Raw genomic sequence first — 89,290 nt, 5'->3', positions numbered from 1 at the left:
GTTGTTTGTGATTCTCTTTTTGCCAACCGCGTTTTCAGCGGCGACTTAAATAATGTATCACATTCAGTATGTTTTCGTCAAGAACTTTTTTTTGATTCTTTTTTTCAAATCATTATGTTCTCAACTTGTCCCTCACAAGTCTTTTTTCTAAAAGCCCGTTTGGGGAACGAAATATAATGTATCACATTCCATAAGTACGAGTCAACCTGTTTTTATTAATTTATATTACAAACAAAAAAGGAAGGTTTCCCCTCCTTTTGCCAAACCAAATCATTGAACTATACGGCCTTGTTCAGGCTTCGATCCAATACCGAATCTCCCGCCCTTCGCCTCCTATCAGGGATGGCCAACCGGCCGATTCCTTTACAATAGAACGAATAACTAGTTTCCGCAGAATTAAAGGGAGATCTTCTCCTACAAATCTTAATTGAGGATGATGAACCAGTTCGTCCACGCTCCATGCTTCTTTTCGGCTTCTAATTACCCGCAGAAGCAATTCCGAGCAATCACCCATTTTGGACATGACCGAAAATTCACAGGCAAGAAGAACAAGCTCCACCCGCTGTTCCAACGTCTCCGAGCTTACCGTAAGCTCCTGATAGAGCTTCCAGAGTGCTCGATCCATACTTTGCACATGTGTCCAAACAGCATGGTCAGGGTATACTCCATGTTCTATCAATACAATCCTGGCCCAGTTCCCCAATGCCTCCAGAACACTGTAATAAGCATCAACTACATGTCCTTCCTGAATGTGCCGCTTGGCCTCCACATACATTCTCAGAAAGCTTGCGAATTCATGCAGCAGCTTTTGTTCCCTCAGCCCCAATCCAAAGGCGGACAACTCTTCTCTCAGGGCACTCAAGGCGCCTTCTGATTCCCATATGATCTCGCCCTCAATCAAGCATTGCATGAGATTGTTATTATCACCCGTGATTACGCTGCTCTGCAGTTGATTACGCCCCGCGTAGATCATTTGATAACGCAAGTCCCCATAACGGTAATGGCCAACGTCCGACATACTTTGATCCGTATCACAGACAATGAGAACAAGCAATTCGAAATCCTGAATCAGGGAGCCGTGGAATCGCTCACCCGGATGGGAATAAGCGATAGCCCCAACTGCCCCCGACTCTTCCGACTGTCCGGACAAAAAAGCTAGGTTCATTAATTCCACGATTCCCTCCATACAATTCATGGCAGTTATACGCCAAGTCAGTTATAATGTAATTCTACATGCAGACTAAAGTTTCCTTCTTTTCCAGGTCCGATACTACTCATACGATAGGAGCATTTTTCATGATTTTTAAATCAGCTAAAATTAATGCTTTTCGCACTTGGGGATTGTTACTCACCATGCTAGGCATGGGGCTAATGGTACTGGGAACTGCCGGAATCGTGTTTTGGGGACATGCAGGCAAAGTGTTTGCAGCCGTGGGACTCGTCATCGGACTCGTTGCCATGATGGCTAGTCTGGCCATCTACTTCTGGGCTGGAATGTTGTCTACAAGCGCTGTTCAAGTGGATTGCCCTGAATGCGGCAAAATGACCAAAATGCTCGGCAAGACGGATCGTTGTATGTTCTGCCATACCATCCTCACTCTGGATCCTAATCAAGCGAATACAAACCGTCCTCATCTGAAAGCGCCTTCTCCATCTATTTCTGATACGGATCACCGTATTAGTCCAAAAGGCTAGTAACACTCATTTACTTCACATCTAAGATCAATGAGCAAACAACAAAAAAGGCCCGGTATCTAGACCGAGCCTTTTTTGCGTTTCACAATGAATTGATTTGAATCATATTAAAAAGATAAGTTCAGTAACCGTTTATCTCTAACGACTTACCTGTTGTAACGTCTTCCAAGCTGATGCGTTAGCAAAACTGCGATTCCAGGCAGCTACACCACCCAGTTTGAGTGATTCAATAAGTTCTACACGGGCCTGTAAAGAAACTGCATCTTCTATCCAGATTTTCTTGGTCGCCCCATCCTCAGTAAATTCCACATAATTCTGTCCACTTTGAGAGTCCAACTTAGGTTTGAGTTTCTTTTCTTTGATCAAATCAGCAACAGTATCCATTCCGACTGCTTTGGAAGATACTTTAATCTCTCCCTGTTCATCTGCTTCCTCTGTCCAGATTCGTGTATACAGCGGAACAGACATAATCAATTTGTTAGAAGGCACTTCATCTTCTTCAAGAATTTTTCTCATAGAGGCCTCTGTCCAGGGCAGCGAAGCGACGGAACCAGCCTTCGGACTGGCTGCCCAGTGCTCATCGTACGCCATAACCATCATGTAATCGACAAAAGAACCAAGTGAGCGTCGATCCAGAAAAGCGGACCACATTTCACTATTGGATTTTGGAGTTACATCAATGGAGAGCATGAGTCCGTGGATGCGTGCCATCGCTTTAATCTCACGAACAAATTGAGTAATATTGGGGCCATCATCGGTATATACGTTCTCGAAATCAATATTGATGCCATCCAATTGGTAGGTCTGCGCGTATTCCAGCATCTGTTCGATGATATGCGTGCGGGTCTCGTATGAGGCTACTGCCTCTTTTGTAATATCCGGGTCGAAACTGTTATCCATCAGTCCCCATACTTCCATTCCGGAACGGTGAGCCCAGTTAACATACGCTTTATCGGCTTTGCTCTTCACATTGCCCTGGCCGTCTGTAATATGGAACCACGTTGGACTGACCACATTCACACCCGGCATCTTGCCTATGGAACTGACGTCAGGCTGACGGTTGTATACCGCCTCCCACACTAGATTTACCGTTTTATTCTGCCACTTCTTCTCGGCAGCCGTCAGAGTGAATTTGGGCTTGTCCAGCTCCTTTTTCTCTGTAAGGGAAACGTACTTATTATCCACATAACCGGCATAGCCGTTATCCAGCTGAACAAAACTCTGCTCATCCCCCGTCTGCCATACCCGTACCCGGGCGTTCTGTTCGATATCCGCAATAATCGGGGAAGACTCTCCCCCACGTTTGTACAAAGGAATGGTTTTATCCGCTTTGGATGACAAGTTATCAATCTCCGCATATTGAATGATGTCTCCTCCACGCATCAATATAACTGCACCCGTAGATGTATCTTCCTGTACGGCAATCCCGTAAACTTCCTTCAAGGGCTTAAGAGGGATGTATGCCTCTCCTCCGATGACCTCAGGTTCAACTGACATTGGATAGTCCTTATGATTGAGCTCGGCCTTGGTGCTGCCTTCCTTCATATGAAGCACACGCTGCGGAGTCGCAATAATGATATCGCCTGTGTCCGCTTCGTAACGTATGCCAGGATCAATTGCCTCCTGTAGTACGTTCACCGGCAGTTTAAGCTCCTCGCCAGTTCCCGAAGCTTCACCATCCATCAATTGACCATCCACAAAAACAGGCTGATTCATTCCGATCCAATCGGGGTCCTCGTGAACCTGGTTCAGCCAGACATTCGTTATAAACCAGTAAGCACCGCCTGCAATAAGACAAGCTCCCAAAAAACCAGGCCAGAACGAACGCCTCTTCTTCTGCCTTGTATATCTGCTTTTTCTACTCAAACGCCTACCTCCGTTAATCATGCTGAATCATGAAGATATCATTGCCGCGTGAAAAATCATGCATGTAATCTTTGATATTAAAAAACAAAAAACGTGTAGAATTCAAACTGAATTCTGCACGTTAATATTGTAATTCATCTCTCTTAATCCCTGCAACTTTTACAAACACCATAAACTTCCAAACGGTGTCCATGGACTTCAAATCCGGTACTTGATTCCGCCTGGAGCTCAACGCTTTTGAGCGAAGGATAACTGAAGTCTTCAATTTTACCGCATTTATCACAAATGACATGGTAATGATCCGTCACATTGGCATCGAAGCGGCTGGAGTTATCTCCGTATGTCAATTCCCGAACCATGCCGGCCTCCAGAAACATCTTCAGATTGTTATATACAGTCGCCACGCTCATACTGGGAAATTGGGGTTCAAGCGCACGGTAAATTTCATCGGCAGTCGGATGCCCCATGGATTCCATTAGATAATTCAATATGGCATGGCGCTGGGGTGTAATACGGACACCGGTCGTCTTCAGATGCTCCAACGCATGTTGGACACGTGTTGCCATAAAACCCACCGCCTTACCTTTCATTCTCTTGAAGAAACAAGATACATTTTCATCTTATCCATCAGAGTTGATTCTTGACAAAGAACAGGACGTTTAATCTTTCCCTTCCATGTAACCTTGCCTTTTATTATTTTATTGTACGGCGATTGTAAGTTTATTGTCAACGCGGCAGTTACGGAACTTCAGAGGTATCATCCTGGGAATTCTCCCCGTTATCTTCGCTCTGTTCCAAATCGCCATCCGTGTCCTCCAGATTAGAAGTGTTTATATTAGTCGAAGTCACATCCGGGTTGCGATTAATGGTAAGGTCGCTGTTTCCTTCAATTTTAACCGTGTATTCCCCTTCACCAAGCTGGCCTTCAATGGTTTTATTTTGCACTGTAAATGGCAGGTCAGTCTTCAGATCACCGTAACTGCTGGAGCCGCTCAGACTGTAATCACCCTGATGAGGCAACAAAATGCTGATTGCACCAACGGCACTGTATACATCCCAATCTCCGCCTATTTTGGAGGAAACGATGCTGATGCTGCCATTCAGTGACTGAGCCCTGATTGCGAGATTTGCGCCATCCAGCGTAATATTTCCGTTCCGTGTTTCAGCAGTAAATTCACCAATTGAATCCGTAATGCTAATGCTCCCCACCTGTGTGGTCAGATCTACATCTCCTGAAACTCCGCGGGCCTTCATATCTCCCCGGTTGCTATCCAGATCAACATTCCCCATCGCATTGGCCACAATCACATCGCCATTTAACGTTTTGCCCGTAATGTCACCTACCGCATTCGTAATCCGGATACGTCCATTCCCCGTTTCAGCCACAATGGTACTAATTGCCTCCGGCCGATTTAACAATATGGCTCCATTGGAAGTGCGAATGTCCAGATTGAAACGCCGGTCATCCGGGATCGTAATCGTCATATTCATGCGAGGCTGTGTTTTATCGTTATCTCCATAAGTCTTGCCCGTTGCGGTAATATGAATAACCTTGGTGCCGTCCGTTTCAACAAACGATGCATCTGCCACAGCTTTTGCCTCTACTTCGGATGTCTTATCTACCCATACTACCGTACGCACCTCTATCTCTTCCGTATCTCCGCGCTGTACCGAGATATCTCCATTAACCCCCTGCACGACAAGATCGGAAGTATCCATACCGACAGGCACGCGGATCGTACCCTTGTCCTGCATGTACCCTGCTGCCTGGCTATAGTCCATGGAGGCTGCTCCCAGATTAAGGCTCACCCTGTTCCACAAGTGCATATAGTGGTCCTGTTCTGTCACAATAAATACCGCAGCCGTCAGCACAAGGGAAGCCAAGATGCCTTTGGCATCCGGCCTGAAACGCATCTTCACTTTCTCATCCTGCAGCTCATCAGCAGATGTCTTTTTCTTGCTGCGCGTCCATAGGAACAACAGTATGTATTCCACACCCAATGCGATAAGCAGCAATGGCCACCAGTCGACCATTTCATATACGTAGTCAGTTCCCCACCGTTTATCCAAAATCAACAGCACACCGACCGCTACGATTAAGGCGGCAGCCGTATAGCGACCGACCCGGACTTTACGGTTCATTATTTTTCCTCCTTAATTCTTCTAATCTAACCTTTTTTCTTGCGCAGCATGACCCAGATCTCACGGCCGAACAGGATCAGGCCTACAATAATGAGTACACCGGCAAAAGCATATCCACCATACAGAGCAAGCATTTCCTGAAACCAGCGAGGTTTGCGGAAGAATAGCACCATCAGCCCACCACCAACAATAAGCAGCAGCCCAAACGAAATGCCTCGCTCCCATGCCATAAAGGCTTCACCAACAGCCCGCTCGTTCATTAGAGGCTTGTCCGTATTTCCATGAGTTGCAGCTCTGCGCCTCCGCATCATGACCCAATCCGCAGATTGCAGTACATCGAATACATTGTAAAAGTAGATCACTGGAATGAACAAAGCGAGCAAGATTAAAAGGGGCACATTAATCTGTATGCCAATAGATGAAAAATACAAAAGCGCTGACAGATCGAGCAGTACAAGCAGCATAAACGTCAGGCCTCTCATATACAGCCGCAAATAGATATGACCCAGACCAGGAATGATCGCACTGAGCAATCCGGCAATAAATTTATGTGTCCGATTTCGGAGCGGCTTGGTTTTGGCCGTTTGTCCTCTTTTCCCGGACGGATGTTTACTTTTCATGACATGCTCCTTTCTTATGAAATAGCATTCCCGCTCTTCATGCATTTGGTTAGATAGTACCCTAAAGAGCCCGGAGAGTAACTGGAAGAAATATGGATATGGTTAAAAACCCTCCGGCACAACAGGCCTAAGGAGGGTTTAACGATTTATTCTATGGATACTTTGGTCACATGCTCCCACTGCCTTAGCTTAGTTACCAGCTGCACTGTATTAAGTTCATGTGGTACATGCACGTGGAGTACAATCTCAACCTTTCGTTCAACCGAAATGACCTCGGCAAAAGCCAGATCCTGCTCATTGACTGTAATTTTGCGTATTTTAATCTTTTCCTGCTCCATGAATGAAGACACCTGCTCCAGGAAGCCGGGTTCAGACAACGTATGCAGCGTGACGACATGCAGCTTGTTTCCTCGTATATACCTGAGCTCCAGCTTGTTGAACACCCACAGATTGAGCAGTACCAGAACCGTAGATACGATGGAGGCAAAAAAGAATCCCGCGCCTGCTGCCAGCCCAATGGCTGCTACAACCCAGATCGAAGCCGCGGTGGTAAGTCCTGTAATGGACTTTCCGGTAAACAGGATCGTACCCGCTCCCAGGAAGCCGACACCCGTAATAACCGCTGTAGCCAGACGAGCCGGATCAATCCGCACATTTAATTCATTGGCAAAATCCTTAAAACCATAAACAGACAACATCATGATCAGTGCAGACCCGAGACAGACCAGAATGTGGGTACGCAGACCAGCAGCATGATTGGAACGCTCACGCTCCAGACCTACAAGTCCTCCAAGCAGCATGGCTAGTAATAATCGCAATAAAATGTGCCACTCATCGATAAACCAAGGATTGCCCAAAACTGGTATTCCTCCTTCAAAAAATTCACATAATTAATGTTTATTCTTATGAAATGTCGTTAATTCCACACCTGGTGCAATCGGCGTAACCTCTACGGGGATGAAACCGAATTTGGTATATAAATTGACAGCCGGTTGGTTCAATGTACCTGTTGATACGATATACCGCGGAAGATCCGGGTACTGCTCGAACACATGTCTCATCAATGCAGCTGCAATTCCTTTGCGAAAATGCTCGGGGTGCACCATCATACGTGTGATCGTCAATGTGTCCTTCTCTTCCTCCGCCACTGCAACAGCACCCAGGAGTTCTTCTTCATCATCCAGGCAACCGTAAAAGGTCTCTCCGCAGCTTTGCAGAGATTCGATCGTATCCATCAAAGGCGGAATTTCCTGAAAACCAATCATCTCCGCTTCCAGCCGATAGGCTACATGCTGAAGCCGCCATAGCTGTCCTGTGGTCTCCAGATCATTCAGTGACAGTAATTGAATCTTCATTCTCGCCCTCATCTCCTTCGTATGCAACTGAATTCGATTACACCTGTACATGATTATTTACCACATCTGTTTGCCTTATAAAAATAAGAAAAGAGGCTGTCACAGGGACGAGCCTCTTTCTGTCCGGCCTCACCGGATGGATTAGCGGTTCAGTACATCTGCAAGCAGTTGATTAACCAGACCCGGATTAGCCTTGCCTTTACTTTCTTTCATAACCTGTCCTACCAGGAAGCCGATCGCTTTCTGTTTGCCTGCCTTGTAATCTTCCACGGATTGAGGGTTGTTCGCAACAACCTGCTCTACAATGGCAAGAATGGCACCTTCGTCACTGATTTGTACAAGACCTTTTTCCTCAACGATCTGCTGTGGAAGCTTGCCGCTCTCCAGCATTTCCTTAAAGACGGTTTTGGCGATTTTGCTGCTAATCGTGCCTTTCTCCAGCAATCCGATCATCTCACCGAGTCCCTGACCCGTCAGAGGCACCTGAGACAATTCCAGGTTGCTGTTGTTCAAATAACCAAGCAGGTCGCCCATAATCCAGTTGGATACGGCTTTGGCATCCTGCGTATATTTCAGGCTGTCTTCAAAAAGATCAGCAACCGCTTTGGATGAAGTGATCACCTCTGCATCATAATTGGGCAATCCGTAATCAGCCGTATAACGTGCTTTGCGCTCGTCAGGGAGCTCCGGAATCGAAGCTTTGATTCGCTCCTTCCAGGCAGCATCAATATGCAGCTTCACCAGATCCGGATCCGGGAAATAGCGATAGTCGTGCGCTTGCTCTTTGCCACGCATGGTCAGCGTTTTTCCTTGCGCTTCATCCCAGCGACGCGTCTCCTGAACTACTTCGCCGCCGTCATCCAGAATTTCAGCCTGACGGAACTGCTCATATTCCAAACCGCGCTGAACGCCACGGAAAGAGTTCATGTTTTTCAGTTCTGCTCTTGTTCCCAGCTTCTCCTGCCCATGCGGACGCAAACTGATGTTGGCGTCACAACGGAGGGAGCCCTCTTCCATTTTTACGTCCGACACATCGCAGTACTGCATGATCGCACGCAATTTTTCCAGATATGCACGGGCTTCCTCCGGCGAAGAAATTTCCGGTTCGGATACAATCTCCACGAGAGGTGTACCCACACGGTTGAAGTCAACCAATGAAGCATAGCCGCCATCCACGTGAGTAAGCTTACCTGCATCTTCTTCCAGATGAAGACGGGTAATACCAATTCGTTTCGTTTCTCCGTTTACTTCAATATCAATCCACCCGTTCTCACCGATCGGTTGATCGAATTGTGAGATCTGGTAGGCTTTTGGTGAATCCGGATAGAAATAGTTTTTGCGATCGAATTTGCTGACATCAGCAATGGTACAGTTGAGGGCCATCGCTGCTTTCATGGCATAATCCACAGCCTGACGGTTCAGTACAGGCAATACGCCCGGATGTCCGAGACAGACGGGACAAGTATGGGTGTTTGGTGGTGCTCCAAAGGCCGTGGAACAGCCGCAAAAGATTTTGGAGTTGGTATGCAACTCCACATGGACTTCAAGTCCAATGACCGTTTCATATTTAGATGCAGACATTTCAATATTCCTCCGTTCCGGGCAGTCTACAGCTGCGGACGCTGCTTGTGGAATTCTGTATTTTGTTCAAACGCATGCGCAACGCGCAGTACAGTCGTTTCATCAAAGGCTTTACCAATAATCTGCATGCCAACAGGCAATCCATCCGAGAAGCCGCACGGGATGCTCACTGCAGGTACGCCTGCCAGACTGACCGGAATGGTCAGGATGTCATTGAGATACATGGTGAGTGGATCATCCACCTGGGAACCCAGTTTAAATGCGGTTGTAGGTGCAGTTGGTCCAATAATGACATCATATTTGGCAAATACGTCATCGAAGTCCTGTTTGATCAATGTACGCACTTTTTGAGCTTTCAGGTAATAGGCATCATAATAACCCGAGCTGAGCGCATATGTCCCGAGCATGATACGACGCTTCACTTCCGGACCAAAGCCTTGGCTGCGGGATTGGTGATACAGATCAAGCAGGTTGTCCGGGTTATCTGCACGTACGCCATAGCGCACGCCGTCAAACCGAGCCAAGTTGGAAGAAGCCTCAGAAGAAGCGAGCAAATAATACGTAGCCACCGCATATTCGGTATGCGGAAGGGATACCTCTTCCCAAGTGGCACCGAGTCCCTCAAGCACTTTCAAGGCAGAGAGAATGGTCTCTTTAACTTGCGGATCAACACCTTCTCCAATGTACTCCTTCGGTACGGCAATGCGCAGACCTTTGACATCACCTGTCAGTCCGCTCAAGTAGTCCGGGATCTCTACTTTTGCAGATGTCGAATCTTTGGCATCATAGCCGGCGATTGCTTGCAGTACATAAGCAGAATCTTCAACATTTTTCGTCAGTGGTCCGATCTGATCCAATGAGGATGCAAATGCAACCAATCCAAAACGCGAAACGAGTCCATAAGTTGGCTTCATGCCGACAACGCCACAATATGAAGCAGGTTGTCTAATGGAACCGCCCGTGTCTGAGCCAAGCGTGAAGTACGCTTCGCCTGCAGCTACTGCGGCTGCAGAACCACCACTGGAGCCACCTGGAACACGATCCAGCGCCCATGGGTTGCGCACAGGATAGAAACTTGAATTTTCATTCGAACCGCCCATGGCGAATTCATCCATGTTCAGTTTACCGATCGTCACCGTATCTGCAGCTCTCAGCTTTTCGACAACCGTTGCATCATACACCGGGTCGAAGTTGCGCAAAAACTGGCTGCCGCATGTCGTGCGCAGTCCGTTCGTAACGATATTATCCTTAATACCTACCGGTAATCCAAAGAGCAAACCTTTCTCCTCGCCACTGACGAGCCGGTCATCCAGCTGACGCGCACGGGAACGAGCCTGTTCCTCATCCAACGCAAGATATGCCTTAACTTTGTCTTCACGTGCACTAATGTTCTGATATGCTTGGTCCACCAAGTCGCTGACCGACAATTCCTTGGCGTGCAGCTTGTTATGTAACTCAGGCAACGATTGTTCAAATAAACTCACGGTATTTCGTCCTCCTTCCGGTTATCCGTTATTCCATTACAGCAGGCACTTTAAACTGCCCGTCTTCTTCTTCCGGTGCATTGCGCATCACCTGTTCGATTGGCAGGCTTTCTTTCGTTTCATCCTCGCGCATCACATTGCTGACATGCAGAACGTGAGTCGTTGGCTCAATGTTCTCTGTATCCAGCTCATTCAGCTTCTCTGCATATTTTAAAATTGCGTTCAGCTGTCCTGTAAGCGTCTGTTCTTCTTCAGAAGTCAAATTGAGCCGGGCCAGCTTGGCCACATGCTGAACGTCATTATTCGAAATACTCATTTCCGGATGCCTCCTTCATTTCGTTCAACTTCCCGAAACTGCCTGAAACGAATCGCTCGTTTAACGGGCTAAAGTCCCAAGATAACTTTTTTCATTATAGGGGAGATGGTTCGACAATTCAATGCAAATGACCTGACTTGTCTAATAAGCAAAATAACCCCAATCCACAGAGCTCATGCAATAATCAAAAAAGAGCCGGCATCAGCCGACTCTCTAGATCTTAAATCCATGCACGCAGATTAACCTGCTTTATAAAATCCGCCTGTGACATAACATCGTTCGCGGTTTCCTCTTCCTCTTCCACAGCTTGAATATCTCCGTTCATCAGATGATGAAACAGTTTCTCGTTGTGTGTCGCAAGGGCGTAATCTATCAACGCTTCTCGCTCGACCCGCTCAGCTTCCTGCTTCAGCAGAACCTCTTCCAGATCGACGTCGCCGGATGGAACAAAAAAGTTCCGGTTCACCTGCGGCACTCGAAGCACGTAATCGAACGCATTGTCCGGATTCCGGTCATAAGCGATGATGTAACCATATTCCCCCACAGGAAGATTCTGCTCAAACGCATCCGCGACGATGACAACCTTTTCTCCTAATCGCAGCATCGTCTAACCTCCTGGTAGTCTATCTTTCATATTTATTTGTATAGTCTACTAGAAAAGAATAACGATGTCTACGATTACTAGAATTAAGCAACATATTTGTGCAAAATCTTTTTTTATCACCAGATTATCATTCGTCCATTATATAGGTTAGGACCGTCTGCGACCTGATCGAATAACTATGAACCAATATACAATGAGTGGTGTCGGGAATCCGGTGATCCCCCATAATCCCCATAACCAGGGGAAACGCCCACGTCTACGTGCATCCTGAAAAATCCATGTCCCTTGCACGAACAAAAGGATTGCAATCAATATCATCCAGATTGGAGAAATCTCATTCAACGAATAATGCATATTATTCATGAGAAGCCTCCTCCTTCCGATGTTTGCCCGCCCATATGATTGCTGCTGTCACTGCTGCCGCTACACCAACAGCCTGGATACCCACATAAAGAGCTGGAGCAGACAGGAACAGCAGCGCCCCAGAAGCAATGACCATCAGCCCGATCACCCAGAACAAAATCATCTCGATCAGGTTCTTGCGGCGTTTGATTCGTCTTCGTTCTCTGACCTGCACTTCCAGCGAGGCTAATGAAGGTACACTCACTGGCTCATATGCTTCATCCAGCACTTTCATCTGCTGCTGCAGTCGTTCGAGGAGCTCTTGCTCATCTTGTTCATCCGTCCTGCTCATGCTTATTCCAACTCCTTTCTCAATTGACGAAGGCCATAGGCCGTTCGTGATTTCGCCGTTCCGGCTGGAATACCGAGCATTTCCCCAATCTCATCATAACCATAGCCATAATAGTGCTTCAACAGTACAGCAACACGGTGTTCCGGCGTTAATCTGGTCATGGCATCCATGACGTCCGTCCATTCTTCATTCCGGCTCTCAAACTGCCATCGAAATCGTCTAACGGCCTCATTACGGATCATATCCAACCAGCCATTTTCTCTTTTCTTACGCCTTGTCTTGTCAATATAGATGCGTGTAGCAATGGTAATCATCCAGGATGAAAAGGCAGACGAACCGTCATAACGATGAATATTCTCCATACATCGAATCATCGTATCCTGAACGGTTTCTTCAGCAGCGTTAGGATCCATCGTAACCTTGACCAAGTATTTGTACACGAAAGCATAATGACGTTGAAGCAGCGCCGCCAGCGCAGCATCATCTCCTGCTGCTGCCCTGCGGACCTCTTCCAGTTCGGCTGCTTCCATCTGGTTTTTCACCTCTGCTTCCCGTTCATTCTTGAGTTAATACGACAGTGTCTGCATAAACGTTCAAATGAATTACAAAAAAATCTGAAGCCGACAATTTCCCGGGCAATCAGACTTCATTCCGGTATTCCTGCAGCTTGTCGAACCACGGCTGGTTGCGGGCTCCACTGCTCAAAACTCGACTTCTCCATATATTTTGCTGCTGTTCCAAAGGTTCATTTGTTGCCTTGCTTCTGTAGCTATGTAGTTGCGGACGATCCGTTGCTAATTCAAGCTTGCCCGTATCCATCACCCGGCGAGTCTCTTCCATTGCTGAATACTTGGCACGGTGTTCAAAAGGTATAACGCGCTTTTTCTCCACTTCTTCTCCCCGCTCTCTTGTTCCTCATGCTTCACAATTAAATACTACGTTCTAAGGATACATTCCACGTACTTGCTATTCAGATCCAAAGCTGTCTGCATTACAATGACTTTTCTTATGTAGGTTGTATCTGGATGACTCTTCCCTTGCCAATATTGCTGAAAATAAAAAAAGAACGCAAACCGGGTATAGACCACAGTCTGCGTGCTTCGCAAGTTAGGGTACTGCTATTTAAAGCTTTAGTTAGATGATGCCTTAACGCTTGTAACAACTAATTGCTATTCTAATGAAAAAATTGTCACTTGTCCAGACTTTCTTTACTTAAATGTCGATCATCTTGCGGAAACGTAAGGATTATTCTGCTTCTCATAACCGATGGTTGTTTTAGGGCCATGACCTGGGTATACCTTCACTTCATCAGCAAAGGTATACAGCTTGTTTTGAATCGAATCGATCAAGTCTCGCTCCCGTCCACCCGTCAGATCCGTTCTCCCTACGCCCATACGGAACAGAACGTCTCCTGCAAACAAATCATTACCACACAGCAGGCTTACGCTGCCTGGGGAATGTCCAGGTGTATGATATACCTTAAATGTATGCCCAACAAACTGGAGAGTCTGTCCTTCATCCATCGCATATTCTGCAGGATCTGTCGAAAGAGGCGGTGAAGCCTGCGGCCAGTTCAACGATCCATTCAGTTTGGGAGAGGTGAGCCAGTCACTCTCCAGATCATGCAAATAGACTGGACAGCCTTTCAATTTGCGAATTTCGTCCACACCGCCCATATGATCAAAATGAGCATGTGTCAGTAAAATCGCTTCAATTTCCAGGTCTTGAATGGCTTTGAGCAGCGACCCCGGGTTCATGCCCGGATCAATGATAACGGCTTTCCCCGGATCTTCCCCCTGCAGCAGATATGCATTCGTCTGGAGCGGGCCGAGTGTAAATGTACGAATGTTAAGCATCTTGGATTAGTAACCCGAAATCAGTTCACGCAGCTCACGAATAATGACTGCATGCGACTCCGTTCCTTCCCCATAGCGTTTACCGATTTCCTGACGTACTACAGCCATCTTCTCCTGATAATCAGCTGCATCACGATCCGGGTTCTCGCGTTTGAATTCAACCATCACTTCCTGTACATGCTGAGGGCGCGGTCCCCATTGGCCCAGCACATGTCCGCCCGTATCGGCAAAAATAACGATAGGTACGGAACGGCCGCCCATTGTAAGGAATTCATCCATCACTTCAGGATGATTTTCCATAATCAGAACTTCGGTTGGAATGCCCGAGATCTCCAGCGCCTGGAATACCACAGGTATGTTGCGAACAACATCCCCACACCAGTCAGCAGCCAAAATCAAAACGCGCAGATCATCGCGGTGGTTCAAGCTCTCGAAAAACTCGCGATCCTCTTCGCTTGGCCATGTGAAGCTGTCATAGTTCTTTTGAAATTCGCTTTGGTTCTTGGTCATGCTCTCAATGAATTCCTTCGGCGGCAGACCCTTACCGAATTTGTGAGACAAGTTTGGTTTACCCATAACTAGACACTTCCTCTCTTTTTTCGAACATTCATCCATTTAATAAGTACATAAATAATCATAAGTGCGAGTGCAACGAGCAGAATCGGCATAATGTAAGGTGCAGCTTTTTCGTTAATATGTTCCCATTGGTCTCCGAGTACCATCCCTAAATATATAAACAATGCAGTCCAAGGTATAACAGCAAGTGTTGTCAGCAGAATGAACCTGCCTGTATGCATTTTAGATATGCCTGCAGGAATCGAGATGGCATGACGCACAACCGGAACAAAACGCGCCGTGAAAATGACACCTGTACCGTACTTGCGAAACCACTCCTCGGAATGGTCGATGTGTTTTTTCTGGATCAGTATGTATTTTCCGTAACGTTCAAGTACAGGTCTGCCGCCATAACGGCCAATCCAGTAAATAAAGAGCTGGGCTACTACACCGCCCACGGTACCGAATATCATTGCACCTAAGAAATTGATATTGCCCTGTGAAACGAGAAATCCTCCATATGCCAGTACAATTTCACTGGGGATGACTTCGAGCATTAATCCCAGCATAATCCCAAAGTATCCAAGGCTCTGAATCCAGTCGAACAATTGACCGACAATGTTATGAATAACGTCCATCTCGACCCTCTTTCTTCATCCTGATTGGCGGTGCTCCGCAGCACCATGGATGTTCGTCCCCTATTTTAGCACAGGGCTGCAGTTTGTTGCTACTTCATCGACCCGGGTTAGTGTCCTGCAAGTCATCCTTCGCATATGGTATCGGGAGAGGAGCGTGAGAAGATGTCACCCAAATCAACACCCGGCACTCCCCCGGTCAAACATAGCAATCCAAGCCAGAAGCTACCTTCCGCGAGAGGGATTCGCAGAGCTTGCAGTAAGGAGCTGTACCGGACAGCGAAACGGCTGAAAGTCTACATTTCTCCCGATCAGATGAAACAGGCGGAAGAACTCTATTATGGAAAAGTGATTGCCAACCTGCTCTGGATCGGTGAAAACCGGGATAATCGAAAGAAGTTATGCGAGTGGTGGAACAATGACGTCAGTGCAGATATAGCTTCTCTATGGAATGTGGACATCGAACCGCTTCAGGCAGCATTCCAGCAGGCATTTGGCGGATATCGTCTGTAGAATACAGACGTTCAAAGATTCAACGCATTTCTTACAGGAAAAAGCACACACAGAAACAAGGAAATGTTCCTTGAGAAGCACTTGCCATTATTCATGTTTAAGAGAAGCAGAAACGGGCGGCGTTAAACCCAGGTGGTTTGTTTGTCTGGCATCCTTAAGGAACGGCAGTCGATGCAAGAATACGTAGATGAGTGATGTAAATGGCAGCATTGTCATCTAAGGTGAATTGGCGATCATTACGTACCTTCGCTGCAGCCACTCTTGCATTCAACTGTTCGTAATGCTCATACATTCGCACACCTGCAGCGGCGGTCTGCCTGGCTCGGTTCGTATAACCGGCAGCCCATTCCTGACGTGATGCATGAATCATCCAGTACAAGGCAGCGGACTGAATATGGGTATCATACCGATTCAATGCAATTGCTTGTTCAAAGTACTTGCCAGCCTGTGCTCCCTGCCCTGCTTGGGCTGCAAGCTTCCCCAGTTCCTGGTAGAGCTGCGGCTCTGCCGGGGAGTGGGACAAGCTGCTCAGCAGCAATTTCTCTGCATCATTGGCTGAAAGAGTACGTGAAAGAGAGATGGCAATCTCCGGTCGGTATGGATTCGCTTGAAATGCAGATGTCAACTCGGCCCTACGCTGAATCATTTCTTGTGGTGCAGATCTAACCAAATGATACTCTACTTCCGCCAGGGTATTACGCCCCGCCAGCCAGACTGTTCCCCCAAGCCAAATCAGGATGGCCAGGGCAGTCAACCATGGTATTGTCCGCATGGTTCGGATAGCCTGATATGAAAACCCGTTGGACAGAAGCGATGGTTGTACTGAGCGTTCGTTCGTAAGAACTGCTGGTACCTCTCTCGCCTGGATTATGGCATGCTCGTCCGCAGTGCCTATACGCTGTTCATTTTTATATGCGTATGACCATGCTCCCAGCCAGATAAACAGCATCCATACCAATGTGAAGCTCCAGTCAAAATCCATGGTTCCATGCAAAACGAAAACAAGCACGGAAGGCATTAAGCCTGCTGCATATTTCACGGTATGACGAATGGTAAAAGCAAACCAGGCGCAGATCATGATTAGGCCGATCAGGCCCGTATCAAGAACAATGTCGATCAGGCCGTTGTGGACCTCGCCTCCGACATACGGCGAGGATTGAATGGCGCGGAACATGCTGCGCCATGTATCTCCCCCGTGGCCAAGCCATGCGGCCCCGGACCAGAGCTCCAGGGCGTCCCGCCACATGCGAAGGCGGGACAGCCCGGTGCCGACACCTGCCGCGAGTCGTTCGGCGGTGGAGGCCACGGCCAGCATGGCGGCGGTAGTAACCGCCGCTGCCATGGCCGTTAAGGCAGCGGCGCGTGCCCTGGCGCCGCTGTGCCACAGGCGGCACAGCAGCAGCGTGCCGAGCAGCGCAGCTGCCCATGCCCCGGCCAGTGCCAGCAGGCCGGGCACGGGTGCAGGCGCCAGCTGGGCAGCAGCCAGCTGGCGGTACAGCCAGGCCGCGCTCGCCAGGGGCGCGGCCATGGCCAGCAGCAGCGGCAGGCGGTCTCCGCGCCGCTGCCAAGCGAAGGCGCTGGCGGCGGCGATGCCTGTCGCCAGCCAGGCGCCGCGCGACTCGCTCAGCAGGAGCGCGGCTTGCGCGGGCATAAGCGGCAGCGCTGCCGCGATAAGGTGCCCGGCCGTCACGGGACGGGCCATGGCACGCGCGACTGCAGTGAGCCGCTCCAATGCGTACATGCCGGCAACGGCGCCGTACGCATTGGGGTACTGCAGCAGTCCGCCGAGCCTCGCACCGGCGGAGCTGATCTCGGGGTCAGCGGTTCGCATGACCGCGAAAGGCAGCGGCAGTACGCCGCACACTGCAAGCAGGCCGCTGAACACAAGCAGGCTGCCTGCAGCCTGCCATCCCGCAGCGAACCATCGCACGCCGTGTGCACACGAAGCCAGCATCCCTGCGAGCAGGGCAAAGATAGCCAGCAAACTCCACCGCAGCATTTCATCCATGCTGCCCTGTGTGCTTACAGAACCCAAACAGGCATGCAGGCCATAACAAACCATCATGATGATGGGCCAGATGATCCAGCCATTAAGATGCATATGCCAATATCTTATTTTCATTTCTTCATTACTGTGAATATCGCAACTTAGGCAATTTTTCAGTGCGTTATTTTTCTTACTCCGCTGTACACGTAACAGAAGAAGCATGATCACTCCCATGAGAAGGCTCCCCGAAGAGAGCAAAATGACCCCGTACACATCGGAGGGAAAATATAGCCCCCGACCCAGACATGCAGCCAACAACATGATCATACCCATCACGCCCAATATCATCGTTAATATCGATGTATCCAACCCAAACGTCTTCTTCGTCTTCGCTTGTTTAAACCTGCAACGTAAGTTCAGGTCTCCTGCATCTGAAACAGATTTTGGCACAGTGCAACATACATTCATCTTTATTTCCGCTCGATTCTTACCCTGCTGATGCTCTACCATGTGATCGCTGTTTCTCTGCTGCTGCAACTGCCTACCTCCTTCCCATCTTCTTTTATTGAACAAACATTGCAAATCTCCCATGCTGCATTTCATTCGCACTCAGCACTCATGATATATAAAAAAAGACAGAAGATCCTCATAGGGTCTCCTGTCTTATGTCTAGCCGTCATCATTTTCATTCATATAAAGCACAATCGTTTATTCGTTTCCATAACGGGACCCTCATACCAGTATGTCCATTCCTGGAGATGGCAGACCATCCGCCAATTAGGGTTAGCGCTTTGCGACACTAGCAGTGGTCACAAGAGTCCGAGCTGGTTGTCGATTTCCCGTTCGAACGATCTGTATTTTGTTCCGTTACATCGCCCTCTGCTGTTTCAATCGGATTGGCACCACCTGGCAGCAGGTCTGCACAAGCCCGTTCCAAGTACGGATCCGCATGTATGAAATCACGGAACTCCGTGTATTCCTTCCACATATCAGCCGTTTGCCCCGCCTGTCCACGCACAGCACGAATCAGAATATTTTTGGGTGTATGCTCCATATCAATGAATTCCAGCAGTTGCGTTTTGTAACCCATCAGATCCAGAAGCTTCGCACGAATGGCATCTGTTGCCAGGGCGGAGAAGCGTTCCTTCAGAATACCATGGGACAATAACGGATTCATTACCGGAGATTCGATCTGGTCAAACAGCTCATGCTGACAGCACGGTACGGACAGTATGACTGAAGCGCCCCAGCGGACAGCTTTCTCCAGTGCTGCATCGGTTGCCGTATCACAGGCATGCAGTGTCACGACCATATCCACTTCATTCAGCTCATCGTAGTCAGCAATATCACCAACCAGGAACTTCAGATCACCATAGTGCAGCCTTTGTGCAAGAGCGTTGCAATGTTCAATGACATCCGCTTTCAGGTCAAGACCGATGATCTTCAGCGATCTGCGCTGTTGTACCGACAAGTAGTGATACAAGGCAAAGGTCAGATAAGACTTCCCGCAGCCAAAATCAACGATGGTAAGCGGACGTCCCTCAGGCAGATACGGAATGACATCCTGTACCATTTCGAGGAAACGATTGATCTGTCTGAACTTATCGTACTTGCGGGCCAATACCCGGCCCTCTTCATTCATAATGCCCAGCTCAACCAGGAACGAGACAGGGACTCCCTCTTCCAGCACGTATTGCTTCTTGCGGTTATGCGAGAGATCCACCGACGTCTTGGATGGAGATTTGGTCAGTATGGATACTTTATATTTTTTGCTGATCAAAATTTGATAATCTGCCTCTGTCGTACAGAGGAGCCCTTGACGAAACGTCTCTTCGCACAGCAAAGTCATGCGTTCTATCGCTTCAGCCGGAGTCAAATTCTCGTGCAGCACTTTGTTGTTATAATGAAATGCGAATTGATAATGCAGCTGATTCTTCAGCGTTACCGGCTTGACTTGCACTTTGGTATACGAGACATTGTCCCGTCTGCGCAGCTGGCTCCAGGTCGCTGTAATCAGCGAATTCTGCTCAAAGATGTCTTGTATAAGCTTTCGCAATGAATCCACGGGGTACATCTCACTTTCGATTTGGTTTGGTCAACCGTAACCATACCACAATTCCGGTGCCGCTCCAAGTGAAGACACCTAACAAGCCTTATTCATTTATGTCCTGTTTGGTTCGCTGCTTAGCGGATGAGTTCAGCGAGACCTTCCTCCACTTCCTGACGTGGCAGGCCGCCCTGTTCCAGTTGCCCATCTTCAAGCTTGCTCAATCGTTCGTAAAAGGCCTTCACATCTTCGCGATAATTCATGGGATGCCCCTCACCTACCCGCAGAACGCGGTACCAGCTGTTCTCGGCCAGATCATATCGCCCATGTTGTTCTTGATACAGCGCAAGCTGTTTCTCCGTACGGGCAGGAAGTTCGTATTCTTTCGTTTGTTCCAATATCGATTGCACGCGCTTCGGTGCATCCAGCAGCTTCGGGTTGGCACCATGATTCAGGGCATACAGATAAAAGTGTAATGACTTCATTAACCGGATGAGTCCTTCATCCTCTGAATCCTGCTTCTCCTGGTCATCGATGCCTTCCACTCTGGCCTTCTCTCCATAAATATAAGCTTCCTCTTCGATCAGCCGTGCGGCTTGCTGCAAATTGTCCACTTCAATGACTCCGCGAAAACGAAACATTTCAATGACATCCTCTGCAGGGAGAGAATTCAGCAAAGACAAATTCATGCCAAACTGCCTGCGAAGCAACTCGTCCAATTCCGAAAGTGCCTCCGTGTGTTTCCGCTGTTGTCTGAGTGTAAATGCTTTGCCAATCGCCTCGGTCATTTCCTCCATCATGCGGAGCAGATAGTCTTTTCTGAACATCAAATATGCCCCCTCATTCGCTCATTCGGATCATCATCCATTATTGCTAGTTTAATTCATGCCCTATCAAAAAGCCAAAAAAGGACCTCCTCTTGGATTCCACGATGCAAAAAGAAACCCCCGTCGTCTTGTAGAGACATCTCGGGGGTTTCCTAGGCTAACGATATATGCTGAATGATCGACTCTGCTGAAAATAAAGACTTCAGCGATTTACGCCTTCGGTAAACCATTCATAAATTGACTAATGACCTGAATCAACTGTTCGGGTGCTTCATACATGCTCATGTGGCCCGCCCCGGCAATGACCGCTTGTACAATATGCGGTTTATCGCTCGTAAACGTGCGTTCCGGCGGAATCACGGAGTCTTTTTCACCTGCGACCAGCAAAACCGGTAGCGGTGTAGCCGATAAAACATCACGGCGATCCGGACGTTCACGCATGGCCAGTGCGGCTCCAGCTGCACCCTGAGGTGCGGTCTGGTACCCGATTTCCTTGACACGTGATACTTTTGCCGATAACCGCTCCACATGTTCAGGAGCAAACAATCCTGGAACCAATCCATCCACAAAGCTTACAATACCATCCGTCTGAATGGCCGATACTGCACGAAGACGCTTTTCCTTGCCCTCTTCGCTATCCGGATATGCGGTAGAATGGATCAAACCAAAGGCTTTTAGTCGTTCCGGATGACGCTGAGCGATGGAAAGGGCGATATATCCTCCCATGGAGTGTCCAAGCAGGACAGCTTTGTCCACATTCAGCTCATCCATTAATTGCAGAACATCATTGCCCATTTGATCTATTGTGTATGTTCCCATAGGGGCGTCCGTCTTACCGTGTCCACGCAGATCGGGTACGATGCAGCGATAATGACGTGCAAGCTCCGGCACAACTTCATCCCAATAGGATGAGCTGCCGCAGTATCCGTGAAGCAGAATAAGTGCTTCTCCCTTGCCTTGTTCGGCATAACATATCGTCGTTCCATCACATATCACTTTTTCCATATGAATCCCTCTCTCTGCGCGAATTGAATTGATTATATTCATTGTATATAACCAACTTCTTGTCGTTCAAGTTGTATATTATTAAGCTTTCATCCCATGAATGAAACGTTTATTGCATTTTCCTCGCCGCAAATGCTGCATCAGCGATCGTTCGGGACATGTTCATGACGAGGTGAAGCGAAGTCATCTGCAGGATGGAATAGGGCCTGGGACCATTGACGTTTACTACAGCTGCCACACTATAATGTCCAACAGGCTGCAGCTTCCCCCCTACGGACTGTGCCGGATTCAACGCGTGATTCGATAGATAATATGTACCTGTGGCATGCTTTGGACCCAGACAGGCATCAATAGCAACAATGGCATGATGTGCCGGGATCTGAGACATCCGTTTCTCCAGTGTATCTGCATCGCAAGGTGCTGCTAGCGTTCCTACAACATGACCCACTCCGTGCTCCTCTAGCAGACTTCCTGTCAGAGGCCCAAGTGCATCTCCCGATGAACGATCCGTTCCAATGCAGACAAACGTTATTTCATCAGGTGAATGCTGCTCATAAATGTGTTTGAAAAATAAAACCAGGTCTTCTCCAGGCACACCTTTTGGAGTTTCTCGACTCTGGTGGCGCACCATCTCACGCTTGTATGCTGCCAATCTTTTTCCCTCCTTTACACGCACAAAAGCATTGTGAATGAGTATTGTTTTTTTTCATTTTATCCGATACAGAGGGATTCCCGCAAAACATTGGCCTGTGCCTGTCCAATCATGATACAATGACAACAGTTTCCGATACGGAAGGGATGGACATAACGATGGATTTGACACAACCGAACGCGGCCAACATGGAATATATGATTGAAGCGATCAAAACCAAGCTGCGGATGGCCAGCGGTGCGGCCATGCAGGCTTCGGCATTCCCCCTCGACAAATATGAGGATTTGCATGATCTGTATGAGATGGTGATGAGCAAGGAGCATCTCAGTATTTCCGAAGTGGAAGCTGTTGCTTCCGAACTGGGGAACCTGCGTAAAGCTTAAAAGCACCCATCTTCATTCACCAAATAAAAAGGGCCTGCCTCCACCAAAGGGAGAACAGGTCCTTTTTGTCTTTTTGTTACTTGATACCCTCATTTGCTTAGCATGACTTGTCATTTAAGCAAGTTAAGGCAAGTCGACCAGTACGAATTCCGCCATTTCGCTTCCTGTACTCGTAATCTGCAGATCACAGCTTTTCCGAATACGGGCAGCATCCCCTGGCTTCAGATTGAAATTACCATCCGCACAGGCGATATCCACATGACCACTGATCAGAAAAAGATGTGTGCGTCTGTCTTCATGCTGTGGATACATGATTTTTTTACCGGACTCCAATTGGGTCAGATAACAGGTCACATCCTGTGAAATTGGAAGCGCGCCTTCGGCTCCCTCCACTCCCTGTCCGGATACAACAGGGCACAGTCGATTCAACTGCTCCTGCGGGTCAAATTGCCGATTCGTATACGATGGTTTCAGCATGCGCTGGGATGGCAGGAACCACATCTGCAGAAAACGTACCGGTTCATCCTCGGACGGATTGGTCTCGGAATGTTCCACACCGGTGCCTGCGCTCATCACCTGGACCGTTCCCGGTTCAAGTACCTGTTCGGTTCCCATGCTGTCCGTATGCTTAAGCCTACCGGATATTACGTAGCTTACAATTTCCAGGTCATGATGTGGATGTCGTTTAAAGCCTTCCTGCGGCATCAGCGTGTTGTCATTATGAGCCAGCAGGCAACCAAAATGCGCATTGCTTGGATCGTCATAATCTGCAAAAGAAAAGCTGAACTCACTGTGTATCCAACCTCGATCCGACGTGTGCCTTTCTTCCGATGTCACTACTTTAATCATGTTCATCCACCTCCAAGGGTTTAGAGCTGCTGCCTACATCTGACAGCAGGTCTTGCGTGTATATGAATGCTTAGATAAATACCTGTTGGTATCTCATCTTTACCCGGGGTCCGGGGATTCTAATCACGCCCCTAGCTTATGGTTATACGCTTTATTCAGGTGAGTGAAGTACGAATTCACAATCCGCATGTCCCACAATATTTCCGGCATCATTGCGAATCTCGGGAGGAAACACTTGCGCTAGTCGTTCAATGGTTGTCCGATTGGAATATCCAATCTGCTCAAGGATTGATTTAGCAATCCATGCCCATTCATCTTCAGATCCGTCGAGCACTTTAAAGGTGATCCCGAGCCTTTCCTTTTTCAGTGCAAAACCGAATACTCCCTTGAAGCCGCCTTTAGCAACAATATTGCTGTCTTCCAGAAGCACCGAATCAACTCGTCCGGTTCCACCAACCATAAGAGGCTGATCATTCATGGCAGACGTAATGGTTTCCACTGCCGAGCGTGTCGGTTCATCTTCAATTAGATCCGGGCAAGCCAGCTTCAGATATGCATTCGACAACGCCGATAAAGGCAACGAAAATACCGGAAAGCCGCAGCCATCCGTCCCGAGTTCAATTTCCTTCTGCTCAATTCCAGCCATATCCGCCATCGTTGCCAGAATTTCACGCTGCACCGGATGCTCCCGCTCCGCGTAACTGTCCAGATCGAAGTTTTTCATCTGACTGTAACCCAGGATGCCAAGGTGTTTCCCCGAACAATTATGCAGTATTCTTCGCTTCTCTCCTTGATTACGCAGCCATTGATTTCGGCTATCCTCATTCAATGGATAACTTGCCGCGCAAATCAGGCATTCTTCTCCCAATCCAAGTTTGGCCGATAATTTCTCCAGCACTTTAATATGCTCTGGCTCCGAACGATGGGAAGATGCCATGATCGCAATTTCTTGGGAGGTTAACCCATAGTGGGCTGCAATGCCTGCTCGAATGCCTGGAATGGCCTGAAAAGGCTTGGCAGATGAGCGGGTAAACGCTCTGAAATGTGGATTTCCTGCCGAATAAACGACATCTCCGTTTTCATTCGTGATGCTTATGTGTCCAAAGTGGGCGCATTCCATCACGCCTGCACGATATTCTTTAACTAACAACGCACTCTCCATGCGAGTTCTCTCCTTTATGCCCCAGTCTCATCTCTGCTTTGCGTCAATACGCCGCATGGGATATCTTTAAATTATAGTACAAATGCGATGTTTTTTCAGTTTTTTCGACATGATTTTCGGGTAAGCCTATAGCAATCTGGAATGTTTAACCAATCCCATCTTGAAGGAGATATCATTTATGCTGCGTGAAAGCAATTCCTCTTTATTTAGAAATTCCCCACGTATAGCCTGGCGCTCCCTTTTTGTCTGGAGTGGAGTAGGTGTTTTGTTCAGTTCTGCTCTAGTCATTGTTTTGGCCATATTAGGTGCCTGGCTGGGGACTCATTTTATTATTCAATTAGACGAACGAATTCAACATTGGTTTTATCTCCATTCTGAATCTCGTCTTGCACTTCTGCCTGTCATTTCCTTCATTACTGCCATTGGTTCTTTCAAGATCTCGGCATTAGCCGCAGCCTGTGCAGCGGTCCTCTTCTTTATGCACCGTAATTCACGATACTCCATCTATGGCTATGTAGTTCTGGGCAGCTTTGCAGTCATGTGGCTGCTTAACACAGGGCTCAAGGAAATTTTCCGTCGAAGCCGGCCTGAACTCGAACATTTAATGGCGGTGCATGGATATAGCTTCCCCAGCGGTCACGCCATGATTTCCATGGGATTTTACGGCATGTTTTTTGTCATCTGGGCCATTGAACGACAGACGCGGTCTGCCTCCATGATGCTGCCTATTGTCTGCGGTATAGGTTTTATCGGTCTCATCGGAATTAGCCGGATTATGCTCGGCGTGCATTATCCTACAGACGTATTTGCCGGATTCGTTGCCGGACTGGCCTGGCTTGTGTGCATGATTGGTGCAATCAAACGAATGATCTGAAATCCCTTCAAATTCCAGGATGCCCATATCTGCTTCAGTTGTTTCAGCTTGATGCACGGCGTTTATATACGAAGTAAGCAAACGCGAACAGACAACATCCTGCATCAAGTGTAAAGGAGGCGGTTGTTATGTGGGGCATTATTCTCAGCATCATCTTGGCAGTTATCATCGGCCTCATCGGAGATGCACTTGCCGGTCACAATATGCCTGGAGGCATCATTGGAGCCATGGTTGCCGGATTTGTGGGAGCTTGGCTGGGTGCACTGCTGCTTGGTAATTGGGGACCCGTTATCGGTAATTTCGCCGTGATCCCTGCCATTATTGGTACAGCGCTCTTTGTCCTTTTGCTGGGACTTGTGTCCAGGCTGTTCAGACAGGCTGCCTGATCGGTCACCAAGGTGTTCGTTGTTTCGTAAACGTTTTTTAATATGAAGAAGGAGTGATTAGACATGAATAAAGCAGAAGATCAATATCCTGTACAAAGCGGTTCGACTTTCGCAAAAGGCATTTTCATCGGTGGCTTGCTGGGAGCAGCAGCAGCATTGCTCTTCGCTCCTAAACCAGGACGCGAACTTCGCGGCGATCTTTCCGAGAAGGTTGGTATGGTTACCGACCGCACCAAAGAAGTTGCTGCCGTTGTCAGTGACAAGGCTACCGAATTGGCTAAAACTGTTTCTACCAAAACTTCCGATATCGCAAAAACGGTGAACCAAGGCCGTAACGACGTCATGGAATCGGTAAGAAAAGCTTCCGCCGATGTGGCAGATGAAGCTTCCAAAGCGACCAGCGAAGTTGCTTCCGCTTCCGAGGAAGCAAAAGAAGATACACGAAAAGAGCTGAATTCGACCAGCCTGTAAGGGCTTGAGCGAATGGTCAATAGCCAGCTGAGTTTCAGCTGGCTATTTTTCATCCATTGTAATAGGAGGAGGACTCACATGAGCAAAGTCACATTAAACGGAAATACCCCCGTTACTGGAAGCAAACCATCGCAGCAGTATGATACGGCAGAGCATCCCTTTGAATTGCGCCATGAAGTCAAAAAACTGAACACACGTCTGGATCAGCTTGCGGACAGTTTGGAAAAGGCACAGATCAAGGATATTATCGAGAATTACACCAGTCCCAAAAAACGGATCATCACCAATTTTACTGCGGGTATGGCGAGAGGACTTGGACTTACCCTCGGAACCTTTGTTGTCCTTGGTCTCTTAGGTCTTATACTCAGTCAATTTGTAAACATGCCGATTGTGGGACAATACATTGCAGATCTGCTTGGATACATCGAAGATTACAAGAGCTAGGTTAAGAGCCATCATCCCTTCCGCACGGAATTGCCCCGTTTCCCGGGGTCATCAGCCGGTCGCTGTGTGGGCTTCAACTTCAACAGATCTCCGGTCCAGCCTTTCATCATCATCCATACATACATGCTAGCCATGCTGGCGAGGATGAGTGCGATGACCAATACAACCCCCCATGTCTTGTCTATCAAAGGCAGGTTCTCGAAGTTCATCCCCCAGATTGCACCGGCAGCCGTTGCGGGCGTACAGACCGAAGTGACAATGGTTAGTGTCTTCATAATCTCGTTACCACGAACACCGGAAGTCGCATTATCTATAGAAATGAGTGTATCGATTTCTTTTTCATAGTGCTGAAAGAGACGCTCCATACGCTCGATCCGGTGCTGCAGCTGCTTGAAGAAACGACTGTCCTCAATATCATCCAGATAGGCCTCCCGCGCTGCAGCCATTAATTCAGAATAAGGGATAAACAGATTGCTCCAATATAAAAGCTCAAACCGCGCTTCAAGAATTTGATCCATCAAGGTTCGAGCATTGCGCGATTCCATCTTCCGTTCCAGTTCACGCAAATGCATTTCGAACTGATCCATGCCCACATGATAGTAGTGCAATATGGCCCGGAACAGAACAAACATCCCATCACGAGCTGTGTTACACTGCTGCAGCATCGCCGAGCGTTCTCCCGTATTCATAATTCCTCTGGTGTTATCATCCAAATTAATTGTTACTAAACTTTTTTGGTCGACATAGAAAAACATCTGATTATCCTTGCGTACGCTATCTTTCTCATTTTTGACTGCATATAGAAGTGAACCAAATATAACCGGATCTGTCCCGTTCAAATATCGTACAGACAGGTAATTGGAATGTACCTCCGGGATCTTACGAAGGAAGTATTGCATCTCTGGAAACTCTTCAATAAGTCCCTCCATCACTTCGGCCATATCCTCATCTTCTGGTGCCACCCAGTCCCACCAATCCCACTGCTCCGAAAATGATAATTTGTCACGCCTGGCTGCCAGCTTGACCCGATCCACCGTCACAACATCACTCCTGGTTTCATAATAAACAACACATCCAAAACAAATTTCAAAAAAGGACACGTATGTATTCCAGTGGAATCACGTGTCCTTCTTATGCCGTACTTAACAACATCAGGGATTCACATCTCATAGCATTGAAGCATTAGACATGATCTGTTTCAGTTTTTCAGTAGCTCTCTTCTGAATTCGGGAAACACTCATCTGGGATACACCCAATTTCTGAGCTATCGCCCGTTGAGACTGACCATCCTGGAAGGCCAAAATTAGCACCTTCTGCTCCTGTTCCTTCAACTGTCCCAATGCCTGCTGCAAGTCCATCCGCTTCTCCACCGAATCAAAGTCGTTTACATCTGCACTGATCAATTCACCAAGCGTTGCTGCACTTTCATCCTGAGATAATGGAGAATCCAGTGAGACGTAGTGATAACATTCCCGACCAGCTAACACTTCGATGGTTTCCTCTGGGGTCAGGTCAAGGTATTCAGCAATCTCATCCACGCTTGGTGAACGTTCAAACTTCACCGTCAATTCATCAATGGCATGCTGAACAAGTGCGCCTTTTTCCTTGATTCGTCGAGGTACCTGAATATACCAGGATTTGTCCCGAAGGTAGTTCTTCATATGACCGATCATGCTTTTCATAGCATAAGGTTCAAACGGGATGCCCAGGTTAATATCGTACTGCTGCAGAAGCCGGATCAGAGCCATTTGGCCAGTCTGATACAAATCTTCGTACAGATCCGGACGATTCCGGGCAATCTTGCCTGCTGCCATCTTCACCATCGGTTCATATTTGCGGATAAGAACTGTTGCAATTTCATTATCCTTGGTCTGCTGGTATTCCCAGATCAAACCTACGGATTCAGACATGGACTCTGGGGGAGTCACTTTTTCGTTCATACTTTCTCCTCACTTCTTGCAAGACGTTTTACGAGTACGACTTTCGTACCTTTGCCCGTCTCACTTTCCACACTGACATCATCCATCAGGGCTTGCATCAGATAGAATCCGAGTCCACCAATTTGGGCATCTGTCAGCTCAGTGTCATGAAGGCCTGCGCGTGATACTGCCGGGTTGACGTTTTCAAAGCTTGCACCTTCGTCCTTGACTGTGATAGCCAGTGTTTCGCTGTCCACTTCAAAAACAACCTCCACCATGCCACCTTCGTGTGAGTAGGCATATAGTACAGAGTTGTTACAAGCCTCAGATACGGCCACTTTCATGTCCTCAATGTCCTCATAAGAAAATCCCATTTTGGACGCTACACCATAAAGATTCAGTCGTACAATATCCACGTAATCAGCTGTCGCCGGTAAGTTTAGGGTGACTCTTTGAACTTCTGCATTCATTCCTTTTTCGATCCTTTCCTATTGGGAATTCTTCTGTGAGACAAAGAATTTGGCAATACCCGTCATATCAAAAAGCTTCTGAATCTGTGCAGGAACTTCTTGTACTTCAAAACGAGCCTCCATTCCATGCCTTGCTTTCAGAACAGATAACAGGATTCCAATCCCTGTGCTATCAATATACTTCAGGTCCTTCATGTTAATAATCAAATCCTGCTCCTTGTTGTCCACAAGTGGCTCCATGACCAAACGAAATTCAGGAGCTACCGACAAATCCAGTTCGCCAGTAAGATATACCGTGCACACGCCGTCTTGTGTTTCGGTCTTTGCATTGAATTTTTCATTTTTATTTGTATTCATTAGACATCTCTCTCCTGATCAATGGTTTCCTTACCTAATAACCCAACTTGAGCCCAGATGAAACAAAAACAGAATTAGCAATTATTTCAATTTGCTCGATTCATGGCTGACGAGGCTGATTTGAAGCTCTTGCGTTCTTCCTGAAATCGTGACAATTTTTGCTTCACACTGCCCATCTTAACGGGTTTGCTGATGTAATCATCCATTCCGACAGCAAGGCAGCGCTGCTGAATGCCCTCCATTACATTGGCGGTCATGGCCAGTACAACAGGCTGCTTTTCCTTCGGCAGACTTTCCCGAATTTTACGTGTACATTCCAATCCGTCCATAACCGGCATTTGCAAATCCATAAATATATAATCATAGCCAGGGTTCTCTAGAACCATATCCAGCGCCTTCTGTCCATCTTCTGCGGTATCCGAAGTGAAGCCCAGCTTGCTCAGCATAATCGCCATCAACTTTTGGTTAATGGGGTGATCATCGACAATCAATACGGAAGGCTGCATTTCATAACGTTCCATATTCTCCGGTTGTTCTTCCCCATTCCCCATGATAAGTTCAGTCTCTACATAGCGCTGAACCTGTATGGTGAAAACAAAGGTAGCCCCGCGCTTCTCGCTCGTATCCAGATGAATGCTGCCACCCATCATTTCCACTAACGTCCGGCAAATGGCAAGTCCCAAGCCTGTTCCACCGTACTTGCGTGTCATCGATGTATCCAACTGAGAAAATGGCTGGAACAGGCGATCCACCTTGTCTGATGAAATGCCTATACCTGTATCCTTTACTGCAAATTCCAAGGTCATTCTACCGTCTTTTTCTTCGTTAACAGATACGATCAGGTAGACTCCACCCTGGTCCGTAAACTTGATGGCATTGGCAATCAGATTCATCAGGACCTGACGCAGTCTAGCCATATCGCCGTACACCAAGGCAGGGACGGAATCCTCGAGGAAATAGTCCAGCTCCAGATTCTTTTTACCGGCTTCCACAGCAAACAAACCCAATACTTCTTTAATACATGTAACGAGTTCAAATGGATGCTCTTCCAGCTCCATTTTCCCGGATTCCATCTTCGTGAAATCAAGAATATCGTTAATAACCGTGACAAGTGCATCCGCGCTCTTTCGCACGATATCGATATATTCCTTCTGTTCATCCTTCAGTTCCGTCTCCATCAGCAGATCGACCATCCCGATAACACCGTTCATCGGTGTACGGATCTCATGACTCATCATCGCCAAAAATTCGGTTTTGGCATTGGCTGCGATTTCCGCTTCCTCTTTTGCCTGAATCAGCTGCTGATTCATTTTCTCGAGTTCCTGTGTTTTCTGATGAAGCAGCATGGTTTGGGTTTTCAGCCGCTTGTTCGTGATGAACATCTCGACAAAACCCTCGATTTTGGATTTGAGAATCTGGGGGATAAACGGCTTCACCATGTAATCGATGGCACCTGCCGAATATCCGGCAAATAAATGTTCTGCTTCCCTGCTGTTGGCAGAGATAAAGATAATGGGTACATCCTTTGATTTATCACGCGCTTTAATTAACTTCGCTGTCTCAATTCCGTCCATTCCAGGCATCTGCACATCAAGCACAATGACCGCAAATTCGTCTTTAAGCAAGCATCGAAGTGCCTCTTCTCCAGAAGTTGCCTTGACGAGTTTATACTGTTCCGATTCCAAAACTGCTTCTAGAGCAAGCAGATTCTCGGGGCGGTCATCTACCAATAATATGTGGATTGGTTCATTGAGCCCCATGGCTAACCCTAACCCCCTATTTGATCTTCCGGTATATTTTTTCCGTCCGGTCTAACGGCTCGTAAGCATCGCTGAATTCTGTGAAATGGATCGATTCCTTGGATCCCAGAACAAGAATGCCAAAATGGCTCAAGCTCTCATGAAATAGTCCATGCACATGATTCCTTAATTCATCATTGAAATAAATCATGACGTTGCGGCAAAAGATAACGTTAAATTCGTTAAATGACCGGTCTGTTGCCAGATTATGCTCTGCAAAAATAATGTTTTTTCGCAGATAAGGATGAAACATAACAGAGTTATACTTCGCTGTATAATATTCAGAGAAGGCTCTGGTACCCCCTGCCTCCAAATAGTTTGTAGTGTATAATTTCATTTTTTCAATACCGTATACGCCTTCCTTGGCCTGCTGCAGTGAGCGGTCATTCATATCGGTGGCATAGATCCGTGCCTTGTCATACAAACCTTCCTCATGCAGCATAATTGCCATGGAATACACCTCTTCACCCGTGGAGCAGCCTGCGTGCCAAATTCGAATATAAGGATATGTCCTTAACACAGGTATGATCTTTTCACGGAATGTCCGGAAGAGCGCAGGATCACGAAACATTTCGGTCACCGGAATGGACAGATTCTGTACAAATCGTTCGAATGCTGAACGCTCATGCAGAACCTTTTCCTGAAGCCCGGATATCGTTTTAAGACCTTCCGAATGTGCGTAGTGCCAGATTCTTCGTTTCAAAGATGGCAATGCGTAATTTCTAAAGTCATATCCGTATAGACGGTGCATACCTTCCAATAACAACTCAATCTCAATCAATTCGCGTTCTTCATCTTGCGGCATGCGGACCGATTGTTCATCAGCCTCGGTAGGTTCCCACGGTGTCATAGATTCTCTCCACTTCTTCATTTGTTACTTGCGTAATCGTTGTATTGTTGTTCATTACCCAAACTATTGGGTTACGAATACAGCCACACGCGCATTAATGATAACAGTTGATCTGTTTGAATCGGTTTCTTCACATAATCGGATGCACCAGCTTCAATACACTTGCCCCGATCATCTTTCATGGCTTTGGCTGTCAGTGCAATAATTGGTAATTTCTCAAATCTCGGAATCTGCCGAATACGTGTCATTGCCTCGTATCCATCCATTTCCGGCATCATCATATCCATTAACACCAGATCAATATCCGGGTTCTTATCCAAAATCTCAAGAGCTTCGCGCCCGTTCTCAGCAAACGTAACATCCATTCGGTAGCCTTCAAGCACACTCGAAAGGGCAAATACATTTCGAATATCATCATCCACGAGCAGTATTTTCTTACCTTCAAACAAGGTTTCCTTGTTATGCAGCTTCTGCAGAATTCTGCGCTTGTCTTCCGGCAGATTGGCCTCTACCCGGTGAAGGAACAAGGTTGTCTCATCCAGCAGACGTTCAGGTGATTTCACGTCTTTGATAATGATGGACTCCGCATATTTGCGCAGCTTCATTTCTTCCTTGCTATCCAGCTCTTTGCCTGTGTAAATGATAATCGGCAGATCATTCAGATATTCATCATCCCTGATCTGGTCAAGCAATTCGAATCCGGTCATGTCCGTCAACATCAGATCCAGCACCATGCAATCGTACCGCTGACTATGGAGTTCGGTTAAAGCCTCGCTGCCTGTAGACACAGCCGTTATGGCAACATCATCATGCCCGATGAGTTCAATGATTGCTTTGCGCTGTACTTCGTCATCTTCCACAATTAGCAAACGTTTCAACTGGTTCTCTGTATAGGATTCGATATGCGAGAAGGCTTTATCCAGCGAATCCTTACTGGATGGTTTTTTCAGGTAGGCAATGGCCCCCATCATCAATCCTTGCTTCATATCATCAATCACGGAAATAACATGAACCGGTATATGGCGTGTTGCCGAGCTGCTCTTCAGTTCGCCCAGAATCGCCCAACCATCCATGACCGGAAGCTGAATGTCGAGAATAATTGCATCCGGCAAATATTGTCGGGCCATTTCGAGCCCTTTGTCTCCTTGAGTTGCCACAATTGCCTTAAATCCTCTTCCTCTCGCCATATCCATCAAAATGTGCGCAAAGTTCACGTCATCCTCAATAATGAGCAGAATTTTGTCACCATCCGCCAGATTGTCCTGATCATCATCCATCTGAACGGATACAGCCGTGTCGTTTGCTGGCATATTCATTAGGGAAATACTGTCAGGTTCTGGTGCAATGACCGTTTGCCTGCTTGAACGTATTGTCCCGGATCGGCTTACAGGCGAATCATACTCGGCAGATGCGGCCGCCAGGGAAGCACCTTCCTCTCCCGGAGCTGCTTCTTCATGATTGTCTGGAAGGTATAACGTAAACGAACTGCCCACACCTTCAGAGGACTCGACCTGAATCGCTCCGCCAAGCAGACGAGCAAGTTCACGGCTGATGGATAGGCCCAGTCCGGTTCCGCCGTATTTGCGACTGGTAGTTCCATCGACTTGCTGGAAGGCTTCAAAGATCAAATCTGTTTTGTCTGAAGGTATTCCAATTCCTGTATCCTTCACGGTAAATCCGACATATTCCTGATTAGTGTTCAGATACCCCGGAAGTTCTTCCGGTTTCATCTTCCGTCCAATAATGCTAACGGATCCCCGGTTGGTAAATTTGAAGGCATTCGATAGCAAGTTGCGTAAAATTTGCTTCACACGATGGCCGTCGGTGTACACCCATTCCGGTAAATTACTTTCAAATTCAATATTCAGATCCAATTCTTTTTTATTGGCCATGGGGCCAAAGTTTTGCTTCACAAAAGCGGTCAACTCATCCATTCGGACTGTCTCATAATTGATATCCATTTTTCCTGCGTCTACCTTGGACAGGTCCAAAATTTCATCAATCATTTTAAGCAGATCCGCACCGGACATATAGATCGTTTGAGCGTATTCCTGCTGTTTGCTGCTCAGATTGCCTTCCTTGTTTTCAGACAACAATTGAGACAGGATCAGCAGACTGTTCAGCGGTGTCCGAAGTTCATGCGACATATTGGCCAGGAATTCGGACTTGTATTTGCTTGTCATGGACAGCTGCATGGCTTGCTGTTCCAACTGCGTTTTCGTTTTCTCAATTTCGTCATTTTTCTCTTCGACTTCACGAACCTGCTCTTCGAGCGCACGCGTCTTGGCAATCAATTCGGTATTAAAGTGCTCCAGCTCTTCCTGCTGACGCTGCAGCAGTTCTTCGGAACGTTTGAGGGCATCTGTCTGTTCTTCCAGGTTTTCATTGGAACGACGCAGTTCTTCCTGCTGTGTCTGCAGTTCCTCGGACTGTACCTGAAGTTCCTCTGTAAGGGCCTGGGATTCACGCAGCAGCTCCTCCACACGCAGACGGCGGCGCACGTTATTAAGAATGACCCCCAGATTCATAATGAGCTGAGAGAATAACTGTTTATGCAGATCATTAAAACCTTCAAAAGAAGCCAATTCGACAACACCAATGAGTTCATCTTCAAAAACGACAGGATAAATCATGATGCTGGTCGCACGAGTAGAACCTGAAGCCGAACCAATATGCACATAATCTTCAGGTGTATTTTCAAGAATAATCGGTTTCATATCAAGAGCCACCTGGCCAATTAACCCTTCACCGACCCGGTATACTTCCTTGCCAATGGCCTCATTCTCTTCAAAGGCGTATGCCCCATATCGTCTCAATTCATCGGGGTGTTTCTCTTCATCAATCAAGTATGCCACGCCGAGCTGTGCTCCGAGTACCGGAGTAAACTCGCTGATAAACATTTGCGAAATCTGGCGAATGGAACCGATACCGCGCAGCAATTCAGGCACTCTGGCTATGTTGGAGCTCATCCAGTTCTGATCCTGCTGTGCCTGCATGTAGGCCTTCTCGACTTCCTGTTTTTCTTCCAGATCGGCTGATACCTCTTTGAATACATTGGCAATCTGCCCAATTTCGTCTGTAGACTTGACCTGAATGCGTCTGATGGTACGATATCGGCCTTTGCCGAAACTTGTAATCATCATCGAGACTGTATTCAGCCCTCGTGTAATACTTGGGAGTACCCATAAAATCACACCAAGTGCAAGCAGCAAGCCACCAACCATAATGCCTACGGTAATCTGAACGGCACGGTTATACTCCTCGTTCGACTGCCTGATTTCGGTATCAATCTCCTGATCCTGAAAACGGGAGAGCGCGTTTAGACTATCTACAGCTTCCTTCTGCACGGCAAGGCCCGTTGAATTGCGGTAGTTGTTCCCATCTTCCGCACGTCCCTGGGCCATCAAGCTGATCTGTCTAGTCGCATATGAATTATATGAATCCCAGGCAGCATTTACACGGTCGACCAGCTGATGCTCGCCTGCACTGTCCGCCCGTTCACGAACTTCCTTGAGGTAACCTTCTCCCCGTTCCTGCATTTCCTTGAGCTCATTTTCGGCAGCATTCGTTGAGTTATTTGGATTAAGCAACAAGTTAGCCAGTACTTTCGCTATATCATTAACCTCTCCGCGTACAGACGAAGTATATCTAACCTTTAAGTACCGCTCCTGGTACATCTGATCAACCTGTTGATTGCTGCTATTCAGCCGTTCATAGCTTACAAATGTAAGTACAATCAATATGGCCATGAGAGCGGTAAAACCAATCAGCAGCTTATTTCTGATCTTCATTCCGTTTCCGCCCCTTTATTTAACGTAATCCACACCAGGCATTTATCATCATCTCGCTCTTGGGGAATCTCGTCATCAAAGAACACAGCCTGCATATGAGCTTCATTCCATTGATGTGAGCCCTTCAGCTGTTCTTTCAGGAATTCCAGTTGTTCCTCCTGATCCCCTTGAACGGCCTCAAGCAGTCCATCGGTATAAAGCGCAATATGTCCCTCACCCTCGTAGTGGATGGTCTGTGGTTCAATATCCATCTTATCGAACAAACCTACCGGACAGCATACGGCATCAAAAGTCGTTACACTTCCATCTTCCTGGAAAAACAATGCCGGCGGATGCCCCGCGTTGACATAGTCAATGCGCTTCATTCGGGTATCTACAACCAGATATATAGCTGTAAAATAGTACTGTACCAACTGCTTTTCCAGATGCAGCTGATTAAAGCGACGATTCAGCTCCTGAATCACCTTCTCGGGGTCTACGTAGGTCGTAACCGTATCCTTCAATACTGAAGCGATAAACATGGTAAACAAAGAAGATGAAATACCATGCCCCATCATATCCAGCAGCAATACACCATATCGTCCTTCACCAAGCGGGTACCAGGAGTATAGATCTCCCGCAAGTTCAAAAGAAGGTTTATAGATGGCATTCACATGGAACAACGGATCCTCAATCGCCGGGCTTAACACTGCATTCTGCACCATGGCAGCCAGCTTAAGCTCATCCTGAATGCGCTGATCTCGTTCCTTATGCCAGTCCTTCTCCTGTTTCAAACGGAGAGCAAGCCGAATTCGGGCCATCAACTCCACCTTGTTAATCGGTTTGGTTACATAATCCGATGCTCCTGCATCCAATGCTTCAGCAAGTTTCTTGGAGTCGCCGATTGCTGTAACCATAATAATAGGGATGTCCTTAAGATTTTCGAATTTCTGCACAATACTGCAAGCTTCGATTCCATCCATTTCAGGCATCATCATATCTAGCAAAATCAGGTCAATATCCGACGGTCTGGGACGAAGTTCGTTGTTTTCCTCCCCGATTCCCAATACTTCAAACATTTCCATGGCTGAACTCGCCGTTAAAATGTCACGATAGTTCTCTTTTTTCAGAATTTCTCGAATAATAATGACATTCGTCGGATTGTCGTCAACAATAAGTATTTTCATTTCTATCTCCCTTATCTGTGGCGTTCCGTTCCGGGTTTGTCGATTTTTATCAAGTCGTGTAACAACCCAAAATATACATTTTTCGCGATCAATACAGCGGTAGACATAATATTTCCTACTATAACTATAATCGTAAAAGCAAAAAACTTCTATCAGTAAATGGCACCACCACAGGAAAAAACACCTGCTTGCTGCCCTGTTTTTGCCGCGTTCTGATCCCGCTTCCAAACTCGCAAAAACATAGATAAGGAATGGGGATATCCCCATTCCTTATCTATGTTTTTGAATCTAAAGCTCGTCCTGTTCAGGATGCTTCAGTTACCATTTGAACCACATTTAATCCTTTTTCTTGGCAATAACAAGTACTTTGCCTTTATCGAGTTCACTCTCGTAAAAGTCTGCCTCAGCTTCTGTAAAGCCCATGGATACTATTTTGGCCCGGAGTTCATCACCACGTGATCGGAACAAATTTGCCATGGAGTCAAATACGCCTTCTTCCTTGATACCTATTTCCTTGGCATCCGCTGTATCGGCAATTCGATCCGTACGATCCTTCTCGTGGGCCAGAACGAAGATGTGATCAGCAAGGTAACCGGTATTCTGCAGCTCTTTCACTGCTTCTACCGCTTGAACTCCGTTTTCCACCACTTTTGCATAAGCTTGCGCATTGGTTGAATTCATCGTCTCCACTCTCCTCTGATAATCTTCTTTTCGAGCTACTTATAATATATAACCTTGCCCTATTGGTTTGAAACGCTTCTTTAATAAGAAACCATTTCTCCTCTACTGGAGATGATCTTCAAACAGATCGACTCCGTCAATCTGCTCGGTGCCGGGCTTGATATAAACCTTAATGGCTTGATCACCCCGCAGATACACTTCTCCATCTTCAGCTACCACATACGGCTCACCCAAAACCTGGCGAATGGATTCGACATTCATGTCAATCCACTGCTGGTTGAGTTTCAACCGGTCCTCGGTTCCATCAATGTGGATATACTGGATCTCTCCGGTATCCTCACAGAGTCCAACCTTGGCATCAGCAAACTCATATTCGGGACAACCCAGATATGGATCCGCCTTTTTGTGAAGGGGCTGACCCTTCTCAGATATAATATGACCTTTGCTGTCATCCAGGGAAATGCCATTCAGAGTCTGAAAATGCTGAACCGGTCCGGATCGATCAGCAGCCAGAATAACCTCTGGCACTTCTTCTTCCACTACCGTCCATTGCATATCTTGAGCAGCAGGTACCGCTGCCGGTTGAACGGAAAAGGGAGAAATTACGCTAAACATAACAAGCAGTAGTTTCATCATGATTCTCACCCTTTCATCAAGTTCAGTTCATCACCGCTCTGAAAGACATTCAGGATTACACAGCGGTCATGTTATTTACGCATACGTTGCCACACATTAGCCGCCAGATCGATGTACTTCACCCAATTTTTCCCGCCCTTTGCCGTATCATTATATGTAGCCTGATAACTTTGAAGGGTCCGATCCGTAGGTGTTGCAGGCGTTGTCTGTACTTTGGCTACCTCTGCACGTTTGTTTTGAGGCTCTTGATTGTTGCGTTTGGTTTGAAATTTGGCGATCATCGTCGTGGATACCTGTTTGGCCGCCTCGGTCACCTCATTCAAAACCTCTCCCAAATTTTGTACCGATTCCATTACCGGATCAATTTGTTTCATCTTGTGCTGCACATCAGCCGTGATATCATTGGCATGCCTTACCGTCTGCTTCACTTCATAACTCAGTTCATCAATCGTTTTCTGAACTTCCTGAAGTGTCTTGGACACGTTGTCCAGTGAGCCCTGAGCCGATTTTAATGTACGAATCAAAAAGAAAACCAATACTGCAAAAGCTACCGCAATTAAAGCAACACTAATTTGATAGATCATAGAAGAACCTCGCTTTCTCATATACATCGTTTTGTTATTGCTATAGTTACCCGACCATTTCAGGCGCGAAACAAAATTAGAGCGGACTTTACCATTCCCTTTTTTTGGGAAATTAATGGATGTTTCATTACAAAAGCCCCAGGTTAAAGAACAACTACACACGGCAGCGGAACAAACATCGCTGACCCCATATTCCCAAACGAAAGGATGAATACTCATGTTGAAATGGTCTGTACTATTTCTAGTTATTGCTCTTGTAGCAGGGATTTTCGGCTTTTTCGGTATTGTTGAGGCAGCTGCTTCCATTGCCAAAGTCCTTTTCTTCATCTTTGTTGTATTGTTCGTAATCTCCCTGATTACCGGACGCAGCCGAATGCGATGAATCAGGTTGCTTTGGATAATCTCTTCATCAGATTACATACAGAAGCCTAGCGTGCTTGCAAAAGCCGTTAGGCTTTTGTTATGTGTCTGTCCTTTTTGGATCGATTGTCCCAGGACATAAGGTCCCCCCATCTAATTATTATGTATTACACTCCTTTCTTCCCTATTCCATCCGCACTCTCTTTAAACCGGATTTTTATCCACAAACAGGACTTTTTTTACATAGCCAGCCCGGTTTTCTCCCACTGTGGTCTGATATTTACAAGCTTCCCATATACCCACAATTGCTCCAGTTGACTCTGGAGAATAAAAGAAAATATTGTTAAAATGTTGATTCACAAGTGAGGTCGCTTGGTTACTTTTAACACAGAACAACAAATTACATACCCAATCTGAGGAGGAAAAAACAATGAAAAAAATCGTGAGTTTTGCCGCTGCTTTGACTTTGATGGGCTCAATGGCTGCTGCTGCCGGCGCTGAGGAAGCGGTTACTGGAACAGTAACTCCGGAGACAGGAACCCAAGCAACAACACCTGTGGAAACAACACCTGCTGTTGAAGTAAACAAACCGGTTGTAGAAACCGTTGAAGGTACAGCAGAAACTGTTACTGGCGCAACGTATAGTACAAATGGAAATAATCCAACTACATCAACAGATGACAAAATCTTTGACGAGCCTGTTGTAAAACCAGGTGATGAGGTTCTTGTACCTACCATGCTGCTTAACCTTCTGGAGCGCACTTGGTTCTACGATGCACCTAACGGTAAACCAATCGGTGCACTGAGTGCCCAAGTAATCGATACAACGGGTGAAGTTGTAGACGGTTTCGATGGTGGCGAATGGGTTCAAGTATACACTTGGAAAGGCAAAGCGTGGATCCACGTTGCCATTAAATAGTATCGTATAATCGTTCTGAACATAAGTAAAGAGGACAGCGCTCATAGCGGCTGTCCTCTTTTTTTAACCAAAATATTTAGTTCAGATCATTCATGTGTGTTCTGCTAAGTCTTCCATTCTCGGCTCAACATGCACGTGAACATGCATAATATTGTGTGAACGCTTCAGCCGTTCCTCCACTTGATCACAGATCCGATGACCTTCAATTAAGCTAAGCCCGCCATCCACTTCAATGACTACATCCACAAGCACATGACTCCCATGTACACGTGCCTTGACGTCCTTAATCATCTCTACTCCAGGAACCCGCGCTACAGATGACCTAAGATCCGTTAACTGATCTTGATCGAATCCATCCGTTAAGCGATGCGTGGAATCCCGGAAAATTTCCCAAGCGGTTTTGCAAATCAGAAGTCCTACAGCAATTGCAGCTACCTTGTCCAACCACGGTAAACCAAATTGGGCCCCCACAATGCCGACTGCCGCTCCGATACTCACCCAGGCATCTGATCGATTATCCTTGGCAGCGGCCATAAGTGCCTGATTGTTAATCTGCAGTGCCAAGCGATGATTATATCGGTATACGCCCAGCATAACCACCGCACAGATTACAGCAACGGCAGCAGACCATAAGTTAGGTGCTGCAAAGTCCCCTTCATACCATGAACGTACTGCTTCAACCAAAACCTGAAGTCCAACCATAGCCATAATAAAGGATGCAATTAAAGCAGCAACGGTCTCTGCTCTGAAATGCCCATAAGCATGGTCTGAGTCAGGCGGTTTCTGGGAAATCCGAAGTCCAATCAATACGGCAACCGAAGCAACAATATCCGTAAGGTTATTAAAACCATCTGCCAGCAATGCGCTGGAAGCGAATAAATATCCACAGATTAGTTTAAAGGCGGACAAGATCAGATAAGCTGCGATGCTGACCCAAGCCCCCCGCTCCCCTTTGCGTATTTCTTCATAAGCGTTCAAACCGGGCGACACTCCTTTTACGTTTCGTATTACGGTTTTTACATGGTACCAAATGCCACCCTTGTGGGTCTATAGAAACAGTGTTGCCAAGTTGCATGGCTGTAGGGAAGCCGAAACAAAGTTGCCAAACCGCATGGCTGTAGGCGTAGAGAAAAAGTGTTGGCCTAGTCAAAAAGTGAAGGATCCCCGCTTATTATCAGGTTGCCCTTGTGGGGCTTTTGCAAAACGTATAAAATAGGTACATCCCGTCCAATTCGGACGGCTTACTGTAAGACCGGGAGGGAAACAATGATGAGCGAAAACACTGAACCGAAAAAAATCAGTTTGCAGGATGCCATACGCCAGAAACTGGCGCAGAAGAAACAACAGGCGAACTCTGGTAACCAATCCAGTGCCTACTTTGAGGGCGGACCAAAAGCGATGAAGAGCCAAAACAATAAGAAGCCTAACAATCAGCGCCGCCGTACAGGTGGATCCTAGAGAAATCTCGGATTTGCTTATACAAGAAAAAGAACCGCAAGCTCCTTTCAACAGGGCTTACGGTTCTTTTTTTATTACATTGGGGTTCTAAACCCCAACATTTTATTTTAAATTAAGCTTCAACCGGGTACATTTTTTTGCGCATTTCTTTAATTTCTTCACTTTCCAGATATTCATCATAGCTCATTTGGCGATCAATAATGCCATTTGGCGTAATTTCGATAATCCGGTTCGCAATGGTTTGGATGAACTGATGGTCATGGGACGTGAACAGCATCGTGCCGTCAAAATCGATCAGACCGTTATTCAGTGCCGTGATGGATTCGAGATCCAAGTGGTTCGTTGGCTCATCCAGAATGAGTACGTTCGCGCCCGTTTGCATCATCTTCGCCAGCATACAGCGAACTTTCTCTCCCCCGGACAGCACACTCGCTTTTTTGAGCGCTTCTTCTCCGGAGAACAGCATACGACCCAGGAACCCACGCAAATACGTTTCATCCTGATCTTTGGAATACTGGCGCAACCAATCCACCAGAGTCATCTCCACGCCGTCAAAGTATTTGGAGTTGTCTTTCGGGAAATATGCCTGAGTTGTCGTTACACCCCAAGTATATTCACCGCCTTCAGCCTCTACTTCCCCCATCAGCACGTCAAACAGAAGAGATTTGGCATTTCCGTTAGGGCCAACAAAAGCAATTTTATCCCCTTTGTTTACCACGAAGCTGATATCATTCAGCATGTTCTCGCCTTCAACCGATTTGCTTACACGATCGACAGTCAACAATTGCTTGCCTGCTTCACGCTCAGGTTTGAAGTTGATGAACGGATATTTACGGTTTGATGGACGAAGATCGTCCAGCGTGATTTTGTCGAGCTGTTTCTTACGCGAAGTCGCTTGCTTCGACTTGGATGCATTCGCGGAGAAGCGTTGAATAAAGGCTTGCAGCTCTTTGATCTTCTCTTCTTTTTTCTTGTTCGCATCACGCTGCAACGCGAGCGCCAGTTGGCTGGATTCGTACCAGAAGTCATAGTTACCTACGTACAGCTGGATTTTACCGAAATCGATATCCGCAATGTGCGTACATACCTTGTTCAAGAAGTGACGGTCATGGGATACAACAATAACGGTACCTTCATAATCCATCAGGAAGTTCTCGAGCCATTGAATGGATTCAAGATCCAAGTGGTTGGTAGGCTCATCGAGCAGCAGATTGTTTGGAGTACCAAACAATGCCTGTGCCAGCAGGACCCGAACCTTCTCGTTACCGCTCAGCTCTGTCATCTTCTTCTCATGCATATCACGATCGATACCCAGACCGATCAGGAGTGCCGCTGCATCCGGCTCAGCATCCCAGCCATTCAGCTCGGCGAATTCACCTTCAAGCTCACCGGCACGCAGACCATCTTCTTCTGTAAAGTCCGCCTTGGCATACAGTGCATCCTTCTCTTTCATGATGGAGTAGAGACGGCTGTGGCCCATAATTACGGTTTCGAGAACCGGGTACTCATCATATTCAAAGTGGTTTTGCTTCAAAACGGCCATACGTTCGCCCGGGGTGATGTGCACCTCTCCCGAGTTTGCTTCAATTTCACCGGACAAAATTTTCAGGAATGTTGATTTGCCGGCTCCGTTGGCGCCGATCAGGCCATAACAGTTGCCTGGCGTGAACTTGATATTCACATCTTCAAAAAGTGCACGTTTTCCGTAGCGGAGCGTGATGCCGCTTGTACTAATCATTAAGCATACCATCCTTTATTTTAATAATCTGCTACTGCATTCATAGCAATCATGGATTCAATATCCCGTAGCCTATTCTGGCACCATATTATAACACAAAAAAACGGCAAATTCGAAAATTAGCCGCTTTTTACTCGTTAAAGTTTTGGTAATTGTGCAATTGCTGCGGATATACCCCTACCTTAGCATATTTAGCCCGCTTTTGTTAGCTCTTTCTATGATCCTCATGACGAATACGCAGGGTCTCACCGTGTCCCAGCACCCGGATTCGTTCTTTGTCGATTCCGAGTCGTTCACGTTCGACTTCCAGCCGATCCAGTGCTTCCTTAGGCGTATCATCCGCGAGTTTAAAAGTGCCATAATGCATAGGAACCATAAGCTGTGAGCCGGACTCCACGAATCCTTGCAGCGCTTCTTCCGGCGTGACGTGCTGGGACGTCATAAACCATTCGGGTTCATAGGCACCAATCGGCATTAACGTAACACCGATGTCAAAGCGTTCTCCGATCGTTTTGAAGCCCTGAAAATATCCTGTATCTCCAACAAAATACAAAACAGGCGGTCCCTCTGATTGCTGCGATGTCTGCGTTCTTGAATCGGAGGACGACTCGTTCTGTTCACTTGCAGCCGCACGCTCCTCGGACGACGTCGTCAGCCCATGATGCTGCTCCAGTACGTAGCCGCCCCAATGGGATGTATTCGTATCAAATAACGTCCGGCGGGTCCAGTGCTGTGCCGGGACAAAGTTGATTTTGACGCCGCCGAGCACGATATGCTCCCACCACTTCATCTCATGGCAACGATGGAAGCCCTTGCGCACCATTTTTCGTTTAAGCCCGTCCGGTACAATCAGCAAGGTTTTGGCGGTAACGAGCTTCCGCAATGAAGCGAGATGCAAATGATCATAGTGAGAATGGGAGATCAGGATGACATCCAGCGGTGGAATATCTTGAATCGGAATACCGGGGGGACCCAGCCTCCGTTGAAATCCCATTTTTTCAGCCCACACGGGGTCAGTCATGATGTTCAGTCCATAATATTGAATAAAAAAAGTGGAGTGACCGATCCAGGTGATGGTTGTCTCATCCCGGTTGGCATGCAGGTAATCCAGCTCAGGCGGGTGTTTGGGCACGGTATACGAATAATCCTTCACCTTGCTCCGCCGCTGCTCCCTCCATTGCTTGAATTCCTTCAACGTTTTGTCTGTACTTACATTATCAATGTTGTTATAACGGATTTTCGGCATGAAAGGGCCCTCCTCCCTTCCTAATATCTTAACCCAACCTAAGCCTTTTTGAAAAAAGCGAGGCGGATTAATCTTTCGGGTTTTTGCATACTGCCAGATACACGAACAGAAATGCAATCGCAGCAACAATAATGAGCGGCGGCGCATACATGATCGTGAATTCCTCAAAGAAGCTCAAACCCGTTATGCCCGGAATGCCTGTTGCCCCTTCCAGATTCATGAGGTTCATCCTTTCTTTTTACCCGATTGGCCACGGACGTAATTCGCATCAAACAGGAACAGCTTCATGATGAGGATTAGCGACGGTATTAGCACCAGCAAACCGAGACTGAATGCCGTGATGAGCGCAATCCCCATCGTCCGGTTGGTAAAGCTGTCATAGATGTTAATGTACGGATACAGGATATAAGGCAGATGCGACCTGCCGTATCCATACCAGGCGAAGGCGAATTGAAGCATCACGGCGATGAAGCACCACCCGAGGTACTTTCGCTTCCATACAAGCGAGACCGCAATAACAAAACAAATAAACGATGCGATAAACATCCACGAAATATTGACCATTTGTTCAAAGTGCACGGGATTCTGTTTGTTAATCTGCAGGAACGCCAGGAAGCTGGCAAAAATCGTGGGTAAGCTCCACAGCAGTGCGTATTCCCTCAGCACTTCGAATGCCGTCTCATCTTCAGCTCTCTTGGCATAATAGGACAGAAACATCGCAGAAATATAAAGCACACTGACGAGCGCAAGCAGTACAACCGACCAGGTATATGGATTCGTCAGGAATTCACCCCAGCGGAAAAACACCTGCTCACCAACCTGCTCAATAATTCCGCCCTCTGAAATAGCCAAAATGGTGGAAAAGACAGCCGGGATCAACAATCCCGTCGCACCATATAAAGCCATGTAGATGCGACTGTTTTTACCATGATTCCCATAGGTATTGTACGCATAGTAGACCCCTCGAATAGCTAGCAGCACAATGGCCAGGGACCCGGGGACCAGAAGAGCTGTTCCATAATAAAAGGCACTATCCGGATAGAACCCTACCAATCCAACCACGAAAAAGATCAGAAACACATTCGTCACTTCCCACACCGGTGACAGGTAGCGCTGAATTATGTTATGGATTTTGTTCTCATGCCCTGTAAGCAAGCTATAAAAACTGAAAAATCCTGCTCCAAAATCAATGGAAGCTACGATCAGGTAACCAAACAAAAATGTCCATAATATCGCAATGCCCGCAATTTCAAAGCTCAATGGACAATCCCTCCCTCAAGTCCGAGCGAATCCAGCTCTTTCTCAGCTTCCTTATTGCGGAACAGCTTGCTGAGTACCCGAATGCAAGAAAAACAAAGGATCAGATATAACAGGATGAACAGAACGAGCATCCACCCTACAGAGGTCGAGGTAGTAGCCGCCTCAGACACTTTCATGTACCCCCGCAGAATCCATGGCTGCCTGCCGACTTCGGCAAACATCCAGCCCAGCTCAATCGCAACCATGGCTAGCGGACCGAGGAAAACAATACCGAGCAGGAGCCATTTCGGATACGGCTTTCGTCCCGGAAGCCAGCGGCGGAATACATACAGAACAGGAATCAGCAGGATGATCACGCCTGTCGTTACTTTCAGGTCAAACATGTAATGAATGGACAACGGCGGCCTCAGATCAGCAGGATACTCTTCCAGTCCCTTCACTTCCGTGTCCAGACGATTTCCCGCGAGAATACTGAGCGCATACGGAATTTCAATCGCATATTTCACCTCATTATTCTCGTCGAGTATTCCGCCATAGACGAGCGGGGCCTCCTTCATGGTCTTGAAGTGCCATTCTGCCGCAGCCAGCTTCTCCGGCTGGTATTTGGCCAGAAACTTGCCCGAGGAATCGCCGAGCATGACTGTACTAACCGCAAACACTAGGGCACATACCGTGGTGAGTTTAAGTGCCTTTTTGTAATAGACATGGTCACGGCCACGCAGCAGACTGAACGCAGCGATACCTGCAAGAACACCGGCACTGAGCGTATAAGAGGATCCCAGCACGTGAGAAACCTTGGTTGGCGTAGCAGGGTTCAACATGGCTGCAATCGGATGAATGTCCTTCATGATGCCGTTAATCAAGGTAAACCCTTGAGGCTGGTTCATGAAGGAATTCACGGTTGTAATGAATATTGCCGAAGCGGATGATCCCAGTGCTACCGGAATGAGCAGCAGCATGTGTGTGTATTTCTTCTTGAACCGATTCCAGGTATACAGGTAAATTCCCAGAAAGATCGCTTCCACGAAAAAGGCGAACGTCTCCATAAACAGCGGCAGGGCAATCGCCTGACCCGCGACCCGCATAAACATCGGCCACAGCAGGCTAAGCTGCAGACCGATGGATGTTCCGGTGACGACACCTACAGCCACGGTGATGACAAATCCCCGTGCCCATCTGCGCGCAAGCAAGGTGTAATGGATATCGTTAGTTCGCAGCCCCCGCCATTCGGCCAGCGCAATCATTAGCGGGACGCCTACGCCGATGGAGGCAAATATAATATGTACAGCCAGGGTCAGACCGGTCAGAATCCGGCTGAGCAGAACAGGGTCCAGCGATGACATGGGTGACACTCCTCTTTATCATGATGTACAGCTTCATGTATCTGCTTGTCCTAATAGCTCAATAACTCATGATACGCATGATACTTTTCACAACGGCATACAGTACGACCACTGCTGCGACCAGGCAGACAATAATGAGCGTTTTCTCCTGTTTGCGAAACATATACCTGCCATCCTCCTTTTGATCCGATGCAAATTATGGCGCTATAGACAGTTTGCAAAAGTTCATGGTTTTTTATCCTGAAAATTTGAAAAACAAAAAAAGCCTTTATCCTTCAGTACATGGTTCACTGAAAAATAAAGACTTAGTGATTGTATCCAGGCAGTCAGCAACATGGCATCTCTGAACAACTCCCCTGCCTAGAGGAGATCCTCTTGCTTGGGCAAACGTACTTTGAAGGTACTTCCTTTGCCAATTGCGGATATAAACGTAATCGTTCCATGATGATCCTCGACAATTTTGCGTGAGATATACAGTCCGAGTCCGGTTCCACCGATTTGCCGGTGGTCTGAGTTATCCACACGGTAAAACTTCGTAAACAGCTGGTCCTGCACATTCTCCGGAATGCCGATTCCGTAGTCGCGTACGTCAATGCATATCCACTCATTTTCTTCCCACATGGTAATGTCAATCCGTTCGGTTCCTGGCGAGTATTTCACTGCATTGCCAATCAAATTATGAAGCACTTGGGTCATCCGATTTTGGTCTGCATAAGCAAAAAAATCGCCGTTAAAGGCATGCACATAGATACGCTGGATGGATTTGATATTCCATTGCTCGGCAACACCTTCCACTAATTCCAGCAGCGGTACATAGGTCATATGATAAGTCATGCCGTCGTTGTCCAGACGCTGGATGTCCAATACATCCTCAAGCAGGCTGCTAAGCCGGCTGCCCTCCGACGAGATCGTTTCCATAAACTCCTGTCGCTGTGAAGCAGGTAAATCATACATCATCATTAATTCTACATAACCCATAATGGTTGCTACTGGAGTCCTCAGCTCATGGGATACCACGCTGATCAACTCGTTTTTCATTCGATTCAGGCGTTCTTCTTCCGTACGGTCGCGGAACACAAGCAGGAACCCATGGTTTTTGCCAGGCACATCCACTTGTTTAATATAGAGGGAAAATACGCTTTTTTCCTTGTTATTAAAACTGAATTCGGTCTCCACAAAAGCACGTTCCCCGTGCAAAAAAGCCTTCGTTTGATCCACCAGATTGAAGTCATCCGTCAGGACAACCTTATCCATGGCTTGAGCAAATTCTTCGATGGATCTGCCCAGGAAGTTACCAAGGCCGAACATTTCCTCGACCCTTCGGTTAACGATGGTAATCATGCCAGAGCGATCGGACATGACCAGCCCTTCCCGAACAGATTCAATAAAGTGTTCACTGATATCGCGCTGTTCCTGAATTGCAATTTTCTCATGAAACAATTCTGCATTCAGTTTCTCGAGCGCGAGTGCATGACGCACACGTTCCTCCTCTGCTCGTGTTTTATCGGTAATATCTTTAATAAACAAGTTATACAGCTTCTCATTGTTGCCGAGCTGAATCTCCACAATTTTGTATTCGATCGGGAAAACCGACCCATCCCTGCGAATGCCTGAAATCTCCTCGACATTGACATGCCGCTTGCCTCGGATATATTCATATCTCTCCAGCATCTTCTTGATTTCCATACAACTCGCCCCTTGAAAAAGAGACGGAGCATTGGTCTCGTGAACAACCTGTTCCCGTTTTAGCCCAAACATTCTTTCGGCTTCGGGATTGAACTCAATGATCAATCCATTAGAATCCACAGCAATAATGGCGTCAATGGATGAATCGATGATGGCCCGTTTGATTTCCTCACTATTCTTCAGTTCCTTGGTCCGTGCACGAACCCTGTCCTCCAGTGTTAATTTGTCCTGGCGGATCTGTTCGAATTGTTCAAGCAGAACATCTGCCATTTTGCGCAGATTGCCAATCAAAATTTGAACTTCGGTGACATGGCTTGTTGGCCAATCCATTTTGCCTTTACGAAATAATAATCTCGGGAGTATACCAGTCATCCGAGTAAGCCTGATCAGAGGACTCACCACCTTTCGGCTTAATGGAGCAGCCACAACCATCGACGTTACAAAAATGAGAAACAAACTCTGAAGGGTAGTCAGATAGATCCTTTCAATCCGTGAATAATAATTGGCTGAACTTGTCTCCACATACACACGGTACGAAGTATCTGACTCCACATCTGCTTTATAGATAAATGAAGCATGCTTCCAGTAGGTGAGCGCATCGCTGTAATAAGCGTCTCCTGAACGGAAGATAATGGAGGACTCCCCCTCTTTCAGATAACGATAATTGCTTGTATTTAAATAATCGCCAATGATTACGGTATCCAGTCCGGAAGCAATCACGCGATCATTCTTATCCAGAATAATGACGTTTACATCCAATAGATGATGATAACGCTCCATGCCCTGCTGCATATTTTGTACTGTCAAAAATCGTTCATCCAGATCCTGAGTCACTGCATTCGCTGCGTGTTTCATATTTAATATAATCGTTTCATGAATTTGACTTAACTGTCTGCGGCTATCCGCTGATAAAAGAAATAGGGAGACCACCACAACAAACACGACCACATATTTAAAAGCAATTCGGCTAAGCGGGATGGTGCCTGTCCTTTTCGAGTGATGCTCGCCGTTGGTGATCCAGAAGTCTATTATGATTCCGGCGATTAGCGCGTTAACCATACTGACTACGGCAATATGCATGTATGCATACTTTACTTCATCCAGATTCATGTTCAGGATATAATGCCCATACCCCAAGACAGGTAATAACATCACGACCCAAAACACGGCATTGGCCTTCATAACGCTTCCGTTCTTCCAACGCATCTGCCAGCCCAGCATCCAGATCAACTCAATAAAATGACCGAAGACCATGTAGAGACAATGTGAAGTTGGCCCATTATAAAGCAGATGTATTCCACTAATTGCAGCAAAGGTGATAAGACCATACATTCCGCCATGCAAGCGTAGGGCAACAAGGACAGCAGCACTGCCGAACATTAACTGGACGCCATAAAACAACGTAAGGGGGTATATGCTGCCCATGGCTCCAAGCACAATGAGAATTACAGTTCCTATCCAAGCGATTCGCAATTTCTCTACAATCCATACCAGCATTTTGGCGGCCATTATTCGAAACATGGACTACCATCCTCTGGGCCTAGTACTATATCCGTATTCAACAACAACGTTGGTACCTCCTATAAACGAGAGCCGTTCTATCTACTTTTCTTTCCTCAAATCCCCCTGATACATTATACTGTATATATTAAAAGGTTTTTCTGTTGGAAAAATTTGATTTGTCGGCAAAATAGCCACAGCTATGGTAAAATACTGAAGCTCTTCTCAAGTTTGTACTCCCCCACATATACATCCTATATATTGGAATATAAACATTAAAAAATTTGTGGTATTTCTACACTAAACTCAGCTTTTTTTTAGTAATTTCTTAACAAATTCTTTTCATCAGGAGTGTGACCTCTATGTCTATCAAAGTACTTCTTATAGAAGATGAGAAAAATCTGGCTGACATGATTGCTTTCTTTCTTGAGGAGGAAGGATACATAACAGAACGGGTTCATCACGCCCGTGAGGCACTTCAACTTTTCCCGCAGTTCGGGCCGGATATTGTTGTGACTGATCTGATGCTGCCCGAAATGGATGGAAATGATCTGGTAGATGCGTTTCGCCAGCATTCCACTGTACCGATTCTCATGATTTCAGCAAGCACAATGCTGAATGACCGGCTCCGAGCATTACATAACGGCGCTGATGATTTTCTTTGTAAGCCTTTTAGTCTAAAGGAGCTGGACGCAAGGATCAAGGCACTGCTGCGCAGATCCGCCATTTCTTATCCTGATAAACCAGCAAAAGAGGATAAACCATCAGAAAATACGGGACATGTAAGTGTGAATGAATATAGACGGACACTGTTCGTCAACGGAGTAGAAATCGAAGTCACTCATATTGAATTTGAGATCATGAAAGAATTGTACAAATATCCGGGTAAAGTATTTACCCGTAATGAGCTTATGGACCGAATTAAAGGATCGGAACGAGCCTACCTGGACCGTACCATTGATGTACATATCTCCAGCTTGCGTAAGAAAATCGAACCCGACCCCAAAAATCCACGCTATATCAAGACCGTTTGGGGAACAGGTTATAAGTATGTGACGTAATTCAATATTCCTTAACTAGTGGCTATGCCCTCTCCGTGTGTATTTCTGTATCGACATGGTAGAGGGCATGGCTTCTTCTTGATCCTGCAGTGTGGAGTACAGCCATTTCTGAATGTCTAAATAAAGCTGATGCGGTTCGCGCTGATTCCACAGGATCATCTTAATGAGACCATTGCCTGTAATCTGCTGCACATGCTGTCTGCGAATCAACGATTGGAAGTCGGTAATAACCAGCAGTGGCAGCTGTGGCAAAAAGGCACGAATGGCATTGGATGCCGAGACGGCCTGGCTTGCATCCATGTAATCGACAATGCAATAACGCGATCGGCCCCAAGTAGACCTTGAACTCATCTTCTGGTTCTGTTCCTCGCCTCGAATGCATTCTTCCTGCTCTTCCTCCATCCACTCGTTAAACAATTCGATAATATGCTCATAAGCAATACCGCGGCTTCCGTCCGAAAGTACTGTTATACGTTCCATAGTTGTAACCTCCAGTTGTTTCATTCTACTTATTGTGCCGATCTTCATTTAAAAATGTTTGTGAGTGAACATGAAAGAAGTGTTAACTATCTTAGTACTTCTCACACAACTATGTAAGGTTTGTCATCCATTTCGCAGTTTGCCTCCATTCATGTAAAATAGGGATATACCCGTTGTTGTCACGGGAACTTAAATGATGAATCCGGTACAGGAGGTTATGAACCGATGAATATTGTTTCCATTGAACCAACACCTAGTCCCAATACGATGATGCTTCATCTCGATGAGCGTCTCGAAGACGGGATCCGCAGAACCTACACGCTGGATAATGAACGTTCTGCTCCAGCGTTTATCCGCCAGATGCTCCATATTCCTGGCGTTAAAAGTGTATTTCATACCACGGACTTCGTTGCGCTGGATCGCAAGGGCAATGCCGACTGGTCCGTCATTCTGGGGGAAGTCCAGAACCGTCTGGGCCAACAAGGAATTGACCTTGATTGGATTGAATCCGAAGATGCGTCAGGCGAGCACTTTGGCGAAGCACAGGTATTTGTACAGTTTTTCCGGGGTGTTCCGATGCAGATTCGGGTTAAGGCAGGTGCAAAGGAAGAACGAATCTCTCTCTCCGATCGATTCGTTAAGGCCGTTACCGAAGTAGCCAGTGCAACGCTGATCAAAGAACGTAAATTAAGTGATTACGGCGTACGGTACGGAGAATTGCCGGATATTGCCCGTGAGGTTGAGCAGGAACTGGAGGCAGCCTATCCTCCGGAGCGCCTGAAGCAGGTCATCGAACAGGCTATTGCGCACGGAACCAATACAGAAGAGTTTGTGGAACGCCGCCGCAAGCTGGAAGGTGCCGAACTGGAAGAAGCACTGAGCAGTGAGGATTGGAATGTACGATATGCAGCTTTTGACGGTATGGAACCTACAGAAGAGAGATTGCCGCTTATTGCCCGCGCCCTGCATGACAGTAAAATGCAGATACGCCGGTTGGCTGTAGTCTATCTTGGAGATATCAAAACGCCGGAAGCCATGGAATTGCTGTATGAAGCCCTCAAGGACAGCTCTCCTGCCGTACGTCGTACCGCTGGAGACACTCTGTCCGATATCGGCGACCCGGCTGCAACCGCTGTGATGACGGCTACGCTCACCGACAGCAGCAAACTGGTGCGCTGGCGGGCAGCCCGTTTCTTATATGAAGTGGGAACCGAAGAAGCAGAACAAGCTCTGCGAAAGGCAGCGGAAGATCCTGAATTTGAAGTTAGCCTGCAGGCCAAGATGGCACTGGAGCGAATCGAATCCGGTGAACAGGCTGCAGGTACCGTATGGCAGCAAATGGCCGGACGTAACAAAAAGACGGAATAGTCCTTGTTAAAAGAACATCCAACTTTTGTTATTGCATGATGAAACGAGGAAAGGTATACTGAATGTCTGTTTGAGCAACAGAACATGGTATGTAACGTTCTGCTATTCAATAATTTCATAGACAATAGATACACCTCATCCACGATGATGAGGTAGAGGTCGCGGGTGCGATCAGTAAGCTGAAGGAGGCGCTAAGGAGCCGCTCATGAGATCAGCCGAAAGGTGCACCCGCCGAAGCCTGCTGGACGGTTCCTTACATTTGTCCAGTATGGTTGGGGCTGCTGCCGAAAGGTACAGAACTGTCACAGAGATACACACCAGCCCGCATGGGCGGGTATGAATTCTTCTGTGTTGAGCTATCTTATAACATCTGGGACAGGTGCGGACAATGGATATCAAGACCGCAGGCTGAAGCCTGCGGTCTTTTGTGTGTATAGTGCCATTGATCCATATCATCAGTACGCTGAGTGAAGGAGTGTTTTCATGCAAGACCGCAACAAGCAAACAACAGCAGGAAATGGTTCCCTGAAAAAAGGATTGCGTGCACGACATATGACGATGATTGCCCTCGGTGGCTCCATCGGTACAGGACTGTTCCTCGCAAGTGGTACCGCCATCTCCACAGCAGGACCGGGTGGTGCATTGATTGCATATGCCGCCGTCGGTATCATGGTTTACTTTCTGATGACAAGCCTTGGAGAACTGGCTACATTTATGCCTGACTCCGGTTCATTTAATACGTATGCCGCTCGTTTCGTTGATCCCGCACTTGGCTTCGCCATGGGCTGGAATTTCTGGTACAACTGGGCCGTCACCATTGCGGCCGAACTGGCTGCAGCTACAGTACTCATCAAGTATTGGTTCCCTGACAGCTCGTCCATGTTATGGAGCCTGCTATTTCTCGTTTTAATCTTTGCTCTGAATGTGCTGTCTGTTAAAGGTTATGGTGAATCGGAATATTGGTTTGCCATCATCAAAGTGGCTACCGTCATTATCTTTTTGACCGTAGGTGTGCTGATGATCTTCGGTATTATGGGCGGAGAAGCCGTCGGTTTCAGCAACTTTACAGTGGGTGATGCGCCCATCCATGGCGGATTCTTCGCCGTACTTGGTGTGTTCATGGCTGCAGGGTTCTCTTTCCAGGGAACCGAGCTCATTGGTGTCGCTGCGGGTGAGAGTGAAAATCCGCGTGAGAATGTACCTCGTGCCATTCGGCAGGTATTCTGGCGGATTCTGATCTTCTACATTTTGGCCATCACGGTAATCAGTTTGATCATCCCGTATACGCATCCGAACCTGCTCAAAGGTGATCTGAACAATATCGGTGTCAGTCCATTTACGCTAGTATTTGAAAAAGCAGGGCTTGCCATTGCAGCTTCGGTCATGAATGCTGTCATTCTGACCTCTGTGCTGTCTGCCGGCAACTCTGGCATGTATGCTTCAAGCCGGGTTCTCTATGCTCTTGCCCGTGATGGCAAGGCGCCGCGTTTCCTTGCACGACTGAACAAAAAAGGCATTCCAATGAATGCCCTGCTTGTAACTACAGCTGTCGGCATGCTTGCGTTTCTCGCTTCCCTGTTCGGTGACGGTATTGTGTATACCTGGCTGCTGAATGCCTCCGGCATGTGCGGATTTATCACCTGGCTAGGCATTGCCATCAGCCATTATCGCTTCCGCCGGGCTTATGTTGCCCAGGGCAGGGACTTGAAAGACTTGCCTTATCGCGCACGCTGGTTCCCTTTCGGACCGATATTCGCTTTTGTACTCTGTATCATCGTTATTATCGGACAGAACTACCAGGCCTTTACGGGCGACCAGATCGACTGGAGCGGAGCGCTTGTTGCTTACCTGAGTGTACCGCTGTTCCTGATTCTATGGCTTGGTTACAAGTGGATCAAGAAAACCAAAGTGGTGCCCCTGCAGGAATGTGACTTCTCCCCTACGGATTCTTCTGCGCAGTAAACGTATAGAAAATCCCCCTGCTTCTGACCGTTCTCTACGGTTAAGAAGCAGGGGGATTTTGTTTTGCATACCATTAAGGCGTTATTACATCCGCCTTGATTCATAACGTCCAATTGATCTTCACACGCAGATCCGTTGTATCTTCCATTTTGGACACATAATACGATATTGATTTCATCCCGAGCTGATACAAATTCTGCAAATCTTCAACCAGTCTTGTCTCGGTACCTTTGTATCTGAACGTCAGTGTGGTTCCACCTTCCTTCAGCACATTCTGCACCTTGGTTTCCAGTGCGGAATGTCCACTAACCGCATCTTTCTCGTCATAGAGCGAATATTCCAGTGTATGGTACAGCTTCTGATATGCCGGTGCCTTGCTGCCACCGCTCTGTATCAAGGTTTGTAGGGCCTCCCGGTAGGGAGCTGGTGCAGTCGGATATTTGCCTTGGCCCGTCCAGATATGGTCACGTGCCATCTCGTCGTCGCTGAGCAAATAGTAGTTATGGCTAACTTTCCCTTTGCGATCAGGTGTCGGATCATCCCAGGTCGTGTCCATGTGGTACCATTTGCCGTCCAGCTTCACGATATTCCAAGCATGCAGCTGATCACCTGCCGTACCTTCCACAATCCGGTTCTCAATACCAACCTGTTCCAGCATGCGGTAAGCTAGCAGGGAATATCCCTGACATACGGTGCTTCCCGTCACAAGTCCATCATAGGCCGTATATTTCTGAAGAGAAGTATCATAGGCAAGGTGGAGAACAATCCAGTCATGGATCGCTTTCACCTTTTCATGATTCGTCATGCCAGGTGTGATGATCTCTTTTAAAACATGGGTCACTTTGCGGTTAACGTAATCGGTCTGCTCCTTGGTCTCCCGGTAGGACAGATTCACATGGACCTCGGCCGAAACGTTGGAACCTTTATAATTAAAAGCATAACTTTTGACGGTATATTGGATATAGGGATCACTGGTCATTGCTTCATCAATGGAGCTCTGGAGCTGCTTTTTGAGTCCTTTCACATCGCCCTTGTATGTAAATACAAGCTCCTCCGTTCGCTGTGACATGGCTGTAAGCAACGTCTGGCGTAAATCCTTGGTTGTGGAAATATCGGATGTGTCCGATGCAGCATACAGTTGATCCAGGTCAACCGTACGAGGTAAAGCCACCGCAATCAGACAGCCTGCCAGCAATATGGTGATCACTCGTTTTCCGTTTTTGCCCATGAAAGGATACCACCTCTCTTTGCAACATTCTCATGCCTCATTGTATCACAAAAGGATCTGACGTCAGGCTTCTAGTTTTGTCGAAAAGCATCAAAAGAGACCTTCCGCAGAAGGTCTCCCTTGTCTTCAGCAAAATAACACATACCCGCTACATCCAGCCTATGACTTACCAGAGCGGGTTATGCAAGAATACCTCTTAATACAGACGACTGCCTGTCATAAATGAATCTGTCTTGCCTTGCAGCTTGGCCAATCGCTCCAGTACCTGTGACGCTTCCGCTACAGTCACTTTGCGTGCCGGCATGAAACGTCCTTCAATGGAAGGAAGCAATCCCAGCTTCATGCTAAGAGATACGGCACCTTTATTGGTAATCGAATTCGCATCTACAAGGTTCGGCAGATCCGATGGCATGGTGTAGAAACCAGCCAGCTTCTCGTAACGAAGGATACGGACAAGTAATACAGCCAGTTCTTCCCGAGTCATCTCATCCTGTGGATTCAGACTGACCTCTGGATCAGCGCCAGCGAGCCAGCGCTGGTCAATTAGTGTACGCACTGCCTGATAGTAAGGGCTATCTGGCGTAATGTCCGCAAACAGCTTGTCATCCCCGTTCACCGTGTAATAGATGTCCAGATTCGGATTAACTGCTCTGGCGAGATAGTTAAACCAATCCCCTCGGGTAATCACCCGATCCGGGAAGACACGTCCCTGCTCATCAGGAACCAGGACGCTATGCTGGGTCATATTAAGGATGGCCTCTTCAGCCACATGACCAGCAATATCACTAGGTGCAGCTTGAGCTGCTGTGCTGGAAGTGTTGTACAAAGACGTCCATTCACCTGTATTGGCATCAAGTACTTCATAGCTGCCGTAGATCGATTGATCATCCCGTGTAGGCATATACGCAAGATTGATCCCCGACGGCGTGACTTGGCCACTGCTCGTACCATGTCCACCATAACGGGAGTATGCCAGAACCAGCTTGAATTCTTCGAGGTAAGCCGCTTTTGCCTCTTCGTAGCTGATCGCCGGTTCCTTGCTTGCAGGCAGCTGCTCAGGCGTTGCCGCAAGATTGGCATAAAATTCGCTAATCGTTCCATCGTTCAGGACCTGTACCTGCACCAGATCATCCTTAACCGCGATTCCATTGAAGTAGCGCTGAAAAATGAATGTACGTGCATCCTCTACCTCAAGCACGCTGGACAGCTTAAACTGTTCCGTGGCATCCGGCACAAGTGCAATAACCGAATTAATCGCAAGTTTCTCGGCTTGTGTACGGGTTACGGATTTGCCTTCATTTTTCTCATCCGGTTTCTCTTGTGCGGTATCCGGACCCATTCGCTGATACAGGCTATAGCTGTAAATTTGTCCGGTGGTGGCATCCACTTGTGCTGAAATGTCCCGCATGAACATATAGGACATATTCGCGTTTCGGTTGCTCCAGCTCAGACTCCAAACCTGATTGTTTGGACTCCAGTAGCTGCCTTTATTTAACTGGCTGTAATCCAGCTTGTATCCTTGCGGAATGTCAAAGCTCTTTTTCACCAGGCTCTCTGCCTGCTGGGCATTCAGTCTCTGTCCTTTCGCTGGAACAAAAGCGGCCACACTGCCTTTCAGCGGTTTGTCCTGTTGTACCGTATCCTCGGTAATGACTTTTCCAGTCATCGCGTCGAACCGTTCCAACGTATTTGCCTCAAGCGGAACCATGCTGGAATCCTTCGGCGTATATCCAAGATAATACTGCTGGCCTTGCTTGGAAGACAGGCGATTTTTCGAAATGTAGGCGAGTTCCACATCGAACTGGTCTTCGAATTGCTGCCTTGCCTTCTCGGCAGACACAGCCGGTTTCGATGAAGGATATTCAGCCGCGGTCGTCATTCGTGAATATCCTGTTACCAGGCCACTTTGATCCACACTTATGTAAACCCTCTCCGCCTCAGATAACAAACCGTCATGCTTCAGTTGGTATGCAAATTGATATTCGGTTCTGCCGAACAACGATTGCTGTCCCGCCGGTTGGTACAGGTCACCCAAAGATGCGTATGCACCTTCCTTCAAACCAGGGATAGCCTTGTACAGAAAGGCCACAGCCTGCTCTTCCACTTCATCCTTGGTCAGTTTGGCTTCTGACCCAGATAACTGCTTATCCAGTAAATCAGATGGCAAATGCACACTCAGGACTTCCCCTGTCCCTGCATGTACAGATGCGCCGAACCCCATGGAATGATTCCCCTCGGTAATTTGAAATCCGATATCCCATGTTTTGTACTCCAGCGGAGGGAATTGGTTGTTCGGATCAAATTGCGACGAGGTGATGGTCGCTTTTTTCAACATCGGAAACAGTTTCAATATATTCTCACTGGCTTGCTTGGAGGAGATTTTAGCCCCCTCAGGCACGTCATTGCTAGTCACGTCTAGTTGTTCATTTTCCCCCGGTGCAGCTTCTGTAACCTGTTCTGCTTGCGCTGCTGACACGCTGCCTGCAAACCCTGGAGTCTGCGATGCCAGAAGCAATGCCGCCATGGCTGCTGAAGCAGCTCTGGCTGTCATCATTTTGAATCGAATCTGAAAACTCAAATCTGGACCTCTCCCTTCAATTTCATACATGGATGCATGCGAAATAACCCTGCATGAATATTGCCAGTCTATTCTATGATACCATAAGCTTCCTTTTTAATCGTCGTTTCCCAACAATTTTACAAATGAGAATTTTTGTATAATGGTTAGAACAGACCAAAAAACGCCAACCTGGTTGGCGTTTCACGGTTAGCCGATTGTCATGCAGGCTGACGGTTATTAGGATTTATTAGAGGGTAATGTCCGAATTGTGCGGTTGAGCCTGAACCTGAACATGTTTTTCCAAGAAAGGAATGACGGTCTCCCAGAAGGCAGGGTCTTCCTCTGAGCAGCTATGTCCGCCGCTATTTACCCACAGATGCTCTACAGGCGGATCAGCCTTGGACATGAAGTATTCCAGCTCACTTGGCGGGATAAAGTTATCTCCCTTGGAATGCACCATAAGCATTGGCAGCTGCATGCCCTTACGCCGTTCATTTAGCAGCAGGACCGGATCGCGCTGGCGGTACGTTTTCAGTGATTCACCGAGCCTCCAGAACCAGATTCGCGGAATCAACTGCGCCAGTGGGAACAGCGGCAATCGCCGACGTTTCAGCTCCGAACTGACGATTACTTCAAACTGGGATGGCATCGAATCCGTGATGACTGCCGATACCGGAATATGTTCCGTTACCGCCATGATCGTTCCCAGACCTCCAAGGGAATGGCCGAGCACGCCGATGGCACCCGGATCGATCTCCGGCCGAGAGGTGGTGTAACGTAGTGCCGAGAGCAGATCGTCACGGAACAGATAGGCAGACGCTGCTTTTACCGGATCACTGGCCCCATGACTACGAACATCATACATGAAGAGCGCATATCCGGCTTCCCAGATGGGACGTGCGTAACGGAGCACGCGTGATCGGTTGGAACCCCAGCCATGGGCGATAATGATTAGCGGCCATGGTTTGGGAACATGTGCTCCAGCCGGAATAAACCATCCATGAACCCGTCCTCCACCACTCTCGAAGGTGACATCTTCGAATGGCATGGGCGGAGTAATCGTGATGGGAATCTTTTTGGGTGTCTGACTCTTCACCGCCGCTTTCCATAAGCCACCTGCCGTTACGGCAGCAACAGCAATAACTCCACCAATCATCGTTCTGGCTTTCACTCTGCATTTCTCCTCTCCGGCCTCTGTCATACACCTATTCTACGCCAACACCATTAACGCCCTGTTAAATAGCTGCATCTTTTATATTATATCCAAATATACATATCGTTGATTGAGTTTTTTACTTTTTGACTCTCGCTGCTTCCACAAATGCATGTGTACATGCTGCAATCTGTTCGGGATTTCCTGCATCCAGTGCCTCTCTCGGCAAAAGTGCACTGCCAAGTCCTACAGCTGCTGCACCAGCAGCAAAGTAGTCTGTAATATTGTTTAGATTAGCTCCGCCCGTTGCAAGCAGCGGGATATGATTAAGTGGCGCCTTGATCTCCCGTAAATACGGCAATCCCAAACTCGCCATTGGAAATAACTTCACCACACGTGCGCCTGCCTCGTAGGCAGCTACAATCTCGGTAGGTGTCATGGCTCCTGGCCAGATCTCCACCCCATGTTCTACAGCATATTCAATAACAGACAGATCGACATTGGGCGATACCAGAAATTGAGCACCTGCTGCAACGGCTTCCTTGGCCATCTGCACGTTAAGAACCGTTCCTGCTCCAACATAAGCCTGTCCTTCATGCCGGGTCCGCCAGTCTCCGATAATCTCATGTGCCCCAGGTGTATTGAGCGTTACTTCCATCAGGCGGATTCCACCGTCGGTCATGCCTTTTCCTGCTGTTATTGCTGCTTCCCGGCTAATGCCGCGAACAATGGCAACCAGCCTCGACTCTAGTAGTACTTCCGTCAAATTCATGCGAGCTTCCCCTTGCTTCATAGATTCGGCAGCCGAAGACAGTATTATTATCACCGCTTTTCCGTTAATTCATATTGTAAAACGAATTCATCCTTGATGAAATACACAACCCAAAAAACCTCTCTTATCAATATGGACGAATGTCGGTGGATACCATCTATTCAACCCATGACCATAAGAGAGGTTTTGCCGGAATCAAGCCTCTTCCAGTACACTTTCCTTTTCCAGATCCTTGAAATATTGATCATTGTACAGCATGCTGGGGTGTGTAGGATGATATGCTAGAGCAATATCATTGTGCTCCTTCGCCTTGGCACGATTGCCCAGCCGGTCATAACATACGCATAGCTGCAAGTGGGGCATCCATGTCCAGGCTGCTTCGTTCAGGACGACCATCGGATCGGCTGGACGAACAGCATGGGTTGCCTGTTCATACCAGAATACCCCCTTGCGATAATCTCCTCGGTCCGCAAAATAACCCCCCAGGCGGCAGCAGATCTCTGCTCTCGGCAAATCATAGGCAAACGACCTCAGAAGCGCTGAAACTTCCTGTTCTGAGCGTCCCAATGCCGCTTCGCAATCTGCAATTTTCTGGCAGGCAGCAATCTGATCCTCCACCCAACCAAGACCCGTATTCAGAAACTTCCCGTAGTATGTAATCGCATCCTCATGCTGTCCATGATCTTTCAGTTCATTACCGAAGTAATAGAGATCCCGGGGAGAGAAATGTTCTCCTGCTTCCTCACGCTTGCGGTAAATCCTCAGGTTGCGGTCAGTGTACTCCTTGTCTTTCTTATGGGTCACCGCAATATCGCTATGCAGCAACTTGCCGCCAACTTCCAGATATTCATGCACTGCACCAATCCAGCGAAAATTCCGATCCCGTCGCACCAGTCGATTCCTTCTCAAACTGTAGGCAACCTTCCCATCTGGAGTGAATGACAGATTATAGTCCATGGTAACGCTGTCCACCGCAGGATCAAGAGAGTGTTTCAAACCAATAAGCTTCTCCCGGTCATTCGGTTCGAACACATCATCCGCATCCAGCCAAAGTATATATTCCGTTGTTGCCTGATCGAAGGCAAAATTGCGTGCAGCTGCAAAATCATCGATCCATTCAAAATCAACGATTCGTTCTGTATATTTGGCCGCAATTTGACGTGTGCGATCGGTTGATCCGGTATCCACAATTACGATCTCGTCGGCAATACCCTTCACCGAATCCAGGCATCTGGCCAGGGAAGCCTCTTCATTTTTCACAATCATACATAGCGTAATACAGATAGTCTCTTCTCCTCGTCTGACCCTGCGGTTATACGCAGCAGCACCTGGAAGTTCAGATAATCGATAGATATGATAGGCCGGAAGATGGGTATCCACGTATAAACGAAAACCAAGTGCCTGGGCTCGAATGCAAAAATGACGATCCTCACCCCAGAACGATACATTCGGAATCTGGTTGAAGGAAACCCCACCTATAAGAGCATTCTTGCGAATGAGCGTACACGCACCGAGCCCACCAACTTCGTAACAGCCTGGCACTCGCAATTGGTTTAGAAAGGCATCGGTTTGCGTGTTCTCATCCAGAATTTCCTTACCCGCTTCGGATTTCACTCCTTTTCGGTACAATGCGTACTCATCCTGCAGCCATACCTGCGGCATTTCCCTTGTACCCGGCTGCCAGCGCGTCCAGAAAATATTCGATACAATATCCTTCTGCGTGGAAACAAGCTGCTCCAGCGTGCGGGGATGCAGCACAAGATCGGAATCAATCAGGAAAACAGCATCGTAATTCTGTTCGCGGGCGTATTGTAAAATACGGTTTTTCAATCCGGCTACCCGCCAAATCTGTTCGTCGCGCCAATAATGACCTCCCTCATCCCTGCTGTATGTCCCTTTTCCCTGAGCAGTTCCCTCATCGTTATCGGATTCAAATACGGTCCCTCCATGCTGGGATGCAAAATCACGAAGGATATTGGAAGACGCCTCCTCTTCATTATCGTCTATAAACAAATAGTCCGTCTCCACCGTCGTTCGCTCCAAAAAGGTCAGAGATTCCAAAAATTCACGGAGCACTGCTGCTGTTTGACGAACCGGACTGGCAATCAGCACCTTCTCCTTCGGTTTTACCTTATTCAAGTACGGGGTCCCCCTTTCTTATTCCATCCAGGGCAGCAGCCTTGGATCTGTATCCAGAATGGATTCATACTGTTCTCTCCAGCCGTACCTTGCGTCCGGGTCCAGTGCCTGATAACGTTCGAATTTGCGGATGCGATCCTCCTCGCGAGCCCAGCCGTAATGCTTCACACGAGGCGTATGACATCCAAAGGCAAAATGCTGGATCGTAAGAGGGAAACGTCCGCAGTGCTGCGGGGTTTCCTTCCACTCATAAGTCAATCCGGGACGATAACGGACGAGAAAAGGACGGTAATATGCATGTGCCTGCCAATATTGATCCTCCCGGTAGTGCGTATCACTCCACATATCAAACAATCTGAAGTAGATCGCATCCTCACTACTTCCCAGGAGCTGATTTCGCTGCATGCCAAAGTCAGCCGTCAGAATCTCATCGGCATCCAGATTCAGAATCCATTCGGGTCCAGTAGCTATCGTTGCCTCCCATTGCTGCTTGCGCAGACTCACTTCATCGGCGAACCGGGACGCCCGATTTTCCACCATCACCAAGGGAATCCCTTCAAGCAGCTCTTGACATAGGGTAACCGTATTATCGGTGCTCCCATCATCTATGATGACCGCACGATCAATCCAAGGACGATGCGTTTGCAGCGCCTGTCTAAGATATCGCTGTTCTTCATTGCGTACGATCATGGACAGCGTTATATCTGGTCTGCCTTTTTCATCACGGTCATTCAAAGCCTCACCTCCGCGTCTTAAGCTGACGTTTATTATCTCTCTGAATTCTGCTATCCGAATGCGGTAAGAAAGGGTTATAGGATTGGGGATCCGAGCATATTTACAGGCTTAAATATTTATCAGATAAACTTTACTCTTGACTAATTATCGGCCTCATCTTGTCGTTTGTCTTCTTGGCTTATGTCAATTCTCTATATTCAATCTATGCATATCCGGGATGGGGTTATGTCTGAGAACTACCCTCTCACTGCTCAACCTTTACTGTGCTCTGGCACGCTTTTAGTTCCTGTCCATATTCAACAAAAAAAGCACCCGCTTCCGCGAGTGCTTCGGTTAACCTTTATTGCATATTGGATGATTCACATTATGAATTAACGGTACTCTGCCAGACGATCATTCAGGCTGCGTGTCTGTCCATAGACTTCCTGATACAGGGCAAAGAGTCCATCATACACAGCTACCGTTTCCTTGTTCGGTACATAGGATTTGGCAGGACGAATGAACGCTGCCGCACACTCCTGAAGGGAAGAGAACCAGCCGCAGCCATATGCTGCCAGCATTGCCGCGCCCATTGCTGGACCCTGCTCACTCTCAAGTTTCACAATCGTAGCGTCAAAGATATCCGCCTGCATTTGCAGCCAGGCTTCATTTTTGGCACCACCTCCGATGGAGATGACCTCATTGACCGTTTTGCCTGCACCACGCAGAATATCGATCGATTCCCGCAGGGAGAACGTAATTCCTTCCATGACTGCACGCCCAAAGTGCTCCAGCTTATGTCCGGCATCCATGCCGATAAAGCTGCCGCGAATGTTTGCATCTGGATGAGGCGTCCGCTCTCCAACAATATAAGGAGTGAATAACAAGCCGTTGCTTCCCGCCGGAACCTGATCAATCCCCTGCAGGAGCACATCAAATGATTTGTCCGCTGCAAACGTATCCTTAAACCAGGACAGGCTGTATCCAGCTGCAAGCGTTACCCCCATAATATAGAAGGCATCCTTCTCCCCATGGTTGAAAAAGTGTACTTTACCTTCAAAATCGAGATCTTTGCGCTCTTCGTAAGAAAGCACCACTCCAGACGTACCGATGCTGCACATCGTCTGTCCTTCACTCAGAATGCCTGCGCCGATTGCCCCGCATGCATTGTCGGCACCACCTGCAAAAACCTTGGTCGCAGCCGCAAGACCCGTTTGATCTGCGATTTCTGGAAGCAATGTGCCCACTTCTTCAAACGATTCCACGAGACGCGGACACAGTGAGATCGGCAATTCAAAAGCTTCCCCAATCTCCTTGCTCCACTGTTTGCCTGCAACGTCCAGCAGTAATGTACCCGCTGCATCCGAATAATCCATGGCATAATCGCCAGTCAGGCGATAACGAACGTAGTCCTTCGGCAGCAGGAACAAGGATGCTTGCTGCAGCAGCTCCGGCTCGTTTTCCTGTACCCACAGGATTTTCGGCAGTGTGAAGCCTTCCAGTGCACGGTTCCGGGCGATGCTTAATAGTTTATTGTCCAATACTTTCTCAATGCGGCGGCACTGAGCCGTAGTACGTGTATCGTTCCACAGAATGGCATTGCGCAGTGGTTTCCCCTCTGCATCTACCAGAACGAGTCCATGCATTTGCCCGGAGAAGCTAAGCCCCTCAATTTCGGAAGGCTGTACGCCGGATACTTCCAGCAATTTGCGCAGGGAGACAATGGTCTGCTCTACCCAATCTTCCGGATTCTGCTCACTGTAGCCCGCCTTGGGCTGGTGCAGCGGGTAAGCCTCGGATGCTTCAAATGCCACTTTTCCTTCACGGTTAACCAGCACCGTTTTGACTGCACTGGTTCCCAGATCGACACCAATTACGTAACTCATGAGTTAACTCCTCTCGTTTATCACAGGTTATATCCACGAAAAATCCATGTAGACATGAAAGTCACTCCGTGATCAGAAAACCCTCGGATCGCCGTTATTCCCGGATTTCCTTTATTCCCTTTGGAAAGGGAGAAATCCAGGGATAAATGCGAACGCTCCGCTTCTTCGGGTCCTTTCTGCTCACTTCGTTCTGCATGCATTATCATGGACACACATGGATATGAAACGAGTAAAACGTACTCGTTTCTGTAGCTGAAAATCGCGCCAACGACATATATCCGTCATTGGTAATGCACATGCAAACCTTGATGCGCATGAAATTCATTCCGTTTGGGTATCAAAAAACCGCCCCCGCCTTCCCAGGGGAAAGTCGGGGACGGTCCGAATGTCATGCTGTTCAACGTCCATGGTACAAGCTCGTGCATATATGGACTGTGTCCCTAGCCAAGCTTATACAAGTTGATTCCAGTTATTAGTCAGCCAAGATGTATTGGTTGAGTTTTGCTCTCAGCAATTCTTGACGACCGGATTGGTTTTTGCGTGGGCTCTCGTTGTTCAGTGCGTATTCTGCAAGGGAAGCCAGAGTCGCTTTGCCTGCAACAACCTCAGCACCGATACCTTCTTTGAAGCTGCTGTAACGTTTTTCGATGAAGTCATCGAATACGCGATCTTCGATCAGTTTTGCAGCTACTTTCAGACCTTTAGCATACGTATCCATACCTGCGATGTGAGCCAGGAACAGATCGTCTGCTTCGAAGGATCCACGGCGTACTTTGGCGTCAAAGTTCACGCCGCCACGGCCGATACCGCCGTTTTTCAATACTTCGTACATCGTCAATGTTGCATCGTACATATCTACTGGGAACTCATCCGTATCCCAACCGATCAGCATATCACCTTGGTTGGCATCGAGGGAACCGAGCATGCCGTTTGTACGGGCAACACGGATTTCGTGGTCGAATGTGTGACCTGCCAGAGTTGCATGGTTTGCTTCCAGGTTCAGCTTGAAGTGTTTGTCCAAACCGTATTTTTGCAGGAATGCAATGGAAGTTGCTGCATCATAGTCATATTGGTGTTTCGTTGGCTCTTTTGGTTTAGGCTCGATCAGGAATTGTGCGTCAAAGCCAATTTCCTTCGCGTAGTCTACAGCCATGTGGAACATGCGGGCAATGTTGTCCTGCTCCAGCTGCATGTCTGTGTTCAGCAATGTATCGTAACCTTCACGGCCGCCCCAGAATACATAGTTTTCAGCGCCCAGACGTTTACCCACTTCCAGACCTTTCTTGATTTGCGCTGCTGCATGTGCGTACACGTCAGCATTGCATGTGGAAGCTGCACCAAACATGAAGCGCGGGTTGGAGAACATGTTCGCCGTGTTCCAGAGCAGTTTTTTGCCACTGGATTTCATGTGGTCTTCGATCAGGTCAACGATTGTGTCGATGTTGCTGTAGAACTCACGCAGGCTGTTGCCTTCTGGTGCGATGTCCACATCGTGGAAACAGAAGAACGGGAGATTCATTTTTTCCAAAAATTCAAAAGCCGCTTCCACGCGTACTTTTGCGAGGTCCAGACCCGAGTATTTATCCCAAGAACGAACAGCTGTCTCTGCACCGAACGGGTCACTGCCGCCTGCAGTTAATGTATGCCAGTAAGCCATGCCGAAACGGAAGTGCTCTTCCATCGTTTTGCCGGCAACAACTTCTTCCGGATTATAATGTTTGAATGAAAAAGGATTGGTGGAGTCTTTGCCTTCAAATGCGATTTTATTAACGGATTCAAAATAGGCCATGTAAAATGCCTCCTCAATAGTTTTAAAGAAATCGTTTACACCGTTATCCTACCACATCGGTTATACTTTGTCTATTGGTTAAACAAAGTAAAATAAAATTGTTTTTTCCGGGGTTGTTTACGCTATAATAGTCGAATAGCTTGAGCACGGGATGAATGATTGAACCCTTTTATATACAGAATAGGAGTGCCTGATTGTTATGAAAATTACCGGAGACCAGATGCTGGTCAAAAAAATAAACAAGTCCATCGTCCTTGATACCATTCGCCGTCATGCCCCTCTTTCCCGCGCAAGAGTATCCGAGGTTACGGGACTTAACAAAGCAACCGTGTCCAACCTTGTTGCCGATCTCATCAGCGATGAGCTTGTCCAGGAGATTGGTCCGGGTGAATCCAGCGGTGGCCGCAAGCCGCTCATGCTGCTGTTTCGGGGTACGGCTGGATATGCAGTTGGTCTGGAGCTGAGCGTAACTCACCTGAAGGGTGTGCTTACCGATCTGGAGGGCCACATCATAACGGAGTATGCCATCAAACTGGAACAGCATGATGTGCCTTCCGTATTGGAACAGTTGAAACGTGCAGCGGAAGATCTGATTCAGTCGGCTCCCCCCTCCCCACATGGTGTAATTGGTATTGGCATTGGGGTACCCGGGATGGTAGATGAGGCTGGCACAGTGCTGTTTGCACCCAACCTGGGTTGGGAGAAGGTCGAGCTTCGCTCCATGCTGGAGGAGATGTTTGAGCTTCCTGTAACGATTGACAACGAGGCCAATGCAGGGGCTCATGGGGAATTGAATTTTGGCAGCGGTATTGGGGTACGTCATCTCATCTATATCAGTGCAGGGATGGGTATCGGATCGGGCATTATGGTAGACGGTGAATTGTACAAAGGTGCCTGGGGCTACGCCGGGGAGACAGGCCACATGTCAATCGAAGCCGAAGGCAGACCCTGCTCTTGCGGCAATCACGGTTGCTGGGAGCTATATGCTTCCGAAAAAGCCTATGAGCACCCCGACCACCAGCTTCATTTGCCAGCCCACACCACCCGCGAGCTCGTAGAATATGCCCAGCAAGGTCATGAGGCCGTATTGAACTTATACGAGAACATCGGCCGCAAACTGGGCGTGGGCATCACGAATATCGTTAACAGCTTCAATCCTGAGCGCATCATCATTGGCGGGCCACTCTCCGAAGCAGGTCCATGGATTGAAACAGCGCTCAAACAAGTTGTGGAAGAGCGTACACTGCCCTACCACCGTCGCAGTTTGCAAATCGAATGGGCAGCGCTGGGCAGCCGTTCTACCCGTATTGGTGCCGCTTACTCTGCTATTTCCCAGTTTCTAGGCAAAATAAGAGTGTCGGTTTAATAACCGCTGAAAATTGACATCATTTCGCCCCATTTCCTCCCTTTTTGTTAAAGAAATCCAGAGTTATAATGGGGATATGTGATTTTTGTCATGGCGGCATGATTGCCGCTATGTTAATTCCTATAACGAAACGGAGTGAAAACCCGTGACCTACGTGGATACTTCAGATATCTCGGCGCAAATGTTTGTCACCGTACTCCTGTTCTTGATCGTGCTTGCGCCGCTGTTCAGCCTCGGCATACTTCGATTGTTTCAGAGCAAAAAGAAGGCTGGGTTCATGTATATGCTGTCAGGCGTATTGGTGTATGTTGTTTTTCAGACGTTTATGAGCATCTTTTTTTAGATGAAATACCTGGTTTAAATGACGAAATCCCCTTCCGCAGTGAATCTTGAGTTCATGTTACCATGTGCTCCTGATCACTGGCGCAAGGGGATTTTTCATTTCAAAAAATAACATAATGCCAACAAAAGAAGCCTCAGTCCAGAACAGGACTAAGGCTTCTTTCTGTTATATATTCAAACGGTTCGCGCGAACCGGAATAGCTCCATTCATTCTTCATGATCCGATTGGGGTGATTAAGCGTCCAGTGCTTTTGCGAATTGTGTTTTGTTCATACCCAGGATGCGGTGTTCACCAATAACAGTCAGAGGTACTGCACGTACGCCCATATCCCATACTTGTTGTGCAAACTCGTCACTTGTCTCGATATTGCGCTCTTCATAAGAAATTCCTTTATCAGCCAGGAACGTCTTCACTGCTTTGCAGTTCGGGCAGTTGGTCGATGTGTATACAATTACGTTTTCCATTATTCATTCACCTCATATAGTTTATATATAGTATAACGTTAATTTACCCATTTAAACGAGATACCTTACAGTGCTACTGCGCTATGCTCCAGGCTTTCGATGAATTTCTCTGCATCCATTGCAGCCATACATCCGCTGCCTGCCGCTGTAATCGCTTGTTTGTAGCGTGTATCTTGAACGTCTCCACAAGCAAATACGCCTGGAATGTTCGTTTCGGAAGTACCTGGTGTGGTCATAATATACCCATGTTCATCCGTTGTAATCTGTCCACCAAGGAACCCAGTGTTTGGTGTGTGACCGATCGCTACAAATACGCCGCTTGCCGGAAGAATTTCTTCTTCGCCCGTTGCGTTGTTCAACACTTTCAGTCCAGTTACTCCATGATCACCAGCAATGACTTCAATCGGCGTACGGTTCAGAGCCATTTCTACTTTTTCGTTGCTGCGTGCACGGTCTTGCATGATTTTGGAACCGCGAAGCTCCTCACGACGGTGTACCAAAGTTACTTTGGAACCGAAACGGGACAGGAAGCTTGCTTCTTCCAGAGCAGAGTCGCCTCCACCGATAACGATGATTTCTTTATTGCGGAAGAAGAATCCGTCACATGTTGCGCAAGTGCTGACACCGCGGCCCACGTTTGTTTCTTCTCCGGGAATACCAAGGTATTTAGCGGATGCACCAGTAGACAGGATTAAGGTTTCCGATACCAACTCACCCATGCCCTCAACCTGGATTTTGAACGGACGCTCACTCATATCGATGTTGTTTACCCAGCCTGTGCGGAATTCAGCGCCAAAACGTTCTGCTTGTTTACGCATGTTGTCCATCAGTTCAGGACCCATAATGCCATCAGGGAAACCTGGGAAGTTCTCCACTTCCGTCGTTGTTGTCAGTTGGCCACCAGGTTGTGGTCCTTCGATAACCAGTGGGTTAAGGTTGGCACGAGCCAGATAGATTGCTGCTGTCAGCCCTGCTGGGCCTGTTCCGATAATAATGGATTTATACATGTATAGTTCCTCCCCCGAGTTCTGCAAAAAGGTTGGGCTCACCGGCATCAAAAGCAAACGCCCTTGCATACACTAGATCGATATAAGCCTAAATCATGTCCACAGGACCTGCCCGATATGACAATTGCCCTATGCAGAAATGGAATTCTAATTTATAATCATTCTAATCTGTTGTTCATTATGATCTCTTTTAACTACGGTGTCAATGCTCGGCAGCGATTATGAAGAAGTCTTCATCAGGAGGGAAAATGGAAGCATGAACGATGCACTCATTGGCAGCTTTATCTCAGCCATGTCTACCGGCCTTGGGGCCGTACCTATTCTATTTATGCGAAAAGTAACACACCGTCTGCGCGATATCTTGCTTGCTTACGCAGCAGGCATCATGACCTCGGCTTCGGTGTACAATCTCATTCCCGAGGCGCTGGGGCAGTCGAACCTGTTCGTGCTTGCTCTTGGAATTATGCTCGGCAGCATGGTTTTGCTGGTACTCGAGATGAAGATCCCCCACGTGGATCTGGAGAATCCAGAGAAGGTTCCATTTAAAATTGAAGCCAAAGCCTTCATGATTATTGCGGCCATCACCATGCATAACCTGCCTGAAGGTTTATCTGTAGGTGTCAGTTACGCCAGTACCGATGCCAGTCTGGGCAATCTTATTGCCTTTTCGATTGGATTGCAAAATGCTCCCGAAGGATTCCTTGTTGCTCTGTTCCTCGTGAATCAGAACATCGGCCGCTTCAAGGCGCTTGGGATTGCAACCTTGACAGGAGCCGTCGAAATAATCACCGCCATGATCGGCTACACACTTAGCAGTCTCGTCGCAGGACTTGTGCCTTATGGGCTTGCATTCGCCGCAGGTGCGATGATGTTCATTGTATACAAAGAGCTGATTCCCGAAAGTCACGGAGATGGCAACGCACGTGTAGCCACCGTTTCATTTTTGCTGGGACTCATTACGATGATTGGTTTAACTGAACTATTCTAAGCAAGACTTTTCCGTAGATAAACGTACATCCCAAAGAACCTGAGGACAGATCATTCTGCCCTGCAGGTTCTTTTTTTGGTCACAAATGAAGATTACATGAAATTGCTGGGAGCCTCTGTAAGGTTGGCTGAATACGTCCTATCCGGATGCATAGAACGGTTTCCTACAGGTTCATTTTCCGGATCATTATCGGAGCAGTCTTAAACCATTGAGTATAACCAGAATCGTGCTGCCCTCATGCCCAACCACCCCCAGTGGCAATGCTACACCTTGCAGAAAATTCCCCGCTATCAGTGCCAGAATAACCGTAATAGCAAAAAACATATTCTGCTTCACGGTCCGTTGTGCTCTTCGCGCCTGCTCAATCACCCAGGCAATTTCCTCGATATTATCATTCATGAGCACCACATCAGCCACCTCCAGCGCTGTCCCGCTTCCCGACATTCCCATACCCATGCCCACAGTAGCCGCTGCAAGTGCAGGAGCGTCATTAACACCATCACCAACCATGAGCACCTGTCCGTACGCTTGACGCAATGCCTGTACCTGTTTCACTTTGTCTTCGGGAAGCAGATCGGCATAGACGAGACTTACTCCTGTTTCCCGTGCAATCACAGCTGCAGATTTGGCCCGGTCACCTGTCAGCATGGCCACCTTCACGCCCATATCCTCCAGCTTCTTCACGGCTGCTGCGGCTTGTGGACGAACGGTATCTCGCATGGCGATCAGGCCAGCAAAATGGTTATCCGCCATCACAATCGATACCGTTTTGCCTTCACTCTCCAGGCGGGCACGTTCGTCGTGCCAGTGTGGATGGGTATCCAAGTGCATTTCATTCGTTTTCCCAATCCTCCAGAGAACACCGTGTACGTACCCCTCAATGCCCCAACCTGTCAGTGTTTGTACCCGTTCGGCTTCTTGCGTCACAATACCTTCACGCACTGCCTGATCTACAATGGCACGAGCCAGCGGATGCATGGACAAGTTCTCAATGGCAGCTGCTGCAGACAGCAGTTCGGCACGATTCATGCCCTCGGCTGTTATAATATCTGTAACTTGGGGAGTACCCATGGTCAATGTTCCTGTTTTATCAAAAGCCACGACCCGGGTCTGAGCCATATTCTCCACATGGGCTCCTCCCTTGAACAGAATGCCGCGACGTGCACTGCTGGACATCGCAGACAGCATGACTGGCATGATGGAGGAAACCAGTGCACAAGGTGAAGCTACAACGAGAAAAACCATCGCTTTATAAAACGCCTCATTCCAAGTCCAGCCCAGCAGCAGTGGAGCTCCTGCGATAACCATCAGAGTTGCACCCACAACCACTCGTGCGTAAATGCCTTCGAATCGCTCAATGAAACGCTGTGAATCCGGTACTTCGGCTTGTGCCTCTTCGACCAGCTTAATGATTTTGCCAAACAGCGAACCTGCAGCTGACTTCGTTACCTCTACATACAATGCACCTTCGCCGTTCACCGTTCCTGCATAAACCTCGTCTCCCTCAGCTTTATCGACTGGCAGGGATTCACCCGTAATGGAAGCCTGATTAACGAATGAACTCCCGCGATAAACGGTACCGTCGGCCGGGATTAATTCCCCCGGTTTGACCAGCAGCAGGTCACCAGGCTTCAGCTCATCAATGGCGACAAGGTTCATCTGTCCATTCTCGATGCGCAGTGCTGTCTCCGGCTTAAGTGCCATCAGCGATGAAATATCCTTATGACTCCGTTCCGTCGCATAACTTTCCAGCGCACCACTTAACGCAAAAATGAAGATCAGCATCGCGCCCTCATTCCAGTATCCAATAGCTGCAGCACCAAGTGATGCAGCAATCATGAGCAGATTCACATCCAGATCGCGGTCCTTGACCAGTGTCTCCATGCCTTCCTTGGCCTTGGTCCATCCTCCGATTGCATAAGAGACGATGTACAGCATGATGGATATCGCATTGAAATAGGGTGAAATTCCCCATGCAACAAGCATTAATAACCCGCTGCCGAGAGCCGCCTGCATCTCCTTATTCCGGAGCATGGCGCGAAAATTAGGTTTACGTCCACGGTTCGGGTCAGGTGACTGGGCGGAGTTCTGTTCTGCTTGTGCCTGGGTGTGTATAGGTTGATGTATCGCTTGCATGTAAATCACAATCCTTTCTTGTTTCGTTGATTTAAGTTGTGTCGCATTGAGAATGAGAGCCATTGTTAATGCCCTAAAAATGACACATGCTGCTGCGGGAATCCCGCAGCAGCATGGTTTTCGAATGAGAATGATAATCATTTTTGTACTTATGCAATTATGTTTACCCAATACAACTTTGAGTATATTATAGGCCTCGATTTGACGTTTGTAAATGGGCAGTTTTCTGATCACAGGCTGCCGGAACACAAAAAAACCGCCTGTCCTTGAGGACGGCGGCTTTCTGATGGGCACCTTTGGTTACGCGCCAACACTTGCTCCCTGACTCGCCTTGATGGCTTGTTCCAGGTCATACAGGATATCCTGAATATTTTCGGTACCGACAGACAGACGAATGAGTTCAGGGTTAACACCTGCTGCGGTCTGCTCATCTTCTGTCAGCTGCTGATGGGTTGTGCTTGCGGGGTGAATGATCAGTGACTTGGAATCACCCACGTTCGCAAGGTGCGAGAACAGCTTCACACTTTCGATGAGTTTGCGTCCTGCATCTACACCGCCCTTAATACCAAATGTCAGGATTGCTCCCTGCCCTCTTGGCAGATACTTTTGTGCGAGTTCATAAGAAGCATGACTTGGCAGACCCGCGTAGCTCACCCACAGAACATCCTCGTGCTTCTCCAGATATTCCGCAACAGCCAGGGCATTGCTGCTATGGCGCTCCACACGCAGATGCAATGTTTCCAGTCCTTGCAGAAGCAGCCATGAATTAAATGGCGAGATGGTTGCGCCAAGGTCGCGCAGCAGCTGCACCCGTGCTTTGATGATATAGGCAATCGGCCCAACCGCTTCGGTGTATACCACGCCATGGTAACTGGCATCCGGCTCTGTCAGACCCGGGAACTTGCCGCTCGCTTTCCAGTCGAATTTTCCGCTATCGACAATCACGCCACCAATGGAAGTACCATGACCCCCAATAAACTTCGTCGCCGAGTGAACCACAATATCCGCTCCATGTTCAATCGGACGAAGTAAGTATGGGCTGGGGAACGTGTTATCCACGATCAGAGGAATGCCATGCTCATGAGCAATCGCCGCAACCGCTTCAATGTCCAGCACGTTTCCTTGAGGATTACCGATCGTTTCTGCATATAATGCTTTCGTTTTCTCTGTAATGGCCGCCCTGAAATTCTCGGGATCACTGGAATCAACAAACTTCACATCAAGGCCCAGCTTCGGCAATGTGGTTGAGAACAAATTATACGTACCACCATACAAGCTCGCCGAGGATATAATTTCATCTCCTGCACCTGCGATATTCAAGAGAGAAAACGTAATGGCTGCCTGCCCGGAAGCTGTAGCCAGTGCCCCGGCCCCTCCCTCCAATGCCGCAATCCGCTGCTCGAACACATCGGTTGTCGGATTCATTAGACGGGTATAGATGTTGCCAAACTCTTTCAGACCAAACAGATTGGCAGCATGTTCCGTGTCCCTGAAACCATAAGATGTGGTCTGGTACAAAGGCACAGCACGTGCATGAGTCGTTGGATCAATCTCCTGGCCTGCATGAATTGCCAATGTTTCAAATGAAAGCTCACGTTCGTTTGACATAAATCTGAATCCTCCCTTGGGTTATACGTTTCAAGATCCTGGTGTCCTCACATGGTGGCGTATGTTTTCCATATTCTCTCACAAGATGTCGTGTTTGAAAAGAATTATTTCCGATTTATCCGATAAGAAATATTTTATATGTATTGTCGACAAGGTCATACCAAAAAACCTTTGCGAGGGCAAAGGTTTCCTGGCTATTTTAATATCGCAAAATGAGCTTATCTTCAGCCCATTTCTAAACTCGTACACCATTCCACACTTCACGTAAATGCTTGGCTGCAGGAACCGCTTCTTCTGCAGTTACACCCTCCAGTGAGATATCGATATGTGGCTTATACGTTTTTAACAGTTCAAAAAACAGCGGATAATCCAATATGCCTGCACCCGGTACTGGATTAATCTTCTCGCCCTGTGCATTGAAGGCCACATCCTTCGCATGAATGACAATGATTCGCTGGTATAGCGTCTCCATTACATCACGCAGGAAAGCACCCTGACCTGTAACATGCGGCTGTTTGATCAGATTGCACGGATCAAATAACATGCCCAGATTGGAGGACGGGATCTCTTCAAACAAACGAGTCATATGTTCACGTGTATGAAGTGTGTGGGTGGACACAGGCTCAATGGCCGCATGTACGCCCCACTTTTCCGCTTCTTCCGTGATCTCCTCCAGCGTTTCCCGCAGCACGCTCCATGCTTTTTCTTCATACCCGTCTGGATGGGTGGCTTGGTAGGTGTCCAATCCGCCCGTTTCCGTTGCAACCATGCTGCAGCCAAAATCCCGGGCATACCGCAGATGTTCCTTGAAACGCTCGATGTCTGCTCGTCTGCGTGCAGCATCCGGATCGATCGGATTAATATAACAGCCCAGAACAGCGATCTTGACTCCGCGTCTTGCAAACTGGTCCCCAATTTCATTTGCGAGTCCCGGACTGAGTTTACCGTTAGCCGAGTCAACATCAGATAGGGCTTTTGCAAGTGCCAGCTGCACCGAATTGAATCCATGATCTGCGATTGTTTGCGCCAGCTGGGCTGTAGGCTGCTGGCCAAATGTATGTGCCAGAATACCAAGTTTCATGTCACTGCCTCCTTCAATCATTGATAGCAGAGCAGATTAACGAGCCATCCAGCCGCCATCTACATTCAGTACATGACCATTCAAATAATCCGAAGCAGACGATGCAAGAAATACGACCGGCCCTTTCAGATCTTCCGGAGTTCCCCATCGTCCTGCCGGAATGCGTGCTGTGATATCCCGATACCGGTTTTCATCCGCACGAATCTGAGTGGTATTATCCGTCTCCATGTAACCTGGTGCAATCCCGTTAATTTGTATGCCTTTACCTGCCCATTCATTGGCGAGAGCTTTGGTCAAGCCTGCAACACCATGTTTACTGGCCGTATAACCCGGGACGTTAATGCCGCCCTGATAGGACAACATGGACGCAATATTAATGATTTTGCCGCTGCCGCGTTCAATCATGTGTCTGCCCGCCAGTTGGCTCAAGAAAAATACTGTATTCAGGTTAAGGCCGATGACATCGTGCCAGTCCTGCTGTCCGTGGTCAGCCGCAGGTGTACGGCGAATAATACCCGCATTGTTAACGAGGATATCAATCTTACCTTGAAAAGCTAATGCCTTCTCAAATACCGCCGGCAATTCCTCTTCACGGCTTAAATCAGCTTCAATGATATATGCTTTGCGCCCGAGCGCTTCGATTGCACCTGCTGTCTCGGATGGTTTTGAATAGGAAACGAGCACCACATCTGCTCCGGCTTCCGCCAGACCAATCGCCATTCCCTGTCCCAAACCACCGGATGTACCGGTTACAAGTGCAACTTGTCCGCTTAGATCAAATGGATTCATGAATGATTCCTCCGCATGTTATGAGATGCAAACCTATAAGTGATCACAATCAACTTCTTTAGCATATGCTTAGCCATTCTGAAATTAAGTGCTGTGCGTTTAGCTTTGGTAATCGACTTTGACACCAATTTGATTATACAGTGCAGCTGTCTCTTCACCCAGATGACTGTCACTGATAATACAGTCCAGCTCCGAACAATGCGCGAAGGTCCGCAGCGCAAATTGCCCGAATTTATAGTGGTCCACCACGCCGAAGACCTGCTGGGAGGCAGAGATCATCGCTTTTTTTAGTGGAACCAGATCACCTGTATAGATGGAGAGTCCGAACTCCGGATGTAGTGCAGTGGTAGAGATAAATGCTTTGTGGATATTAAGACTGGAGATAAAAGCCGCCGTGTCGTCTCCCACCAGCATATTACGAACTCTCGCCCCACCAGGCACGACCAGCCGGACCTGCTCCTTCTTAGTCAGCTCGGCAATAATGAAGAGATCATTGGTTACGACAGTGAGCGGCTGATTGTCCATCCGCTTCGCCATCTCGAGTGTGGTGCTCCCTCCGTCCAGCGCAATAATTTCATTAGGACGTATGTAAGCGAGTGCACGCTCGGCAATCTCCGTCTTCTCCGAATGATGCTTCTCTGTGGCTCCACGGCTCGTGAGGATACCATACTGGTCATTCTGAGCCAGCATGGCCCCTCCGTGAACACGTACAAGCAATCCCATCGCTTCCAGCTTGTCGAGATCCTCCCGAACCGTCTTGCCTGTCACTTGCAGCAGTTCGCTCAGATCATTAACGGTAACTTCCTGGCGCTCCAGCAGAGCCTCCATAATTTTCTCATGTCTTTTCAATGGATTCATACAATCAACTTCCTGTTTCTTGGAATTTACGCGTTTATTTCAGGTCTTTCATCGCTACGCCGTCCATATCCTCGAACGTTTGGTTCTCACCAGCCATGGCCCAACAGAAGGTATAACTGCTTGTGCCAACGCCGCTGTGAATGGACCAGCTTGGAGAGATGATCGCCTGACGGTCACGTACAACAAGATGCCGGGTCTCGTTCGGCTCGCCCATCATGTGGAACACTACTCCATCTTCGGGCAGATTCCAATACAAATATACTTCAGAGCGGCGGTTATGGGTATGTGCAGGCATCGTGTTCCACATGTTACCCTTGTCGAGCTCCGTGATGCCCATCACCAACTGACAGCTCTGAATTCCGCCCTCACCCTGGTGAATGTAGCGATAAATGGTCCGTTCATTCGAACTTTCAATGCTGCCCAGATGATTCGGCTGAGCTTGTTCCTGGGTTGCCTTTTGCGTAGGATAAGCGTGATGTGCCGGAGTGGATACAAAGTAGAACTGAGCCGGCTGCTCATTGCCATTACTTTTAAATACGACTTCTTTTACACCTTTTCCGATATAAAGGCATTCTTTGGCACCAATCTCATAACCCTGTCCATCCGCCGTGACCGTTCCATGTCCTCCAACATTAATGATACCGATTTCACGACGCTCCAGGAAAAAGTCCGTTCCAATGTCTTTCAGGTTCACTTCAAGCGCAATGTCCTTGCTCTGAGGTACCGCAGTTCCTACAATATAACGGTCCACATGAGAATATACAGTAACCAGCTCGTCTGTTGCGAACAATTGCTCTATCAAAAATTCCTCACGCAGGCGAGACGTATCATAATTTTTCACTTCATTGGGGTGTGCAGCATAACGATTTTCCATCATTAATCCATTCCCTTCGTCAATTGAGTGATGTTTGAGATGATTTGATTATAAAGTTCATATAAGTTCATTTTAGTTCATTATGTATCATTTGTGTACCTTTTTTTGAAAATAAACTGATTTTAATTAAGCTATACTTTGGCTTTCCACTTTTGTGAAAATAAAAAAAGAGAATCTCCACCGTCTGCAGTACAGACCGGAGACCCTCTTTATTCAAATCTTAATGTGCAACGGCATTGTTCAGCATGATCCAGATTGAACCAAGAACGATGGTCAACATGATCAGCAGGCCGAAAATCAAAGCCATGACATTCCAGCGTGGTTTTCCTGTTTCACGAATATGCATGAAGAAGAAGAGTTGAACCACAAACTGTAGTGCGGCCGTTACGAGAATAACAACCATTGTTCCTGTTCTGCCCATCATGTCGTTCAGTACAACCACCAATGGGATGATTGTGAGGACAATGGACAGAATGAAGCCGATGACATAGGACTTCATGGAGCCATGCTGCTCGTGAGCATGAGAATCATGTGAGTTATGCTCTGCCATCTACATCACCCCCATCAGATAAACGATCGACAGGAGGAAGATCCAGACGACGTCCAAGAAGTGCCAGTACAAGCTGATTACGTTGATTTTACCGCGAGTAACATCAGTAATACCACGTTTTTTCAGTTGGAACATCAATCCGATCATCCAGATCAAACCTAACGATACGTGAAGTCCGTGAGTTCCCACGAGGGTGAAGAATGCGCCGGAAGCAGCACTCGTCGTGTAGCTGAATCCTTCGTGAATCATCTCAACAAACTCGGTTACTTCAAGTGCGATAAAGGCTGCACCGAGAACGGCTGTAACTGCCAGCCAGCTGATCAGTTGCTTCACTTTACCTTGGTTCATCGCAAGAACGGCAAGTCCGCTCGTAAATGAACTTGTGAGCAAGATGAATGTCTCGGCGATAACGCCCGGCATTTTGATCAGCTCAGACAATATTGGTCCGCCCGCCGTATTGTCACGCAACACAATAAAGGTTGCGAACAATACGGAGAACAGGATAACGTCGGATATCAGGAAGAACCAGAAACCGAGCAATTTTAATTCTTGTGGATCATGGTGACCATGGTCGTGACCGTGATCGTGACCATGCTTAGCGGCTGCTTGAGCCATTATACCGACCCCCTTAACGACGCTTCGGTACGCTTAATTTCGTCGACCGGAATGTAATAATCCGTATCGTATGAGAATGAACGAGCGATCATGCAGATCCCTACGCCAGCGAGTCCGAGAATCGCCATCCACAGCCATCCGAATACAAAGCCGAAGCCGGCGATGAACCAGAAGACAGACATGATAAACGGAATTGCGGAGTTCTTAGGCATATGAATCGGTTCGAGCGGCTGCTCTGGTGGGTAGATGCCTTTGGCACGGCGTTCTTTCTCTTCCCACCACTCATCAATATCATCACCGCGCGGTGTAATGGCAAAGTTGTACTCAGGAGCTGGTGAAGGAATCGACCACTCGAGTGTACGACCATCCCATGGATCGCCGGATGCTTTGAGTGTTTTGTATTTGCGAATACCGTCTGCGATTTGTGCAACCTGGAACAAGAAACCTACACCCATCAGGAATGCCCCGATTGTGGATACGAAGTTCAGTTCCCACCAGCCGGTATCCCAGCCGTAGGTGCTCAGACGACGTGTCATACCCATCAAACCTACAGCGTACTGCGGCATGAAGCAGACATAGAAACCAATATTCCAAGTCCAGAAAGCCCATTTGCCCAGTTTCTCTTCGAGTTGGAAACCGAACATTTTTGGCCACCAGTAGTACAGACCTGCGAAGTATCCGAATACTACACCACCGATCAATACTTGGTGGAAGTGGGCAATCAGGAAGTAACTGTTGTGGAACTGGAAGTCAGCTGGTGCTACGGAAAGCAGAACCCCCGTCATACCACCGACGATAAAGCATGGAATAAATGCGATTGTCCATAACATCGGGGTGGCCATGCGGATCCGTCCGCGATACATCGTAAACAGCCAGTTGAAGATTTTAACCCCTGTCGGAATGGCAATCAACATTGTTGTAACAGCGAAGAATGCATTAACGTCTGCTCCCGAACCCATCGTGAAGAAGTGATGCGCCCATGTGAAGAAGGACAGGAAGCTAATGATCAACATCGCAAATACCATTGATTTGTAACCAAACAGTTTTTTCTTCGAGAACGTACTTACAATCTCGGAGAACACACCGAATGCCGGCAAGACGACAATGTATACCTCAGGGTGACCCCACATCCAGATCAAGTTGATATACATCATTGGGTTACCGCCCAAATCAAGCGTGAAGAAATGCGCCCCGCCGAATCGGTCCAGGAAGAGCAATGCAAGTGTCACAGTCAGGATTGGGAATGCAAACAAGATGATGATACAAGTGGAGAATACCGACCATGTGAACATCGGCATTTTCATCCATTTCATGCCTGGCGCACGCATTTTAATGATGGTAACCAGGAAGTTGATACCGGTAGCCAGGGAACCGATACCCGAGATCTGTATACCCCATATATAGAAGTTCTGTCCTACCCCCGGACTGTGCGACAGCTCCGATAGAGGCGGATAACTCAGCCATCCTGCATCAGGTGATCCACCGATAACGAAGGATAGGTTGAACAGCATTGCTCCCAGGAAGAATAACCAGAAGCTCAAAGCATTCAGGAACGGAAATGCGACGTCCCTTGCCCCTATTTGTAGAGGCACAATTACGTTAAATAAACCGAACATAAATGGCATCGCCATGAACAAGATCATGATGGTACCGTGAGTCGTAAAGACTTGGTTATAATGTTCTGGATGCAAGAAATCCATGTTAGGCATAGCTAGCTGAAGACGCATCATCAGCGCATCAACACCACCGCGGAACAACATGATGATGGAAGCAATGATATACATAATACCGATCTTTTTATGATCGACGGTTGTTAACCAGTTACGCCAGAGCCAGCCCCATTTTTTGAAATAAGTTAGCACCGCTACGATGGTAATCATCGTAATACCGATGGCCACGTCCGCACCATAAATCAGCGGGTCACCGGTAACGAAAAACTCCGATGCAAACTCCTTAAGTCTCTCTAACATTGGGGGCCTCCTTTCGAATCTTTAGTTAGCACTCTTGTCCACTTTAGTGGACGTATTTTCTTGGGCGCCTGAAGCTTCTTCCGAAGTTCCATGGTTATGAGCGCCTGTACCTTCAATGACATACTTCGTCACGATGTCTTGGAACAATCCTTCAGGGAAGGAAGAATAATAAGCAACATTGCTAGTTCCCGGTTCCGCCAGTGTGTTATACGTCTCTTGAGTCAGCGGTTGGGATTGTTGTTTTACTTCAGCCACCCATTGATCGAATTCTTCATCCGATGTGGCGTTGACATCGAAACGCATCTGGGCGAAATGTTCGCCGGTAAAGTTGGCACCAGAACCGAAGTAAGTTCCTTCGTGATCTGCTTGCAAATACAAGGTCATCGCCATACCCGACATCGTATAAATTTGTCCACCAAGCTGCGGAATCCAGAACGAGTTCATCGGTGAATCCGCGGTAAGCTCAAATTTCACGGGCCGGTCTGCCGGAATATTCAACGTATTGACCGTTGCAATGCCTTGCTCAGGATACATAAACAACCATTTCCAGTCCAGTGAAGATACTTGAATGGTAATGGGTTCTTTCTCGGAAGCCAGTGGCTTCGAAGGCTCCAAATCATAGGTGTAGCGAACAGTAACGATCGCAAGCAATCCAATGATAACAATTGGAACTGTCCACCAGATAGCCTCAGCTTTGGTACTATGAGCCCAGTTCGGCTCATAAGCAGCTTTATTGTCCGGCTTGTCGCGGTAACGCCAAACGATTACAGCAGACAAAATCAACACAGGCACGATAACGATCGCACAAAGAATTGTCGAAATGACAATCAAATCTCTCTGCGAAGCGCCAATAGGTCCCTTCGGATCCAGAACAACGTACTGCCCGCCTGCCAGCATTGGCCAGACAATCAATGCAATTGTAACCAACGTCAGGACAACCGGAATGATAATCCGGGTAAGCGACCTAGGTTTCTTGTTCATCTTGATCCCCTCTCCTTAAATTCGCTCATACTGAAAAATCAGTATACTACTCTCTTCCTTCTAAAGATATCAGAAATGAGCAACTTTTTTGGTCTTGTTAACAAATTTGTCGATTTTACACCTTAAATGTGTGAATTTTTTCTCACAAATCACTTGCACACTTGAAATTTTTCCATTGTAATCATTACACTTCGAGTCACAAAATAAAACCCTTTGCAGTCCCGTTGAACAGTCTCAACGAATCCGCAAAGGGCTTTATTGACTGGATTCCGGGTACTTATCCAGTCTTATTATGAACGAAAGATTGCCAGATTATAATTAATCCGCTCCTTCGTCTTCCCGGCGTGTATGAACAAGACCAATTGATTTGGCGATTACATAAATAAACACACTACCTACGAGAAAACCAATGCCGACCATCAAACCAAGATTACGGTCATTAAATTCATTCAGGTTAATCAAACACATGACCACTCCAGTAATGAGGGCGATCCAGGCCAGAACTGTCATCGTCAACACTGCGCGCCGCATATTCTTATCTTTACGCTCCAATTGGCTTACCATTGCTGTCTTCGATGCCATAGTAAACACTTCCTTTTCCCTTTTTGTAAGTGCTTTCCTTTTACCAATATACCACATCAGTATGATTTTTAGTCAACAAATGTTCAAATTTATTTCGAAATTTGGACACTTTATTTTGGTTTAGGCTGTTGACAAACACTTGATTTATCCTCTTGTTATGTATAACCCAAAAACGACCTCTTCATAACAGCAATAGGATCTAACCTTTTGAACGCTTTATGAACATGTCTCCTTTCCCTGAAAATCCTCACAAAAAAAAAAAAAAAACGGCGGTTCGGATAAACCGAACCCACCGTCTTGTTCGAAGCGTAAATTGTGCAAGGCTATCTCCAACTAATTACGCGTCTCCAGCCAGTTGTTTTTAATTACATTCTGGTACCAGTAAAAGCTTTCCTTCGGCGTTCTTACCAGTGAACGATAGTCCACATGAACAAGACCGAAACGCATCCGGTACCCTTCTGCCCATTCAAAGTTGTCCATCAGAGACCATGCCATGTATCCCTTCAGGTTAATGCCATCGTTAATGATCCGGTGTATTTGGGCTAAATGCTGTTCGTAATAGGAAATCCGGCGATCATCATTAATTTTCCCATTCTCCAGATCATCATTGATACAAGCACCATTCTCGGTGATGTAGACATCGACGTTGCCATACTTTTGCAAATAATGCATGAACTCATACAGTCCACGGGATTCAATCGGCCAGCCAATGTCCGTCTTCGTCAGGCCCATATCCACTTCTTCAGACTGCAGCACCCCTGCATCCGGATTGAAACGATTAATGCCCATCGTGTAATAGTTGATCCCCAGCAGGTCGATCGGTTGCGAGATAATCTCCATATCCCCTTCCTGAATTGGCACTGTGGCACCCGCTTGGGCAAACCAATCCACCATGAATTGCGGGTAGGAACCTTTGTAGATCGGGTCCAGGAACCAGTCTGTGTTGAGTGCGATAGAGCGGTCGCATGCCGCCTGATCTTCCGGTGACTTGCTGTACGGCTCAGCCCAGCATACGTTAGGTGCAATACCGATCTGTCCCATTATGCCAAGGCGCCGGAAGGACTGTACCGCTTTACCATGAGCGACAAGCAGTCCATGAGCCACATTAAGGGAGGTCTGAAGGTCTTTGTTCCCCGGTGCATGGATTCCCAGCAGGTTGGACAGGAACGCAATACACCATGGTTCGTTAAACGTCAGCCAGAACTTGATTTTACCCGTGAATTCTTTGAAGATGACCTCTGCATATTTAACAAAGGCATCGACGGTTCTCCGGTTTCCCCAACCTCCGTCATCCTCCAACACTTGAGGCAGATCCCAGTGATAGAGCGTGCAAAAAGGTTCAATACCTGCCTCAAGCAGCTTGTCCACGAATCGGTGGTAAAAGTCCAGGCCTTCACGATTGATCTCGCCATCCCCGTCCGGGATAATGCGCGGCCAGGCAGTGGAGAATCGGTAGGTGTTGATACCCAGCTTCTTCATCAGCTCAATGTCTTCCTCATAACGGTGGTAGCTATCGCAAGCTACATCTCCATTATCCCCGTTGAAAACTTTGCCTGGTGTCCGGGCAAACGTATCCCAAATGGATACACCGCGTCCACCTTCCTGTGCTGCTCCTTCTATTTGATAGGAAGCTGTTGCTGTACCCCAGCGAAAATCCTGCGGAAATCGAAAAATTGTCATTGGTTTCTCCCCCGTCTCCTCATGATACGCGGACAGTCTGTCCTGCGGTCATGGATAAAGTAATTACATAATCCCCTTGTGGTGTCAGCTCAGCCTGATGCTGCTCCCCATTTTCACCTCGCAGCGCCTGTGCACTTCGAATGGTTACCGAACCATCCCGCTCAGCCTTGATTACGGCAGATACCAATTGGCTGTCCTCCCACTCCATGGATAGGGTGTAGCCTCCCCGTGCACGCAAACCAGTTACGCTGCCTTGTGTCCATTCATCTGGCAGAGCCGGCAGCAAATGTAGTTCATTCAAATGGCTCTGCAGCAGCATCTCTGCAATGCCGGCCGTGCCCCCGAAGTTGCCATCAATCTGGAACGGAGGATGATCATCGAATAGATTAGGGTGAGTGGACCGGGCAAGCAGTGTACGTACAAACTGATGCGCCTGGCCACCGTCAAGCAGACGCGCATACAGATTGATTAACCATGCACAGCTCCAACCGGTATGTCCGCCCCCTTGCGATATGCGCCGTTCAAGCGATACACGTGAAGCTTCTACAAGCTCTGGTGTATCCATTCGATTGATCTGTTCCCCCGGATACAAGCCATACAGATGAGATACATGGCGATGTCCTGGCTCCGATTCGGCGAAATCCTTGAACCATTCCTGCAATTGACCTTCACTGCCAATCCGGAACGGATATAATCTGCTCAGGCTGTCTTCCCATTCCGCAACCAGTGCCTGATCGACCTCAAGAGTCCCCGCTGCCTCAATACATCTGGTGAACAATTCACGGATCAGCGTCATATCCATCGTCGACGCCATCGAAATGCTCCGGGCTTCTCCTTCACCCGTCAGGAACTTGTTCTCCGGTGAGGTTGAAGGAGCAGTAACCAGATAGCCATCCGGGCCTTCAATCAGCCAATCCAGACAGAAAAGTGCTGCCTCCTTCATGACCGGATATGCACGCTCTTGGAGGAAACGCTGATCTCCGGTAAAGAGGTAATGTTCCCACAGATGCGAAGTCAACCAGACACCACCCATCGGCCAAAATGCCCAACTGGCATCACCGCCCGTAGGTGTTGTCGTTCTCCAAATATCCACGTTGTGATGGGCAGTCCACCCGCGAGCACCGTACAGTATGCGAGCTGTTCTGCGCCCAGTCTGACTGAGGTCCTCCAACAAACTGAATAGTGGTTCATGGCATTCACTCAGATTACACACCTCAGCTGGCCAATAATTCATTTCCGTATTGATGTTGATCGTATAATCACTGTGCCATGGCGGCTCAACTTGATGATTCCATATGCCTTGCAGATTGGCTGGTTGTGTGCCTGGGCGCGAGCTGGCCATTAATAGATATCTGCCATATTGAAAATAAAGAGCTTCGAGTCCGGGATCTTGAACTCCACTCTGGTAGGATTGCAGCCGCTCATCGGTAGGCAGCTCTGCGTTAGAAGTAGATCCGAGATCAAGACGGACCCGAGAGAATAACGATTGGTGATCAGCCTCATGCCGAATACGCAAACTTTCATGCCCTAATGTCATGGCTTTGGCAATGACATCTCTGCACTCTTGGTCAAGCAATGGCCCATCCTTCACAGGAACAATTTCATAACTCTCAAAAGCAGTAGCTGCAGCCAAGTAAAATACAACCTGTTTGGCTCCCTGAACATGAAGCTTGCCATCAGCAGTCGATATCTTCGCCTCATTTCCGGTCACCGTCACCGCTAAACGAACTGCATACGAGGTCCCCCGGTCTTCTTCATAGATGACCGATTCGGGATGGTCCCGGAAATAGTTCGACTCCACATGACTCGGACAACGGCTGAACATGGTCACGCCATCTTCGGAAAGCTGGGTTGTATACGGATGCGGGCTATCCAATTGAGCAGTGATGTTAACTGCCCCGTCCCTGTCAGCCGTGAGCGTACATATCATCAGATCATCCGGTGTACTGATGTACACTTCACGAACATAACGAACGCCTTCGTAGGCATAGCTTGTTTTCGCTATACCGGATTCCAGATCAAGTTCACGCTCAAACTCTTCATAATTCAGCGCAAGGAGTCCTTCCTGCCGCAGGACGAAGTGCCCCATCGGCTGGTATGCTTCCACATCACGGCCCAACATTTCACGGTTGAGCAGCTCTTCAGCTTCACTATATTGTCCCGTCATGATTAATTCACGGGTGCGCTTCAAGTACCTCTGGCTGCTGTACTGAATGGTATCGCGTGGGAAACCTGACCACAGGGTGTCTTCGTTTAACTGAATACACTCTTCCGCTGCACCACCGTACACCATACCGCCGAGACGACCGTTCCCAATAGGCAGCGCCTCTTCCCATCGAGTAGCGGGCTGGCGGTACCATAGACGATTGATCTTTGCTTCCTCATTGAATGGGGACATAAACTAACTCCTCTTCATTGATCATCTATTATTTTTCCCGAATAACTAAAACGTTTTCGGATACATCAAAAAGATGTAATTTTCATGTATTCACTGGATCTCCGTGCACCTCAAATTATTGCTTTAGCAATATTAAGGTGAAAGTGCTTTCAGTAAGAAAAGTATATTGGATTTAACATTCTTCGTCAACGTAAAACATCACAAGACAAACAAGAAGAGACCCTTGTTCAGGGCCTCTCCTATACTATGGATGAACCTCCACCCATGCTTGATTATTTCACATCTTTGCCAGTCCAGAGGGATACACGGTCTTTAACCCAAACCGTATATTGTTTCTCCATTTCCACTGCACCTGCTTTATCCAGCTCAGCGAGCATGTCATCATACACTTTATCGAAATTCGCTGGCGTCGTCAGAACTGCTTCTGGAATCCGTTTACGTACGATATCCTGAGTTTTTCTGAACGTTACGTCATAGTCTGTACCTGAAGGTACAGGCATGTTATATGCCGCTCCCCATTCTTTGAGAGGAAGCTCCTCTTCAGACGGATAGAATTCTTTCCATGTTGTAATGCCATAAGCTTTGAGCGTTTCTTTCTCAGCAGCTGTATAACCAGCCACAATCTGCTCAGGGAAGTTGGTTGTGTAATAGTTATCTGTTGAATCCTTCACACCGTCACCATATCTTGCACTGAAGATATTGTACAGACCAATACCTGTTTCTTTACTGAATGCAGAGTTATCGTTGGTTTTACGATCCTGAACTTCGTCAGGGATAACACGTTTACCATTTTCTACATTATAATGTTGACCTTCAATTCCCCAGTTTCTCAGCACTTGGCCTTCATCTGATGCAAGCCAGTCCATGAATTTAATGATACGCACTGGGTCTTCCGCTGCAGTCGTGATCCCAATTCCGTAACCGTCGAATCCAGTTGGCTGGAATGTGTGATCCACAATATCCTCGTTCAGGGATACAGAGAAGTGGGCGTATGTGCTATCATCCTTGCCTGCACCTTTCAGTGCATTTTCAGCTTCTTGATAGTTCCATTCTTGGTCAATCAAGCCGAGTACACGGCCGCTGGCAATTTTGGATTTGTATTGGTCGTCTTTTTGAACAAAT

The 89,290-nt window shown here is 47.6% G+C and carries 84 protein-coding genes and 1 riboswitch; of the genes, 16 read left to right on the top strand and 68 right to left on the bottom strand.

The window, feature by feature from the left end; all coding sequences use genetic code 11:
• Positions 1-292 precede the first annotated feature (292 nt).
• Complete coding sequence (locus CHI14_RS25800) at positions 293-1,165, bottom strand: nucleotidyltransferase-like protein (RefSeq protein ID WP_095292542.1); 873 nt, start codon at positions 1,163-1,165, stop codon at positions 293-295.
• Between the two features lie 131 nt (positions 1,166-1,296).
• On the opposite strand from CHI14_RS25800, the gene CHI14_RS25795 reads away from it, so the two are divergent.
• Positions 1,297-1,695 (top strand): DUF2614 family zinc ribbon-containing protein, encoded by a 399-nt coding sequence (locus CHI14_RS25795; RefSeq protein WP_095292538.1) that lies wholly within the window; start codon positions 1,297-1,299, stop codon positions 1,693-1,695.
• 138 nt (positions 1,696-1,833) lie between these two features.
• Here the strand turns inward: CHI14_RS25795 and CHI14_RS25790 are convergent, their stop codons facing one another.
• The 17 genes from CHI14_RS25790 to uptA all read right to left on the bottom strand — a co-directional run bounded on the left by CHI14_RS25790 (position 1,834) and on the right by uptA (position 15,406).
• On the bottom strand, positions 1,834-3,582 hold the full coding sequence (locus CHI14_RS25790; RefSeq protein WP_095292535.1) for a glycosyl hydrolase family 18 protein: 1,749 nt from the start codon (positions 3,580-3,582) through the stop codon (positions 1,834-1,836).
• Positions 3,583-3,704: 122 nt separating this feature from the next.
• Positions 3,705-4,127: a peroxide-responsive transcriptional repressor PerR gene (gene perR / locus CHI14_RS25785; RefSeq protein WP_024631328.1), complete on the bottom strand. Its 423-nt coding sequence runs from the start codon at positions 4,125-4,127 to the stop codon at positions 3,705-3,707.
• A 172-nt stretch (positions 4,128-4,299) separates the two neighbouring features.
• Positions 4,300-5,703 (bottom strand): DUF4097 family beta strand repeat-containing protein, encoded by a 1,404-nt coding sequence (locus CHI14_RS25780; protein ID WP_095292532.1) that lies wholly within the window; start codon positions 5,701-5,703, stop codon positions 4,300-4,302.
• 26 nt (positions 5,704-5,729) lie between these two features.
• The gene (locus tag CHI14_RS25775; RefSeq protein ID WP_095292530.1) at positions 5,730-6,323 is read right to left on the bottom strand and encodes a hypothetical protein; all 594 of its coding nucleotides are present in this window, start codon (positions 6,321-6,323) and stop codon (positions 5,730-5,732) included.
• A 146-nt stretch (positions 6,324-6,469) separates the two neighbouring features.
• Positions 6,470-7,180, bottom strand: coding sequence for an MgtC/SapB family protein (locus CHI14_RS25770; RefSeq protein ID WP_095292527.1), 711 nt, complete (start codon positions 7,178-7,180; stop codon positions 6,470-6,472).
• Between the two features lie 33 nt (positions 7,181-7,213).
• Entirely contained in the window at positions 7,214-7,678 is a 465-nt protein-coding gene (locus CHI14_RS25765; RefSeq protein ID WP_095292524.1) for a GNAT family N-acetyltransferase, read from the bottom strand.
• Positions 7,679-7,819: 141 nt separating this feature from the next.
• A complete protein-coding gene (gatB, locus tag CHI14_RS25760; protein WP_095292521.1) occupies positions 7,820-9,259 on the bottom strand; it encodes an Asp-tRNA(Asn)/Glu-tRNA(Gln) amidotransferase subunit GatB in 1,440 nt (479 codons plus the stop codon).
• Between the two features lie 26 nt (positions 9,260-9,285).
• Complete coding sequence (gatA, locus tag CHI14_RS25755) at positions 9,286-10,743, bottom strand: Asp-tRNA(Asn)/Glu-tRNA(Gln) amidotransferase subunit GatA (RefSeq protein WP_095292518.1); 1,458 nt, start codon at positions 10,741-10,743, stop codon at positions 9,286-9,288.
• 28 nt (positions 10,744-10,771) lie between these two features.
• The gene (gatC, locus tag CHI14_RS25750; RefSeq protein WP_095292515.1) at positions 10,772-11,059 is read right to left on the bottom strand and encodes an Asp-tRNA(Asn)/Glu-tRNA(Gln) amidotransferase subunit GatC; all 288 of its coding nucleotides are present in this window, start codon (positions 11,057-11,059) and stop codon (positions 10,772-10,774) included.
• 220 nt (positions 11,060-11,279) lie between these two features.
• Positions 11,280-11,663 (bottom strand): ATPase, encoded by a 384-nt coding sequence (locus CHI14_RS25745; protein WP_095292512.1) that lies wholly within the window; start codon positions 11,661-11,663, stop codon positions 11,280-11,282.
• Positions 11,664-11,810: 147 nt separating this feature from the next.
• Positions 11,811-12,026, bottom strand: coding sequence for a hypothetical protein (locus CHI14_RS25740; RefSeq protein WP_249281242.1), 216 nt, complete (start codon positions 12,024-12,026; stop codon positions 11,811-11,813).
• Complete coding sequence (locus CHI14_RS25735) at positions 12,019-12,357, bottom strand: DUF5345 family protein (protein WP_095292509.1); 339 nt, start codon at positions 12,355-12,357, stop codon at positions 12,019-12,021. The genes CHI14_RS25740 and CHI14_RS25735 overlap by 8 nt, the downstream gene beginning before the upstream one ends.
• A gap of 2 nt (positions 12,358-12,359) precedes the next feature.
• Positions 12,360-12,887 (bottom strand): RNA polymerase sigma factor SigY, encoded by a 528-nt coding sequence (gene sigY / locus CHI14_RS25730; protein WP_095292506.1) that lies wholly within the window; start codon positions 12,885-12,887, stop codon positions 12,360-12,362.
• A gap of 109 nt (positions 12,888-12,996) precedes the next feature.
• Positions 12,997-13,248: a hypothetical protein gene (locus CHI14_RS25725; RefSeq protein WP_095292503.1), complete on the bottom strand. Its 252-nt coding sequence runs from the start codon at positions 13,246-13,248 to the stop codon at positions 12,997-12,999.
• A 332-nt stretch (positions 13,249-13,580) separates the two neighbouring features.
• The gene (locus tag CHI14_RS25720) at positions 13,581-14,213 is read right to left on the bottom strand and encodes an MBL fold metallo-hydrolase (RefSeq protein WP_095292500.1); all 633 of its coding nucleotides are present in this window, start codon (positions 14,211-14,213) and stop codon (positions 13,581-13,583) included.
• A gap of 6 nt (positions 14,214-14,219) precedes the next feature.
• Positions 14,220-14,789 carry a thioredoxin family protein gene (locus CHI14_RS25715; RefSeq protein ID WP_095292497.1) on the bottom strand — a complete coding sequence of 190 codons (570 nt, stop codon included), beginning with the start codon at positions 14,787-14,789 and terminating at the stop codon, positions 14,220-14,222.
• 2 nt (positions 14,790-14,791) lie between these two features.
• The gene (gene uptA / locus CHI14_RS25710) at positions 14,792-15,406 is read right to left on the bottom strand and encodes an undecaprenyl phosphate transporter UptA (RefSeq protein WP_095292495.1); all 615 of its coding nucleotides are present in this window, start codon (positions 15,404-15,406) and stop codon (positions 14,792-14,794) included.
• Positions 15,407-15,568: 162 nt separating this feature from the next.
• On the opposite strand from uptA, the gene CHI14_RS25705 reads away from it, so the two are divergent.
• Entirely contained in the window at positions 15,569-15,916 is a 348-nt protein-coding gene (locus CHI14_RS25705; protein WP_095292492.1) for a dehydrogenase, read from the top strand.
• A 154-nt stretch (positions 15,917-16,070) separates the two neighbouring features.
• Here the strand turns inward: CHI14_RS25705 and CHI14_RS25700 are convergent, their stop codons facing one another.
• The 5 genes from CHI14_RS25700 to yyaC all read right to left on the bottom strand — a co-directional run bounded on the left by CHI14_RS25700 (position 16,071) and on the right by yyaC (position 22,434).
• Positions 16,071-18,272 (bottom strand): O-antigen ligase family protein, encoded by a 2,202-nt coding sequence (locus tag CHI14_RS25700; protein ID WP_170948275.1) that lies wholly within the window; start codon positions 18,270-18,272, stop codon positions 16,071-16,073.
• Between the two features lie 430 nt (positions 18,273-18,702).
• On the bottom strand, positions 18,703-19,977 hold the full coding sequence (locus tag CHI14_RS25695) for a class I SAM-dependent methyltransferase (RefSeq protein WP_249281241.1): 1,275 nt from the start codon (positions 19,975-19,977) through the stop codon (positions 18,703-18,705).
• Positions 19,978-20,087: 110 nt separating this feature from the next.
• Positions 20,088-20,777, bottom strand: coding sequence for a DUF6483 family protein (locus CHI14_RS25690; protein ID WP_095292486.1), 690 nt, complete (start codon positions 20,775-20,777; stop codon positions 20,088-20,090).
• Between the two features lie 210 nt (positions 20,778-20,987).
• On the bottom strand, positions 20,988-21,782 hold the full coding sequence (locus CHI14_RS25685; protein WP_095292483.1) for an alpha/beta fold hydrolase: 795 nt from the start codon (positions 21,780-21,782) through the stop codon (positions 20,988-20,990).
• Positions 21,783-21,891: 109 nt separating this feature from the next.
• The gene (gene yyaC, locus CHI14_RS25680; protein ID WP_249281240.1) at positions 21,892-22,434 is read right to left on the bottom strand and encodes a spore protease YyaC; all 543 of its coding nucleotides are present in this window, start codon (positions 22,432-22,434) and stop codon (positions 21,892-21,894) included.
• Between the two features lie 158 nt (positions 22,435-22,592).
• Between yyaC and CHI14_RS25675 the strand changes: the two genes are divergently transcribed.
• Positions 22,593-22,817, top strand: coding sequence for a DUF1128 domain-containing protein (locus CHI14_RS25675; RefSeq protein WP_095292560.1), 225 nt, complete (start codon positions 22,593-22,595; stop codon positions 22,815-22,817).
• A gap of 123 nt (positions 22,818-22,940) precedes the next feature.
• Here the strand turns inward: CHI14_RS25675 and CHI14_RS25670 are convergent, their stop codons facing one another.
• A complete protein-coding gene (locus CHI14_RS25670; RefSeq protein WP_095292479.1) occupies positions 22,941-23,666 on the bottom strand; it encodes a pirin family protein in 726 nt (241 codons plus the stop codon).
• A gap of 151 nt (positions 23,667-23,817) precedes the next feature.
• The gene (locus tag CHI14_RS25665; protein ID WP_095292476.1) at positions 23,818-24,828 is read right to left on the bottom strand and encodes an asparaginase; all 1,011 of its coding nucleotides are present in this window, start codon (positions 24,826-24,828) and stop codon (positions 23,818-23,820) included.
• 178 nt (positions 24,829-25,006) lie between these two features.
• Here CHI14_RS25665 and CHI14_RS25660 point away from each other — a divergent pair, with 178 nt between their 5' ends.
• From CHI14_RS25660 to CHI14_RS25645, 4 genes are all read left to right on the top strand, one after another.
• A complete protein-coding gene (locus CHI14_RS25660; RefSeq protein WP_095292473.1) occupies positions 25,007-25,702 on the top strand; it encodes a phosphatase PAP2 family protein in 696 nt (231 codons plus the stop codon).
• A gap of 128 nt (positions 25,703-25,830) precedes the next feature.
• The gene (locus CHI14_RS25655) at positions 25,831-26,088 is read left to right on the top strand and encodes a GlsB/YeaQ/YmgE family stress response membrane protein (protein ID WP_095292470.1); all 258 of its coding nucleotides are present in this window, start codon (positions 25,831-25,833) and stop codon (positions 26,086-26,088) included.
• 63 nt (positions 26,089-26,151) lie between these two features.
• A complete protein-coding gene (locus CHI14_RS25650) occupies positions 26,152-26,559 on the top strand; it encodes a YtxH domain-containing protein (protein WP_095292467.1) in 408 nt (135 codons plus the stop codon).
• A gap of 78 nt (positions 26,560-26,637) precedes the next feature.
• Positions 26,638-27,003 (top strand): DUF5665 domain-containing protein, encoded by a 366-nt coding sequence (locus CHI14_RS25645; protein ID WP_095292464.1) that lies wholly within the window; start codon positions 26,638-26,640, stop codon positions 27,001-27,003.
• An 11-nt stretch (positions 27,004-27,014) separates the two neighbouring features.
• Here CHI14_RS25645 and CHI14_RS25640 read toward each other — a convergent pair whose 3' ends face one another.
• The 11 genes from CHI14_RS25640 to CHI14_RS25590 form a co-directional block, all read right to left on the bottom strand.
• Positions 27,015-28,043 carry a magnesium transporter CorA family protein gene (locus tag CHI14_RS25640; RefSeq protein WP_249281239.1) on the bottom strand — a complete coding sequence of 343 codons (1,029 nt, stop codon included), beginning with the start codon at positions 28,041-28,043 and terminating at the stop codon, positions 27,015-27,017.
• A 126-nt stretch (positions 28,044-28,169) separates the two neighbouring features.
• On the bottom strand, positions 28,170-28,943 hold the full coding sequence (locus CHI14_RS25635; RefSeq protein ID WP_095292462.1) for a sigma-70 family RNA polymerase sigma factor: 774 nt from the start codon (positions 28,941-28,943) through the stop codon (positions 28,170-28,172).
• The gene (gene rsbW / locus CHI14_RS25630) at positions 28,940-29,392 is read right to left on the bottom strand and encodes an anti-sigma B factor RsbW (protein ID WP_095292459.1); all 453 of its coding nucleotides are present in this window, start codon (positions 29,390-29,392) and stop codon (positions 28,940-28,942) included. Before rsbW ends, CHI14_RS25635 begins: the two co-directional genes overlap by 4 nt.
• A gap of 18 nt (positions 29,393-29,410) precedes the next feature.
• The gene (locus tag CHI14_RS25625; protein ID WP_095292456.1) at positions 29,411-29,749 is read right to left on the bottom strand and encodes an STAS domain-containing protein; all 339 of its coding nucleotides are present in this window, start codon (positions 29,747-29,749) and stop codon (positions 29,411-29,413) included.
• An 86-nt stretch (positions 29,750-29,835) separates the two neighbouring features.
• Entirely contained in the window at positions 29,836-31,509 is a 1,674-nt protein-coding gene (locus CHI14_RS25620) for a response regulator (protein ID WP_095292453.1), read from the bottom strand.
• Between the two features lie 16 nt (positions 31,510-31,525).
• Positions 31,526-32,398 (bottom strand): CheR family methyltransferase, encoded by an 873-nt coding sequence (locus tag CHI14_RS25615; protein WP_095292450.1) that lies wholly within the window; start codon positions 32,396-32,398, stop codon positions 31,526-31,528.
• A 71-nt stretch (positions 32,399-32,469) separates the two neighbouring features.
• On the bottom strand, positions 32,470-36,189 hold the full coding sequence (locus CHI14_RS25610) for a response regulator (RefSeq protein WP_095292447.1): 3,720 nt from the start codon (positions 36,187-36,189) through the stop codon (positions 32,470-32,472).
• Positions 36,186-37,355 carry a PP2C family protein-serine/threonine phosphatase gene (locus CHI14_RS25605; protein ID WP_095292444.1) on the bottom strand — a complete coding sequence of 390 codons (1,170 nt, stop codon included), beginning with the start codon at positions 37,353-37,355 and terminating at the stop codon, positions 36,186-36,188. Before CHI14_RS25605 ends, CHI14_RS25610 begins: the two co-directional genes overlap by 4 nt.
• A 336-nt stretch (positions 37,356-37,691) precedes the next feature.
• On the bottom strand, positions 37,692-38,036 hold the full coding sequence (locus CHI14_RS25600) for a YflT domain-containing protein (protein ID WP_095292442.1): 345 nt from the start codon (positions 38,034-38,036) through the stop codon (positions 37,692-37,694).
• Positions 38,037-38,138: 102 nt separating this feature from the next.
• Entirely contained in the window at positions 38,139-38,651 is a 513-nt protein-coding gene (locus CHI14_RS25595) for a hypothetical protein (RefSeq protein ID WP_141236733.1), read from the bottom strand.
• A gap of 92 nt (positions 38,652-38,743) precedes the next feature.
• Positions 38,744-39,256 carry a DUF948 domain-containing protein gene (locus CHI14_RS25590; protein ID WP_095292436.1) on the bottom strand — a complete coding sequence of 171 codons (513 nt, stop codon included), beginning with the start codon at positions 39,254-39,256 and terminating at the stop codon, positions 38,744-38,746.
• Between the two features lie 217 nt (positions 39,257-39,473).
• On the opposite strand from CHI14_RS25590, the gene CHI14_RS25585 reads away from it, so the two are divergent.
• Together CHI14_RS25585 and CHI14_RS25580 are read left to right on the top strand one after the other, a co-directional pair.
• Entirely contained in the window at positions 39,474-39,638 is a 165-nt protein-coding gene (locus tag CHI14_RS25585; RefSeq protein ID WP_082704249.1) for a DUF1328 domain-containing protein, read from the top strand.
• Positions 39,639-40,046: 408 nt separating this feature from the next.
• Positions 40,047-40,535 carry a hypothetical protein gene (locus CHI14_RS25580; RefSeq protein WP_095292433.1) on the top strand — a complete coding sequence of 163 codons (489 nt, stop codon included), beginning with the start codon at positions 40,047-40,049 and terminating at the stop codon, positions 40,533-40,535.
• Positions 40,536-40,625: 90 nt separating this feature from the next.
• Here the strand turns inward: CHI14_RS25580 and CHI14_RS25575 are convergent, their stop codons facing one another.
• Positions 40,626-41,513 (bottom strand): cation diffusion facilitator family transporter, encoded by an 888-nt coding sequence (locus CHI14_RS25575; protein WP_095292431.1) that lies wholly within the window; start codon positions 41,511-41,513, stop codon positions 40,626-40,628.
• A 291-nt stretch (positions 41,514-41,804) separates the two neighbouring features.
• Here CHI14_RS25575 and CHI14_RS25570 point away from each other — a divergent pair, with 291 nt between their 5' ends.
• On the top strand, positions 41,805-41,993 hold the full coding sequence (locus CHI14_RS25570; RefSeq protein ID WP_095292429.1) for a hypothetical protein: 189 nt from the start codon (positions 41,805-41,807) through the stop codon (positions 41,991-41,993).
• Between the two features lie 112 nt (positions 41,994-42,105).
• On the opposite strand, the gene CHI14_RS25565 is transcribed toward CHI14_RS25570, so the two are convergent.
• The 6 genes from CHI14_RS25565 to CHI14_RS25545 all read right to left on the bottom strand — a co-directional run bounded on the left by CHI14_RS25565 (position 42,106) and on the right by CHI14_RS25545 (position 50,787).
• Positions 42,106-43,731, bottom strand: coding sequence for an ABC-F family ATP-binding cassette domain-containing protein (locus tag CHI14_RS25565; protein ID WP_095292427.1), 1,626 nt, complete (start codon positions 43,729-43,731; stop codon positions 42,106-42,108).
• A gap of 205 nt (positions 43,732-43,936) precedes the next feature.
• Positions 43,937-44,977 carry an MBL fold metallo-hydrolase gene (locus tag CHI14_RS25560; RefSeq protein ID WP_095292425.1) on the bottom strand — a complete coding sequence of 347 codons (1,041 nt, stop codon included), beginning with the start codon at positions 44,975-44,977 and terminating at the stop codon, positions 43,937-43,939.
• A gap of 67 nt (positions 44,978-45,044) precedes the next feature.
• Positions 45,045-45,197, bottom strand: coding sequence for a cytochrome bd oxidase small subunit CydS family protein (gene cydS, locus CHI14_RS30220; protein ID WP_170948273.1), 153 nt, complete (start codon positions 45,195-45,197; stop codon positions 45,045-45,047).
• A 5-nt stretch (positions 45,198-45,202) separates the two neighbouring features.
• Positions 45,203-46,237, bottom strand: coding sequence for a cytochrome d ubiquinol oxidase subunit II (locus CHI14_RS25555; RefSeq protein WP_095292423.1), 1,035 nt, complete (start codon positions 46,235-46,237; stop codon positions 45,203-45,205).
• On the bottom strand, positions 46,234-47,580 hold the full coding sequence (locus CHI14_RS25550) for a cytochrome ubiquinol oxidase subunit I (protein ID WP_095292422.1): 1,347 nt from the start codon (positions 47,578-47,580) through the stop codon (positions 46,234-46,236). The genes CHI14_RS25555 and CHI14_RS25550 overlap by 4 nt, the downstream gene beginning before the upstream one ends.
• A gap of 360 nt (positions 47,581-47,940) precedes the next feature.
• On the bottom strand, positions 47,941-50,787 hold the full coding sequence (locus CHI14_RS25545) for an ATP-binding protein (protein ID WP_095292421.1): 2,847 nt from the start codon (positions 50,785-50,787) through the stop codon (positions 47,941-47,943).
• Positions 50,788-51,128: 341 nt separating this feature from the next.
• Between CHI14_RS25545 and CHI14_RS25540 the strand changes: the two genes are divergently transcribed.
• Positions 51,129-51,827 carry a response regulator transcription factor gene (locus CHI14_RS25540; protein WP_095292419.1) on the top strand — a complete coding sequence of 233 codons (699 nt, stop codon included), beginning with the start codon at positions 51,129-51,131 and terminating at the stop codon, positions 51,825-51,827.
• Between the two features lie 15 nt (positions 51,828-51,842).
• On the opposite strand, the gene CHI14_RS25535 is transcribed toward CHI14_RS25540, so the two are convergent.
• Positions 51,843-52,307: a hypothetical protein gene (locus tag CHI14_RS25535; RefSeq protein ID WP_095292417.1), complete on the bottom strand. Its 465-nt coding sequence runs from the start codon at positions 52,305-52,307 to the stop codon at positions 51,843-51,845.
• 225 nt (positions 52,308-52,532) lie between these two features.
• Between CHI14_RS25535 and CHI14_RS25530 the strand changes: the two genes are divergently transcribed.
• Both CHI14_RS25530 and CHI14_RS25525 read left to right on the top strand, forming a co-directional pair.
• Positions 52,533-53,675 (top strand): virulence factor, encoded by a 1,143-nt coding sequence (locus CHI14_RS25530; protein WP_095292415.1) that lies wholly within the window; start codon positions 52,533-52,535, stop codon positions 53,673-53,675.
• A 145-nt stretch (positions 53,676-53,820) separates the two neighbouring features.
• Positions 53,821-54,042, top strand: a riboswitch (Lysine riboswitch).
• Between the two features lie 116 nt (positions 54,043-54,158).
• A complete protein-coding gene (locus CHI14_RS25525; RefSeq protein ID WP_095292413.1) occupies positions 54,159-55,637 on the top strand; it encodes an amino acid permease in 1,479 nt (492 codons plus the stop codon).
• Positions 55,638-55,737: 100 nt separating this feature from the next.
• Here the strand turns inward: CHI14_RS25525 and CHI14_RS25520 are convergent, their stop codons facing one another.
• The 8 genes from CHI14_RS25520 to xylA all read right to left on the bottom strand — a co-directional run bounded on the left by CHI14_RS25520 (position 55,738) and on the right by xylA (position 67,878).
• A complete protein-coding gene (locus CHI14_RS25520; protein ID WP_095292411.1) occupies positions 55,738-56,865 on the bottom strand; it encodes a transglutaminase domain-containing protein in 1,128 nt (375 codons plus the stop codon).
• 196 nt (positions 56,866-57,061) lie between these two features.
• Positions 57,062-59,443: a YcdB/YcdC domain-containing protein gene (locus CHI14_RS25515; protein WP_170948274.1), complete on the bottom strand. Its 2,382-nt coding sequence runs from the start codon at positions 59,441-59,443 to the stop codon at positions 57,062-57,064.
• Between the two features lie 229 nt (positions 59,444-59,672).
• A complete protein-coding gene (locus CHI14_RS25510; protein WP_249281238.1) occupies positions 59,673-60,596 on the bottom strand; it encodes an alpha/beta hydrolase in 924 nt (307 codons plus the stop codon).
• Between the two features lie 121 nt (positions 60,597-60,717).
• Complete coding sequence (locus CHI14_RS25505) at positions 60,718-61,350, bottom strand: bifunctional 4-hydroxy-2-oxoglutarate aldolase/2-dehydro-3-deoxy-phosphogluconate aldolase (protein WP_095292407.1); 633 nt, start codon at positions 61,348-61,350, stop codon at positions 60,718-60,720.
• A 195-nt stretch (positions 61,351-61,545) separates the two neighbouring features.
• Positions 61,546-62,616, bottom strand: a complete 1,071-nt coding sequence (locus CHI14_RS30770; protein ID WP_349290401.1) for a glycosyltransferase — start codon at positions 62,614-62,616, stop codon at positions 61,546-61,548.
• A gap of 891 nt (positions 62,617-63,507) precedes the next feature.
• The gene (locus tag CHI14_RS25495; RefSeq protein ID WP_249281237.1) at positions 63,508-64,224 is read right to left on the bottom strand and encodes a glycosyltransferase family 2 protein; all 717 of its coding nucleotides are present in this window, start codon (positions 64,222-64,224) and stop codon (positions 63,508-63,510) included.
• 371 nt (positions 64,225-64,595) lie between these two features.
• The gene (gene xylB, locus CHI14_RS25490) at positions 64,596-66,089 is read right to left on the bottom strand and encodes a xylulokinase (protein WP_095292404.1); all 1,494 of its coding nucleotides are present in this window, start codon (positions 66,087-66,089) and stop codon (positions 64,596-64,598) included.
• A gap of 472 nt (positions 66,090-66,561) precedes the next feature.
• On the bottom strand, positions 66,562-67,878 hold the full coding sequence (gene xylA / locus CHI14_RS25480; RefSeq protein ID WP_095292400.1) for a xylose isomerase: 1,317 nt from the start codon (positions 67,876-67,878) through the stop codon (positions 66,562-66,564).
• 199 nt (positions 67,879-68,077) lie between these two features.
• Between xylA and CHI14_RS25475 the strand changes: the two genes are divergently transcribed.
• The gene (locus CHI14_RS25475; RefSeq protein ID WP_095292398.1) at positions 68,078-69,244 is read left to right on the top strand and encodes an ROK family transcriptional regulator; all 1,167 of its coding nucleotides are present in this window, start codon (positions 68,078-68,080) and stop codon (positions 69,242-69,244) included.
• Positions 69,245-69,389: 145 nt separating this feature from the next.
• A complete protein-coding gene (locus tag CHI14_RS25470; protein ID WP_053779005.1) occupies positions 69,390-69,587 on the top strand; it encodes a hypothetical protein in 198 nt (65 codons plus the stop codon).
• A 233-nt stretch (positions 69,588-69,820) separates the two neighbouring features.
• Here the strand turns inward: CHI14_RS25470 and CHI14_RS25465 are convergent, their stop codons facing one another.
• Positions 69,821-70,051: a glutaredoxin family protein gene (locus CHI14_RS25465; protein ID WP_095292396.1), complete on the bottom strand. Its 231-nt coding sequence runs from the start codon at positions 70,049-70,051 to the stop codon at positions 69,821-69,823.
• A 65-nt stretch (positions 70,052-70,116) separates the two neighbouring features.
• The gene (gene trxB, locus CHI14_RS25460; protein WP_095292395.1) at positions 70,117-71,058 is read right to left on the bottom strand and encodes a thioredoxin-disulfide reductase; all 942 of its coding nucleotides are present in this window, start codon (positions 71,056-71,058) and stop codon (positions 70,117-70,119) included.
• Between the two features lie 256 nt (positions 71,059-71,314).
• Between trxB and CHI14_RS25455 the strand changes: the two genes are divergently transcribed.
• Positions 71,315-72,046 (top strand): ZIP family metal transporter, encoded by a 732-nt coding sequence (locus CHI14_RS25455; protein ID WP_095292393.1) that lies wholly within the window; start codon positions 71,315-71,317, stop codon positions 72,044-72,046.
• 186 nt (positions 72,047-72,232) lie between these two features.
• On the opposite strand, the gene CHI14_RS25450 is transcribed toward CHI14_RS25455, so the two are convergent.
• The 14 genes from CHI14_RS25450 to CHI14_RS25385 all read right to left on the bottom strand — a co-directional run.
• Positions 72,233-74,182, bottom strand: a complete 1,950-nt coding sequence (locus tag CHI14_RS25450) for a heavy metal translocating P-type ATPase (RefSeq protein WP_283164015.1) — start codon at positions 74,180-74,182, stop codon at positions 72,233-72,235.
• 300 nt (positions 74,183-74,482) lie between these two features.
• The gene (locus CHI14_RS25445; RefSeq protein WP_095292392.1) at positions 74,483-75,790 is read right to left on the bottom strand and encodes a homocysteine synthase; all 1,308 of its coding nucleotides are present in this window, start codon (positions 75,788-75,790) and stop codon (positions 74,483-74,485) included.
• Positions 75,791-76,025: 235 nt separating this feature from the next.
• Entirely contained in the window at positions 76,026-76,871 is an 846-nt protein-coding gene (locus tag CHI14_RS25440; protein ID WP_095292391.1) for a sugar phosphate isomerase/epimerase family protein, read from the bottom strand.
• A gap of 36 nt (positions 76,872-76,907) precedes the next feature.
• Positions 76,908-77,660, bottom strand: a complete 753-nt coding sequence (gene kduD, locus CHI14_RS25435; RefSeq protein WP_095292389.1) for a 2-dehydro-3-deoxy-D-gluconate 5-dehydrogenase KduD — start codon at positions 77,658-77,660, stop codon at positions 76,908-76,910.
• A gap of 99 nt (positions 77,661-77,759) precedes the next feature.
• Positions 77,760-78,518, bottom strand: coding sequence for a DeoR/GlpR family DNA-binding transcription regulator (locus CHI14_RS25430; RefSeq protein WP_095292388.1), 759 nt, complete (start codon positions 78,516-78,518; stop codon positions 77,760-77,762).
• Positions 78,519-78,552: 34 nt separating this feature from the next.
• Positions 78,553-79,392: a 5-dehydro-4-deoxy-D-glucuronate isomerase gene (gene kduI, locus CHI14_RS25425; protein WP_095292545.1), complete on the bottom strand. Its 840-nt coding sequence runs from the start codon at positions 79,390-79,392 to the stop codon at positions 78,553-78,555.
• A 220-nt stretch (positions 79,393-79,612) separates the two neighbouring features.
• Positions 79,613-79,942 (bottom strand): cytochrome o ubiquinol oxidase subunit IV, encoded by a 330-nt coding sequence (cyoD, locus tag CHI14_RS25420; protein ID WP_095292387.1) that lies wholly within the window; start codon positions 79,940-79,942, stop codon positions 79,613-79,615.
• The gene (cyoC, locus tag CHI14_RS25415) at positions 79,943-80,557 is read right to left on the bottom strand and encodes a cytochrome o ubiquinol oxidase subunit III (RefSeq protein ID WP_095292385.1); all 615 of its coding nucleotides are present in this window, start codon (positions 80,555-80,557) and stop codon (positions 79,943-79,945) included.
• Positions 80,557-82,527 (bottom strand): cbb3-type cytochrome c oxidase subunit I, encoded by a 1,971-nt coding sequence (locus tag CHI14_RS25410; RefSeq protein ID WP_095292384.1) that lies wholly within the window; start codon positions 82,525-82,527, stop codon positions 80,557-80,559. The genes cyoC and CHI14_RS25410 overlap by 1 nt, the downstream gene beginning before the upstream one ends.
• Before the next feature lie 21 nt (positions 82,528-82,548).
• A complete protein-coding gene (gene cyoA, locus CHI14_RS25405) occupies positions 82,549-83,508 on the bottom strand; it encodes a ubiquinol oxidase subunit II (RefSeq protein ID WP_095292383.1) in 960 nt (319 codons plus the stop codon).
• Positions 83,509-83,826: 318 nt separating this feature from the next.
• The gene (locus tag CHI14_RS25400; RefSeq protein WP_095292381.1) at positions 83,827-84,090 is read right to left on the bottom strand and encodes a hypothetical protein; all 264 of its coding nucleotides are present in this window, start codon (positions 84,088-84,090) and stop codon (positions 83,827-83,829) included.
• 333 nt (positions 84,091-84,423) lie between these two features.
• Complete coding sequence (locus CHI14_RS25395; RefSeq protein ID WP_095292380.1) at positions 84,424-85,770, bottom strand: GH1 family beta-glucosidase; 1,347 nt, start codon at positions 85,768-85,770, stop codon at positions 84,424-84,426.
• 19 nt (positions 85,771-85,789) lie between these two features.
• Entirely contained in the window at positions 85,790-88,168 is a 2,379-nt protein-coding gene (locus tag CHI14_RS25390) for a glycoside hydrolase family 95 protein (protein WP_095292379.1), read from the bottom strand.
• Positions 88,169-88,440: 272 nt separating this feature from the next.
• Positions 88,441-89,290: type 2 periplasmic-binding domain-containing protein (locus CHI14_RS25385; protein WP_141236732.1), on the bottom strand; the 850-nt coding region annotated here is incomplete at its 5' end.

Origin of the sequence: Paenibacillus sp. 7516 (genome assembly GCF_002272715.1) — a bacterium.
GTDB classification, from domain to species: Bacteria; Bacillota; Bacilli; order Paenibacillales; family Paenibacillaceae; genus Paenibacillus; species Paenibacillus illinoisensis_A.
The sequence above is the reverse complement of the archived record's forward strand: the minus strand, read 5'-3'. Positions and strand labels throughout refer to the sequence as shown.

Excerpts from the sequence above, each read along its gene's own strand:
- CHI14_RS25685 (WP_095292483.1), bottom strand. The coding sequence starts at position 21,782 with ATGGAAAAAGTGATATGTGATGGAACGACGATATGTTATGCCGAACAA.
- CHI14_RS25465 (WP_095292396.1), bottom strand. The coding sequence starts at position 70,051 with ATGGAAAACGTAATTGTATACACATCGACCAACTGCCCGAACTGCAAA.
- xylB (WP_095292404.1), bottom strand. The coding sequence starts at position 66,089 with ATGAGTTACGTAATTGGTGTCGATCTGGGAACCAGTGCAGTCAAAACG.
- CHI14_RS25620 (WP_095292453.1), bottom strand. The coding sequence starts at position 31,509 with ATGGGGCTCAATGAACCAATCCACATATTATTGGTAGATGACCGCCCC.
- CHI14_RS25675 (WP_095292560.1), top strand. The coding sequence starts at position 22,593 with ATGGATTTGACACAACCGAACGCGGCCAACATGGAATATATGATTGAA.
- CHI14_RS25635 (WP_095292462.1), bottom strand. The coding sequence starts at position 28,943 with ATGAACGAAAAAGTGACTCCCCCAGAGTCCATGTCTGAATCCGTAGGT.
- CHI14_RS25610 (WP_095292447.1), bottom strand. The coding sequence starts at position 36,189 with ATGAAGATCAGAAATAAGCTGCTGATTGGTTTTACCGCTCTCATGGCC.
- CHI14_RS25440 (WP_095292391.1), bottom strand. The coding sequence starts at position 76,871 with ATGAAACTTGGTATTCTGGCACATACATTTGGCCAGCAGCCTACAGCC.
- CHI14_RS25780 (WP_095292532.1), bottom strand. The coding sequence starts at position 5,703 with ATGAACCGTAAAGTCCGGGTCGGTCGCTATACGGCTGCCGCCTTAATC.
- CHI14_RS25665 (WP_095292476.1), bottom strand. The coding sequence starts at position 24,828 with ATGGAGAGTGCGTTGTTAGTTAAAGAATATCGTGCAGGCGTGATGGAA.
- CHI14_RS25715 (WP_095292497.1), bottom strand. The coding sequence starts at position 14,789 with ATGGGTAAACCAAACTTGTCTCACAAATTCGGTAAGGGTCTGCCGCCG.
- cyoA (WP_095292383.1), bottom strand. The coding sequence starts at position 83,508 with ATGAACAAGAAACCTAGGTCGCTTACCCGGATTATCATTCCGGTTGTC.
- CHI14_RS25535 (WP_095292417.1), bottom strand. The coding sequence starts at position 52,307 with ATGGAACGTATAACAGTACTTTCGGACGGAAGCCGCGGTATTGCTTAT.
- CHI14_RS25720 (WP_095292500.1), bottom strand. The coding sequence starts at position 14,213 with ATGCTTAACATTCGTACATTTACACTCGGCCCGCTCCAGACGAATGCA.
- CHI14_RS25775 (WP_095292530.1), bottom strand. The coding sequence starts at position 6,323 with ATGAAAAGTAAACATCCGTCCGGGAAAAGAGGACAAACGGCCAAAACC.
- cyoC (WP_095292385.1), bottom strand. The coding sequence starts at position 80,557 with ATGGCTCAAGCAGCCGCTAAGCATGGTCACGATCACGGTCACGACCAT.
- CHI14_RS25745 (WP_095292512.1), bottom strand. The coding sequence starts at position 11,663 with ATGCTGCGATTAGGAGAAAAGGTTGTCATCGTCGCGGATGCGTTTGAG.
- uptA (WP_095292495.1), bottom strand. The coding sequence starts at position 15,406 with ATGGACGTTATTCATAACATTGTCGGTCAATTGTTCGACTGGATTCAG.
- CHI14_RS25595 (WP_141236733.1), bottom strand. The coding sequence starts at position 38,651 with ATGTTTAGCGTAATTTCTCCCTTTTCCGTTCAACCGGCAGCGGTACCT.
- CHI14_RS25695 (WP_249281241.1), bottom strand. The coding sequence starts at position 19,977 with ATGTACCCCGTGGATTCATTGCGAAAGCTTATACAAGACATCTTTGAG.
- CHI14_RS25540 (WP_095292419.1), top strand. The coding sequence starts at position 51,129 with ATGTCTATCAAAGTACTTCTTATAGAAGATGAGAAAAATCTGGCTGAC.
- kduI (WP_095292545.1), bottom strand. The coding sequence starts at position 79,392 with ATGGAAAATCGTTATGCTGCACACCCCAATGAAGTGAAAAATTATGAT.
- rsbW (WP_095292459.1), bottom strand. The coding sequence starts at position 29,392 with ATGAATGCAGAAGTTCAAAGAGTCACCCTAAACTTACCGGCGACAGCT.
- CHI14_RS25505 (WP_095292407.1), bottom strand. The coding sequence starts at position 61,350 with ATGAATTTGACGGAAGTACTACTAGAGTCGAGGCTGGTTGCCATTGTT.
- CHI14_RS25690 (WP_095292486.1), bottom strand. The coding sequence starts at position 20,777 with ATGTTCAGAAAAGACTATCTGCTCCGCATGATGGAGGAAATGACCGAG.
- kduD (WP_095292389.1), bottom strand. The coding sequence starts at position 77,660 with ATGAATCCATTTGATCTAAGCGGACAAGTTGCACTTGTAACCGGTACA.
- CHI14_RS25660 (WP_095292473.1), top strand. The coding sequence starts at position 25,007 with ATGCTGCGTGAAAGCAATTCCTCTTTATTTAGAAATTCCCCACGTATA.
- CHI14_RS25600 (WP_095292442.1), bottom strand. The coding sequence starts at position 38,036 with ATGAATTCAACCAATGCGCAAGCTTATGCAAAAGTGGTGGAAAACGGA.
- CHI14_RS25645 (WP_095292464.1), top strand. The coding sequence starts at position 26,638 with ATGAGCAAAGTCACATTAAACGGAAATACCCCCGTTACTGGAAGCAAA.
- CHI14_RS25390 (WP_095292379.1), bottom strand. The coding sequence starts at position 88,168 with ATGTCCCCATTCAATGAGGAAGCAAAGATCAATCGTCTATGGTACCGC.
- CHI14_RS25705 (WP_095292492.1), top strand. The coding sequence starts at position 15,569 with ATGTCACCCAAATCAACACCCGGCACTCCCCCGGTCAAACATAGCAAT.
- gatB (WP_095292521.1), bottom strand. The coding sequence starts at position 9,259 with ATGTCTGCATCTAAATATGAAACGGTCATTGGACTTGAAGTCCATGTG.
- CHI14_RS25475 (WP_095292398.1), top strand. The coding sequence starts at position 68,078 with ATGAAAATTACCGGAGACCAGATGCTGGTCAAAAAAATAAACAAGTCC.
- CHI14_RS25740 (WP_249281242.1), bottom strand. The coding sequence starts at position 12,026 with ATGAATAATATGCATTATTCGTTGAATGAGATTTCTCCAATCTGGATG.
- CHI14_RS25655 (WP_095292470.1), top strand. The coding sequence starts at position 25,831 with ATGTGGGGCATTATTCTCAGCATCATCTTGGCAGTTATCATCGGCCTC.
- CHI14_RS25400 (WP_095292381.1), bottom strand. The coding sequence starts at position 84,090 with ATGGCATCGAAGACAGCAATGGTAAGCCAATTGGAGCGTAAAGATAAG.
- CHI14_RS25525 (WP_095292413.1), top strand. The coding sequence starts at position 54,159 with ATGCAAGACCGCAACAAGCAAACAACAGCAGGAAATGGTTCCCTGAAA.
- xylA (WP_095292400.1), bottom strand. The coding sequence starts at position 67,878 with ATGGCCTATTTTGAATCCGTTAATAAAATCGCATTTGAAGGCAAAGAC.
- cydS (WP_170948273.1), bottom strand. The coding sequence starts at position 45,197 with ATGAATCTGGAAGGGGCAACAGGCATTCCGGGCATAACGGGTTTGAGC.
- CHI14_RS25560 (WP_095292425.1), bottom strand. The coding sequence starts at position 44,977 with ATGCCGAAAATCCGTTATAACAACATTGATAATGTAAGTACAGACAAA.
- CHI14_RS25580 (WP_095292433.1), top strand. The coding sequence starts at position 40,047 with ATGAAAAAAATCGTGAGTTTTGCCGCTGCTTTGACTTTGATGGGCTCA.
- CHI14_RS25395 (WP_095292380.1), bottom strand. The coding sequence starts at position 85,770 with ATGACAATTTTTCGATTTCCGCAGGATTTTCGCTGGGGTACAGCAACA.
- CHI14_RS25585 (WP_082704249.1), top strand. The coding sequence starts at position 39,474 with ATGTTGAAATGGTCTGTACTATTTCTAGTTATTGCTCTTGTAGCAGGG.
- CHI14_RS25765 (WP_095292524.1), bottom strand. The coding sequence starts at position 7,678 with ATGAAGATTCAATTACTGTCACTGAATGATCTGGAGACCACAGGACAG.
- CHI14_RS25550 (WP_095292422.1), bottom strand. The coding sequence starts at position 47,580 with ATGTCATCGCTGGACCCTGTTCTGCTCAGCCGGATTCTGACCGGTCTG.
- CHI14_RS25800 (WP_095292542.1), bottom strand. The coding sequence starts at position 1,165 with ATGAACCTAGCTTTTTTGTCCGGACAGTCGGAAGAGTCGGGGGCAGTT.
- CHI14_RS25590 (WP_095292436.1), bottom strand. The coding sequence starts at position 39,256 with ATGATCTATCAAATTAGTGTTGCTTTAATTGCGGTAGCTTTTGCAGTA.
- cyoD (WP_095292387.1), bottom strand. The coding sequence starts at position 79,942 with ATGGCAGAGCATAACTCACATGATTCTCATGCTCACGAGCAGCATGGC.
- CHI14_RS25545 (WP_095292421.1), bottom strand. The coding sequence starts at position 50,787 with ATGTTTCGAATAATGGCCGCCAAAATGCTGGTATGGATTGTAGAGAAA.
- CHI14_RS25565 (WP_095292427.1), bottom strand. The coding sequence starts at position 43,731 with ATGATTAGTACAAGCGGCATCACGCTCCGCTACGGAAAACGTGCACTT.
- CHI14_RS25735 (WP_095292509.1), bottom strand. The coding sequence starts at position 12,357 with ATGAGCAGGACGGATGAACAAGATGAGCAAGAGCTCCTCGAACGACTG.
- gatC (WP_095292515.1), bottom strand. The coding sequence starts at position 11,059 with ATGAGTATTTCGAATAATGACGTTCAGCATGTGGCCAAGCTGGCCCGG.
- trxB (WP_095292395.1), bottom strand. The coding sequence starts at position 71,058 with ATGTATAAATCCATTATTATCGGAACAGGCCCAGCAGGGCTGACAGCA.
- CHI14_RS25455 (WP_095292393.1), top strand. The coding sequence starts at position 71,315 with ATGAACGATGCACTCATTGGCAGCTTTATCTCAGCCATGTCTACCGGC.
- CHI14_RS25795 (WP_095292538.1), top strand. The coding sequence starts at position 1,297 with ATGATTTTTAAATCAGCTAAAATTAATGCTTTTCGCACTTGGGGATTG.
- CHI14_RS25445 (WP_095292392.1), bottom strand. The coding sequence starts at position 75,790 with ATGTCAAACGAACGTGAGCTTTCATTTGAAACATTGGCAATTCATGCA.
- CHI14_RS25410 (WP_095292384.1), bottom strand. The coding sequence starts at position 82,527 with ATGTTAGAGAGACTTAAGGAGTTTGCATCGGAGTTTTTCGTTACCGGT.
- perR (WP_024631328.1), bottom strand. The coding sequence starts at position 4,127 with ATGGCAACACGTGTCCAACATGCGTTGGAGCATCTGAAGACGACCGGT.
- CHI14_RS25625 (WP_095292456.1), bottom strand. The coding sequence starts at position 29,749 with ATGAATACAAATAAAAATGAAAAATTCAATGCAAAGACCGAAACACAA.
- CHI14_RS25605 (WP_095292444.1), bottom strand. The coding sequence starts at position 37,355 with ATGAAAATACTTATTGTTGACGACAATCCGACGAATGTCATTATTATT.
- CHI14_RS25570 (WP_095292429.1), top strand. The coding sequence starts at position 41,805 with ATGAGCGAAAACACTGAACCGAAAAAAATCAGTTTGCAGGATGCCATA.
- CHI14_RS25430 (WP_095292388.1), bottom strand. The coding sequence starts at position 78,518 with ATGAATCCATTGAAAAGACATGAGAAAATTATGGAGGCTCTGCTGGAG.
- CHI14_RS25520 (WP_095292411.1), bottom strand. The coding sequence starts at position 56,865 with ATGGGCAAAAACGGAAAACGAGTGATCACCATATTGCTGGCAGGCTGT.
- CHI14_RS30770 (WP_349290401.1), bottom strand. The coding sequence starts at position 62,616 with ATGATTGTGAAAAATGAAGAGGCTTCCCTGGCCAGATGCCTGGATTCG.
- sigY (WP_095292506.1), bottom strand. The coding sequence starts at position 12,887 with ATGGAAGCAGCCGAACTGGAAGAGGTCCGCAGGGCAGCAGCAGGAGAT.
- CHI14_RS25790 (WP_095292535.1), bottom strand. The coding sequence starts at position 3,582 with ATGATTAACGGAGGTAGGCGTTTGAGTAGAAAAAGCAGATATACAAGG.
- CHI14_RS25530 (WP_095292415.1), top strand. The coding sequence starts at position 52,533 with ATGAATATTGTTTCCATTGAACCAACACCTAGTCCCAATACGATGATG.
- CHI14_RS25450 (WP_283164015.1), bottom strand. The coding sequence starts at position 74,182 with ATGCAAGCGATACATCAACCTATACACACCCAGGCACAAGCAGAACAG.
- CHI14_RS25615 (WP_095292450.1), bottom strand. The coding sequence starts at position 32,398 with ATGACACCGTGGGAACCTACCGAGGCTGATGAACAATCGGTCCGCATG.
- CHI14_RS25670 (WP_095292479.1), bottom strand. The coding sequence starts at position 23,666 with ATGATTAAAGTAGTGACATCGGAAGAAAGGCACACGTCGGATCGAGGT.
- CHI14_RS25650 (WP_095292467.1), top strand. The coding sequence starts at position 26,152 with ATGAATAAAGCAGAAGATCAATATCCTGTACAAAGCGGTTCGACTTTC.